Below are 112,923 nucleotides of genomic sequence, written 5' to 3' on the forward strand. Positions count from 1 at the left end.
GTGTGCGATTGTCCCTGCAGCATCCACTCGGCCAGCGCCAAACCGGCACCGGCGGCATGCTGCATGCCGTGACCCGAAAACCCGTTGATGAAATACAGGTTGTGCAGTTCAGGGTGTGGTCCGATCACGGCGTTGTGATCGAAGGTGTTCATCTCGTAATAGCCCGCCCAAGCCCGCTCCACCCGCAGCGCGGCCAGCGCCGGAATGCGGTGCGCGAGGGACGCCCATTGTTCGTCGTTCCATTCGGACCAGTCGGGCTCCAGGGGCAGGCCCGGCTCGGTGTGCAAGGGCTCAGAGCCGCTGATCAAAAAACGGCCTTCTGGCCGCAGCCACCAGCCGCTCGGGTCGATGAGCAAGGGGCACTGCGGCAGCGGCTCGGGGCAGGACAGCACAAACACGGTGCGCCGCGCCGCCTCAATCGGCAAAGGCACCCCGGCCATGGCCGCCACTTCGCGGCCCCAAGGGCCCGCCGCATTGACGACTTGGCCACAGGGCAAGCTGGCGCCACTGGCCAGCCGCACAGCCGTCACTTGCGAGCCGGTGAGCGCCATGCCTACCACCCGGTCGTGCAGGCGCTGCACGCCTTGCGCCATGGCTTTCTTCAAGAAGGCCTGGTGCAAGGCCGGGCCGTCAAACCAGCCCTCACCGCTCAGGCCCAAGTTGCCCAGGGCCACATCGTCCACATGCAGCCATGGGTAGCGCTGGCGCAGGGCCTCGGGCTCCAGCAAGGCCACGTCGGCCCCGGCTTGCTTTTGGATGTGGTGCGCAGTTTGCAGGGCGGCCACCTGTTCGGGCTGGGCCAGGTACAAATAGCCGGGCTCCTGCAAACCCAGGTCCACCGGGTGATCGGGCAGGCCCAAGTGCTGCTCAGCTTCGCGCAAAAACGCGATGCCGTACTGGCTCAGGCGGATGTTGACGGGGCAGGTGAACTGCTGACGGATCGAGCTGGCCGACAGCGATGAAGAGGCTTGTTCGTAGCGCGTGTCCGACTCGACCAGGGTCACGCGCAGGCCGGGCTGCATGCGGCTCAACCAATAGGCGGTGGCCGCGCCCATCACGCCGCTGCCCACGATCACCACATCGGTCTGGCTCATGGTCGAGCGCCTTCGGCCAAAGCCGCGCGGTACACCAGCCGAGCGGCCACGGTGTCTTCGACCGCCTGGCCCAGAGATTTGAAAATGACGGTGGTGCCCGCCGGTGGCGGCGCGACACGGCCACACAAAATTTCACCGATTTCGGCCGCGACCCGCGCACCCGAGAGCAGCACATCGCCCGATTCTTTTTCGGCCGCTTCGCGCTGATCGGCCACCACCCAGTGGGCCATGGCGGCGTCATCCAGTTCTCGCCAAGTGGGGCGGGGCGCACCCACGGCCGCCACAAAAGCCCCCGGCTTGAGCCAAGCGCCTTGGAGCACGGGCTCGCTCGCATTGGTCACCGTGCACACGATGTCGGCCCCCCGCACGGCGGCTTCGGCGCTGGCGCAAGCCACGCCGCCCACGTCTTGGGCGCATTGCTGCGCGTTGGCTGCGTTGGGGCTCCACACGCGGATCTCGGAAATGTCACGCACGGCGCGCAGCATGTGCGCATGGCTGCGGGCCAGCACACCGCTGCCCAGCATGGCCACCACCTGCGGGGTGCTCGGCACCAGCGCGTCGGCCGCCACGGCCGAGGCCGCCGCGGTGCGCATGGCGGTGATGGTGTTGCCCTCCATCACCGCCAACGTCTGGCCCGTGGCCGGGTCCATCAGCACAATGGTGCTCAGCAGCGTGGGCAAGCCTTTGGAGGCATTGCCCGGCACCAGGGTGATGAGCTTGGTGCTCAGGGCATCGCCCAGTTGTGCGGGCTTCAAAAACAGCAGGCCATCGGTGCTGGCTTCGCCAATGGGCATGACCAAGCGCAGCGGCTGGACCACTTGACCCAGCGTCAGCGCCACCAAGGCCTCGCGCACGCCTTGCAGCAGGTCGGGCACGCTCAGCAGTTGCTGGACGCGTGCTTCGTCAAAGTAATGGACCATGGGGTGTCTCCTGGGTGCCGGGGGCGGTAAGGCCTCACACGGTGGCAATCGGCGTGGCCGGTGAGCCAATCGCTCCGGGCAAGCGCAAAGGCGGGGCGGTGAGTAAAAAGCGTGAGCGATGGGCTGCGCGCAGCCAGTTGGCCAGCGGGGTGAGGTGCCAGATTTCGCCCAAATGGACCCCCAGCTTGAACAGGCAATGCTCGTGCAAGGGCAGCGCTGCACAACTGCCGGGCCGGGGCGTGGCGGGCAAGCCTTCGACCGCGTAGTTGTCGGCGATCAGGGCCACCAAGCCCGAATCGGTGATCCACTGCAGCAGCCGCTCGTCGCGCCCCTCCAGCACCGCACACGAATTTTCAACCGCGTGCGGGTCGGGCTGTTTGTTCATCTCCAGCAGCATCTGCGCAAAGCCGGTGTGCAAGCACACCATGTCGCCAGGCGCGACCACCACTTGGTCTTTTTTCAGGATGTCCATCAGCAGGTCGTAACCCACCCGCACCCGCTCACGACCCAGATGGGCATGCAGATCGATCATGACCGCACGGCCTTGCACGCAGCGCTCGGACATTTTTTCGATGCCTAAGGCTTTGGCCGCCGAGGTCGATTCGCGGGCGATCTCGGGAAAACCAAAAATGCCCGCCCCAGCGCCACTGCCGGGGCCCACCACATCGGTGCCTGCGCGAAAGCCGTTGTAATAGACCGGCTCGGGCACGCCGTCCCCGTCGGCGTCGAACATCGAGCCCACATGGGCCAAACTATCCCACTGGGTGCTGTACTGCAAGTGCATGATGACCAGGTCGTCGCACACCACATCGGTGCAGGCCGGGTCGTCGCACAGCAGTTGGTAGTTCATATTGGGTTTGCCTTCGCGCAGGGTGGGGCGCAGGACAGGGGGCATGCGCCTGGGGTTGAGCACATTGCCACCCGGAAAATCCAGCGGCAGGCTCAGGTTGAAGGTTTGCCCCGTGCGCACTTCCTGCATGCCTTGCAGCACTTTCTCGGGGGTCAACAGGTTCATGCGCCCGAATTGGTCGTCAGGCCCGAAGTCGCCCCAGTTCGAGCCCGGCGGGCGGTGTTTCCAGCGGGAAGAAGAGGACATGCAGGACTCCTGTGATGACAACCCAAGCGCAACACGCGCGCCACGCATCTTGTGCGCTGGGCTGTGGGCGGGCTGTCACCGATCTGACTGAAGGCTGTCTTGGCCGCTCACTTCTCGCTTTGGCCTTGAAATTCCCGCCACAGCAAATACAGACCGCTGGCCACCACCACCAAGGCACCCAACACCACAGCCAGGTCGGGCACCTGGCCAAAGACCAGCCAGCCGAGCACGGTCATGTAAATGATCTGTTGGTACAAAAACGGCCCCAGCACTGCCGCCGAGGCGTAGCGGTGGGCCACGGCCACAAAGTAGTGGCCAATGCCGCCGCACAAACCGGCCAGCGCCATCACGAACCACTCCAGCAGCGTGGCCGGTTGTTGCCATTGCCACAGCGCCACAGGCGTCAACACCAAGGTGGCAACCACCGCCGAGGTCAGTTGCGTGGTCGCCGGGTTTTCGCTGCTGGCCAAGTAGCGCGTCATCATGTTGAACAAGGCATACAAGACCGCGTTGAGTGCGGACAACAAAATGGCCGGATGAAAGCCTTGGCTGCCGGGGCGGATGATCACCAACACCCCCGCAAAGCCCACCGCAATGGCCAGCCAACGCTTGGCGTCCAGCCGCTCGCCCAGCCACCAAGCCGACAGCAGGGCAATCAAGATGGGCACGGAAAACTGCATGGCCCCGGTCTCGGCCAGCTGTAAATACTGCAAGGCCCAGAAATTGAGCGCGGTCATGGCCGCCAGCATCAAGCCGCGCAGCAGCTGCAAGCGCGGGTGCCGCCAGCGCAGCAAATCGCCTTTGAACGACGGGGCAAACACCGCGATGGAAAACAGCGAGTGCGTGAGAAAGCGCATCCACACCACCTGCATCACAGGCAAGGTGAGCACCAGCCACTTGGCCGATGCATCCAGCACCGCAAACATCAAGGTGGTGATGGTGACCAGCGCTATGCCGATGCGGCGGTGCTTCGCACTGTCGCTGAATAGCTGGCTCATCGGGCCGGGCTCATCGCTTGGGGGGTGTTTCCAGCCCGCCGGTGTAGAAGCGGTTGAAGGTGGGGGAGATGATCAGTTCGTTGATGCAGGTGCGCTCAGGCATCTGCGCCACAAACAAGATGGCCTGGCCCATGTCCTCGGCCTGCACCATGCGCTCGCGCTGCTCGGCAGACGGCGGCACGGGCCGTTTGTCCAGAATGGGCGTGGCCACTTCGCCGGGCAAGAGCGAGGTGGCGCGGATGCCATTTGTGCACTCCTCCATGTTGATGGACTCGGTCAAGGCCAGCACAGCGCGTTTGGTGGCGTTGTAGGCCGGACCCGTGAGCTTGGACGCGTACAGCCCCGCCCACGACGACACGTTGATGATCAAGCCGCTTTGCTGCTGGCGCATGGCGGGCAGAACCGCGTGCACGCAATAAAACAAGCCCGACAGGTTGATGGCGACCACATCGTCCCAAGCCTCGGGCGTGACCACGTCGAAATTGCGTTGCGTGGCATTGGTGCCCGCGCTGGTCACCAAAATGTCGATGCGCCCATGTTTGTCCAAAATTTGCTGCGCGGCCGCCTTGACGGCGTGCTTGTCGGCCACGTCCAAGAGCAAGGCCTCGGCACTGCCCAGCGCCTGCAGCGCGGCCAAAGCGCTGGCGTTGGTGGCGGCGTTGCGCCCCGAAATCACCACATGCGCTCCGGCTTGTGCCAGCGCCATCGCGCCGGCCAGCCCGATGCCGCTGCCTCCGCCGGTGATCCATGCGACTTGTCCTGTGAGTGGTGCGGTCATGTGTGAGTCCTGAGCTGGGGAGGAAGGGCCAGATTAACCCAGCAACGACCGTGCGGCCTGCGCCTCAGGTGACACCCACTGGCGCTGCCCGTGCGCTCAGGGGTCGCAGCAAGGCCTCACTTGGGCAGGTCGCGCGCACCACTTTCCGGGCGGTACATCTTGAACAGCTGCTCGGGTCCGATGGTGAAGTAATCGGCGGCGCCACCCCCACGCAAAATGTGCCCGGCATGGGCCGTGTCGTAGACCCCGCCCTTGAGCAGGCGCTCGTCGATGTGGATGCCCACCACCTGTCCAAACACCATCCAGGTTTCGATCTTTTGGCCCTGCAGGTCTTGCAGCTGCAAAATTTGCGTGCAGCGGCACTCGAAGCTCACCGGGCTTTGTGCCACGCGCGGCACACCCACCACCCTCGAAGCCTCAGGCGTCAGGCCCGCCAGATCAAATTCGCTCACCTCGGGCGGCACCGCTTCACAGGTCTGGTTCATCACCTCGGCCAACTCGCGCGTGACCAGGTTCCAGACAAACTCGCCCGTGGCCTCGATGTTGTTGAGCGAATCCTTGCGCCCAATGCTCGAAAAACCAATGACCGGCGGCACATAGTTGAAGGCACTGAAAAAGCTGTAGGGGGCCAGGTTCAGCACGCCGCTGGCGCTGCGGCTGGACACCCAGCCAATGGGGCGCGGGCCCACGATGGCGTTGAAAGGGTCGTGCTTGAGGCCGTGGCCCAGGTGGGGTTCGTAAAAATGCATCGTGGTCAACTCGTAAAAAAACCCCTCGAAAGGGGTTTGGCCTAAAGGTCAAGAAAGTTTACTTCTTGACGCAAGCAGGGTTCTTTTCGTTTTCTTTCTTGGAGCAGTCGACTTTTTTGTCGTCCATTTTGCCGCCGCCGTGCGCACCTGCGAAGGCGGGCATGGACACCAACATGAAAGCGGAAACGAGAGCAGTCATCACGAATTTCATAAAAACACCTTGGAGGAGAGAGGTTGAAAAAAAGGGCCAAAACAGTGAACTGGTGTGAGCCAACGCATAGACGCATACTATCAAGCATCAAAGGCACATGAAAACCATGGACAAAACCCACCGCTGCCGCTGTGATGCTTTCACGCCGATTTCAGCCTTGCGCGTCACTGCGCTGTTGGGGATCTGGGTGGCCGTGTCGCCCGTTCCTGCCCAAGAGCGTTTTAAGCCTGCAGAGTCTGCGGTGGTTTTGACTGCGTCGGTGCACGCCGCCAGTGGACGCCCCAATGCTTTGCGGGCTTTGGACCAAGCCTGGCGCGCACAGCCTCAACAGTTGCCCACCGCTTTGGCCTATGCCCGGGCGGTTTTTGTATTGGGTCTGTCCGAGGGTGATTTGCGTTGGTATGGCTCGGCCAAAGCGGCTTTGACGCCCTGGTGGACGGCGGCCGATTTGCCTGCGGAGGCTTATTTTTTGCGGGGCTTGGTCAAACAAGGCTTTCACGATTTTCAGGAGGGCCTGAAAGACATCAACCGTGCCATTGCTTTGGAGCCTGCACGCGCCGAATTTTGGTCTTGGCGATTCGCTTTGCACCTGCTTTTGGCCGATATGGCGGGGGCTCAAAAAGACATTGACGAGATGGGCCGGCTGTTTGGCCAAGAAGAGGCCCAGGTTTACCGCGCTGTCTTGCTGTACCGAACCGGCCAGCCTTTGCCTGCGGTGGACATGCTGAGCCGGGCCTTTCGCTCCGCCAACTACCAAGACGCCTCCTCGCAAGACTGGTTGGGCTTCCATTTGGGCGAGGCGCACCGTGTGGCTGGGCAGCCTGCCCGCGCCCTGGCTGTTTGGGGACAGCGCCTCCAAGCCAGCCCGCGGTCGCACCTGATCCGCTTGTCGCTGGCCGATCTGCACAACCAGCAAGGCCAGTACCGTCAAGCCCAAACCATCGCCATGGCCGCCAGCGGCAAGGCACTCAACAGCACCACCACCCTGACCGATGCCCTCTTGATGCAGGCCGTGTTGGCCAGTCGCGGCTTGAAAGACCCCGACGAAAGCCGCTTGGCCAGCCAACTCGAGGCTCGGCTTCAGTCCCAAGCGCTGCGGCAAGAGGCCTTGATCGAGCGGCCCAAACTCATTTACCAAATCGCCTATGGGCGCGACCTGAAAGCGGGGCTGGCTTTGTCGGTGGACAACTGGCAGTTGCAAAAAGAACCGCCCGATGCGGTCTTGTTTGTGCAGGCTGCGCTGGCGCTGGGCCAAGCTCGGGCTGCCGAGCCCGTGGTCAACTGGGCAGCGGCAACCGGTTACACCGATCCGCAATTGACGCCGATGCTGGCGCAGCTCAAGTCCCACCCGAGCTGGGCTGGGGGACGCCCATGATGTTTTTGTCCCCAAACTGGAGGGCACAGCGCTGGCTTGTTGCGGCGGCTTTGGCGTGTTTCAGCGTGCTGAGTGCCCCTGTGGCCCATGCGCACTCGAGCAGCAACAGCTACCTCACGCTCAGCACATCGGGTACGGCCTTGACGCTGCGGGCCGATGTCCACCTGCGAGACCTGGACCTGATTTTTGACCTGGACGCCAACCGCGATGGCCAAGTCACTTGGGGTGAGACTCAGGCACGAGGCCCCGAGTTGAACGACTGGCTGGGCCAGGGCATTGCGATCACGGCAGCGGGCCAAAAGTGCGCCTTGGGCCGTGCTGATCTGCAAGCCAGCGAGCATGCTGACGGCACTTACCTGAGCGCCCTGTGGCTTGTGAATTGCCCAGGGCTGTCTTCTGCCGCTGACGCGGCCGATGCCCGTCTGGCGCTGCGGTATGGCTTGATTTTTTCGCAAGACAGTTTGCACCGCGGCTTGCTCAAGGTGGATTTCGGCGATCACCCAACCAGCGCCTTGCTCAGCCCGGAAAGGCCCGAGGCCCAAGTCGGCCGCGACAACAGCAGCCCGCTGAAAGTTTTCGGTCGCTACATCCTCGAAGGCGTGTGGCACATCTGGATTGGCATCGACCACATCGTTTTCCTGCTCAGCCTCTTGGTCCTGGCCCCCTTGCAGTCTTCGCGCCAAAGGGTGGTGCATTGGCAAGCGGCCACACAGGTCCGGCCCGTGGTGCTGGACGTGCTGGCGGTCGTCACGGCCTTCACGGTGGCGCACTCCATCACGCTGGGCTTGACCATCACGGGTTGGCTCACGCCGCCTGCCGATCTGGTGGAGCCGGCCATTGCCCTGTCGGTGGTGCTGGCAGCGCTGAACAACTTGCTGGGTTTCAGCGCCCTCAAGCGCTGGCGCTTGGCCTTCGTTTTCGGTCTGGTACACGGTTTCGGCTTTGCCAGCGTGCTGCTCGACCTGGGGCTGCCCGCCAGCGCGTTGCTGGCCGCGTTGGGCGGCTTCAACATTGGCGTGGAGCTGGGGCAGCTGGCCATCGTGGGGGCCTTTTTGCCGGTGGCTTGGATGCTGCGCCACACCCGCTTTTACCGCTGGTTGGTGGTGGCTGGAGGCTCAGCGGCCATCGTGGTGCTGGGGGTGTTTTGGACGCTTGAACGCGTGGGATGGTTGGGTTAAGTCGGATCGTGCCAGTTGATGCACTGCAGGCCCGTTACCCGAGAAAACTCGCGCACATTGCGCGTGATGAGTGCGGCTTGATGGCGCATGGCAGTGGCTGCTATCAAGGTATCGTGAGGACCGATGGGCGTGCCTGCCGCTTCCAAAGCGATGCGAATTTTGGCGGTCTGCAAGGCACATTCATCATCAAAGGGCAGCATTTGCAAAGGGCGAAAAAATTGTGCCAAGGCGGCCAGGCGAGGTTCGGCTGCTTCTTGGGGTAAGCGCATCAGTCCGTAGCGCAATTCGTACGCCACAATGGCCGGAACGCCGAGCGTGCCCGGTCTCACCGCTTGCATGCGAGGCACCACCTGCGGGTCACCTCTGAAGTAATAGCTGATGGTGTTGCTGTCGAGGATCAACATGGCCGGCCATCAAAAAATCAGGCGCGGCACATCGGCGGGCTGGCTGTGGGGGGCATCTTCCTGGAGTGGGAAGTCTGCAAAACGGCCCGCCAGCGCCAGGCAGTCTTGCGGCCAATCGTGCGCAGCATAAGTGCGGATGATGTCCGCCACCCATCGGCTCTTGGAAACCCCATTGGCTTTGGCTGCTTCATCGACCAAGGCTTGGGTGGCATCGTCCAAATACAGCGTGATTTGTGACATGGTTCAGCTCCAGCGTGAAAAGTATATGTGCAAGTATAAGTGCTTTGTGTCTGGGGGCCAAATTCAGACGGGACAGCGAACCCCATACAGGCCAGTCCTCCATAGCCGGGAGCCACCACCTCACATGAAGAAATAAAAGAACACGATCATCTGCATGCGCCGCAGGCCATCGGCCCGGCCGATCTGGCGGCCCGAGCCGTCGTAAAGGCGATCGCCGTCGATGCGACCCATCTGCGAACCCGATGCACTGTAGAGCCGGTCGCCGTCGATGCGGCCGATCTGGCTGCCTGAGGCACTGTAAACCCGGTCTCCGTCAATTCGACCCAGCTGCCGCCACGAGCCGTCATAGACGCGTTCGCCATCCACCCGCCCGATCTGCAGCGAGGGTTTTCAAAGGCGTTTGGCGCAAACCGCTTCCTGCGCCTGCTGTGGGCTTTGTCGCCGCGTCAGCGCACTTCGCTGCAACCAATGGTGCAGGTCTTGCATGACTTCGCGGGTTTGCAGCTGGCGCGTCAACAGGTGCCAGCCTTCGGGGTAAACCACAAAGTCCAGCGCTGTGCCCGGGGCGCCTGCCGCGTTCAGTTGGGTGAGCCAGTCGCAGACAGGCAGGGGAGGAATGATGCGGTCCCGCAGACCATAAAGCACCAGGCTGCGCTGTGGTGGCTGGGTGTTCAGGCTTTGAGCGCGTCCCATGAGCGCGGTCACTCCGGCCAAGCTGCTGACGCGGGTGGCTTTGATGAAGAGCGGATCGCGCCCAAGTTCGCGCGAGACCTCGAGGTCGTTGGTGGGGGTGATGCCCAGCGACTGCACGCCCCGGCCTGTGAAGGTCATGTCGGGCGCCACGGCATTCATGAATTGCAGGCTGATGCGTTGGTACCAGGGCATGCTTTGTGCGCCCCAAACGGCGGGGGCCTTGAGCACAATTTGGTCCGCAGTCAAGCCGGGCGATTCACCCGCTGCCACCCACACTAAAGCGCCGCCCATGCTTTCGCCCATCACCGTGAGCGGCAAGCCAGGGTGTTGCTGGCGCAGTTGCATCGCAATGTGGCGCAAATCGGCCAAAAGTGCCTCCGTGCCTGGCCAGATGCCGGGTCCAGGGTTGGCCCCAAAGCCACGCTGGTCGTAGGCGTAGACCATGGCACCGAGTTCGCCCGCCAGGTGCTGCGCCAGTGGCTCGAAAGCCTTGCTGTAGTCGTTGAAGCCGTGCACGCCCAGCACAATGTGCCGGGGCGCAGGCGTGGTCCATACACGTGCGGCCAGGCTGTCGCCGCCGGGCAGATCAAAACGCATGGGCGTGGCCGGCATCACCTGGGCTGGGGTGATTTTGTCGGGTGCAACAGGCGCGTTCAGCGGTGTCGCAGGGGCGCTGCAGCCAGCCAAACACAGCCAGGCGAGTGCGGCGAAGAACTTTGGGGCACCGGTCAGGTCAAGCGTGAAGGGGTTCATCTCAGAGCATCCCAAGGCACTGGGTCCCAAGTGACCTTGATCACACGGGGGGGCCCATTTTTTGAGTCCACGGGGTCAATGCGACCTTGGGACTGCATTCATGCGCAGGGCCCATGGCTCGGCGTGAGCTGAGCAAGGTTTTGTATTGGTTAAGGCGGTAGATTTCAGACATGGCAAGCAGAAAAAGGGCGGGTCAGTGTATCCCCAAACCCCGTGCCCAAAGGTGTGGCTAAGTCCGGGTACAAGCCTGCCACGGCGCACGTTGGTGGGGTTGGCGAGGCGCGCTTAGAAATAAAGCAAACAGGGGCCGCCAAGGGGCCGCGGCGGGGTCCATTCCATCCAAGCATCAAATCCCGCTGGGCCGTTTGAGTGAGCCGGAGCGATCGGTGCTGAGCAGTTCCACGTCGCGGCTTTGCCCCTGGCTGCGCACAGTCAGTGTCAAGCGGCTGCCTGCAGGCCCCAGGGCCCGCAGGCGGCGGTAAAAATCGGGCAGGTCTTGCAAGGTTTGCCCTTGCAGGGCCACCAAGGTATCCCCCACGGCGATGTTCGCAAGCGCTGCAGGGCTGTTGGGCGCCACACGCAAAACCGCCAAGCCGCCGCTGGGCAGGCGCTGGCTGGTGATGCCCAACCATGGCGTGCCCGAGCCCATGCGTTTGCCGCTGCGCAGCAAGTCGGGCAGGGCGTCTTTGAGCAGGTTGACCGGGACAAACAAATTGCCCGGCAGAGGCACTTGGTCGCCGTACACGTCTTGCACCAGCAAGGAGCCAATGCCCACCAGGCGGCCTTGGGTGTCAAACAAACCCGAACCACTCCAATTGTTCACGGCGGGCAGCGTCATCAGGGGAGACTCCAGCAGGTATTCCCAACTGCCGGCGAAAGCTTTTCTGGACACCATCTCGAGCGCCGTGGGCGTGCGCTCGTTTTGGCCCAGAGTCCACAGCTGGCCAGGCGTGGTCAGCGAGTCCGAGTCGCCCAGTGGCACGGCATCGAGGCGCAAAGGGATCAAGGCGCGGATCAGGCCCAGGCCGCTGAGGTTGTCCACGTCCCGAACCTGGCCGGGAATGCGACGGCCTTGGTGGTCGATCAGGTCCACGCTTTCGGCTTCGAGCAGCAGGTAGCCGATGGTCAGCACCAAATCGGGGCCGATGACCACGCCCGAGCCTTCGCGGCGCTGGCCCAGGGTGCGGCTGGTGTTGGCTTGCGCGTCGCTGCGGCTTTGCACCGTGACCACCGATTGCAGCACCCTTTGAAGAGGCTCTGGCGGCATGGCGATGGGCACACCTTGGGTTGTTTCAAGCGGACTGACTGGCTGCGCCCAAGCCAGCGTGCAAGACAAGAAAAAGGTGCATAAAGCCATCAAAAAACGGTGGTGCATGTCCATTCCCAGAAAAATAGGCGCGCCCAAAGCACCCATTCATTGTCGATCGTGTCATTTAACCCTTGGGCCAGAATGCCCAATGGCCTTTGTGGCGCCAGCAGTCCTGGAAGGAGGGGTCAAGCCCTCGGCTTCCTCATGGCACACGGGCACGACCAGCCACACCATCGAGCGCTGCCCATGCGAGGGGCTTGAAGGTTTGTTCAAGGCGTGGGGCCGGGTGGGGTTCGCAAAAGGGCATCGTTAAAATTCAACCCAACAATGACCTCGTTCGTCTGTGCAGCATCAGCCGATGCAAGCCGCGATCAACCTTCAAGCACCTGCGCATGACACCCCATCTACCCCGCTTGGACGCCCAGGCTTTGAAAGCCCTGGCTCAGGCCTCTTCACCCCAGACATGCCAATGCGCCTTGGGGCCCTGTGCCGGCTGGGAAAGCGTGACCGAAGAACGCTGGCCCGGACCACAAATGACCGCCGTGGGAAGCCTTCGTGCAGAACCCGCTGAGGATGAACAGGCGCCGGTCATCGAGCCCACGTTTGAAGAATTTCATCCCTTGGGCACCCGATACGACAGTCCTTTGGCGCCGTTTGCGCCTCAATTTTTCCCCTGCAACCGAAGCGATGTTTTTTCTTGTAACCGCTGCCAACGTGTTCTGCTCAGGTACACGGAGTTTGGCGGCTATTACGTCGACCACCGGGTGCGCTCATTGAACGGTGATTTGGTGGTGGATGCACCAGCCCCGGATGCGGCTGCCTGACATCAGTCCGCTTTGATGCCGTTGTCGCGCACCACTTTGGCCCAGGTGTCGATCTGACCGTCAATGAAGGTTTTGGCTTTTTCAACACTGCCACCTGAAATCTCAATGCCTTGCGCCACCAGGCGTTTGGCAACATCCGGGTTGGCCAGCGCCTTGTTCAGCTCTTCGTTCATGCGCCGGATGATGTCTGGAGGTGTTTTGGACGATGCCAACAGCGCCCACCAAGCCGGCGCTTCGAATCCCGCAAAGCCCGCCTCGGCAATGGTGGGCACATCAGGAAAGTCGGCGACACGTTTGGCCGATGTGACGGCCAGTGGCCTCAAACGCTTGCTCTCGATGTGCGGTTTGTTCAAAAAGACGGTGGCCATGGACAATGGAATGTGCCCCGCAATGGCATCGTTCATCAAAGGGCCACCCCCTTTAAATGGGACATGGTTGAATTCCATGCCGCCACTTTTGCCCAGCAAAGACATGGCCAAATGCGCCAGGCTGCCATTGCCAATGGAGCCATAGGCGACGTTCTTTTTGGCCTTGGCAGCGGCCACCACGTCGGCGAATGTTTTGTATTCGGTGTTGGCGTGCGTGGTCAGCATCATGGCCGAGGTGCCCACCAGCACCAGAGGAGTCAGGTCCTTTTTGCTGTCATAGGGCATGTTGGGCATCAGGCTTTGGTTGACGCCGTGCGTGTCGAACACCACCGCAAAGGTGTAGCCATCGGCGGGGGCATTGAGCACGCTTGCTGTGCCGATCACCCCCGATGCACCCCCTTTGTTTTCAACCACCACGCTTTGGCCCAGTTGCTGAGACAGTGGGCCTGACAAGATGCGTGCCACTTGGTCCACCGATCCGCCGGGCGGAAATACAGCCACCAATTTGATGGCTTGTTTGCTGGGCCAGGCTTGCGCCCAAGTGCCCATGGGCAGACTGACAGCCAATAGTGCGCCCGTGAGGCACGCCGTGAGTTTGATCCAGGAGACGGTCATGGGGCATCCTTTTGTATCGATGACCAAAGTATGGTCCGGATGCCGGTTTTTCTTTTCAGCGTATTCCCTTAAACCAGCGAGCACTTTTCGCAGCCGGTGCTGAGGTTGGCGCCAGTGTGCATGCATGCCCCAGCTTGGGGCGGCCTTCATTTGAGGGGCGTGGGGGAAGTTGTCTCCGAGCTGTGATTTACCCCCAAACACCGTGCCCAAAGGTGTGGATAAGTCCTTGAACAACTGCGCCAAGCCGCACCCTGACTGGTGTGGCAGCGTGTGCTTAAAAATAAGGCAGCGCCGGGCTCTTGCCTTGAGCCTGGCGGAGGGCATGATTGCGGCTATTCTTAGCGCTTCGCTTGCTCCTGCGCGCTCTTCACTGCATGCCTGCATCCTCCATTTCGCCCGGCTTCATTGCCCTGCACAGCCACCGCTCTGAGGTGCTGGCCGACACCCTCACGGCTTGGCTGCGTGCGCACCCTTTGCTGCCGCTTGAGAGCGAAGTGGTCCTGGTGCAGAGCAACGGCATGGCCGAGTGGATCAAGATCGAGCTGGCCCGCCAAGGTGGAGCTCTGGGCGGCGTGTGCGCCGCCACGCGGGTGGAGTTGCCTTCGCGCTTTTTGTGGCGCACCTACCGGCAAGTGCTGGGTGCGGCCAATGTGCCGCCCGACTCACCGCTCGACAAACTGCCCATGACCTGGCGGCTGATGGCCTTGCTGCCGGGGTGTTTGGCAGACCCGGTGTTCCAACCCGTGGCGGGCTTTTTGCGTGGGGATGAACCCGACCGCCTCCTGCAACTGGCCAGCCGGCTGGCCGACCTGTTTGACCAGTACCAAATCTACCGCCCCGACTGGCTGCAGGACTGGGCCGCCGGGCGCAACGTGCTGCGCAAAGCCGCTGGCCATGATGTGCTGGGCGAAGACCAGCTCTGGCAGGCCGAACTCTGGCGGCGGGTGCTCGCCACCTTGGACGACACCCAGCGCCAAGCCACCCGGCCAGCATTGCATGCGCGGGCGCTGGCGCACCTGCAGTCGGGCCAGCCGCTGGCCAGCCCCGTGGCGCGGCGTGTGTCGGTGTTCGGCATGAGCCACATGCCGGGGCAGTTGCTGGAGATGCTGGCGGCGCTGGCCGCGCACAGCCAGGTGCTGCTGGCCGTGCCCAACCCTTGCCAATACCATTGGGGCGACATCATCGATGGGCGCGAGTTGTTTCAACACAAGCCCGCTCGAGGTCAACCCCGTGGAGGGAAAACCTTGGCGGATGTGAATCTGGCCAAGATGCATGCGCATGCACCCACCCTGCTGGCGGCCTGGGGTCGACAAGGGCGTGATTTCATACGCCAACTCGATGCGTTGGATGACATGCAATCGGCCTTGGCGATCACTCAGCTGAACCGTCTCGATTTTTTTCAGAATGTGCCCGGCGATGACGGCACGCGTTTGCTCGCGCAGCTGCAGCGGCGCATCCGCGATTTGGAGCCCTCCAGCGGTGGCACCCCAGCCCAGCCCTTGCAAAAGGATGACGCTTCGGTCACGTTCAGCGTGGCGCACAGCCCGGTGCGCGAACTCGAAGTGCTGCACGACCAGTTGCTGCAGTGGTTCCACACCTCCCCCGCGTCTTTGTCGCCGCGCGACGTGGTGGTCATGGTGCCCGACATCGAGCGCATGGCCCCGGCGATCCGCGCCGTGTTCGGCCAATACAAACGCAGCGATGCGCGTTTCATCCCGTACGACATTGCCGACTTGGGCGCACAGGCCATCAGCCCGCTGATCCACGCGGTCGAATGGCTGCTGGCCCTGCCGCATCAGCGCAGCCGCATGAGCGAGCTGGTCGAGTTGCTCGAAGTGCCTGCACTCGCGGCCCGCTTTGGCCTGAAGGAGGTGCATTTACCCACGCTCACGCGCTGGATGGCGGGCTCGGGCATCCGCTGGGGCCTGTCGGCCGAGCACCGTGCGGGTCTGGGCTTGGGCGTGTGCGGCGACGACAACTCGGCGCTGTTTGGCGTGCAGCGCATGCTCATGGGCTACGCCTGTGGGGCCGACGCGGTGGACGATGACCTTGCATCGGGGGTGTCTCCCTATGCCGAGGTGGGGGGGCTGGACGCCGAGCTGGCGGGGTCGCTCGCCCACCTGCTGCAGGCCCTGATCGACTGGTGGAAAACCTGCACGCAAAGCGCCACGCCCGTGCAGTGGGCCGAGCGCTGCCGCGCCTTGCTGGCGGCCTTGTTCAAGCCGCGTGACGACAACGACCGCAACGCGCTGGCGGCACTCGACCAGGCGCTGAACGACTGGGTGCGTGCTTGCGGCGAAGCGGGCTTTGCCGAGGCCGTGCCTTTGGCCGTGGCCAGATCGGCTTGGCTCGAAGCTTTGAAGGCCCCCCGGCTGGAGCAGCGCTTTCGCGCAGGCGGTGTGACGTTTTGCACGCTCATGCCCATGCGGGCGATCCCCTTCCAGGCGGTGTGTTTGCTGGGCATGAACGATGGCGACTACCCGCGCCGCAGTCCGCGGTCCGACTTTGACCTGATGGGCCTGCCGGGCATGGCGCGTCCGGGTGACCGATCGCGCCGGGATGACGACCGCCAGCTCATGCTCGAGGCGCTCTTGTCAGCGCGGCAGTTCTTGTACGTGAGCTGGAGCGGCCGCAGCGTGCGCGACAACAGCGAACAACCGCCCTCGGTACTGGTGTCGCAACTGCGCGATGAGATCGACCTGCTCTGGGGCAAGGACACGGCCCACGGCCTGACCACGGTGCATCCGCTGCAGCCGTTCAGCCGCGCTTACTTTGAAGCGGGCAGTGGTTTGCAGACTTATGCCAAAGAGTGGCAAGCTGCACAAATTGGATCGCCACGCTCCGCTCGCGATGAGCTTGCTTTTGAAGCGTCATCGCCAGGAGCGCAGCGACGTGGCGATCCATGCTGGCTGCCCCCACTGCAATCGGCCAACGACCAGCCGCCCGTCATCACCCTGTCTCAACTTGCCCGCTTCCTGCGCAAACCAGTGGGGGCGTTTTTTCGTGAGCGGCTGCAGGTGCATTTGGAAGATGAGCGCAGCGAGCTGCACGACGATGAACTGTTTGGCCTGGGCGGGCTGGATTTGTACCAGTTGCTCGACCACGAACTGCAGCATGTGCCTGCCGATTTGAGTGCAGACGAACTGCCCGGCCATGCAGCGCGTGGGGTGCAATGGCTGCGCTTGTCCGGGGCCTTGCCACTGGCGGGTGTGGGCACGCTCGAAGCACAAAAGCTCACCCACATCCTGCAAACCCAGCTGAGCGCGGCGCTGCGCGAGCGACAGGCTTACCCCGAAGCGGCCGAGCGCGTGCTGGTCGACCAAGCACACCCGCAGATTCACCCACAAGTGAGTTTGCAGGATGCGCTGGGCGGTGTGCTGGCCGGTGAGGGCGGGCCAATGCGCTTGAGCCTGCGTGCCAACAAGCTGGTCAGCATCTCCAAAGCGGGCACGGCCACGGCAATGCCTGAAAAACTCATCGACATTTGGCTGCAATCGCTGGCCGCTGCCGCCATGGGGCATTCACTTCGCTGTGTGGTGGTGGGCCGCAATGCCGTGGTGCGTGTGCCGCCACAAGACCCTGAGGCCGCCCGTGCCCAGTTGCAGGTGCTGCTGGCCACCTGGGCCGAGGGCATGCGCTGGCCGCTGCCCCTGCCGCCGAGTGTGGCCTTGCAGTGGCTCAAGGACAAAGAAAACACCAACGCGTTGGCCGATGCCTACGAAGGCAGCGATTTCAAGAGCGCTGAAAAAGACCAAGACCCGGCCCTGGCCCGAACCTACCCCACGGTGGAAGACTTGCTGGCCACGGGCGCCCTGGACCGGCTGGCGCAGGCGGTGTATGCACCGCTCAAGGACTGGGCGGCGCAGACCCAAGTCGAGGTCTTGCCCGATGCGCCTGCAGACGATGAAGGGGATCTGGCATGACGACCGCCCACGCCTTGGATGCCCACAGTTTTCCGCTGCGCGGCAGCCACCTGATCGAAGCGAGCGCCGGCACGGGCAAGACCTGGACGATTGCCGCGCTGTATGTGCGCTTGGTGCTGGGCCATGGCGACGCGGGCACCGCACCCGTGCGCCCCATGCTGCCGCAAGACGTGCTGGTGATGACCTTCACCCGCGCCGCCACCCGTGAGTTGTCAGACCGCATCCGCGCCCGCCTGACCGAGGCGGCGCAGGTGTTCCGGGGCGTCGCCCAAACGGACGACGCCTTCTTGAATCAACTCAAGGGCGAATTCCCCGAAGGTGCGCCTCGAGAACAAGCCGCGTACCGGCTGGCGCTGGCCGCGCAGGCCATGGACGACGCGGCCGTTTACACCATCGACGCTTGGTGCCAGCGCATGTTGCGCGAGCACGCCTTTGACAGCGGCAGCCTGTTTGAAGAAACCCTGGTCGGCGACGAAGCCGCGCTGCGCCTTGAGGCCGTGCAGGACTACTGGCGCCAGCAGCTCTACCCCATGGCCACACCGCTGGTGGCGCAGGTGCAGCGCGTCTGGCGCGATGTGCCCGCGCTCGACAAGGACATGCGTGCCCTGATGGCGGTCCCTTTGGCCGACCCTGTTCCCGGCTCGCTGGCGCAGGTCTTCGGTGGGGCGCTGGCCGAGCGCGATGTGCAACTGACGGCACTCAAGCAGGGCTGGAGCGAGAAGGCCGACAACTTGTTGGGCTGGATCGAAGGGCAGCTGGCCGCCAAGAAGCATGGATGGAATGGTTCAATTCTGCAGGTGGGGCGCTCCAAGAAGTGGATGGATGCACTCAAAGGCTGGTCGCAAAGCTGTGGGGATGCGAAGGCATTGAAAGATGCAATGGGTACAGGCTGGGATCGTCTGACACCCAATGGCCTGCTGGAGTGTCGCAAAGAAGGCGATGTCGTTGAGCTGCCGCCCGAGTCTCAGGCCTTCGCTGATCTGCAAGCCGCTTTGTTGGCCTTGCCTGAACCCGCACAAGCCGCCCGCCTGCACGCCCGCACCCATGTGCTGCAGCGCATGGCCGAGCTCAAGCGTCGCAGTGGGCTGTTTGGTTTTGCCGACATGCTGCAGCGCCTGGATGTGGCGCTGGCCGAACCCGAGTCGGGTGCGCGTCTGGCGAAGCGCCTGCGCGAGCAATTTCCGGTGGCCATGATCGACGAGTTCCAGGACACCTCGCCGCTGCAGTTCCGCATCTTTGACCGCATCTACCGCACGGATACCAACGATCTGGACTGCGCGCTGCTGCTGATCGGCGACCCCAAGCAATCCATCTACGGTTTTCGCGGAGCCGACATCGACAGTTATTTGGCGGCTCGCTTGGCCACCGCAGGTCGCCACCATGTGCTGGGCATCAATTATCGCTCCACCCCAGCGGTGGTCGATGTGGTGAACCGCTGGTTTGAAATCCCCCAAGATGCCTTTGGCTACCAGCGGGGTGAGCAAAACCCGCTGCCTTTTCAGAGCGTCAAGGCCCATGGGCGCAGCGAAGTGTTCACCGCCCGCGACGGGGCTGTGAAAGCCATGACCGTGGTGCACGACGCCACACTGCGCAGCCAGCGCGATGCGCAGACACACCTGTCGGCCCTGTGCGCCGAGCAGATCGTGGATTGGCTGAGTGACCCAAGGGCCCGCTTTGTGGACCCAGAGAAGGGCGATAAGCCGCTTCAGCCCAAAGACATCGCCGTGTTGGTGCGCACAGGCAAAGAGGCCGCTGCCGTGCGCGATGCCTTGCGCGTGCGGGGCGTGGCCTCGGTCTACCTGTCGGACCGTGACTCGGTGTTTGCCAGCGACGAAGCGCAGGACCTGTGTCTGTGGCTGCGCGGCGTGGCCGAGCCGCAAGACATGCGGCGCGTGCGCGCCGCCTTGGGCACGCGCACGGTGGGCCTGTCACTGGCCGAGTTGCACGACTTGGCCACGCAAGACGAGTTGCTCGACCAACGCGCGGAGCAGATGCGCGACTTGCGAGGGGTTTGGCAAGGGCAGGGCGTTTTGGCCATGTTGCGCCAGTCGCTGCATGTGTTGCAACTGGCCGGACGCTGGCGCGGACAGCCCGATGGCGAACGCCGCTTGACCAATGTGCTGCACCTGGCCGAACTGCTGCAGACCGCCAGCAGTCAGCAGGTTGGGGAGCAGCCCCTGATCCGCTGGCTGGCCCAGCAGATCGAGGAAGTCAAAGCGGGGGGCGCAGGCGACAGCGAAGAACAAACCGTGCGACTGGAGAGCGACGAAGACCTGGTCAAGGTCATCACCATCCACGCCAGCAAAGGCCTGGAGTACCCGGTGGTGTGCCTGCCCTTTGCGCACAGCCACCGCATGATGGAGGCCCACAAAACCCCGGTGTTGCAGCGCGATGACGGCGATGGTGAGCGGCATTGGACTTTGGACTTTGACAAGGACGACACCCGCACGGCCGACCAAGACCGCCTGCGGGAAGACCTGCGCCTTTGGTACGTGGCGCTCACGCGTGCGCGGCATGCCCTGTGGGTGGGCTGGAGCCCGGTCACGCGGGGTTCGGGCAAAAGCTGTGTGAACCACAACAGTGCTGCCGGCCATTTGTTGGGCGGCGGTGACGCCATCGATGAAGCGGGCTGGTGGCCTAAGCTGCAAGCGCTGGAAAAAAATGCAAAAGAGCAGTCCTTATCGGTGCAGTTGGTGCGTGCGAGCGAAGTCGTGCCGCGCACCGTTTGGCAAAGGCCTGTGCGCACCGCCGAACTGCGCCAAGCGTTGATCAGCAACGCACGCATCGACAAGTCTTGGTCCATCGCCAGTTTTTCGCGGCTCACGCGCGACCTGTCTTCGCAGCCCCATGCATCGATGAGCACGCACATGGTCGCGTCGCGACCGGCCGATGACGAACCGACCGAAGACGCACAGACCCTGCCCATGCCCGCAGTCCCTGCGGGTTCTTTGGCCCCGTGGCACGGCTTTGCCAAAGGCCCGACCGCAGGCAACTTTTTGCACGACCAACTCGAGTGGCTGGCCGCTGATGGTTTTATGCTGGACGCGCCCAAGGTCGAGCGCCTGAAAAAGCGCTGCGAAAACGCAGGCTACCAAGCCCAAGCCGAGGTCGTGGTGCAGTGGCTCACCCGTGTGGTGGCAAAGCCCCTGCGCGGTCCCGGTGTGCCGCTGAACGCGCTGGGCACCTTGCTGCCAGAGATGGAGTTCTGGCTGCCTGCCCAGCGGCTGCACGCCCGCGAGGTGGACGCGCTCTGCCAGCAGCACCTGTTGCCCGGCGTGAGCCGCCCACAACTGCCCGACGCGCAGTTGCATGGGATGCTGATGGGCTTTGCCGACTTGGTGTTCGAGCACCAAGGCCGCTACTGGGTGCTCGACTACAAGTCCAACCACTTGGGTGCAGACGATGCGGCCTACACGCCGCAGGCCCTGGACGAGGCCATGGCCCAGCACCGCTATGAGGTGCAGGCCGCGCTTTACATGCTGGCGCTGCACCGCTTGCTGCGCAGCCGACTGGGCGAGGCCTATAACCCAGCGCAGCAACTGGGCGGCGCGGTTTACCTGTTCTTGCGTGGCATCGACGGGCCTGCGGGCGGCTGCTGCACCTTGCCTGCGTCGCTCGAATTGCTCGATGGGCTCGACGCCATGCTCAATGCCGAGGTCATGTCATGAGCTTGCGCAAGACAACCCGCCTGACAGCCGTCGCCACCACGCAAATGGATTGGCTCAACGACCTACCCGCCCAAGGCCTGAGCGCCGCTCAAACGTTGCAATGGCTGCAGCTGTGGACCGAACAAGGCCTGCTGCGCCACATCGACAGTGCCCTTGCGGCCCAACTGCTGCGGCTCGATGGCCAAGCCAGTCCCGCGCTTCTGGTGTCGGCGGCCTTGCTCGCGCAAATGGAAGGGCGTGGCCACACCTGCCTGCCCTTGGCCGACCTGTGCACACCGCCTGTGGCGCTGCTGGCTTGGCCCGCTGTGGCGGTCGATGGACCGCAAGGCTTGCGTGCGCTTTGGGCGCACCTACCCGCCACGCTGGCCGACTGGCAAGCCGCTTTGCAAAGCAGCCCATCCCGAGCCTGTTCGCGTCTGAGCGATGCACCCGACCAAGGCCAGCCGCTGGTGCTGGGCGGCACGGCCCATGAACCGCTCTTGTACCTGCGCCGCTATGCAGGCTACGAGCAGCGCGTGGGCCAGGGTCTGTTGCAACGGGTCAGCGAACCGTTGCCTGTGCCCGAGGCGGCGGCACGCCGCTGGCTGGACCGTTTCTTTGTGCCCAGTACCAAAGCACCTGCCGAAACCGATTGGCAAAAGGTGGCCTGCGCCGTAGCGCTGCGTGCGCGTCTGTCGGTCATCACGGGCGGGCCGGGCACAGGCAAGACTTACACCGCAGCCCGCCTGTTGGCTTTGCTGCTGGCACTGCACGAGGGCGACAGCCCGCTGCGCGTGGCGCTGGCCGCGCCCACGGGCAAGGCGGCGGCGCGGCTCAAGCAATCCATCGACAACGCACTGACCAGCCTGCAAGATCAGGTGCCAGAGGGCAGCGGTCTGGACTTGATCTCGCTGATCGCCCGCATGGGTCCAGCACGCACCTTGCATTCGCTGCTGGGTGCACGGCCCGACACGCGCCAGTTCAGACACCACGCGGCCAACCCGCTCGATGTGGATGTGCTGATCGTGGACGAAGCCTCGATGGTGCACTTGGAAATGATGGACGCGCTGCTGCAGGCGCTGCCCGCCACGGCGCGGCTGGTGCTGCTGGGCGACAAGGACCAGCTGGCCTCGGTGGAAGCGGGCGCGGTGTTGGGCGACCTGTGCCGCGACGCCGCCGCAGGCCGCTACAGCGCAGACACTGCGCAGTTTGTGCAGACCGTGACCGGGCAGACCTTGCCAGTGCCATACCTGTTCTCAGGTGCCGCGTCCGCGCTGGCCCAACAGACCGTTATGCTGCGTGAAAGCCGCCGCTTCAAAGGCGCGATCGGCCAGCTGGCCCTTGCAGTGAACCGGGGTGACGCCGCTGCAGCCCGCGCAACGCTCCTGACTTCTGTGGGAGCGAGCCCTCGCCCGCGAACGCCCGCCGCAGGCACCGCCCACCCCGAAGCCAGCACACTGCTTGCCCTGCAGCCCAACAGCCCCCAAGCCGTCTGCGAGCTGGCCCTGGGCTCGTCAGGCAAACCGTCTTACGCCGACTACCTGCTGCGGATGCAGCAGGGGCCGGCAGGGCAGGACGCCGAAGCCCACACCGCTTGGGTCCGCGATGTGCTCCAGGCTTTCGAGCGCTTTCGCATTTTGTGTGCGGTGCACCAAGGTGACTGGGGCACTCAAGGTCTGAACGCCGCAGTGCAAAAAGCCTTGGCTAATGGCGGCTTGCTCCACGTCTCGGGTGAATGGTTTGCTGGTCGGCCCGTCATGGTCACGCGCAATGACGCACAGCTGGGGGTGTTCAATGGTGACGTGGGCGTGGCCTTGCCCAACACCGAGGGCAAGCTCAAGGTCTGGTTCCTCGACGGCGAGGCGCTGCGCTCGGTGAGCGTGATGCGCCTGGCGCAGGTCGAAACCGCTTGGGTGATGACGGTGCACAAAAGCCAAGGCTCTGAATTCGAGCACACCGCGCTGGTGCTGCCGCCTGGCGGAGCCGAAGTTTTGTCACGCGAACTGGTCTACACCGGCATCACGCGGGCGCGTGAACAATTCACCTTGATGGAGGCCGAGGCGGGCTTGCTGGAAGCGGCCATGGCCCGCCCCAGTGTGCGGGCCAGTGGGCTGGCGCAGGCGTGGGCTCTGGACTGAGTGGACGCGAGCCCTTGCTCGCGAAAGGTCGCACGCACCCGTGCTCGCTTGGGGCACCTAACTGGCAAACCCTTCGCAAGCCCCGGCATTGGCCTTGCCCCGGCATTCACGCAGCAAGCGTTTGTCGCGCTCGGCCTTGCTCTCGCCCGTGGTCGTGTTGGCGGGCGGCTTGGGGGCTTTGGCTGGTTTCGGTTTTTGGGCCTTGGCAGGCTTTTCTGCCACCGTGACTGCGGTGAACGGGTCTGCTGCCAGGCTGGCCGGCGGCATGGCCAGCCAGCACAGCCCCCCAACCACACTGGCGAGCGTGAGCCCCAAATATCTGGGTGTCATGGCTTTCTCCCTGTTGCTTGTTGTGCCCTTCATCATAGGCAAGCGCTGCGCTTGTGCAAGGGGTGACACCTTCAGTGCGGGCCAGCCGTTACGATGAGGACATGAACCGAAATACTGCCCCTTTCATGCGTCAGGCCGTCATGGACCTGGAAGAGTCTCGCATCCGCGAAGTCGCCAATGCAGGCATGGGCCGCCCCGATGTGCTGGCCTTCTGGTTTGGTGAGTCCGACGAGGTCACGCCCGACCTCGTGCGCCAGGCCGCCATCGATTCCATGCAGCGTGGCGAGACCTTTTATTCGCACAACCTGGGCCTGCCCGAGTTGCGCGAGGCTGTGTCCGACTACATGTCGTCGTTGCACGGACCCATGGGCGTAGACCGCTTGGCCATCACCTCGGGCGGCGTGAACGCCTTGATGCTGGCGGCGCAAGCGCTGGTGGATGCGGGCGACGAGGTGGTCGCCGTCACGCCGGTTTGGCCCAACCTCACGGCGCAGGCGGTGGTCATGGGCGCAAATTTGAAGTGCGTGTCGCTGCGCCCGGTGGGTGGGCAGTGGCAGCTTGACATGGCCGCGCTCAAATCGGCAATCACCCCTGCCACGCGCATGCTGATCGTCAACTCGCCCAACAACCCCACGGGTTGGACGCTCAGCCGCGCCGAGCAGGCCGAGATCCTGGCGCATTGCCGCAGCACCGGCACCTGGGTGCTGGCCGACGAGGTGTACGAGCGCCTTTATTACGAAACCGACACCGCCAACGGCTGTGCGCCGTCGTTTCTGGATGTGGCCGAGCCCGACGACCGCCTGGTGGTGGTGCACAGCTTTTCCAAGAGCTTTTTGATGACCGGTTGGCGTCTGGGCTGGCTGGTCATGCCCGCCGCCATGACACCCCACATGGGCAAATTGATCGAGTTCAACACCTCGTGCGCTTCCGTTTTCACCCAACGGGCCGGCGTGGTGGCGCTGCGCCACACCGCCGACATCACCCCCCGTGTGGTGGCCCACCTCAAGGCCTGCCGCGACACGCTGGTGCCTTTGCTGCAAGCGTTGCCAGGCGTGCAACTGGCCCCTGCCCGGGGCGGCATGTACGCGTTTTTCAAGCTCGAAGGGCACCCGGATGCGGTGCTCACCGCCAAACGCCTGGTGGCCGAAGCCGGCCTTGGTCTGGCCCCTGGTGAGGCCTTTGCCCCCGAGGCGGCGGGTTGGCTGCGCTGGTGCTTTGCCTCCAAAGACCAGGCGCGCTTGAGTGAGGGTGTGGAACGGCTCAAGGCGTGGCTGGCCAAGAATTAATTGGGATCTGACCCCAATTAATTCTTGCAGGTCGGCTCTTTCTGGGCCGACGTTGGTGGGTTTGGCGCAGGCGCCAGGACGGGGTGGGCGCCGCTGGACCGCGTGTTCCGGGGGCACTTTCGGGCTATAATCCGCCTGTTTTGCGATTTGCAAAGCGCACGCCTACAGCTTTTCCGGCCGTTGGCGCAAGTCATTCACCCGCTGAAATTCGTCACTGAAGGCCAGCGAAACAACAAGGAAAAACCCATGATTGCATCTTCAATCAAGGCTGAGGTCGTCAAGGCCAACGCACGTGCTGCCAACGATACGGGCTCCCCAGAAGTCCAAGTGGCTTTGCTCACAGCCCGCATCAACGAGCTGACACCTCACTTTAAAACACACGCCAAAGACCATCACGGTCGCCGCGGTCTGCTGCGCATGGTGAGCCGTCGCCGCAAACTGCTGGACTACCTCAAGTCCCGTGATGCTGACCGTTATGTTGCGCTGATCGCCAAACTTGGCCTGCGTAAATAACTGTCTGTCCAGATGAAAAGCGCCTGAGTTAGTTCACTAGCTCAGGCGCTTTATTCTTTTTTTCAGTCGGAATTTGTCACAAAGAACCCGCGCTGTGTCATTCCACAAGGCTTTTTAGTCAAGGTTTTGTGGAATGGCATCGAGTTCAGAGCGTCAACTTCCGGGCCCACAGTGCAGCCTCATGCGCTTTTGTTTTCAGGAGTTCTGAACATGTCTATTTTTAACAAAGTCACCAAAACCTTCCAGTGGGGCCAGCACACGGTCAAGATGGAAACCGGCGAAGTCGCCCGCCAAGCCGGCGGCCCTGTGCTGCTCGACATGGAAGGCACCGTGGTGCTGGCCACCGTCGTGGGTTCCAAGATCGCCAAGGCCGGTCAAGACTTCTTTCCCCTGACGGTCGATTACATCGAGAAAACTTACGCCGCAGGCAAGATCCCTGGCAGCTTCTTCAAGCGTGAAGCCAAGCCCAGCGAGCACGAAACCCTGACCAGCCGCCTGATCGACCGCCCGATCCGTCCTCTGTTCCCCGAAGGTTTCTACAACGATGTTCACGTGGTCATCCACACCGTGTCCTTGAACCCTGAAGTCGACGCCGACATCGCCGCGATGATCGCCGTGTCGGCCGCTTTGTCCATTTCGGGCATCCCATTCAATGGCCCCATCGGTGCGGCCCGTGTGGGTTACATCAACGGCGAATATGTCCTGAACCCCGGCCAGACACAGCGCAAAGACAGCGTGATGGATCTGGTGGTGGCCGGCACCGAAGCCGCTGTGCTGATGGTCGAATCTGAAGCCCTGCAACTGTCCGAAGAAATCATGTTGGGCGGCGTGGTGTATGGCCATGAGCAATCCGCGATTGCCATCAACGCGATCCACGAGTTGGTCCGCGAAGCTGGCAAGCCAGTTTGGGACTGGCAAGCGCCTGCCCGCGACACCGCCTTCGAAGCCAAGCTGGCCACATTGGCCGAAGAAAAGCTGCGCACTGCTTACCAAATCCGCAACAAGCAAGCCCGTACACACGCTTGCCGCGAAGCCTACGCTTCGGTCAAAGTCGCTTTGGCTGAAGAAGGCGTCGCCTTTGACAGCGTCAAGCTCGACGGCTTGATGTTCGAAATCGAAGCGCGCATCGTGCGCAGCCAGATTTTGGCCGGTGAGCCCCGCATCGACGGCCGCGACACCCGCACGGTGCGCCCCATCGAAATCCGCAACAGCGTGCTGCCCCGCACCCACGGCTCGGCCCTGTTCACCCGTGGCGAAACCCAGGCTTTGGTGATCACCACCTTGGGCACCGAGCGCGATGCCCAGCGCATCGACGCTCTCGCTGGCGAGTTCGAAGACCGCTTCATGTTCCACTACAACATGCCTCCCTTTGCCACTGGCGAAGTGGGCCGCATGGGCTCGACCAAGCGCCGCGAAATCGGCCACGGCCGTTTGGCCAAGCGTGCTTTGGCCGCTGTGTTGCCGACCAAAGAAGAGTTCCCCTACACCGTGCGTGTGGTGTCCGAGATCACCGAATCGAACGGCTCTTCGTCCATGGCTTCGGTCTGCGGCGGCTGCCTGTCGATGATGGACGCCGGTGTGCCGATGAAAGCCCACGTGGCCGGTATCGCCATGGGCCTGATCAAAGAAGACAACCGCTTTGCGGTGCTGACCGACATCCTGGGTGACGAAGACCACCTGGGTGACATGGACTTCAAAGTGGCCGGTACCACCAACGGCATCACCGCGCTGCAGATGGACATCAAAATCCAGGGCATCACCAAAGAAATCATGCAAGTGGCTTTGGCTCAGGCCAAAGAAGCGCGCATGCACATTCTGGGCAAGATGCAAGAGGCGATGAGCGAAGCCAACACCGAAGTGTCTGATTTCGCGCCCAAGCTCTTCACCATGAAGATCAACCCCGAAAAAATCCGTGACGTGATCGGCAAAGGTGGCGCGACCATCCGTGCCCTGACCGAAGAAACCGGTTGCCAGATCAACATCGAGGAAGACGGCACGATCACCATCGCTGCGACCGATGGCGAGAAGGCCGACATCGCCAAAAAGCGCATCGAACAGATCACGGCCGAAGTCGAAATCGGCAAGGTTTACGAAGGCCCGGTCACCAAAATCCTGGACTTTGGTGCTTTGATCAACCTGTTGCCTGGCAAAGACGGTTTGCTGCACATCAGCCAGATCGCGCACGAGCGCGTGGAAAAAGTGACCGACTACCTGAGCGAAGGCCAGATCGTCAAAGTCAAGGTCATGGAAACCGACGAAAAAGGCCGCATCAAGCTGTCGATGAAGGCTTTGCTGGACCGTCCCGCTCAAGGCTAAACAGCGCGGGTGTCGGGGGTCTTTGATCACCCGATACCGCGTGGCTTCACCATGAACGTCATTGAAATCCAAAGCTACGGCGCCCCAGCGGTGCTGGTGACCGGCTCACGTCCCGACCCTGTGGCCGGGGCAGGGGAGCTGCTCATTCGCGTCTCGGCCAGCGGCATCAACCGCCCCGATGTGCTCCAGCGCACCGGCAACTATCCTGTGCCGCCGGGCGCCTCGGATATTCCGGGTCTGGAGGTCGCGGGTGTGGTGGTGTCGGGCGATGCAGTGGCCATGGCCGAAGCGGGTTTCGCAGTGGGCGACCGGGTGTGTGCCTTGGTCGCTGGCGGTGGTTATGCGCAGCTGTGCGTGGCCCCGGTGGCCCAGTGTTTGCCGGTTCCGAAGGGCCTGACGGACATCGAAGCCGCTTCGCTGCCCGAGACCTTCTTCACCGTGTGGAGCAATGTCTTCGACCGTGGTCGTTTGCAAGCGGGTGAGACCTTGTTGATTCAAGGTGGCACCAGTGGCATCGGTGTCACGGCGATTCAGATGGCCAAGGCCGCGGGTGCCAAGGTGATCGCCACTGCGGGTTCTGACGAAAAATGCCAGGCTTGCTTGGCATTGGGCGCTGACCATGCGATAAATTACAAAACCACCGATTTCGTGGCCGAGGCCAAGCGCCTGACGGGCGGCGTGGGGGTCGACGTGATTTTGGACATGGTCGCGGGCGACTATGTGGCGCGTGAAGTCGAGTCTCTTGCCGAGGACGGGCGTCTGGTCATCATCGCGGTGCAAGGCGGCCTCCAAAGCGGGTTCAATGCCGGCTTGGTGTTGCGACGCCGTTTGACGATCACAGGTTCGACCTTGCGTCCACGTCCCGTGGCCTTCAAGGCGGCCATCGCCCAGGCTTTGCGCCAAACCGTGTGGCCCTGGATCGAGTCGGGTCGCATCAAGCCGGTCATCCACAGCGTGTTTGCTGCAACGGAAGCTGGCGGTGGTTTGCCATCGGGTGCGGCGCAAGCCCATGCCTTGATGGAGACGAATCAACATGTGGGCAAATTGGTGGTGACTTGGTGATGGGCATGGCCAGCAAATTGATGGTGGGCAACTGGAAGATGCATGGCAGCTTGGCTGCCAATGCGTCCTTGTTGTCAGAAATCTTGAGCGGCATGGGCGGCGTGAATTGCCGTGCTGCGCTGTGCGTGCCTTCACCTTATCTGACCCAAGCTCAGAGCTTGTTGGCCGGTTCAGCCTTGGCGCTGGGTGCGCAAGATGTCTCTGATCACGAATCGGGGGCTTACACCGGCGAAGTGTCGGCAGCCATGTTGCGTGATTTTGCGGTGCGTTATTGCCTCGTGGGCCACTCGGAGCGACGTCAGTACCACGGTGAGACCGATGCTGTGGTGGCTATCAAGGCGCAACGCGCTTTGTCTGTGGGCATCACGCCGATTGTGTGTGTGGGCGAGCGTTTGGCCGAGCGCGAGGCAGGCCTGACCGAGGCGGTGGTCAAGCGCCAATTGGCCGCTGTCATTCATGCCAACGGCCATTGCATCAGCGAAATCGTGGTGGCCTATGAACCTGTTTGGGCCATTGGCACCGGATTGACGGCCACCCCCGAGCAGGCGCAAGGTGTGCACGCTGTGCTGCGTACCCAATTGCAGGCCGCTACAGCGCAGGCTGAACGGGTGTCCATTTTGTACGGTGGCAGCATGAATGCCGCCAATGCCTCGTCCTTGCTGGCCCAGCCCGATGTGGATGGTGGCCTGATCGGTGGCGCATCGCTCAAGGCGACTGATTTTTTATCGATGTTGAAAGCCGCTTCGCGCTGAGCTTTCTATCCCTCTTTTCATATTTTCGGAGTATTCAGATGAGCGTGATGTTGACTTTGATTTTGGTGGTGCAGATGTTGTCGGCTTTGGCCATGATTGGCCTGATCCTGATCCAGCAAGGCAAGGGCGCTGACATGGGCGCCGCCTTTGGCAGCGGAGGCTCGGGCAGCTTGTTTGGTGCCACGGGCGGTGCCAACTTTCTGTCGCGCACCACAGCGGTGTTGGCGGCGGTATTTTTTGTGTGCACCTTGATGCTGGCTTATTTCAGCAACGCACGTCCCGTTGCCCCTTCGGGCAGCGTGCTCGAAGGGGCCGCAGTGACCGCGCCAGTTGCGCCTGCCTTGCCCGTTGACAGCAGCACCGCCGCACAAATCCCGGGCAACACGCCCACTGCCAAGCCTGACAACAGCGTGCCACCTGCACCTGCGAAGTAAGTTGCTGTTCAGCTTTGTTGCTCTGCACAATTTTCCCTGTTTCCAGAAGGAAATGGTGACGTTTTCAGAGTAGAATTTGTGATTGTCCGGAGAGCTCAATGCGCCACTCGGCGCGCCTCATGCAACACGGTCAAACGTATCCAGCCGTCGTGGTGAAATTGGTAGACACGCTATCTTGAGGGGGTAGTGGCGAAAGCTGTGCGAGTTCGAGTCTCGCCGACGGCACCAGATAAACAGAAAAGCCCATGCCGAAAGGCTTGGGCAATTCATTCGGTGATACCGCAAGTCCAAAATGAACCTCGACCAGTACCTTCCCATTCTCTTGTTCATTTTGGTCGGCATCGCTGTCGGCATCATTCCCCAGGTTTTGGGCTACATCCTCGGCCCCAACAAACCTGACGCGGAAAAAAATTCCCCTTACGAATGCGGCTTTGAAGCCTTTGAAGACGCCCGCATGAAGTTCGATGTGCGCTACTACCTGGTCGCCATCCTGTTCATCTTGTTTGACCTGGAAATCGCCTTCTTGTTCCCTTGGGCCATTGCGCTCAAGGAGGTGGGCTTGGCCGGTTTTGTGGCCGTGGTGATCTTTTTGGCCATTCTGGTCGTGGGCTTCGTCTACGAGTGGAAAAAAGGCGCCCTGGACTGGGAATGACCGTTCGCACTGACAACAACATTCAGCCTGCTTGAGGATAAAAAATGATTGAAGGCGTGATGAAAGAAGGCTTCATCACCACGAGTTACGACTCGGTGGTGAATTGGGCCAAAACCGGTTCGCTCTGGCCCATGACCTTCGGTCTGGCTTGCTGCGCGGTGGAGATGATGCATTCGGCCACAGCCCGCTACGACTTGGCCCGATTTGGTGCCGAGGTGTTCCGCGCCAGTCCACGTCAGGCCGATTTGATGATCGTGGCCGGCACCCTGTGCAACAAGATGGCGCCGGCCCTGCGCAAGGTGTATGACCAGATGTCCGAGCCGCGCTGGGTGATCTCCATGGGGTCTTGCGCCAACGGCGGTGGTTACTACCACTACAGCTATTCGGTGGTGCGCGGTTGTGACCGGATTGTGCCGGTGGATGTGTATGTGCCGGGCTGCCCACCCACGGCTGAAGCGCTGATCTACGGCATCATCCAGCTGCAGCAAAAAATCCGCCGCACGCACACCATTGCGCGCGCTTGAAGGGAATGACGATGACCGATTTCGCCATTCGCCCCGAAGACCTGCAAGACACCCTGGCTGCGGCCCTGGGTGATCGGGTGCAGAAAATCACCATCGCTTTGGGCGAGGTGACCCTTCATGTGAACGCACAGCATTACCTGAGCGTGATGCAAACCTTGCGTGATGCGCCGGGCTGCCAATTCGAGCAACTCGTTGATTTGGCCGGCCTCGATTACTCTGCTTACCGCGATGTGGGCACCGATGGCCCCCGCTTTGGTGTCACCGTGCATTTGTTGTCGGTCAGCCTGAACCAGCGCGTGCGTGTCAAAGTGCTCTGCCCCGATGACGATCTGCCTTTGGTGGATTCGGTCAACGCGATCTGGAACTCGGCCAACTGGTACGAACGTGAAGCGTTTGACCTGTACGGCATCGTGTTCGAAGGCCACAACGACCTGCGCCGCATCCTGACCGACTACGGTTTCATCGGTCACCCCTTCCGCAAAGACTTCCCCTTGTCGGGTCACGTTGAAATGCGCTACGACGCTGAGCGTCAGCGCGTGATCTATGAGCCGGTGAGCATCGAGCCGCGTGAAATCACGCCGCGCATCATCCGTGAAGAACACTATGGAGGCCTGAACTGACATGGCCGAAATCAAGAATTACACGCTGAACTTCGGTCCACAGCACCCTGCAGCCCACGGTGTGTTGCGTTTGGTGCTCGAGCTCGACGGCGAAGTGGTGCAACGCGCTGATCCGCATATTGGCTTGTTGCACCGCGCCACCGAAAAATTGGCCGAACACAAAACCTACATCCAGTCGCTGCCCTACATGGACCGCCTGGACTATGTGTCGATGATGTGCAACGAGCACGCCTACTGCCTGGCCATCGAAAAAATGCTCGGCTTGGAAGTGCCCAAACGTGCGCAATACATCCGTGTGATGTTCTCCGAAATCACCCGCATCCTGAACCACCTCATGTGGCTGGGTTCCCACGGCAACGATTGCGGCAGCTCGACCATTTTGATCTACACCTTCCGCGAACGTGAAGACCTGTTTGACATGTACGAGGCCGTGTCTGGCGCACGCATGCACGCGGCGTATTTCCGCCCCGGTGGCGTATACCGCGACCTGCCAGACAGCATGCCGCAGTACAAGGTCAGCAAAATCAAGAACGCCAAGGCCATCGAGCAGCTCAACAGCAACCGCAATGGCTCCTTGCTGGACTTCATTGACGACTTCACGCAGCGCTTTCCCAAGTGCGTGGACGAGTACGAAACCTTGCTGACCGACAACCGCATCTGGAAGCAGCGCACCGTGGGCATTGGCGTGGTGGCGCCTGAGCGTGCCCTGAATCTGGGCATGACCGGCCCCATGCTGCGCGGCTCCGGCTTCGCCTGGGACTTGCGCAAGAAGCAGCCTTATGACGCCTACGACGAGGTGGAGTTTGATGTGCCCGTGGGCAAGACCGGTGACAGTTACGACCGTTACCTCGTGCGTGTGCAAGAGATGCGCGAATCGAACCGCATCATCCAGCAGTGTGTGAAGTGGCTGCGTGCCAACCCGGGCCCCGTCATCACCGACAACCACAAGATCGCGCCACCTTCACGCGAAGGCATGAAGTCCAATATGGAAGACTTGATCCACCACTTCAAGCTCTTCACCGAAGGTTTTCATGTGCCGGAAGGTGAGGCCTATGCGGCGGTCGAACACCCCAAGGGCGAGTTCGGCATTTACATGGTGAGTGACGGCGCCAACAAACCGTACCGCCTCAAAATTCGCGCCCCGGGCTTTGCCCATCTGGCCACCCTCGATGAAATGGCCCGTGGCCACATGCTGGCCGATGCGGTCGCCATCATCGGGACCATGGACATTGTTTTTGGAGAGATTGACCGATGATCTCTGAGTCAACCAAAGCGCGCTTTGCGCGTGAAGTCGCCAAGTTCCCTGCGGATCAAAAGCAGTCGGCCGTCATGGCCTGCCTGTCGATCGTTCAGCAGGAGCAGGGCTGGGTCAGCCCCGAGAGTGAGCAAGTCGTGGCAGAAGTCCTGGGCATGCCGGTGATGGCTGTGCACGAAGTGACCACCTTCTACAACATGTACAACCAAAAGCCGGTTGGCAAGTTCAAGCTGAACGTTTGCACCAACCTGCCTTGCCAGTTGCGTGGCGGTGCCCAGGCGCTGGCCCATCTGGAGCATAAGTTGGGTGTGCATGTGGGTGAAACCACGCCCGACGGCCTGTTCACCTTGCAGCCCAGTGAGTGCCAAGGCGCTTGTGCCGATGCGCCGGTGCTGCTGGTGAATGACCGCCACATGTGCAGTTTCATGAGCCATGAAAAACTCGACCAACTCGTTGACAGCCTGAAGAAAGCCGAGGCCGCCTGATGAACGTCGAACAAATTCTCAGCCAATTCCAAGCCACAGGCGTGGAAACTTGCTTCCATGATCGCCACATCCATCCGCAAATTTATGCCGGTCTGAATGGCCAAAACTGGGGCATCAAAGACTACGAAGCGCGTGGCGGCTACGCGGCCTTGCGCAAAATTTTGGGCAAAGACGGTGCTGAGCCCAATGCGGAGACCGGTGTTACCGGTATGACCCAAGACCAGGTGATTGCCACGGTCAAAGAGTCCGGCCTGCGTGGTCGCGGCGGCGCGGGTTTCCCTACGGGGCTGAAGTGGAGCTTCATGCCTCGCCAGTTCCCAGGCCAAAAGTATTTGGTGTGCAACTCGGACGAAGGCGAGCCGGGCACATGCAAAGACCGCGACATCATGGAGTACAACCCCCACACCGTGATCGAAGGCATGATCATCGCGGCGTATGCCATGGGCATCAGCGTGGGCTACAACTACATCCACGGCGAAATTTTCCACACCTACGAGCGCTTTGAAGCGGCCCTCGAAGAGGCCCGCGCCGCTGGCTATTTGGGCAACAGCATCCTGGGCAGCACCTTCAGCTTCCAGCTGCACGCCTCGCACGGTTTTGGCGCTTACATCTGCGGCGAAGAAACCGCTTTGCTTGAATCGCTCGAAGGCAAAAAAGGCCAGCCGCGCTTCAAGCCGCCGTTCCCAGCCAGCTTTGGCTTGTACGGCAAGCCCACCACCATCAACAACACCGAGACCTTCGCGGCGGTGCCCTGGATCATCCGCAACGGTGGCCAGGCTTACCTTGAATGCGGCAAGCCCAACAACGGCGGCACCAAGATCTTCTCGGTCAGCGGTGATGTGGAGCGCCCCGGCAACTACGAAGTGCCCATGGGCACCCCGTTTGCCAAGCTGCTTGAACTCGCCGGTGGCGTGCGCGGTGGCCGCAAACTCAAGGCCGTGATTCCCGGCGGTTCGTCATCGCCCGTGATTCCTGCCGACTTGATGATGAAGCTCACCATGGACTACGACAGCATTGCCAAAGAAGGCGGCTCGATGTTGGGTTCGGGTGCGGTGATCGTCATGGACGAGACGCGTTGCATGGTCAAGGCTTTGGCGCGCTTGTCTTACTTCTACTCGCACGAATCCTGCGGCCAATGCACCCCATGCCGCGAAGGCACAGGCTGGCTCTGGCGCATGGTGGACCGCATCGAACATGGCCAAGGCCGTGCCAGCGACATCGACATGCTCGACAGCGTGGCCGGCAACATCATGGGCCGCACGATTTGCGCCTTGGGTGACGCAGCGGCCATGCCGGTGCGTGGCATGCTCAAGCATTTCCGTCACGAATTTGTACACCTCATCGAACACAAGACCTCCCTGGTCGGTGCCGATGCAACAGCGGTGAAGACCCATGGTTGAAATAGAACTCGACGGTCAGAAAGTGGAAGTTGCCGAAGGCAGCATGGTGATGCATGCCGCTGAAAAAGCGGGCACCTACATCCCCCATTTCTGCTACCACAAGAAACTCTCCATCGCGGCCAACTGCCGCATGTGCCTGGTGGAGGTCGAAAAGGCCCCCAAGCCCATGCCAGCCTGTGCCACGCCCGTGACGCAAGGCATGATCGTGCGCACCAAGAGCGACCGGGCGATTGCCGCCCAGAAGTCGGTCATGGAATTTTTGCTGATCAACCACCCACTCGATTGCCCCATCTGCGACCAGGGCGGTGAGTGCCAATTGCAAGACTTGGCCGTGGGGTATGGTGGCAGCACCTCCCGCTACGAAGAAGAAAAGCGCGTGGTTTTCCACAAGGAAGTCGGCCCGCTGATCTCGATGGAAGAGATGAGCCGCTGCATCCACTGCACACGCTGCGTGCGCTTTGGCCAAGAAGTGGCCGGTGCCATGGAGCTGGGCATGTCTCACCGTGGCGAGCACGCCGAGATCGAAACCTTCTTGGGCCAGACCATCGACTCAGAGCTCTCGGGCAACATGATCGACATCTGCCCTGTGGGTGCTTTGACCAGCAAGCCTTTCCGCTACCACGCCCGTACGTGGGAGTTGTCGCGCCGCAAGTCGGTGGCCGCGCACGATTCGTCGGGTGCCAACCTGATCGTGCAGGTCAAAAACAACCACGTCATGCGCGTCGTGCCCCTGGAAAACGAAGACGTCAACGAGTGCTGGATCGCCGACCGTGAGCGCTTCTCTTACGAAGCCCTGAACGGCCCCGACCGCCTGACACGCCCCATGCTCAAGCAGGGTGGTGAGTGGAAAGAGGTCGACTGGCAAACCGCCCTCGAATACGTGGCCAACGGCCTGCGCAATATCCAGCGCGACCATGGTGCGGGCAGCATTGGCGCATTGGTCAGCCCGCACAGCACTTTGGAAGAGTTGTACTTGGCTGGCGCCTTGATGCGTGGCCTGGGGTCAGACAACATTGACCACCGTCTGCGCAACGCCGAGTTTGCTGTAGCCGAGGGCGTGCGTACCTTGGGCACCTCCATCGCATCACTGAGCACATTGCAGCGCGTGCTGGTCGTGGGCTCCAACCTGCGCAAGGACCACCCGCTGTTTGCCCTGCGCGTGCGCCACGCCGTGCGCCATGGCGCTCAGCTGAACGTCATCACATCGCCAGCGGCTTTCAGCCACGCCGACGCTTGGGCCATGCCCGTGGCGCAGTCGGTGCTGACCGATGCCTCGGGCTGGGCGCAAGCCTTGGCCGATGTGGCCGCTGCCATTGCTGCAGAAAAGGGTGTGAGCGCTCCCGTGTCCTTGAGCACCACAAGCGGTGCGGGCAACGTCACCGCCCAAGCACAAGCCATCGCCAAGTCCTTGATCGGCGGCGAGCGCAAAGCCGTGTTGCTGGGCAACGCCGCAGCCCACGCTTCGAATGCGTCGACCCTGTTGGCTCTGGCCAATTGGATCGCTGAGCACACCGGTGCCAGCGTCGGTTACCTGACCGAAGCGGCCAACACCGTGGGTGCGCAGTGGGTGGGTGCCCAGCCGCAAACCGGTGGCAAGCACGCCGGCCAGATGCTGGCCGGTGGCCTGAAAGCCGCGATCTTGCTGAACACCGAACCCGAGTTCGACAGCGCTGCAGGTGCTGCCGCAGCCCAGACTTTGGGCCAGGCCGACATGGTCATCACGCTCAGCCCCTTCAAAGCCAACATGGCGTTCAGCGATGTGTTGTTGCCCATTGCCCCGTTCACCGAAACTTCGGGCAGTTTTGTCAATGCTGAAGGTCGCTTGCAAAGCTTCCATGCCGTGGTCAAGCCTTTGGCCGAAACCCGTCCCGCTTGGAAAGTGCTGCGCGTATTGGCCAATCTGCTCGACATCCCAGGCGTGGCTTTTGAAACGTCCCAAGACGTCTTGGCCCGTGCCACAGCCAAGCCCATGACCGCGTCCAACGCCACGCGTGCCGCGATCACCTTGACCGCCACGACGACAGCTCCCGTGAGCGCTTCAATTTACCAACTTGACGGCATCGTTCGCCGTGCGCCGTCTTTGCAGCTGACCGCAGACGCTCGCCAGGAGGTGACCCCATGATTGACGCGCTGTACAACGGCGGCCTGAATTTGGTGGCTGCCAGCTGGTGGGCCACTTTGGTTTGGCCTGTTTTGTGGATCCTGCTCAAGATTGTTGCCATCCTCGCGCCGCTGATGGGTGCGGTGGCTTACCTGACACTCTGGGAGCGCAAGCTCCTGGGCTTCATGCAAGTGCGCCATGGCCCCAACCGGGTGGGTCCCATGGGCTTGCTCCAACCCATTGCCGACGCGCTCAAGCTCTTGACCAAGGAACTGATCAACCCGACAGCGGCCAGCTTGGGTTTGTTTCGCCTCGGCCCGATCATGGCCATCATGCCGGCCTTGGCCGCTTGGGTCGCGATTCCCTTTGGCCCCGAGCAGGCGCTGACCAACATCAATGCCGGCTTGCTGCTGGTGATGGCGATCACCTCCATCGAGGTGTATGGCGTGATCATCGCGGGTTGGGCCTCCAACTCCAAATACGCCTTCTTGGGTGCGCTGCGTGCATCGGCCCAAATGGTCAGCTACGAAATCGCCATGGGCTTTTGCTTCCTGGTGGTCTTGATGGTCTCGGGCAGCATGAACCTGACCGAAATCGTGTTGGCGCAAGGCAAGGGCCAGATGGCCCACATGGGCCTGGGCTTCCTGTCCTGGAACTGGCTGCCGCTGCTGCCGATTTTCTTGGTCTACCTGATCTCGGGCGTGGCAGAAACCAACCGCCACCCCTTTGACGTGGTCGAAGGCGAAGCCGAAATCGTGGCCGGCCACATGGTCGAGTACTCGGGCATGGGCTTTGCCATCTTCTTCCTGGCCGAGTACGCCAGCATGTGGCTGGTGTCGATCTTGGCCGTGATCATGTTCCTGGGTGGCTGGTTGCCGCCCATCGACAGCGCTTTGTTCAACGCCATTCCTGGCTGGATCTGGCTGGGTCTGAAGACCTTCTTGGTCGTGTCCATGTTCATCTGGATTCGCGCCACCTTCCCGCGCTTCCGCTATGACCAGATCATGCGTCTGGGCTGGAAGATTTTCATCCCGGTCACCCTGGTGTGGCTGCTGGTGGTGGGCGTTTGGCTTCACTCGCCATGGAACATCTGGAAATAAGCGGTGCACCACATGACCACAATGACTGCTTCCTCTTTCTCGATCAAGGACTTCCTCAAGAGCTTCATGCTCGTGGAGTTGTTCAAGGGCATGGCCCTGACCGGTCGCTACGCTTTCGCCCGCAAGGTGACGGTGCAGTTTCCGGAAGAAAAAACACCGCAGTCGCCGCGTTTCCGTGGCCTGCATGCGTTGCGCCGTTATGACAACGGTGAAGAGCGCTGCATCGCCTGCAAACTCTGCGAAGCTGTGTGCCCTGCGATGGCCATCACCATCGAAGCGGGCCAGCGCGAAGACGGTTCGCGCCGCACCACACGCTACGACATCGACCTGACCAAGTGCATTTTTTGCGGCTTTTGCGAAGAAAGCTGCCCAGTCGACTCGATCGTCGAGACGCACATTTTTGAATACCACGGCGAAAAACGCGGTGACCTGTACTTCACCAAGGACATGTTGCTGGCCGTGGGCGACCGTTACGAAAAAGAGATCGCCGCCGCCAAGGCTGCTGACGCTCCCTACCGTTGAACGCCGCCCAGTCCTGAACACTTAAAAAGACAGACCTATGGACGTCAAGACCGGTTTCTTCTACCTCTTCTCGGTGGTGCTGCTGTTTGCAGCTTTCCGGGTGGTGACCGCACGCAACCCCGTGCATGCCGTGCTGTACCTCATGCTGGCGTTTTCGCAAGCCTCGGCAGTGTGGTTTCTGCTCAATGCCGAATTCCTGGCCATCTTGCTGGTGCTGGTGTACCTGGGTGCGGTGATGGTGCTGTTCTTGTTCGTGGTGATGATGCTGGACATCCACATCGACACGGTGCGCAGGGGCTTTTGGAAAAACTTCCCGCTCGCCGCCACCCTGGGGGCCATCGTGGCCCTGGAGATGGCTGCTGTGCTGTTGTCCGGTTTCCGCTTGGCCGAAGCGCCAGCCATGGCCCCGGGTGCTGTGCCGGTGGACAACGCCAAGGCTCTGGGCATCCTGCTCTACACCGAATACCTGATGCCCATCCAGATCGCTGCGGCCATTTTGTTGGTGGCCATGATTGCGGCGATTGCCCTGACCCTGCGTGAGCGCAAGGACAGCAAAGCGATTGACCCGTCCGTCCAGGTCCGTGTGCGTGCGGCCGACCGGATGCAAGTGGTCAAGATGGCCCCGACCCAAGCGGCGCCTGCCCCGGTGGTGGCGGTCGAAGCAACGCCTGAAGAGGTGAAGAAATGATGACACTGACCCTGGGACATTACCTGTCGCTCGGCGCAATGCTGTTCGCATTGGCCGTGATCGGCATCTTCCTGAACCGCAAAAACCTGATCGTTTTGCTCATGGCCATCGAGCTGATGCTGCTGGCTGTAAACATGAACTTTGTAGCGTTCTCTCACTACCTCGGTGACATGCACGGCCAAGTGTTTGTGTTTTTCATCCTCACGGTCGCTGCGGCCGAATCGGCCATTGGCCTGGCGATCCTGGTGCTGTTGTTCCGCAACAAGAACAACATCAACGTGGACGAACTCAATTCGCTCAAGGGTTAACAAGAATATGAGTCAAACCCTCAACGCAAGCACGCTGCTGGCTGTGCCGCTCGCGCCCCTGGTGGGCTCGGTGCTGGCCGGTGTTCTCGGTACCCAATTCGGTGGCAACTGGATTGGCCGTCGCCTGTCCCACACCTTGACCATTCTGGGTGTGCTGGTGGCGTTCATCCTCTCGGCCATGACGCTCAAGAGCGTCATCGACGGTGCCCGTTTCAACGAGACCCTCTACACCTGGATGGTGGTGGGCGGTTTGAAGATGGAAATCGGCTTCTTGGTCGACGGCATCACTGCCATGATGATGTGTGTGGTGACCTTTGTGTCGCTGATGGTGCACATCTACACCATTGGGTACATGGAGGAAGATGAAGGCTACAACCGCTTTTTCGCCTACATCTCGCTGTTCACCTTCTCCATGCTGATGCTCGTCATGAGCAACAACTTGCTGCAACTGTTCTTCGGCTGGGAAGCCGTGGGCTTGGTGTCCTATTTGCTGATCGGTTTTTGGTACAACAAACCCACCGCCATCTTCGCCAACATGAAGGCCTTTTTGGTCAACCGGGTGGGTGACTTCGGTTTTATCCTCGGCATTGGCTTGATCGCCGCCTACACCGGCACGCTCAATTACACCGAGCTGTTTGCCAAAGCGGGCGAGTTGGCGGCCATTGATTTTCCTTGGTACGTTTTTGGCATGGACGCCATGCTGATCACCGTGATCTGCATTTGCTTGTTCATCGGTGCCATGGGCAAATCGGCCCAGTTCCCGCTGCATGTGTGGTTGCCCGACTCCATGGAAGGCCCCACGCCCATCTCCGCCCTGATCCACGCCGCCACCATGGTCACGGCCGGTATCTTCATGGTGGCCCGCATGTCGCCACTGTTCGAGTTGTCTGACGCGGCTTTGAACTTCATGATGGTCATTGGCTCGATCACCGCTTTGTTCATGGGCTTTTTGGGCATCATCCAAAACGACATCAAGCGTGTGGTGGCTTATTCCACCTTGTCGCAGTTGGGCTACATGACCGTGGCTTTGGGCGCTTCGGCCTACTCGGTGGCGGTGTTCCACCTGATGACGCATGCATTCTTCAAAGCTTTGCTGTTCTTGGGGGCAGGCTCGGTCATCATGGGCATGCACCACAACCAAGACATCCGCTGGATGGGTGGCGTGCGCAAGTACATGCCCATCACCTGGATCACTTCTTTGCTGGGGTCTCTGGCCCTGATCGGCACACCCTTGTTCTCGGGTTTTTATTCCAAGGACAGCATCATCGAAGCCGTGCACCTGAGCACCTTGCCTGCCGCTGGCTTTGCCAACTTCGCGGTGCTCGCTGGCGTGTTCGTCACCGCCTTCTACTCGTTCCGCATGTATTTCCTGGTTTTCCACGGCCAAGAGCGCTACGACCAGAACCCGGATGCACACCATGGTCACGATGACCACCACGGTCATGATGATCACGGTCACGACAAACCCCACGAATCGCCTTGGGTGGTCACCGTGCCACTGGTCTTGCTGGCGATTCCTTCGGTGGTGATCGGTTTCATGACCATCCAGCCCATGTTGTACGGTGACTTCTTCAAAGACGTGATCTTTGTCGATGCGGCCAAGCACCCCGCGATGCAGCAACTCGGCGAGTTGTTCCACGGCCCTGTGGCCATGGCGCTGCACGGTCTGAGCACAGCACCGTTCTGGTTGGCCTTGGCCGGTGTGGTGACAGCCTGGTACATGTATTTGGTCAACCCCAAGGTCCCCGCCTTCTTTGCCCGGGCCTTGCGTCCGCTGATCGTGGTCATGGAGAACAAGTACTTCATGGACTGGATCAACGAAAACATCCTGGCCAAGGGCGCTCGCGGCTTGGGCATGGGCCTGTGGAAGGTGGGCGACCGCGCCATAATCGACGGCTTGGTTGTCAACGGCTCTTGGAAAGTCGTGGGCCTGGTCTCCGGCATGGTGCGCTGGTTCCAGTCGGGCTTCCTGTACCACTACGCCCTGGTCATGATTTTGGGTGTGTTCGTGCTGATGACGTATTTCGTCTGGCTCGCTTAACGGTTTTGAGGACAAGATAAAAATGGGATTGTTAAGCCTTGCCATCTGGATGCCGATCGCTTTCGGCATCGTCTTGCTGGCCCTCGGTCGAGACAGCCAAGCCCGCGCGGTGCGCTGGTTGGCGCTGGTCGGATCGATCGCCAGTTTTGCGGTCACCTTGCCCCTGTATTCGGGCTTCCAGCTCGGCTCGTCGGCCATGCAGTTTGTCGAAAAATCCTCGTGGATCGAGCGTTTCAATGTGCACTACCACTTGGGCGTGGACGGCATTTCGCTGTGGCTGGTGCTGCTCACCGCGTTCATCAACGTGATCGTGGTCATCGCGGGCTGGGAAGTCATCACCCGCAAAGTCAACCAGTACATGGCCGCTTTCCTGATCCTGTCGGGCCTGATGATTGGCGTGTTCAGTGCCCTCGACGGTATCTTGTTCTATGTCTTCTTCGAAGCCACTTTGATCCCGATGTACCTGATCATCGGCATCTGGGGCGGCCCGAACAAGATTTACGCGGCCTTCAAGTTTTTCCTGTACACCTTGCTCGGCTCTTTGTTGATGCTGATTGCCCTGATTTACCTCTACGTGGCTTCTGGCGGCAGTTTTGATATCCTGACCTGGCACAAGTTGCCCTTGTCGGGCTCTGTGCAGACCTTGCTTTTCTTTGCTTTCTTTGCGGCGTTTGCCGTGAAGGTGCCGATGTGGCCGGTGCACACCTGGTTGCCCGATGTGCACGTCGAAGCGCCCACAGGCGGCTCGGCTGTGCTGGCGGCCATCATGCTCAAGCTGGGCGCTTATGGTTTCCTGCGGTTTTCGATGCCCATTGCACCCGATGCCGCACGCGAGTGGGGCATGTTCATCATCGTGTTGTCGCTGGTGGCTGTGGTCTACGTGGGCTTGGTGGCCATGGTGCAGCAGGACATGAAAAAGCTGGTGGCGTACTCGTCGGTGGCGCACATGGGTTTTGTGACGCTGGGTTTCTTCATCTTCAACCCTCTGGGCGTGTCCGGCGGCATTGTGCAGATGATTGCCCACGGCTTTGTGTCGGCGGCCATGTTCTTGTCGATTGGTGTGTTGTACGACCGTGTGCATTCGCGTGAAATCGCCAGTTATGGGGGGGTGGTGAATACCATGCCCAAGTTCGCAGCCTTTGCCCTGTTCTTTGCCATGGCCAACTGCGGCTTGCCAGGCACGGCCGGTTTTGTGGGCGAGTGGATGGTCATCCTGGGTGCCGTGAAGTTCAACTTCTGGATCGGCTTGCTGTCGGCTTCCGCCCTGATCTTTGGCGCTGCTTACACCCTGTGGATGTTCAAGCGCGTGTATTTGGGGCCAGTGGCCAACAACGATGTCAAGGAACTGACCGACATCAATGGCCGCGAATTCCTCATGCTGGCCTTGCTGGCTGCTGCTGTGCTGTACATGGGGGTCTACCCCAAACCTTTCACCGACGTGATGGAAACCTCGGTGGCCGACTTGCTCACGCATGTGGCCCTGTCCAAGCTGCCTTGAGCAGCGGTTTTGAACGTTTAGCCTGATTAGAAGAATTGAGAGATCACAGATGATGGACAACTCCAGCTGGATGACGGTTTACCCCGAGATCGTGTTGCTGGTCATGGCTTGCGTGATTGCGCTGGCCGACCTCTTCGTGAAAGGCCCCAAGCGCACCGCCACGTATGTCCTGACCTTGTTGTCTTTGGGCGGCGTGGCCTTGTTGCATGCCCTGTATGCCGATGCCGGCCAGACCCTTTATGGCTTTGGTCGTTTGGTGGTGAGTGACCCCATGGGCCACTGGCTCAAGTGTTTTGCCACCATCGCCGTCATGGTGACCTTGGTTTATTCGCGCCCTTATGCGGCAGACCGCGACATGCTGCGCGGCGGTGAGTTGTTCAGCCTGAGTGTGTTTGCCTTGCTGGGCATGAGCTTCATGATCTCGGGCCAGAACTTCATCGTCATCTATTTGGGCTTGGAATTGCTCACCTTGTCCAGCTATGCGCTGGTGGCCTTGCGCCGTGACCACACGCAAGCGACCGAAGCGGCCATGAAGTACTTTGTGCTGGGCGCCATGGCCTCGGGGTTCTTGCTGTATGGCATGTCCATGATGTACGGCGCCACCGGCAGCCTGGAGTTGTCCGAAGTCATGAAGGCGATTGCCACTGGCCAAGTCAACCGCCAGGTGCTGGTTTTTGGTCTGGTTTTCATCGTCTCGGGCTTGGCTTTCAAGATCGGCGCAGTGCCTTTCCACATGTGGATTCCCGACGTCTACCAAGGCGCCCCCACTGCAGCCACGCTCATGATTGGTGGCGCACCCAAGCTGGCCGCGTTCGCCATCATGATCCGCTTGTTGGTCGAGGGCATGCTGCCTTTGGCGTTTGACTGGCAACAAATGTTGTCCCTCTTGGCCATCGGTTCGTTGTTGATTGGTAACTTGGCAGCGATTGCCCAGACCAACCTCAAGCGCATGCTCGCTTACTCGACCATTGCACAAATGGGTTTTGTCTTGCTGGGCTTTGTGGCGGGCGTCATCAACGGCCAAACCACTTTGGCCGCCAACGCCTACAGCTCGGCCATGTTCTACATCGTCTCGTATGTGCTGACCACTTTGGCGGTTTTCGGCGTGATCATGCTGCTGGCGCGCCAGGGCTTCGAGAGCGAAGAAATCACCGACCTGGCGGGCCTCAACCAACGCAGCCCTCTGTATGCAGGCGTGATGGCGATTTGTCTGTTCTCCATGGCGGGCATTCCGCCCATGGTGGGCTTTTATGCCAAATTGTCGGTCTTGCAATCGCTCATGGTCTCGGGCCAAGGCTTCTACATCGGCTTGGCCATCTTTGCCGTGATCATGTCCTTGATCGGCGCTTTCTATTACCTGCGCGTGGTTAAGGTCATGTACTTTGATGAGCCGGTCACCGCCACCACCGTATCGGCCGATGCCGACGTGCGCGTGGTGTTGTCGATCAATGGTTTGTTGGTGCTGGTTCTGGGTGTCTTCCCAGGGGCCTTGATGGCGCTGTGCGCCAACGCCGTGGCCCGCATGTTGGCCATCTGAGCCCACCCCCATGTCCACCTCAACGCAAATTGCCTTTTTGGTGTTGCTGGCTTTGTTGGCGGCCAACTTGCCCTTCGCCAACCAGCGCATTTTGTTGGTGGGGCCGCAGCGCAGCTCCAAACCGCTGTTTTGGCGCTTGATCGAATTGGTGGCGCTTTACTTTGTGGTGGGCGGCATCGGTCTGGCACTTGAGAACCACAACGGACAAATCGCCCCCCAGGGCTGGGAGTTTTACGCCGTCACCGGCACCATGTTTGTGACGCTGGCCTTCCCCGGTTTTGTTTACCGTTACCTGATGCACCGCAAGCATTGAACGGCCGCTTGCCGGCCTACATGCATGTCTGACGATCATTTGATCGAGCACAAGGTGAGCCAGCAGGAATTGCTGCGCGGTCACTTTCTGCACGCTTTTCGCGACACGGTTCGCTTGCCCAACCAAGACTTGGCCACGCGTGAGTACGTGGTCCACCCCGGTGCGGTGATGGTCATACCGATGCTGGACACCCCTGAGGGCTTGCACCTGGTGCTGGAGCGCCAATACCGCTACCCGGTGGGGCAGGTCATGATCGAGTTCCCGGCAGGCAAGCTCGATGCGGGTGAAGACCCCTGGTTGTGCGCCCAGCGAGAACTCCAAGAAGAAACCGGGTACACCGCACGCCAGTGGGCGAGGGCGGGTGTTTTGCACCCGGTGATCGCGTATTCGACCGAGGCGATCGAGATCTGGTTTGCCAAAGACCTGATTCTTGGCGAGCGGAAACTCGATGCCGAAGAGTTTCTGGATGTGTTCACGGCCACGCCCACCCAGTTGATGGCCTGGTGCCGGGACGGGCAAGTGACCGATGCCAAAACCCTCACGGGTGCGCTTTGGTTGCAAAATACCTTGTCAGGCCATTGGCCACTGATTTGGCAATCCTTGCCCTGAAACACACCGCCCATGAAAGTCCTCGATCTTCAATGTTCGCAGGGCCACAGCTTTGAAGGCTGGTTTGGCTCGCAAGACGACTACGACGCGCAGCGTGCGCGTGGCCTGCTCACGTGCCCGGTGTGCAACGACAGTGAGATCGTCAAAATGCTCTCGGCTCCCCGCTTGAATCTGGGGCATGGCGTGGCCCCGAGTGCAACGCCGGTGGCAGATACCCCACCTTCCAATGCCTCGGCCTCGGCGGTGCCTGCGTCTCAAAGCCTGAGCGGCCCCAAGCCCGATTTGCCCATGGCGCCCGGTGCCTTGCAGCACATGCAAGCAGCCATGATGAACATGGTGCGCCACGTGATGGCCAACACCGAAGATGTCGGCCCCCAGTTTGCTGAAGAGGCCCGCAAAATCCATTACGGCGAACGCGAAGAGCGCAACATCCGGGGCCAAGCCACCCGAGAAGAAACCGAAGCCCTGCTCGATGAAGGCATCGATGTCATGCCCTTGCCCATCCCAGAAAACCTCAAGGGTCCGCTGCAATAAAAGCACAGCCTGTGCTTTGTGCGGGATCGTGAGGAAAATGACTGTGTGGGCGCTTGTCCCCGCCCGCGAATGACGGCCCCACCAGAGGTTCGTTCGGCCGCAGGGGAGACCGCCCACAGAGAAAAGGCTGCAACATGAAACACGCCCTGCACATCGACGACGCTGAAGTGGAGCTGAGTGCCATCCGGGCGCAGGGCCCGGGCGGGCAAAACGTCAACAAAGTCTCCAGCGCCATCCAGCTGCGCTTCGATGTGGCCGGCTCGTCCTTGCCCGACGATGTCAAGCAGCGCTGGCTGCAGTCGGGCGACAGCCGCCTCACGCTCGAAGGCGTGTTCATCCTCAAAGCCCAAAAACACCGCACGCAAGAAGCCAACCGTGTGGACGCCTGGGCACGCCTGTACGAAACGCTGGACCAATACGCCAAGGCGCCCAAGGCCCGCAAAGCCACCAAGCCGACCTATGGCTCGGTGCAGCGGCGGCTGGAGGGCAAGTCGATGCAGTCGAAGATCAAGGCTTCTCGTCAGAACAGGGACTGACAGGGTTCAGCCAACCAGCCTGGCACGTGCGACTCACCGCGGCTTGATCGGCACCACACTCGCCATGCTGCGTGCACTTTGGGTGTAACCCTCGGGTGTCAGGTGCAGCAAGTCGGCTTGCATCCAGCCTTTGGCCAACCATTGAACCGAGGCACCCGGGCCCCCCATGGCTTTTTGCCAGTGCCAGTGCACGCAGCCTTTGGAGCTGGCCAGTCGGTACTGGCTGTCGTTGATCAGGCGCAGGGTGTTGGACGATCTTTTGGCGTCCGGTGGGCCGATCAGGATGCAGCGGGCTCGAGGGTAGGCGGTTTTGAGGCGGGTGATGCTCGCGTTCAGCTGGGCTTCGTAAAGCCCGACCTTGAAGTCCGGATCCAACGATTCGTTGGTCCCCGACTGGAGCATGACCACATCGTAGCCGCCGTCCAGCGGGTCCTCTCGTTTCAGGTGGGCGGTGTCCACCACGCGCCAACCCTTGGCGGTGGCGCCGGGGATGCTGAACACATCCAAGATCACCTGGCTTTTGCCCTCGTACACCGGGGCGATGCCCGCGATGCGCAGCTGCCCGGCGATGACCCGCAGGCGCAACGTGGCAAACGGCTGATCGGCTTGCACGCGCAGGCGCTCTGGGCTGCCGGGCCCCAGGTTGACGATGGTCTCTGCCCCGTCATCGACGCGGATGCCCAGGACCAGCGTGCGCTCGGCCTGGTCTTTGGAAAAGTGGATGTCGGCCCATTTCAGACGGGTTTGGGCATCGGGGTAGCGAAAGTCCAGCCACAGGTAAGCGCCCGGGTTTTCCGTGCCCAAGTGGGCCATCGATTTGGCATAGGCTTGCGTGCCTTCGTTGGCCGATCGAAAGGCCAGACTCAGCTGCCAGTCGTCACTCAGGCAGGCTCGGCGCAGGGGGTGTCGGATGCCCTTGACGCCAAAGGTCGGGGCGATGAAGCTGGGGTGGGTTTGGGTGCGGGGCAGGCGCAGGGCCTCGAGCAGGCTGTCGGTCAAGGTGCCCGATGCCGTGTGGCTGTCGCCCCACAGGCCGATTTTGAGTCCCTGCGTGTGGCGGTGCTCGGGTGCTGTGTAAGTGGGAATGAAGCTGGATGGCTGCTGCTCTGCCGCCTGACCGGAGGTTGGCGCGTTGGCAAATGCCCGAGATTTGTGGGCCGGACAGCTGAACTCCGGCGGAAGGCTGGACCCGCTGACGCGCAGCAGCGCCATGTCCGGCGCAGCAAAAACGCCGAGCGAGCAGCAGGCCGCCAAGAGTGCAGCGGCAAATCGGGCAAAGACCGGTGTCAAAAAATGCGTCCCTTCAACCGAGTGAGGTGTTTTTGTACCACTTAGGTGTTGAACTTTTGGGGTGGTTTGGCCTGGATTTCAGGCTCGAAAATTGCTTTTTCCCCATCTGACTGTGGAATATTCGTCAATTTTTCGGTGTCCGAGCACCTCTTGTGCCGGTTGCCCATGATGCCATGACCTTGCTTGCTTTAACGCCGTTCACCCCTCAGGCGTCCGAATCATCGGACCGCTTGGTGGGTACGTCTGCGCGTTCGGGCATACAAGGGGCATTTTCTCAGACCTTGTCCCAGGTCACTCAGCCGGGCGAGGTGGTGACGGTGCGCGCGGGCGATACGCTCAGTGGTTTGATTCAAAAACGCTTGCAGACCTCGCATGCCTCGCTGCAGCTCTCGGGGGATCAGTTGTACCGGGTGGCACTCAAAGTGGCGGCAGACAACGGCATTCCCAACGCCAACCTGATTTACCCGGACCAACGGATTGATTTGTCGTCGGCCTCGACCTTGGCGATGGCCGAGGTCTTGCAACCCGACACACCCAACTCAGCCTGGGCGGGGCGCGGGGCTAACCCCACGGCACCTGCCAGCCGCGTGGCGGCCGCTTCTGGCGGGCCGGCTTCAGCAGGTGCCAAGGCATTTTTGGCCCAGCACGCCCAAGCTGCCCAACAGGCCCAGGCCAGCAGCGGCATACCGGCCACGTTCATGGTGGCGCAAGCCGCGCTCGAAACCGGTTGGGGCCAACATGAAATCCGGTTTGACGATGGCCGCACCTCGCACAACCTGTTTGGCATCCGCGCAGGTGCCAATTGGAAGGGGCCTGTGGCCGAGATCTGGACCACCGAATTCATCAACGGCGCGGCCCAAAAAGTGCGCGGGCAGTTTCGCGCCTACGGCAGTTACCAAGAGTCGTTCAACGACTATGCCCGCCTGATCAGCCAGAGCCCGCGTTATGCCAATGCCATGCGCAACCTTAGCGATCCGCAGGCCTTTGCTTCCGCATTGCAGCAAGCCGGGTATGCCACGGCGCCCAATTACGCCCAGGTGCTGTCCTCGGTCATCCAGACCACCGAGCGCATGCAAGACAGCGTGCCGGCTTTGGCCAAAACCGCTGTGCCCTCCACGGCGCAGATCCTTGGTTTGCGCAGCGGCGGTGCGTTGACTCAGGACGCTGGCCTGAGCGCTTTGAACATGTTGCCTGGTGCTGCGGCGCTGCCCATGGTGGGTTCGCGGCAGTGGCGCCAGTCGCCTTACGCCGAGCTGGGCATGCCCAAAGTGCTGCCCTGACAAGCAGGGCCAAACGCTCAGTCGCCAGGCGGGCTGGTGGTGGGTGCAGAGGTCAGTGGCGCTGCCGTCTCAGGGGCCGCAATGCCCCCTCCCGTTGTCGGGCTGACTTCGGTTGGCGTGGGTGCTGTGCCCGTTGCAGCCGCAGGCGAGGCTGGACTGACAGCTGAAATGCTGCCTTGGGTCCATGGTGGTCGTTTGACTTGCCGCAGCGTCGGCCCACTGACCATGACCTCGGGTTGTCCCAGCGCCATGCGGATCTGGTTGTAGTAAGCGTGGATGCCGACGCCCGACAGGTGGATGCCGTCTTGTACAAAGTAGTTTGGGTTGGCCTGGCCAATGGCGTGCCAATCGATCAGCCGCACATTGTCAAAGTTTTGGCTCAGCCGCCCGATCAGCTCGTTGTTCGGGCCGGTCCAGCGCCGGGCACCGTACACATTCAGCACCACCACCGTTTTGCGGTCGCTCAGTTGTTCCAGCAGAGCCCTGAACTGCTTTTCTGCCAGATAGCCATTGGTGCCCAGGTGGATGACCGTGGCGTCACCCAGCAGCGTGTCCTGGCGCAGGCTTTGCACCAGTTTCAGCCCATCGCTGCCTTGACGGCCTACTTTGGCCTCCACCGAGGCAGAGGGCAGACGGCGCAACAGGTAGGGGCCTGCACCCAGTAAAACCGAGTCGCCCACCAAGGTGACTTTCTGATAGTGGGCCCCAGGGGTTTGCGCAGCTGTGGTGGTTGTGGTGCTGGCCGGGGCGGTTCGCGACGGGTCCGTCGCCATGCTGCCCTGGGGCGCTGTGCCTGTGCCGGGCAAGCCTTTGGGGCGGGAGCTTGCAGGCCATTCCGGTTCCGTTTTCCCGTTCTGGTCGGGCGTCGTGGTACCCGGCATGAAGCCCAGAACCGCGGCATTCACCCCCACCAGTGCCGCGGCTGCCAAGGTGCTGCTGCGCCGCCAGGGCTTGGCCTGTGCATTCTGCGTCCAGCGTGATTCCACCCAGCGGTAAGAGGCTTCGGCGCACAGCAGGGTGATGGCCAGTCGGGCCGCGTTGACCCAGCTCAGCTCCAAGGCATCGGCCTGCGCCGAGGGGCGCAGCCACACCACCACCGGCCAATGCCACAGGTACAGCGAATACGACCGGGCACCCAGCCACAGCATGGGGCGGGTCGAGAGCATCCAGGCCACCCAGGTGCCTTCTCGGGTGGCCGCGCCGATCACCACACAGGTGAGCAAGGCAGCCAGCAAAAAGCCGCCTTGGTACAGGCCGGGCATGCCTTCGTGGGTTTCGGCCATGCACCAGATCAGCGCCGCCAGCGCGGTGATGCCTGCCAGGTTCAGGATTTCGTCGCTGGCTTGTGAGGCCATGCGGACTTTCCAGGGGTTCCACCAAGCGGCCAGGGCCGATCCGGCCAGCAGCCCCATCAAATGGGTGTCGGTACCCAGGTAGACGCGGCTGGGGTCGCCGCCCTCGATTTGCGTGGTGTACAGCCAGGCCATCCAGCCGGTGCTGGCCGCGGCGATCCAGCCCGCAGCCACGCCCAGACCGGTGCGGCCGGTCCGGTTCAACAACCACAGCGCCGCCAACGGCCACAGAAGGTAATACTGCTCCTCTACCGCCAAAGACCACAGGTGCTGCAGCAGGCGGGGTTGCTCGATCGCCTCGAAATAGGACTGCTGCGCGACGATCTGCCACCAATTGGACAAGTACAAAAAGGCCGCTGGCAGGTCTTCGCGCAGGCGCGGCAGCGCAGCGGGCTGAAACAGTGGCGTGAGCGGCACCATCAACAGCAGCATGACCAAGGCCGCCGGGAACAGCCGCCGTGCCCGGCGCATGTAAAACGCCGGGAAATCGATGCGCCCGGACTGGGCGTGCTCTTGCAGCAGCAGCGCCGTGATGATGAAACCCGAGACGGTGAAAAAGATGTCCACCCCCAGAAAACCTGCGGGCAAAAAATGGCCCAGGTTCAGGTGGTAGCCGATCACGGCCAGCACGGCCACGCCGCGCAGGCCGTCCAGTCCCGGTAAACGCGCCAATGCGCTCATGGTGGGGTCAGGCCGAAGTCGACCATGAAGGAGTTGGCCAATTCGCGGTAACCGGCAGGGGTGAAGTGGATCAGGTCAGGCGCCATGAGCGCCGGGCTCTTGCGTGCCCAGGTGTAGGCGCTGCCGACGCCACCCATGGCGGTTTGCATGCTCCAGGCTTGGCAGCCGTGTTGGGCGGCCAAGTCGGCCTGGATTTGCCCAATGCGTTCGTGGATGCGCGCGTACTTGAGCAACTGGGCGGTTGGGGCTGCTTTGGCCGTTTGAGGCGGGGCTTTTTGGGCGGCTTTGCTTGGCGACGCTTGCTTTTTGGAAGTCTGGTTTTTGGCGATGGCGGCCTTGGATCGCTTGGTGGCCCTGGACTTGACGACCCGAATGCCCCGGTCGCCCGGCCCGATCAGCACGCACTGCGTTTTCGGAAAGGCCCGGCGGAAATTGCCCAATGCCCGATCGAGCATGTCCCGGTAAGCGTCTTCGTTGAAGCGCGGGTCATTGCCTTCGTTGGTGCCAAAGGCGATCAAGGCCAGGTCATAGGCCTGATCGGTGAACCAAGACGACAGATAGCCCAAATCGCTGCGCACCCAACCCGCCATGGTGGCCCCAGGATAAGCAAACAAATCCAGCTGCAGCGTCGTGGCGGCGGGTGCAGTGGGCTCTGGCAGCTTCAGGCCTTGAAAGCGAAAGGCACCCTCGACCACCCGGATTTGCAAGGTGGACAGGGCCGCTCGGGTTTCCAGCAGCACGGCGTTGGGACCGGAAACCGTCTCGAGAATGACCAACGTTTCGGCTTCCCCGTCCACGCTGATGGCCAGCCGGGTGAGGCCTTTGCCATCGCCGTGGTGCAGGATCTGCAGGCCGGTGTGACGGGCCAGCCCCTGGGCGCCGCGCAGGTCCAGCGCCAGTGTGGCTCCGGGGCGTTTGGCCACCAGGCTCGTCATGCCGGGGCCTGGCGCAGCCGCAGCATCGGCGTGGGCATACGCCATCTCGCGCGCCCAGTCGCCGGACAAACAGGTTTTGCGCACCAGCGCTCGCACCCCCCCATGGCCGACGCCGGCATGGACAAATCGGCTGGTGACAGGTGCGTCGGGCGAGGCCAGTTGGCGCACCATTTGGTCGCTGAAAAAAGCCGCGGCCATGTGGCTGTCGCCCCACACGGCCATGCGCCAGCCACGCGGGTCGCCCTGCAGCCGTTGGCCGGGCAGGGCCGCTGGGGCAGTGCGCTCGGCGCTCGCCTCTTGCAGCGCTTGGGCAACCTCGTCGTCGTCGGGGATTTCGGTGGGTTCAGCCACGGGGGCACTGGGGCGCGCAGTGGGTGGCCCTTTGCGTGGGCAGACCAAGCTGACAGGGGCAGCGCCTGAATTGCTGATCTGCAGCAACTGCGTCGCCATGGGGGATGTTGTCAGGGCGGGTGTGGACCCCACCAGCGGGCTGAAGCACCACAGCATCAGCCCCAAAAAATGCAGGCTCAGGTTCAGCCGCCTGCGCTGGTCAGGACCTTGGGTCACTGGGCTCATGCGGACATCCAGGTCTGGGCCAGTGCCGTGACGGTCAAGGCCAAGGGGTGTGGGGCATCGGCTTGGACCAGGCTACGCGAAGGCATGCTGCGCAGCCAGGTGATCTGGCGCTTGGCCAACTGCCGGGTGGCAAAGATGCCGCGCTCTCGGATCTCGGCTTCACTCCAGCCCTCGTCCAGCCCCTGCCAGGCCTGGCGGTAACCCACGCAGCGCATCGAGGGCAGGTCAGGGTTCAGGTCGCCGCGTGCCCGCAAGGCCCTCACCTCGTCCATGAAGCCGGCCGCCATCATCTGGTCAAAGCGCTGTGCAATGCGCTGGTGCAGCCAAGCGCGGTCCAGGGGCTCGAGGCTGATGATGGGGATGTGCCAGTCGGGCGCGGAAGCTTTGGCGCTTTGGTGAAACGACGAGAGGCTTTGTCCGGTGGCGGTCCAGACTTCGAGCGCGCGGCCAATGCGCTGGCTGTCGCCGGGGGCCAAGCGGGCGGCAGTCTGCGGGTCCACCTGTGCCAATTCGGCATACAGGGCCGGCCAGCCGAGTTGCGCGGCGCGGGCGTGGATTTGTGCCCGTACCTCGGGGTCGGCCGGGGGCATGTCGTTCAGCCCTTCGAGCAGGGCCTTGAGGTAGAGCATGGTGCCGCCCACCAGCAGCGGGGTTTTGCCGCGAGAGCGGATGTCTTGGATGAGACCGGTGGCGTCTTTGGCGAATTCGGCGGCACTGTAGCTGTCCAGCGGGTCCAGCGTGTCGATCAGGTGGTGCGGCACGGCAGTCAGCTCTTGGCGGCTGGGTTTGGCAGTGCCAATGTCCATGCCCCGGTAGACGAGGGCCGAGTCAACGCTGATGATTTCTGCGCCGCCTTGGGGCTGGAGGCTTTCGGCCAGGGCCAGCGCTGCGGCGGTTTTGCCGCTGGCCGTGGGCCCCACCAGGGCGATGGCGTCGACGGGGCGCTGCGTCATGCGGGCTTGGCCGATGTGACCACTGGGCGGCCGTGGCGTTGCACGCCTGTCCAGGCCACGAAGGCGATGAAAACGGCGCACAGCAACAGTCCATGGGCCAGTGCAAAGACCGGCTGGTCCATGTGGGTGCCCAGCCAGCCCCCCATGAAGAAAGCGCCCAGCATCATCAAAAATCCGTTCAGGGCCGACGCCGTGCCGGCCCGGTGCGGGAAGGGCGCGACCGCGCCGCTTTGTCCGCAAGGCTGGTGCACGCCGTGTCCCAGCATGAAGATGTACATGGGCACCATCACGGCCCAAGCGCCATACCAGTCTTGGCCTTGCCCGGCATAGGCCAAAGCGGCCATGCCCACCCCGCCCGTGATCGTCAAGAGGGCGGCGATGCCCACGGTGCGGTGCACGCTGGTGCGCCGCAGCATCCAGCGGCACCAAAAAGTGCCCACGATGTAGGACAGCGACATGCTCAGCATCAGAAAGCCATAAGCCGTTTTGCTGTAGCCCATGAAGGTGACGAAGACAAACGAGGAGCTGGCCAGAAAAGTGAACAGTCCCAGGTACGAGCCGGACGACAGGGCGCACCAGGTGAGGAACACCGGGTGGCGCAGGATGTCCAGATTGGCCCGCAAGAGGGGGCCAGCGCTCAGGGCGTGCGGGTCGGGTTGGGCCAGCGTTTCTTCAAAGCGCCAGGCCAGCAAGGCCAGTGTGGCCGCACCGAACACGGCCAGTGCCAGCAGGGCGTAGCGCCAACCCAGGGTGTCGGTCAGCATGCCGCCCAGCGGGGCGCAGGCGCAGGCGATGATGCCCAGCCCCGTGAGGGCTTGCGACATGACCGTGGCACCCTGCAGTGGCTGGAACAGGTCACGCACCATGGCGCGTGCGGCCATGACCCCCGCGCCCATGGCGATGCCTTGCACCGTGCGACCGGCGATCAGCCAAGCCATGTCGGGCGCCAGCGCACAAGCCACCGAGGCCAGGGTGTAAGCGCCCATGCCCCACAGCAAGATGGGCTTGCGGCCAAAGCGGTCAGACAACGGTCCCCAGACGAGTTGCGACAGTCCAAAGGCCAGCAACAGCGCCGTGAGGGTGAGTTGCGCCTGACCCATGCCCGCGCCAAAGCCTTGGGTGATGGCGGGCAGGGCGGGCAAATACAGGTCGGTGGTGACCGGTTGCAGACCGAGCAGCAGGGCGAGGATGAGGACGATCAGTTTTGGCGACATGCTGCTTTTGCGGTGGTTTTTTCGTGAAGCGCAATGGGCGAGGCCGGTGCGCGGCTGCCCTCATACGCGCTTCGCTCGCCAAATCCGGTAGGTCCCACACCGGCCTCGCGCATTGCTGGGTGGTCGTTCAAAGTGAGGTGCACCATCACCGACCTCGCAAGAACAAAGCATCCAGATCGCGCATGGACATCTGCCGCCAGGTGGGACGACCATGGTTGCATTGGTCGGAGCGTTCGGTTTCTTCCATCTGACGCAGCAAACCGTTCATCTCGTCCAGCGTGAGGCGCCGGTTGGCGCGGACCGCGCCATGGCAGGCCATGGTGGCCAGAATCTCGTTTTGGGCGCGCTGCACCACGGTGCTGGCGTCGTGCTGGGCCAACTCGGCCAACACGCTGCGGGCCAGCTCTACCGCGTCGCCTTGCGCGAGACTCGTGGGCACGGCGCGCACGGCCAAGGTTTTGGCCGACAGGGGCGAGATTTCCAAGCCGAGTTGCGCCAGTGCTTCGTTGCAGGCCTCGGCCGTGGCCACCTCGGTGGGCGTGGCGGCAAAGGTGGCCGGGATCAGCAGCGGTTGGCTGGCGATGCGCGGGCCTTCGCCATCGGCAGCGTTGAGCTGGTTTTTCAGGCGTTCGTAAACGATGCGCTCGTGTGCGGCGTGCATGTCCACCACCACCAGGCCTTGCTTGTTTTCGGCCAAGATGTAGACGCCGTGCAGCTGCGCCACGGCGCGGCCCAGTGGCCACTCGCCTGGGGGCAGGGGCGTGGACTGCGCGTTGGTTTCTGTATTTTTGGGGGCGAAAGCGGTGTCGGCTTGGGCGGGTGTGCGCGTTGTCCCGGGACCGGTCAAAACGCCCCCTGGCCATGTGGGCGGGGCGGGTTCTTGGGCGACGTCGGCGTTGCTGCGCTCAGCCGGGTTCCACAACGCCTTCAGGTCGGCCATGGCCTGTTCGCCATCGACGCGGGGACGTGAAAAATCTGCGGGCTTGTAAGCCGGGGCGTTGAAGCTTGACGGTCCGGGGCGCTCAAACGCCATGCCGCCTTGCTGCCAGCTGGCCGATTCGGGCACGGCCTTGGAGGCGGGCGTTTTCAAGTCGAAGTCGCTGGGCGCATCGGCCGGTGCATCGCTCAGGTTTTGCGAGCGCGGTGCGGCCAGCGCGCTTTCCAGCGCATGCCGCACCGCCTGGTGCACGGCGCGGCTGTCGCGAAAACGCACTTCAATCTTGGTCGGGTGCACGTTCACGTCCACCAAGGTCGGGTCGATCTGCATGAACAGCGCATAGGCCGGTTGCTTGTGGCCGTGCAGCACGTCTTCGTAAGCGCTGCGTGCCCCGTGCATCACCACTTTGTCGCGCACAAAGCGGCCATTCACATAGGCAAACTGGTGGTCGGGGCGCGAGCGTGCGGCGTCGGGCAAACCAGCGCGGCCGATCACCTTGAGCGGCCCGGCTTGGTATGCCACGGCAATGGACTGCGCCACGAACTCGTCGCCCAGCACATCGGCCAGGCGTTGTTCCAGGCCGGCAGCGCCGGGGTGCACACGCCACTGCTCGACCAGCTTGCCTTCATGCCAGATGGCAAAGCCCACATCGGGGCGGGCCAGGGCGTGGCGTCGCACGGCCTCGATGCAGTGCGCCAGTTCGGTGCTGTCGCTTTTCAAAAATTTGCGCCGGGCCGGGGTGGAAAAAAACAGCTCTTTGACTTCCACCGTGGTGCCCACGGCGCGGGCGGCCGGGCGGATCTCGCCCGTGCGGCCGTCCAACGCAAAGGCGGTGGCTTGCCCGTCCATGCGCGAGAGCAAGGTGAGCTCGGACACCGAGTTGATGGCCGCCAGCGCCTCGCCCCGAAAGCCCATGGTCATGACCGATTCGAGCTCATCGAGGTTGCCGATCTTGCTGGTGGCGTGGCGCTTCAAAGCGGTGGCCAACTCGTCTGGGGCGATGCCGCCGCCATCGTCCTCCACCGAAATCAGCCGGGTGCCGCCGCCCATCAGGCGCAGCGTGATGCTTTGCGCGCCAGCGTCCATCGCGTTGTCGACCAGTTCGCGCACCACCGATGCGGGGCGCTCGACCACCTCGCCTGCGGCGATCTGGCTGATCAGTTCATCGGGGAGTTCGCGGATGGGGCGGCGCGCGGAAGCCGGGGTCTGTTGGGCGGTCACCTGCTGATTTTAGGGGTTTGTCCGGGGATAATTGCCGCATGGACATTCTTTTGCAACTCGTCGATTTCATCCTCCATGTGGACCGTTACTTGGAGGCTTTTGTCGCCCAATACGGCGCTTGGGTGTATGCCCTGTTGTTCCTGATCATTTTTGTGGAAACTGGCGTTGTCGTCATGCCTTTTTTGCCCGGCGACTCGTTGTTGTTCATTGTGGGGGCCATGTGCGGCGCGGGTTTGATGAGCTTGCCGCTGGTCATGGGATTGCTGCTGGTGGCGGCCATTTTGGGCGACCAGACCAACTACACGATCGGTCGCTACTTCGGCCCCCGGGTGTTCCAGTGGGAAGATTCCCGGTTTTTCAGCCGCAAGGGCTTTGACCAGGCCCACGCCTTTTATGAAAAATACGGTGGCATCACCATCATCTTGGCGCGATTCATGCCGTTCATTCGCACTTTTGTGCCCTTTGTGGCGGGCGTGGCCGAGATGACCCGCAGCAAGTTCACGCTGTTCAATGTGGTGGGCGGCTTCATTTGGGTGGTGGGCCTGACCCTGGCCGGCTACCTGTTTGGCAATTTGCCCATCGTGCAAACGCACCTGAGCAAAATCATTTGGGCCTTGATCATCGTGCCGGGGCTGATCGCCATGTTCGGGGCATGGAAAGCCCGACAGGCCCGCTGACCGTTGCTCTGACCCGTTTGGATGGACACAGGGGTGCTTAAAAAGCCCTGATGGCCGCCCTCACAGGCTTCGGTTGCGTGCCAGCGGTGGATTGCGCGAAAAGTACTGCACGATGCCGCGCATCAGGGCATCGGTCAGTTGTTGCTGGTAGGCGTCGCTGCGCAGTTTTTCTTCTTCTTCCGGGTTGCTGATGAAGGCGGTCTCCACCAACACGCTGGGAATGTCGGGGGCTTTGAGGACCGCAAAACCCGCCCTTTCAACGCGGGGCTTGTGCAACTTGCCCACGCTGCCGATCTCGCGCAGCAGGCTGCCGCCGAGCTGCAGGCTGTCCCGGATTTGCGCTGCGGTGCTCATGTCGAGCAGGGCCCGTTGCACTTGGGCATCCTGGCTGCCAAGGTTGATGCCGCCGATCAGGTCGGCCTTGTTTTCTTTTTGTGCGATCCACTGGGCATCCTTGCTGGAGGCCGCACCCTCGCTGAGCGCGAAGACGCTCGCCCCCTGGGGCCTGGGCGAGTAAAACGCGTCGGCGTGGATGCTGACAAACAGGTCGGCTTGCACGCGCCTGGCTTTTTGCACCCGCACATGCAGGGGCACAAAAAAATCGGCATCGCGCGTCAAAAAAGCCCGCATCGGGCTGCCTCCCACACTGCTGGCGTTGATGCGCTCACGCAGCATCTTGGCGATCTTGAGCACCACATCTTTTTCGCGCGTGCCGCCGGGGCCTATGGCACCGGGGTCTTCGCCGCCGTGGCCCGGGTCCAGTGCGATCACGATCAGACGGTCGGTTTGGCCAGGCGCCAGCTGTGGCCGCGCAGGGTGGTCGGGACGGTCCATCGACACAGCAGGCGGCGGCAGAAGGTCTTGACGCCGGGTGGAAGGTGCGGGCGCGGCACCTGGCAGCGTTTGCCGGGCAATGAGCTCGCCTAGAGGGTCATTGACCACGGCGTTTGTGCTGGGCAGACCGTGGGGCGCAGCAGGCGCTTTGGCCATGACGCGCTCTTGAATCAGTTGTTCCAACGGGTCGATGGCTTCGCTGGGGTACAGGTCCAGCACCAGCCGGTGGGCATAGGCGGCGACAGGTGGCAGGGTGAAGACTTGGGGGGCGATGGGCCGTTTGAGGTCAATCACCAGACGCACGGTGTTCGCATTGAACTGGCCGACCCGAATGCCCGCGATGTTGGGGTCTGAGGCTTGCACCTTGCCCACCAATTCACGCAAGGCGGCGTTGAGCCCCATGCCCTCGATGTCAATGGCCAGACGCGGCGGCGAGGCGATGAAGGTTTGGGTGGTTTTGAGGGCCGTGTCCGATTCGAGCGTGACCCGGCTGTAGTCGGGTGCGGGCCAGATGCGCACGGCCAGCAGGTTGGCCCCGCGTGCGAGTTGCGCTGCGCCCAGGCTGAGCGCCAGAAAGCCTGCTTTGAGCAGGCGGCGGCGGTCAGCCTGCATGGTCTGGCACGCCATCATGGGTCCAGGCCTGTAGCCAGGTGCGGCCAAGCGCCGTGCCCGCGCTGATGCGCACTTGGCGCTGGTCTTCGTCGAGGGCCACCAGCGCAATCACCCAGTCAGGGGGCGGCAGTTGCCCGGCCACCTTGTCGGGCCACTCCATGAGTTTGAGGCCCGGCCCGGCAAAAATGTCACGAAAGCCCGCGTCTTCCCATTCCTGCGGGTCGTTGAAGCGGTAAAAGTCAAAATGCCAGATGGGCCAAGCGCTGTCGCCATTGCACGCTTGGTGGGGCTCCACCACGGCGTAGGTCGGGCTTTTGATCCGGCCCTTCACCCCGGCCGCCCGCAGCAGGTGGCGCACCAAGGTGGTTTTGCCCGCGCCCAGGTTGCCGCGCAGCTCGATGCGCGCATCGCGCCCGCCGGGCCATTGGCCAAGGCCTTGCGCCAGTTGCGTGGCAAAGGCCTGCGTGGCGGCCTCGTTCGGCCACAAGCCCTCCCAATGCGCTGGAGCGGCGGGGCTTTCTACAATCGGCGGGTGACTGCTCAACGTACTCAAATCGACCTTCTTGAACTGTGGCCCCAGATCCAGATCTGGGGGCGTGAGTTGGGATTGTCCCAAATTGGCGTGAGCGGTATCGATTTGTCCTCGGCAGAGCCCGGGTTACAAGCTTGGTTGGACGCGGGCTTTCACGGCAGCATGGCTTACATGGAAAGCCATGGCATGAAGCGCGCGCGCCCCGCCGAGCTGGTGCCGGGCACCGTGAGCGTGATCACCGCCCGCATGGATTACCTGCCTGCGGACACACCACTCGACTGGCTGGCGCGTGAAACCGCCCGCAGCCTGCAGCCGGGCGAGGCGGTGGTCTCGCTGTATGCCCGAGGGCGCGATTACCACAAGGTCTTGCGCAGCCGCCTGCAAAAACTGCAAGACCGTATCGCCGAGGTGATTGGCCCCTTTGGCCACCGCGTGTTCACCGATTCGGCCCCGGTGATGGAGGCCGAGCTCGCCACCCGCAGCGGCCTGGGCTGGCGCGGCAAACACACCTTGGTACTGAGCCGTGAGGCTGGATCCTTGTTTTTTCTGGGCGAGTTGTTTGTCGACTTTGCCCTGCCCGCAACGCCCAGCGTGTCGGCGCATTGCGGCCAGTGCACAGCCTGCATGGATGTGTGCCCGACGCAGGCCATCGTGGGGCCGTACCAGTTGGATGCGCGGCGTTGCATTTCTTATTTGACGATCGAACACGCTGGTGCCATTGACGAGGCGCTGCGCCCGCTGATCGGCAACCGCATCTACGGCTGCGACGATTGTCAGTTGGCCTGTCCCTGGAACAAATTTGCGCAGCTCAGCCCTTTGGCCGATTGGCAGCCCCGTGAGGGTTTGGGTGCGCAAAGCATCGCAAAACTGATGGCTTGGAATGAGGCCGAGTTTTTGCGTCGCACGGAGGGCAGCGCCATCCGCCGCATCGGCCATGCGCGCTGGCTGCGCAATCTGGCTTTGGCGGCGGGCAATGCCTTGACCTCGCCGGCTTTGCCTGAATCAGAGCGCCAGGCTTTGCGGCAGGGTTTGGCCGCGCACGTGGACCATCCGGACCCGGTATTGCAAGAGCAGGTGGCCTGGTCGCTGGCCCGCGGGTGATCAGTTTGGTTTGACCTTATTTGTCATACCCGCGAACGCGGGTATCCATGACAGGCGAAGGCATAGACCCCCGATCAAGTCGGGGGTGACAGTTGCGGGTGTCGGGGGTGATACGTCGCGAAATTCTGCGTTAGTGCAGAACCCCCAGCGCAAATGGCAGGCTCCACATGCCGGACAAGGTCGACAGCGTCACCAGCCCCGCGACATAGGGGCCGTTGTAGCCCATGCGGGCCGCCAACACATAGCAAGTCGATGCCGTGGGCAAGGCCGAAAATGCGAGCAAAACAGTGGTTTGCAGGGTGTCGAGCTGAAACAGGCGGGACATGCCCACGGCGATGAAAGGCAGCACCAAGTGCCTGATCATCAGCATGCCCATGCCCAGCAGTTTGCCGTGGCGCAAGGTGCCCAGTTGCATGCCTGCGCCGGCTGCCATCAAGCCCAAGGCCAAAGACGCGGCACCGATGCGGCTGACACTGGGGTCCAGCCATTCGGGAATGCGAAACCCCAGCAGGTTGGCCGCCAGGCCCGATCCGGTGGCGATGATCAGCGGGTTGCGCACCAATTCGCGCAAAAACCCGGTGTTGGCCTGTCGGGCCATGGGCCAAACGGCCGCAATGTTGAATGCCGGCACGCACACGCCGATCAGCACCGAGATCATGAGCAGGCCCTCGGGACCAGCCAGGCGTTCGGCCAGCGCCAGGGCAATGAAGGAGTTGAAGCGAAACGCCACCTGGGCGCTGGCTGCGTGATCGCGTCGGTCCAACCGTTTGCCCAAAATAGGCCAATAGGGCAGGCTATAGGACAAAGCGATGGCGCACACGCCTAGGCTCAGGCCAGCGCCGATCAGGCCAGAGGCCGCATTCAGGTCCAGCGGGCTTTTCAGGATGGAGTGAAACAACAAAACCGGGAAAAGGAAAAAATAGACCAGACTCTCCACCTGTTGCCACACGGGGCGGTTCAAGGCGGTGAAGCGGCAGATGAGATAGCCGCACAAAATCAGGGAAAAATCGGGAAAGAGGAGTTGGGCAAAGTTCACTGGTCTAGGATAACTGACCCTTGAGGTGGCTCCAGCCGGGCCATGTCACCTCGGGTGCATTATTTTTTGAAGGTTTTATGGGTTTTCCCCCTCACGACAGGGGCCCGTTTTTGCCTATCATGTGGCATCTTTTTAGGAGTGTTCGAATGAAGCGTCGCAGTTTGGTTTCCGCAGCTGGTTTGGCTGTCACCGTTTTAGCCAGTGGTTCGGTGTGGGCGCAGGCTTACCCCAACAAACCCATCAAATTGCAAGTGCCTTTTGCACCCGGCGGCACCACCGACATCGTGGCCCGTGTGATTTCGGAGCCCTTGGGCAAAGCTTTGGGCCAAAACGTGATTGTGGAGAACAAAGCCGGTGGCGGCGGTGTGGTGGGTGCAAACGAGACGGCCAAAGTCGCACCTGATGGTTACAACTTGGGCATGGCCACGGTGTCCACCACCGCCGCCAACCCGGCCATCAATCCCAAGATTCCGTACAACGTCCTGACCGACTTCACGCCCATCATCAACATTGCGGCCACGCCCAACGTGATCGCGGTGCACCCCAGTTTCCCGGCCAAGGACTACAAAGCCTTTGTGGCTGAAATCCAAAAGAACCCAGGCAAGTATTCCTACGCGTCCTCGGGCACGGGCGGCATTGGTCACCTGCAGACCGAGCTGTGGAAGAGCCTGACCGGCGTGTTCATCACCCACATCCCTTACCGGGGCGCAGGCCCAGCCCTGAACGACACGGTGGCCGGTCAAGTGCCGATCATTTTTGACAACCTGCCCTCGGCATTGCCTTTCATCCAAACCGGTAAATTGGTGCCGATTGTGGTGGCCGCGCCCCAGCGCTTGCCCCAGTTGCCCAATGTGCCCACCTTCAAGGAAGTGGGTTTGGAGCCGGTCAACCGCATGGCCTACTACGGCATTCTGGGTCCCAAGAACCTGCCCAAAGAGGTGGTGGACAAGATCAGCGCTGGCGTGAAAAAAGCCCTGCAAGAGCCGGGTGTGACCAAGCGCATCAACGACACCGGCTCTTTGGTCGTGGCCAACACGCCCGAGGAGTTCACGGCCCAAATCAAGGCCGAGTTCGAGGTCTACAAAAAGGTGGTGGACCAGCAAAAACTCAAGCTGGACTGATCCCAGTCCATGCACGAGGCCAGCCAGAACGCCATCGACCGATTTGCCGAGGCCCTCTGGTTGGAGGATGGTTTGTCCGCCAACACCTTGGCGGCCTACCGTCTGGATTTGTCCCTCTACGCCTCCTGGCTTTTTTTAACGCACAGGCTGGCGCTGGAGGCGACCCAAGAACACCACCTGCAGGCTTATTTTGCCGAGCGCCATGGCCAGACCAAGGCCACATCCGCGAACCGCAGGCTCACCGTGTTCAAGCGTTTTTTCCGTTGGGCTCTGCGCGAACGTCTCACCCAGGCCGACCCCACCTTGCGCATGCTCGCCGCCAAACAGGCGATGCGTGTGCCCAAAACCTTGGGCGAGGCGCAAGTCGATGCGCTTTTGTCGGCCCCTGATGTGGCCACCTCATTGGGCTTGCGTGACCGCGCCATGCTCGAGCTCATGTACGCCAGCGGTCTGCGCGTGAGCGAGTTGGTCAGCCTCAAAACCCTGCACGTTTCACTCAACGAAGGCGTGCTGCGCATCATGGGCAAAGGCAGCAAGGAGCGGCTGGTGCCCTTTGGCGAAGAAGCCCGCGAATGGCTGCAGCGTTACATGGGCCAGGCCAGACCGGCCATGCTGGGCCAGCGCCAGACCGAAGACCTCTTTGTCACGACCAGCGGGCCCAAGGCGGGCACCGGCATGTCGCGCGTCATGTTCTGGAGCCTGGTCAAGCGCTATGCCATCGAGGCGGGCATCACATCGCCGTTGTCGCCGCACACCTTGCGCCACGCCTTTGCCACGCATTTGCTCAACCATGGGGCCGATTTGCGGGCGGTGCAGATGCTTTTGGGCCACGCCGACATCTCGACCACCACCATTTACACCCATGTGGCGCGAGAGCGCCTCAAAATCCTGCACGCCCAGCATCACCCCAGGGGCTGATGGCGCATCGAATGAGGGCCTGCCTTTTGTGGGAGGCCGCCCCTGAGGCCGAATGCTGGCGGGGCCCATGGCCTCATTCGCGAGCAAGGGCTCGACCCCAACAAAACTTTGCCTCGGATCTGGACATCGGGCTCAGCTGAGCGCGGCCAATTCGGCTTCTTCAAAACCCGCCAGCCGCCGCGCCGCCATGTTGAAGGGGGGGCGCAGTTTGGGGGCGTCGTACTGCGCGATCAGCTCGGCGTAGGTGCCGACCGGGTCCAGCCCCCGCTGCGCGCACAGGTAGCGGTACCAGCGGTTGCCTGCGGCCACATGGCCAATTTCCTCGTCAAGAATGATGTCCAAGATCTCACCCGCTCGGTGGTCCCCCACGCTGACCAACTTGTTTTTCACCCCTGGCGAGGCGTCCAGGCCGCGCGCCTCCATGGTGCGCGGCACGATGCCGATGCGGGCAAGGATGTCGCCCTGGGTGCGCTCGGCCATGTCCCACAGGGTGTTGTGCGCCGGAAAGTCGCCGTAGTCAAAACCCATGTCCAGCAAGTGCTGGCGCAGCAAGCTGAAGTGCTTGGCCTCTTCCTGGGCGATGCGCACCCAGTCGGTATAGAAGGCCTCGGGCAGCCCCGCAAAGCGCCAGACCACATCGAGCGCCAGGTCGATGGCGTTGAGTTCAATGTGGGCGATCGAGTGCACCAGCATGGCCCGGCCCTCGGGGGTGGCCATGGATTTGGCTTTGAGCTGGGTGTGGGGCACCAGCACTGGGCGGGCGGCGCGGCCTGGGCTTGCAGCGGGAGCGCTCAGGCTGTCGAGTGCGCCCACAGGCAGGCTCAGGTCCAGCGCCAAAGTGGCCTGGGCCTTCAGGTTCGGGTCGGTTTGCGCCCAAGGAAGCAGGGCGGCGGAGCGCAGGGTGTGCATGGTGATCGCTGACAGCGCCCACGGCGGGGTGTGGGCATCCCTACAATTGTAGGTTTTCAAGAAAACCCAACCGACAGGAGACCGCCATGGCCATTTACCAACTGGATGATCAAACCCCCAACGTCGCCGACAGCGCCTGGGTGGCCGACAACGCGCAGGTCATGGGCGCGGTCAAGATCGCGGCCGATGCCAGTGTTTGGTTTGGCGTGACGGTGCGTGGCGACACGGAGACGATTGAAATCGGCGAGGGCAGCAACATCCAGGACGGCAGCGTGATGCACGCCGACCACGGCAAACCGATCAAGGTGGGCAAGCACGTCACCGTGGGCCACATGGTCATGCTGCACGGCTGCACGATTGGCGATGAGTCTTTGATCGGCATTGGCGCGGTGGTGCTCAACGGTGCCAAGATTGGCAAGAACTGCCTGGTGGGTGCCGGTTCGCTGGTGACCGAGGGCAAGGAATTTCCCGATGGCTCGATGATCATGGGCACCCCCGCCAAGGTGGTGCGCGAGTTGAGCCCTGAGCAGATCGAAGGCCTGCGCCAAAGCGCCCGCCATTACGTAGAAAACGCCCGCCGATTCAAGGCAGGCCTGAAAAAAATCAGCTGACATTTCGGATGATTTTTTGGCCAGTCCAAACGCTTTTTAACTTTTGAGGATCGGCCCCACGGGGCTGTTGATTGCACTTTGTCCGAACTCCATAAATTCATTTTTGAAGGCCTGCCGGTGCGCGGCATGCTGGTGCGCCTGACCGATGCCTGGCAAGACATCCTGGCGCGCCGCGCCGCCAACTCCGAGACGGGCGCCTACCCCGCGCCGGTGCGCCAGCTGCTGGGTGAGATGGCCGCAGCCGGCGTGCTGATGCAGGGCAACATCAAGTTCAATGGCGCTTTGGTCCTGCAGATTTTTGGCGATGGCCCGGTCAAGTTGGGGGTGGTCGAGGTGCAGCCCGATTTGAGTCTGCGGGCCACCTGCACGCAGGTGGGCGAGGTGGCCGAAGACGCGACGCTGAGCCAGATGGTGAACGTGAACAACGCCGGACGTTGTGCCATCACCCTCGATCCGCAAGACCGTTTGCCTGGCCAGCAGCCTTACCAAGGTGTGGTGCCTTTGTTTGGCGACCGGGGCGAAAAGCTCGAGAACATCAGCGAGGTGCTCGAGCATTACATGCTGCAATCTGAACAGCTCGACACCGTGCTGGTGCTGGCGGCCGACGACCAGGTCGCGGCGGGCTTGCTGATTCAGCGTTTGCCCATCGAAGGTCAGGGCAATCTGGCCGGGCAGGTGGATTCGCTCATGCGGGAGTCGGTGCTCGGCCAAAGCGAAGACTTCAGCCGCATCGCGATCCTGACCAAGAGCCTCAAGCGCGAAGAGCTGCTGGGGCTGGACGCCGAAACCATCTTGCACCGCCTGTATTGGGAAGAGCCGCTGGCCCGTTTTGAGCCCCTCATGGGCGAGTCCGGCCCCCGCTTTGCCTGCCGCTGCAACCGCGAGCGGGTGGGCCACATGATTCGCAGCTTGGGCACCGAAGAGGTGGAGGGCATCATCGCCGAGCAGGGCCAAGTGGAAGTGGGCTGCGACTTTTGCGGTGCGCAATACCGCTTTGACCCGGTGGATGCTGCGGGCCTGTTCACAGGTCTGCCCACCGATTTGCCCGGCGGCACGGTGCACTGAAACGTTGGTGGGCGCGAGCCCCTGCTCGCGAATGATGGAGCCTGCCACGGCGCGCGTTTGGCCGCGGGGGCGACCTCCCAGAGGAGTTTTCAGTCTGATCGCTTGGCCAGCAGCCCTGTGAACAGTTGGTGTTCACACGCCGGGTCGCTGCATTCGTTGCATTGCCACACGGTGCGGCCCTGATTGATGGCAAATTGGGCGTTTTCTCGGGTCGTGCGGGCCGCATCGTCTTCACCCGACAGCCCCAAGGCCAGCAAAGCATTGTTCAGTCGTTGGTGGCCTTGTCCGTAAACCACGCGGTAGTTGATTCCCGCGCGCTCCAGTGCCCGACGCAACAGCGTGTCCACCGGGCCACGCACGTGTGGGCCGTCGCGCTGCAGTCCATCGGCTACCCAGGGCAGGTCCAGCCCGGTGACCAAGGTGATGTCGTACAGGGCTTGGTGTGCCAAAGCCATGGGGTAAAGACTGTCGTCGTCAAACAGCATATGGCTGTAAACCGCCGTCATGAGGGGGGTCGTGTCCGCAATCAGCCAGCCCGGCGGGGCTTGTGTCACGGCGCGGGCCTGCTCAATCGCGATGCCCATTTGTTCGTGAGCCTGCGGTGTACGGCCTTCGCGTGCGCACCACTGTCGCAGGACTTCATCCACGGTGACAAGGGCGTGTCCCCGTGCGCGCAATGCGCTGGACAAGGCCTGTGCCAGCCAGGATTTGCCAGTGCTTTCAGCGCCCACAAGGGCGATGCGCTTTATGGGGGTCATGCGGTCTGCATCTGCAGTTTGCGCTGCCAAGCGCGCCAGCCCCACACGCTCATGGCGGTGAACAAAACATAGAGCAGGGCGGTCAGCCAGAGTTCTTTGTGTACAAACAGCGCCACGCTGATCACGTTGACCACCCCCCAGACCCGCCAGTTGTCGATGTATTTGCGACCCAAAAGGACCTGGCCGACCAAGCTCAGGGCGGTCGGCAAGGCATCCCACCAGGCCACATCGCTGTCTGTGAAGTGTTGCAGCAGCAGGGCCAGTGCGGGCCACAACAAGGCGCTGGCGATCAGCACCCACCACCAACCCCGGCTCGACAGCCGCTGGATCACCAGGGCAGGTTGCGCATCCGCGCCCTTGCGCAGCCATTGCCACCAGCCCCAGAGGGCCAAAGCCGCAAACAAAATTTGCAAGCCGGCCTCGCCGTACAGCAGGCTGCCCTTGAACACAAAGAAGTACAGGACCGAGCTGGCGATGGCCAGCGGCCAGCTCCAGTGCAGCTCCTTGATGCTGCAGACCACCATCACCAAGGCCAGTACGAAACCAGCCACCTCGGTTGTGGACATCATTTGGCGATTTGTACGAAGATTTCGTTGGGTTTGACCATGCCCAGCTCTTGGCGAGCCCGCTCTTCGACCATGTTCAGACCTTCTTTGAGGTCATTGACCTCGGCATGGAGTTGCTCGATCTGCAGCCGTGCCTCTTCATTGGCCATTTTTTGTTGCTGCAGTTCACGCTCGAGCTCGGCCACACTGGGCACACCGCCTTTGCCCAACCACAGCTGGGCCTGGATGATCGCCAGCAAGGCGATCAGCACGATCGGAACGAGGCGGTTGCCCATCGGCGATCAGCGCAGGTTGTAAAAAGCGCTGCGACCCGGGTACACGGCCACGTCGCCCAGGTCTTCCTCGATGCGCAGCAGCTGGTTGTATTTGGCCATGCGGTCTGAGCGGCTCATGGAGCCGGTTTTGATTTGGCCAGCGTTCAGGCCCACCGCGATGTCGGCGATGGTGCTGTCTTCGGTCTCGCCTGAGCGGTGCGAGATGACGGCGGTGTAGCCGGCACGCTTGGCCATTTCGATGGCTTCAAAGGTCTCGGTCAAAGTGCCGATTTGGTTGATCTTGATCAGGATCGAGTTGGCGATGCCTTTGTCAATGCCTTCTTTGAAGATCTTGGTGTTGGTCACGAACAGGTCGTCACCCACGATCTGCACGTTTTTGGCCAAACGGTCGGTCAGCACTTTCCAGCCATCCCAGTCGCTTTCGGCCATGCCGTCTTCGATGCTGATGATGGGGTACTTGTCACACCAGGTGGCCAGCATGTCGGTCCACTGCTCGGACGTCAGGCTGATGCCGCCTTCACCGGCCAGCACGTATTGGCCGTTTTTGTAGAACTCGCTGGCCGCGCAATCGAGGCCAATGGCGATCTGCTCGCCAGCGGTGTAACCGGCTGCGGCAATCGCGTCCAGCACCATCTGGATGGCCGCTTCGTGGCTGTCGATGTTGGGGGCAAAGCCGCCTTCGTCGCCCACAGCAATGCTCATGCCCTTGTCGTGGATGATTTTCTTGAGGGCGTGGAAGACTTCAGCGCCCCAACGCACGGCCTCGCGGAACGACGGTGCGCCCACGGGGATGATCATGAACTCTTGCAAATCCAGGTTGTTGTTGGCGTGCGCGCCGCCGTTGATGACGTTCATCATGGGCACGGGCAGCTGGTTGCCGTTCATGCCGCCAAAGTAGCGGTACAAAGGCAGGCCGGACTCTTCGGCCGCCGCGCGGGCCACGGCCATGGACACGGCCAGCATGGCGTTGGCGCCCAGGCGGCTCTTGTTGTCGGTGCCGTCCAGGTCGATCAGGGTGCGGTCCAAAAAGGCTTGCTCAGAAGCGTCCAGGCCCAACACGGCTTCGGAAATTTCGGTGTTGATGTGCTCCACAGCCTTGAGCACGCCTTTGCCCAGGTATCGGCTCTTGTCGCCGTCTCGCAGCTCGATGGCTTCGCGGCTGCCGGTGGACGCGCCCGACGGCACCGCCGCGCGGCCCATGACGCCGGACTCCAGCAGCACGTCGCATTCGACGGTGGGGTTGCCACGGCTGTCCAAAATTTCTCGGCCGACGATATCAACGATTGCACTCATTTTTCAACTCTCTCAATTTAAAAATAAAACGGTTCCACAGGCCGGCGGCTCAGACACCTTCGACGGCCACCATGCGCATGATGGCGGCGCCTGCGCGGGCTTCGCGGGCTTTCAGGTATTCGGGCAGTTCATAAAAAGCCTTGGCGGCCTCGAACGAGGGAAACTTCAGCACAACGATGCGCTCGGGTGCCCAGTCGCCTTCGAGCACTTGCACCTGGCCACCGCGCACGCAGACTTCGGCGCCTGCCGTTTTCATGGCGGCCGTGGACCATTTTTTGTACTCTTCGTATTGGGTGGGGTTGGTCACCTGGACGTGCGCGATGATGTAGCCGCTCATGAAAAGTCATCCTCTAAAAATGGGTTTTTCTTGGTCACGGCATCGAGCTGAACCAGGGTTTCCAGCAGGGCCCGCATCTTGCCCAGCGGCACGGCGTTGGGGCCATCCGACCAGGCCTCGGCAGGCTTGGGGTGGGTTTCCATGAAGAGGCCCGCCACACCGGCGGCCACGCCAGCGCGGGCGAGAACAGGCACCATCTCGCGCGCACCGCCGCTGCTGGTGCCTTGGCCGCCGGGCTTTTGCACCGAGTGGGTCACGTCGAACACCACAGGCGCGCCGGTTTTGCGCATCTCGGCCAGGCTGGTCATGTCGGCCACGAGGTTGTTGTAGCCAAAGCTCACACCGCGCTCGCAGGCCAAGAAATTGTCTTCGGGCAAACCGACTTCGCGCGCTGCGCTGCGGGCTTTGTCGATGACGTTTTTCATGTCCCAAGGGGCCAAAAACTGGCCCTTCTTGATGTTCACCGGCTTGCCCGACTGCGCCACCGCGCGGATGAAATCGGTCTGGCGGCACAAAAAGGCGGGGGTCTGCAGCACGTCGACCACGCTGGCGACGGTTTTGACCTGCGACTCCTCGTGCACATCGGTGAGGATGGGCACACCGATTTGGCGACGCACCTCGTCCAGGATTTTCAGGCCCGCATCGATGCCCACACCGCGCTGGGTGCTGCCCGAGGAGCGGTTGGCTTTGTCGAAAGAGCCTTTGTAAATGAGCGGGATGCCTAGGGCGGTGCAGGCCTCTTGGAGGCGCCCAGCCACCTCGATGGACATCTCCAGGCCCTCGATGGAGCAGGTGCCCGCGATCAAGAAGAAAGGCTGATCCAGGCCGACATCAAATCCGCAAAGTTTCATGGCTTGCTCCGTTGCGTTGGCAATTTCATGCGGCGGCCTGATGTGCAATCGCCGCCTTGACGAAGGCATTGAACAGGGGGTGGCCATCCCAAGGTGTGGACTTGAATTCGGGGTGGAACTGCACGCCCACATACCAGGGGTGAACGGTCTGCGGCAATTCGACGATTTCGGTCAGTTGCTCGCGCTGGGTCAGGGCCGAAATCACCAGACCGGCTTGGCGCAGGGCGTCCAAGTAATTCACGTTGGCTTCATAGCGGTGGCGGTGGCGCTCGGTCACCACATCGCCATAAATTTGGTGCGCCAGTGTGCCTTTGGCCACATCGGAGCTTTGCGCGCCAAGGCGCATGGTGCCGCCGAGATCCGAGTTGGCGTCACGCACTTGGATGGAGCCGTCGGCGTCTTTCCATTCGTTGATCAGGGCGATCACGGGAAAGGGCGTCTCGGGTTCGAACTCGGTGCTGTTGGCGTCTTTCATCCCAGCCATGTGGCGGGCGTATTCGATGGTGGCCACCTGCATGCCCAGGCAAATGCCCAGGTAAGGCACTTTGTGGGTGCGGGCGAATTGGGCGGTTTCGATCTTGCCCTCGACGCCGCGCTTGCCAAAACCGCCGGGCACCAGCACGCCGTCATACTGGGCCAGACTGGCCACGGTTTCGTGGGTGATGGTTTCCGAGTCGATGTGCTCGATTTTCACGCGCACATGGTTGCGCATGCCGGCGTGGCGTAGCGCTTCGTTGACCGATTTGTAGCTGTCAGACAGCTCGACGTATTTGCCCACCATGGCAATCGTCACTTCGCCTTGCGGGTGCTCGGTGTCGTGCACCAAATCATCCCAGCGTTTGAGGTTGGCCGGTGGTGTGCTCAGGCGCAGTTTGTCGCAGATCAGGCCGTCCAAGCCTTGCTCGTGCAGCACGCGGGGCACTTTGTAGATGGTGTCCACGTCGGGCATGGAGATCACGCCCCAGCTTTGCACGTTGGTGAACAGCGAAATTTTGTCGCGCTCATCGTCCGGGATGTAGCGGTCAGCGCGGCACAGCAGGGCGTCAGGCTGGATGCCGATTTCGCGCAATTTTTGCACCGTGTGTTGGGTGGGCTTGGTCTTGAGTTCGCCCGCTGCCGCAATCCAAGGCACGTAGGTCAGGTGGACAAAAGCCGCGTTGTTGGGCCCCAGGCGCAGGCTGAGTTGGCGAACGGCCTCCAAAAATGGCAAGGATTCGATGTCGCCCACGGTGCCGCCAATCTCGACGATGGCCACATCCACGGCCTCGGGCGTGCCGTAGCCCGCGCCACGCTTGACGAAATCCTGGATTTCATTGGTGACGTGGGGGATGACCTGCACGGTCTTGCCCAGGTAGTCGCCGCGGCGTTCCTTTTCGAGCACGCTTTTGTAAATCTGGCCGGTGGTGAAGTTGTTGGCCTTCTTCATCCGGGTGTTGATGAAGCGCTCGTAGTGGCCCAAATCGAGGTCGGTTTCTGCGCCGTCGTCGGTCACAAACACCTCGCCGTGCTGGATCGGCGACATGGTGCCGGGGTCCACATTGAGGTAGGGATCGAGTTTGATGAGGGTGACAGAGAGGCCGCGCGATTCAAGGAGTGCGGCGAGCGAGGCGGAGGCGATTCCCTTGCCCAGGGAAGACACCACACCGCCGGTGACGAAGACGAATTTGGTCATGTCCAAGACGGGAGCCATCGGCCCCCGGTAGGTGGAAATCGTGATTATAGACAGTCGCGTCTGCTACATTCCCCGGCATGAGCACATTGGCTAGAAAACACATCGTTCTGGGCTTGTCGGGCGGCATTGCGGCCTTCAAGTCGGCAGAACTCTGCCGCGCCTTGGTCAAGGCCGGCGTCACCGTGCAGATCGTGATGACCGAGGCGGCCGAGCACTTCATGACGGCGGTGACCCTGCAGGCCTTGTCTGGCCGGCCGGTCTACACCTCGCAGTGGGACCCGCGCGAGGCCAACAACATGGCGCACATCAACCTCAGCCGCGAGGCCGATGCGATTGTGGTGGCCCCGGCCAGTGCCGACTTCATGTCCAAACTGCTGCATGGCGGGGCCGATGAGTTGCTCAGCCTCATGTGCCTGGCCCGGCCAGTTGAGCAAGTGCCGCTGATCGTGGCGCCCGCCATGAACCGCGAGATGTGGGCCAACCCGGCCACCCAGCGCAATGTGGCGCAGCTCAAGGCGGACGGCATCCATGTGCTGGATGTGGGGCAGGGCGATCAGGCCTGCGGTGAAACCGGCGATGGACGGATGCTCGAAGCCGAGGAGATTCTGGAAGAACTTGAAGCCTTCTTCACCCCCAAGGTGCTGGCGGGCGAGGCGGTGCTGGTCACGGCCGGACCCACCTATGAGGCGATTGACCCGGTGCGCGGCATCACCAATTTGTCGAGCGGCAAGATGGGTTTTGCCATTGCCCGCGCGGCACGCATGGCCGGGGCCGAGGTGACTTTGATCGCTGGCCCGGTGAGCCTGGCCACACCCCGGGGCGTCCAGCGCGTGAACGTGCGCTCTGCCCGTGACATGCTCGAGGCCGTGCAAGGCCATGTCCCTGCCCGAGGTGTTTTCGTGGCCACCGCTGCCGTGGCCGACTGGCGGCCGGCCACTTCGGCAGAGCAGAAAATCAAAAAAGACGGCACAGGCCAAACGCCCGAGCTGAGCTTTGTGGAGAACCCCGACATTTTGGCGACCGTGGCCCAGTCGGCTGCGGCACAAAAGGGCGATTTGTTTTGCGTGGGCTTTGCCGCCGAAAGCCATGACCTGTTGGCGCACGCCACGGCCAAACGCATCCGCAAAGGGGTGCCGCTGCTGGTGGGCAATATTGGCCCCGCCACCTTCGGGCAAGACGACAACGCCTTGTTGCTGGTGGACGCAGCCGGAGCGCGCGAACTGCCGCACGCCAGCAAACAGGCGCTGGCACAGCAGCTCATCGCCGATATTGCCCGTCGCTTGGGCTGATAGCTATTTCCCGCGCCTCGTCTCACGGGACCGGCGGTTTGTGTATGGATTCCGGAGTCTTTATGAACATCGATCTCAAAATCATCGACAGCCGCATGGTCGATCAGCTGCCCGCCTATGCGACACCGGGCAGCGCTGGCCTGGATTTGCGGGCCTGCCTGGATGCCCCTTTGACCTTGCAGCCCAACGCCTGGCAATTGGTGCCCACCGGCATTGCCGTGCACCTCAAAGACCCGGGTTACGCCGCCATGCTGCTGCCGCGCTCGGGCTTGGGCCACAAGCACGGCATCGTGTTGGGCAATTTGGTGGGCTTGATCGACAGCGATTACCAGGGGCAGCTGATGGTCAGTGCCTGGAACCGCAGCGATGTCGCGTTCACGATCGAGCCGATGGAGCGCATTGCCCAAATGGTGATCGTGCCGGTGCTGCAGGCCAACTTCAACGTGGTCGCCGAGTTTGATGCGCCCAGCGAGCGGGGCGAGGGCGGCTACGGCTCGACCGGCAAAAAATAAGCGCCTCGGCGGGCGCTGTTCAAGGAGGTCAGTGCAGCGTGGGTATCGTCTGGCTGCCCTCGTCGCCCACTTCAATTTTGAAAAATCCGGTGCCGCAGCTGCCGCTGCCCACCTCGGCTTCGGTGGGTTCGCGCACCGATTCGACCTTCAGGTGCAAGCGCAGCGCGATGCCCGACAGCGGGTGGTTGGCGTCCAGCACCACGTGCTCGGGGTAAATTTCGGTCACGGTGTACAGCGCATTGCGCGGTGCGTCGGGGTGGCAGCCTTCGGGCAAGGCGGTCCCTTCGATCGTCAGACCGGGCTCTAGGCCTTCAGGGAAAAGGGCGAGCGGCTCCAGAAACAGCAGGTTTTCATCGAAGTCGCCAAAGGCGTCCTCGGGCTCCAGATGCAGGTCCACCTTGGCGCCACGTTCGTGGCCTTGCAAGGCTTCTTCGATCTTGGGCAGCAGGTCTTGGCCGCCAATGAAAAATTCCACAGGCTCGTCCAGGGTGTCCAGAACTTCGCCCAGCGTGTCTTTGAGTGTCCAGGTCAGTGCGACCACAGAAGGTGTCTTGATTTCCATACGACAATTGTCGCAGTTTGGTGGCCCCTTTTTTGGGCTACCTTGGCTTTCAGATGGCACCTGGCGTGCTGTTCACCCGATCGACACCATGAACACAGAACAACCCTTGGCCCTGCTGGGCGGCTTGACTCCCAGCCAATTCATGAAACGCCATTGGCAAAAAAAACCTTTGCTGGTGCGCAACGCCATCCCGGGCTTTGTGCCCTGTGTGGGCCGCAACGATTTGGTGGCGATGGCCGGAAAAGAGGGCGTGGAGTCGCGTTTGATCGTCGATTCGCCCAAGGGCTGGAAGATGAAGCATGGCCCTTTGGTCAAGCGCAGCTTGCCGCCTTTAAGCCAGAAAAAATGGACCTTTTTGGTGCAAGGCGTCGACTTGCACCACGACGGCGTGCATGCGCTCATGCAACAGTTCCGCTTTGTGCCCGACGCGCGCCTTGACGATGTCATGATCAGTTATGCGACCGATGGCGGTGGTGTGGGGCCACACTTTGACAGCTACGACGTTTTTTTGTTGCAAGCCCAAGGCCAGCGCCGCTGGCGCATTGGCCGCAACAAAGACCTGAGCCTGCAGCCAGGTGTGCCGCTCAAGATCTTGCAAAATTTTGAGGCCGAAGAGGAATTCGTACTCAACCCCGGTGACATGCTGTACCTGCCACCCAAATACGCCCACGAGGGTGTCGCTGAGGGCGAGTGCATGACCTGGTCGATGGGTTTTCGGGCGCCCAAGGAAGGCGAGTTGGCCCGAGAGTTGTTGCTGGGCTTGGCCGATGAGGCGTTTGAGGGTCTGGGCGATGCGCTTTACCGGGATCCCAAACAAATGGCAGTGGCGTCTCCTGCTGCCATTCCGCCGTCTTTGGGTGACTTCGCGCGACAAGTGGTAGATAAAGCGCTTCAAAATCCGAATTTGCTGGACAGCTTGCTGGGGGAATACCTGACCGAGCCAAAGTCCAATGTCTGGTTTGAAATCTCCGATGTTGAGCCTGATTTGTCGGCGGGCGTGCAGCTCGATCGGCGCACCAAAATGATGTACGACGATCGTCACGTCTTCATCAATGGTGAAAGTTTCCGGGTGGCGGGCAAAGATGCCCGCTTCTTGCGTCAATTGGCAGATAAACGTTGTTTAAATGCAGCTTCTTGTGCGATGTTGAGTGATTCCGCCCAGGAGGCTCTTCTGGATTGGATGGTCGCCGACTGGTTGAAACCCGGTGAGGACTTTCCCGAGTGAAAGGGTGGTTTGAAGGGTTCGCGTCAGCTCAGTGACGTCAGTTCGGCGAGGCACTAGGGAAAACGATATAATTTCAGGCTGAGAACAAAAGAGCTCGAGTACTTTTGTCTCGGTCTGAGCAGCTCTAGAGTTTGCTTTCGACAATTTCCGGAAATTGTTTTAACCCCATAAGGAAAAATCATCATGAACAAGTCCCTCGTTTTGGCCGCCATCATCGCTGCTGCTGCTCTGTCCGCTTGCGGCAAAAAAGAAGAAGCCGCTGCTCCTGCTGCTCCAGCTCCTGTGGCTGCTCCAGCTGCACCTGCTGCTGACGCTTCTGCTGCACCTGCTGCCGCTCCAGCTGCTGACGCATCTGCTGCCAAGTAATGAATGGCTGCATTCCCGGCTTGCGCCGGGGACGCATATAAAAAACCCCGCCATGCGGGGTTTTTTTATGGGCTTTTGCCGACCTGTTGTGACAGCGGGCTCGGGTCAGCCCGCCGCCGGTCAGGGCGCCCTCAGCGCAGTTCGTTGGCCAACAACTTCAGGATGCGCTCGGCATTGCCCGAGGTCTCAGGCTGACCGTTGGCATTTTGCACACGCACAAAGCTGGTGCTGCCATTGTCGGTCAAAGCGATTCGGTAGCGTGACAAGGCCACTTGTTCTTTCTTGCTGCTGAACATGCGGGCCAAAAAGCCGGGCTCCTGGTCGCCGGTGGTGCCGGGCGTCACATAGCGAACGAAATAGACCCCTTTGCTGCGGTCGCGGTCTTCCACTGTGAAGCCGGTGCGGTCCAGCGCCACGCCGGTACGCCGCCAAGCGCGGTCCAGTGTGTCATTGATTTGGATGGTGGCTTGTCCATCCAGGGTGGTGACGGTGGCCGCTTGGACAGGTGTTGCACCGGCGGCGGCTGTTTTGGCGGCTTCGGGGGAAGCGCCCAGTTTCACCATCAGGCGACGCAGAAACTCGATTTCGAGTTCGGGATCGCTGGCGCGGGGTTGCCAGATGGTCTGTTCTTTTTGTGAGCTGGTGTAGTTCTCGGCCATGCCCCGGTGGGTGATGTAAATCTCAACGCCACCTTGTGCATTGCGCTCCACGCGGGTGCGGAATTTGTCACGCTCACCCGTTGAATACAAGGAGTCGAGCATCTTGCCCAAGGTCCGGCGAATCAGGTCTTGGGGAATTTTGGCGCGGTTCTCAGCCCAGTCGGTTTCCATGATCCCCACATCCGGGGAATCGGTGGTCAGGACAAAGCCATTGCTGGTCCAAAATTCCTTCAAAGGCTCCCACACCTTGTCGGCCGGGCGTGCGACCACCAGCCAGCGCTGGTTGCCTTGGCGCTCTAGGCGCACATCGCCCAAGCTGTTCGCGGCGGTGCCGGCATCGGCCACGCGTGCACCGGCGCTTTGGAAGCCGGAAGCTGTAGCGGAGTTGCTCTCCATCGCGTAGCGGGAGTCTCGGCGCAGCTGGCTCAGGTCGGGTGGGATCTCCAGTGTGGGCGCCTTGGCCGCGCTTTTGTAGTCCACCTTGTCTTCTTCCAGAATGGAGCAAGCACTGACCGAAATGGCCAAGGCCGCAACCAGGGCCGTGCGTTGGACAGTTTGGCAAGACGTCGAGAAAAGGGGCAATTTCACAGGCAATCCTTAGGTGGAAATCAAATCAGGCCACTGGCCTGGAGTGCGGCCTCGACAACAGGTTGTTGCGACGCGGACAATTCGGTCATCGGCAAGCGCAAGGTGGGGCCGCTCAGGCCCATGCGCTGCATGGCCCATTTCACGGGAATGGGGTTGGCTTCGACAAACAGATTTTTGTGCATGGGCATCAGCTGGAACTGGATGCGCATGGCTTCTTTGACGTCGCCACGGGTTGCTGCCATGCACAGTTCATGCATGAGCCGCGGCGCCACGTTGGCGGTCACGCTGATGTTGCCGGCTCCGCCGCACAGCATCAGGGCCACAGCCGTTGCATCATCGCCTGAAAATACCGCAAATTCTTTGGGGACGTCACGGATGAGCCACTGGGCGCGCTCGATGTTGCTGGTGGCTTCCTTGATGCCGATGATGCCTGGGACTTGGGCCAGGCGCAGCACGGTCTCGTGTTGAAGATCGGCCACGGTGCGGCCTGGCACGTTGTACAGAATCACGGGCAGCGTCGGCACGGCCTCGGCAATGGCTTTGAAGTGCTGGTAAAGGCCTTCTTGGGTGGGTTTGTTGTAGTACGGAACCACTTGCAGCTGGGCGTCAGCGCCGACTTTTTGTGCAAATTTGGCCAGATTGATCGCTTCGGCAGTGGAGTTCGCGCCACAACCGGCAATGATGGGGATGCGTTTGGCCGCTTGTTCGACCGAGACACGGATGATTTCGCAGTGCTCGTCCACGGTCACAGTGGGCGATTCGCCCGATGTGCCCACCACCACGATGGCATCGGTGCCTTCGGCCACATGCCAGTCGATCAGTTTTCGCAAGGTGGGGTAATCCACTTTGCCGTCTTCGAGCATGGGGGTGATCAGGGCAGGAATGCTGCCTCGGATGGGGCGAAATTCGGTGGTCATGTCCGGTGTTTCTGAACAGAAAAAACCCATTCTAACGATTGCAGACCGCTTGCTGAACTCGTGGACGGTGGAATTTCACCCGGCGGGGCCGGTGAAAGCCAGCCTTGTCTCAGTCAGGGCGCAAAGACCAGCGCTGTGCGTCGCCCGATGTCAGGGGCCGGACGGCCGCAATGCGTTGCACAAACCGGTCTGGCGATGACTCAAAACCATCTTCGTAAGCCACGGTGCGCAGACCTGTGGTCGCCGTGAGCAGTTCACCCGTGTGCAGCAAAAAGTCGGGGCGAGAGGGTTTGCCGACTGTTTCATTGCCGGCGGCAAAGGTTTCGTAGATCAAGACGCCGCCCGGGGCCACGCTGTTCAGGATGACGGGCATCAGCGGTCGCCACAGGTAATGGGTGACCAGGACGCAGCCGAAGGTTTGCCCAGTGAAGGGCCAGGGGCCGTTTTCAATGTCGGCGCAGGTGACCTCCCCGTGAGCCTGGGCCAAGGCCAGTGCTTCAGGGTTGCGGTCCACACCCTGCACACGGTGGCCTTGTGCTGCCAGCCAACGCATGTGGCGTCCCGCACCGCACGCCACATCGAGCACGCGGCTGCTCGGAGCGATCAAATGGGCCCAGCGCTCAAGCCAGGCCGAGGGGTTTTCGGTACCGTGCATGTTTTCTGTCCAGACCCGTCAAAAGCACGACCACATTTGTTCGGCCAGCATGACGACCACGTCGGGTTTGGCATAAAGCCAGAACGGGGTGGCCAGGAGCAGGGCTGCCGTGATCCCCAGCCCCGTCTTTTTGTAGGATGCTCTGTGGGAGGCCGCCCCTGCGGCCGAAGGACGGTTCATGGTTGAGGCTCGATAGGGTGAAGCTTGGCTTGCATTCGCGAGCAGGGGCTCGCCCCCACGAGGGAAGTCAGTCGGGCTATCAGGCATGTTGGCGCTCATGCAGTTTGGGGTGTTGGGCGTTGGATCGGGCTTTCACGTACGGGCAGGTTCACCAGGGCGGCAAACACGCCCAGTGCAATGGCCAAGTACCAGACGATGTCGTAGCTGCCGGTCTTGTCATACAGATAGCCGCCCAGCCACACGCCCATGAAGGAGCCAATCTGGTGGCTGAAAAATATGAAACCGCTGAGCATGGACAGGTGGGAGATGCCAAAAATCTGGGCCACGGCCGCATTGGTGGGCGGCACGGTGGACAACCACAGCAAGCCCATCACCGCAGAGAACAGATACACACTGGTGGGGGTGAGCGGCGCCAGCAAAAACAACACAATGGCCACCGAGCGGGCCGCGTAAATGAAGGCCAAGATCTTTTTCTTGGCCATTTTTTGGCCCAAGGTGCCGGCGATGTAGGTGCCAAACACATTGAACAAGCCGATCAAGGCCAGCGCATAACTGGCCACCTGGGGGGCCAAGCCATGGTCTTTCAGGTAGCTGGGCATGTGCACGCCGATGAACACGACCTGAAAACCGCACACAAAATAACCCGCCATCAGCAGCTGAAAACTGGGGTATTTGAATGCTTCCTTCAAAGCCTGAGCAATGGTCTGGTCACGCTTGACCTGGCCTGGGGTATTCATGGCCGGTTCACGCAAGCCCCAAGCCAAAGGGATGATCAGCATCGCCGACGCCGCCAAAATGACCAAAGCGGTTTGCCAGCCCATTTGGCTGATCAGCAGGCCCTCGACGGGCACCATCAAAAATTGGCCAAAACTGCCGGCCGCCGCAGCCACGCCCATGGCCCACGAACGGCGTTCGGCAGGCACGTTGCGGCCAATCACGCCGTAAATGACCGCGTAGGTCGTTCCAGCTTGGGCCGTGCCGATGATGACGCCGGTGAACAGGGCAAACACCCACGGGTCGGTGGCCCAGGCCATGCCCAGCAAGCCCACACCGTAGATCACGGCACCCCATGCAATCACGCGAAAAGCGCCGAACTTGTCGGCCACCATGCCTGCAAAGATGCCCATGAAGCCCCAGGCCAAGTTCTGGATGGCCATGGCAAAGGCGAATTCCTGGCGGCCCCAACCTTGGGCTTGGGTGATGGGCTGAAGCCACAGACCAAAGCCGTGGCGAATGCCCATGGACAGGGTGACGATGGCCGCGCCGCAAATCAGCACCTGGGTCAGGGAAAGGGGTTTGTGTTGCATCCCCCGACTTTAACCAATGTGCTGCGGGCCTGAGGTCGCTCAGATGCCAACAGGCCATGCCAATGCCAGGCACTGTTTTTGTATCCAGTATCCGGTGCGAAATCCCACTACAATCCGCCACCATGGCCACCCAATCTCCCGTCAAAACCCCTCCCGAATATTCCGAAGGCTCGATCCGCGTCCTGAAGGGCCTGGAGCCCGTCAAGCAACGCCCGGGCATGTACACCCGCACCGACAACCCCCTGCACATCATTCAGGAAGTGTTGGACAACGCCGCCGACGAGGCGCTTGCGGGTCACGGCAAAAAGATCAAAGTCATCCTGCACGTGGATGGCTCGGTCAGCATCGAAGACGATGGCCGGGGCATTCCCTTTGGCCTGCACCCCGAAGAAAACGCCCCGGTGATCGAGTTGGTGTTCACCCGATTGCACGCGGGTGGCAAGTTCGACAAGGGCCAAGGCGGGGCTTACAGCTTCTCGGGCGGCCTGCACGGCGTGGGCGTGTCGGTGACCAACGCACTCTCCAAGCGCCTGGAGGCCACCAGCTACCGCGAAGGCCAAGTGGCCACGCTGGTGTTCTCGGGCGGCGACGTGACCGAGCCGCTGGTCAAGCGCGCGACAGGCGAAGGCGACCGCAAACAAGGCACCACCGTGCGCGCCTGGCCGGACGCCAAATACTTCGAATCCAGCGCCCTGCCCATGAACGAGCTGACGCACCTGCTGCGCAGCAAAGCCGTGCTCATGCCGGGCGTGACGGTGACCTTGGTGAATGAAAAAACCAAGGAAACCCAGCAGTGGCAATACAAAGCGGGTTTGCGCGATTACCTGACGCAGACCCTGAACGGCGACCCGGTCATCCCTTTGTTTGAAGGCGAAGGCTTTGCCGACGCCAACCACGACAGCTTTGCCGAAGGCGAGGGTGCTTCGTGGGCTGTGGCCTTCACAGAAGATGGCGCACCGGTGCGTGAGAGTTACGTCAACCTGATCCCCACCAGCGCTGGCGGTACGCACGACAGCGGCCTGCGCGACGGCCTGTTCACCGCCGTCAAGAGCTTTATTGAGTTGCATGGCCTTCTGCCCAAGGGCGTCAAGCTCATGCCCGAGGACGTGTTTGCCCGCGCCAGCTATGTGCTGAGCGCCAAGGTGCTCGACCCGCAGTTCCAGGGCCAGATCAAGGAGCGCCTGAATTCGCGCGACGCGGTGCGTTTGGTGTCCAGCTTTGTGCGCCCGGCCCTGGAGCTTTGGCTCAATGAGCATGTGGACTACGGCAAAAAGCTCGCCGAGCTGGCCATCAAAGCCGCCCAAACCCGTCAAAAAGCCAGCCAGAAGGTCGAAAAACGCAAGAGTTCGGGCGTGGCCGTGCTGCCCGGCAAGCTGACCGATTGCGAGAGCAAAGACATCCTGCACAATGAGGTGTTCTTGGTCGAGGGCGACTCGGCCGGCGGCAGCGCCAAGATGGGCCGCAACAAAGAAAGCCAGGCCATCTTGCCTCTGCGCGGCAAGGTGCTCAACACTTGGGAAGTGGACCGCGACCGTTTGTTTGCCAACAACGAAATCCACGACATCTCGGTGGCCATTGGCGTCGACCCGCACGGCCCCAACGATTCGCCTGACATGAGCAACCTGCGCTACGGCAAGGTGTGCATCTTGTCGGACGCCGATGTAGACGGCTCGCACATCCAAGTGCTGTTGCTCACGCTGTTTTTCCGCCACTTCCCCAAGCTGATCGAAGCGGGGCACCTGTATGTGGCGCGCCCTCCGCTGTTTCGCGTGGATGCGCCGGCGCGCGGCAAAAAGCCCGCGTCCAAAGCGTATGCGCTGGACGAAGGCGAGCTCACCGCCATCATCGACAAACTGCGCAAGGACGGCGTCAAAGAAGGTGGCTGGAGCATCAGCCGATTCAAGGGTTTGGGCGAGATGAGCGCCGAGCAGCTGTGGGACACCACGCTCAACCCCGACACGCGCCGCCTGTTGCCGATCGCGCTGGGCCCGCTGGACAACGCGGGCACTGAAAATCTGATGACCCAGCTCATGGGCAAAGGCGAAGCCGCCGCCCGCCGAGAGCTGATGGAGCTGCACGGCGACAGCATCGAAATCGACGTGTGACCAATTCCCTGTGGGAGCTCGCCCCTGCGGGCGAATGCCCTGATCCGGCAAGACGCCTGTTCGAACGCGCCCGCCAAGAAAGACCCTGATGACCACTGATTTGTTGACCCCCGAACCCAGTGCCGCCCCCGAAGGTGACCACCTGGGCGCTTACGCCCAACGGGCTTATTTGGAATACGCGCTGTCTGTTGTCAAAGGCCGTGCCTTGCCCGATGTGTGCGACGGTCAAAAGCCGGTGCAGCGGCGCATTTTGTATTCGATGGACCGCATGGGTTTGTCCTACAGCGGCCCGAACAACAACACCGCGGCCAAACCTGTCAAAAGCGCCCGTGTGGTGGGCGATGTGCTGGGCCGTTACCACCCGCACGGTGACACAGCAGCTTATGACGCCTTGGTGCGCATGGCGCAAGACTTTTCGCAGCGCTACCCGCTGATCGATGGGCAGGGCAACTTTGGCTCTCGCGACGGCGATGGCGCAGCCGCCATGCGTTACACCGAAGCACGCTTGTCGCGCATCACCAGCTTGCTGCTGGATGAGATCGACATGGGCACGGTGGACTTCATCCCAAACTACGACGGCTCCACCGAGGAACCCCGCCAGCTGCCCGCCCGCTTGCCTTTCAGCTTGCTCAATGGCGCCAGCGGCATCGCCGTGGGTCTGGCCACCGAAATCCCCAGCCACAACCTGCGCGAAGTGGCCGACGCTTGCGTGGCCCTGATCAAAAACGACAAGCTGAGCGACAGCGAGTTGCTGGCCATCGTCCCCGGCCCGGACTACCCCGGTGGTGGCCAGATCATCAGCCCGGCCAGCGACATCGCCGACGCCTACCGCACCGGTCGCGGCAGCCTGAAGGTGCGCGCCCGCTGGAAGATCGAAGAGCTCGCCCGTGGCCAGTGGCAGCTGGTGGTGACCGAGTTGCCACAAGGCGTGAGCTCGCAGCGCGTGCTCGAAGAGATCGAAGAGCTCACCAACCCCAAGGTCAAAGCCGGTAAAAAAGCGCTCAGCGCCGACCAAGTCCAGCTCAAAGCCAGCATCCTCAATGTGCTCGATGTGGTGCGCGACGAGTCCAGCAAAGACGCCGCCGTGCGCCTGGTGTTCGAGCCCAAGACCAGCCGCATCGAACAGGGTGAACTCATCACGGCCTTGCTGGCGCACACCAGCTTGGAAACATCGGCCCCGATCAACATGACCTCGGTCGGCATCGACGGCAAGCCCATCCAGAAATCGCTGCGCCAGATGTTGGTGGAGTGGAGCAGCTTCCGCCAGACCACCATCACCCGCCGCAGCCAGCACCGCTTGAACAAGGTGCTGGACCGCATCCATATTCTGGAAGGCCGTCAGCTGGTGCTGCTGAACATCGACGAGGTGATCCGCATCATCCGCCACAGCGACGAGCCCAAGCCCGCGCTGATCGAAGCCTTCAAGCTCAGCGACCGCCAAGCCGAAGACATCCTGGAAATCCGCCTGCGCCAACTGGCCCGTTTGGAGGCCATCAAGATCGAGCAAGAACTGAGCGAACTGCGCGGTGAGCAGGGCAAGCTCGAAGAAATTCTGGGCAGTCCCGCCGCGCTGCGCCGCCTGATGGTCAAGGAGATCGAAGCCGATGCCAAGACCTTTGCCGACCCGCGCCGCACCCTGATCCAGGAAGAGAAAAAAGCCGTGGCCGAAGTCAAGGTGGTGGACGAGCCGGTGACGGTGGTGGTGTCGGAAAAAGGCTGGGTGCGCGCCCGCACCGGCCATGGCCACGACGCCACCAGCTTCGCCTTCAAGGCGGGCGACGGCCTGTATGGCACCTTCGAATGCCGCACGGTGGACACGCTGCTGATCTTCGGCAGCAATGGGCGCATTTACAGCGTGGCCGTGGCCACCTTGCCCGGCGCACGGGGTGACGGCCAGCCGGTGACCACACTGATCGAGCTGGAAGCCACCACGCAAATTGCCCACTACTTTGCAGGTCCGGCCCACGCCACGCTGCTGCTCAGCGGCTCTGGCGGTTACGGTTTCATGGCCTCGGTAGAAAACATGGTCTCGCGCAACAAAGCGGGCAAAGCCTTCATCAGCCTGGGTGACGGTGAAACCGTCTGCGCCCCCAGCCACGTGAGCGGCTCCAGCGCCACCGTGCCCGCGGACAAACAGCCCCTGCTCAGCGCCACCAGCGTCTGCTGCGCCAGCACGGGCGGCCGTGTGCTGACTTTTGAAATCGGCGAACTCAAGACCATGGAAAAAGGCGGCCGGGGCCTGATGCTCATCGACCTCGAAGCCAAAGACAGCTTGGCGGGCGCCGCGGCCTACACCCGCAGCGTCAAGATCGCGGGCATTGGCCGGGGTGGCAAGGACCGCGAGGAAACCCTGGAAATTCGCAGCCTGAACAACGCCAAGGTCGCTCGCGCCAAAAAAGGCAAAGTGGCCGATCTGGGCTTCAAGCCCAACCGCGTGACGCGGGTGGAGTGATGTTCAATCAGCCCTGCGCGCCCATCAGGTAATCCGCCTTGCCCACCTCCACACCGTTGTGGCGCAGGATCGTGTAAGCCGTGGTGATGTGGAAGTACATATTGGGCAGCATCCAGCCTGTCAGGTAGTCCTGGCCCTTGAGGGTGCGGGTTTTGCCTGGACCGGCAGGAAAGGTGATCTCCTTGTCTTCGGTGCCGTCGAGCGCCGAGGTGGGCACGGTGGCGATGAAGGCCAAGGTCTTCTGGATGCGTTCTTGCAGCTGGGCCAGCGTGGTTTCGGTGTCTTCAAACTTGGGCGCTTCCAGACCTGACAAGCGGGCCACGCCGTTCTTCACCGCGTCGCAAGCGATCAGCACCTGCCGGGTAAAGGGGAGCATGTCGGGTGCCAGGCGGTAGGTGGTGAGCGCTGAAGGGTCGATCTTTTTGGCTTCGACAAATTGTTCGGCCTTGGTCAGGATGTGGCTCAGGTTCTTCAGCATGCGGGTGCAAACGGGCAAGCTGGCGCTGGACATGGAAAGGGGCATGGGAGTCTCCGGTTAATAAAGGACTGTGTTGGCCCTGAGTGGTGGCGAGGGGTCAGCGGCGCAGCAACACGATGTTACGGTAACCCAAACGGATCAGGCCTTGCTCCTGAAAGTGCCGCAGCTGCTGGTTGACGCGTTGGCGTGATGCGGAGGAAGCTTGCGCCAGGTCGGACTGGCTCACGCGCAGCATCACCCCGTCGGGCACGGCCACGCTGTTGAATTTGGCAATGCGCTCCAGTGCGGCCCAAACACGTTGCTCCAGGCTGTGCATGCCTTGGTCGGCCAGGGTGTCAAACAACTGGTTGATGCGCAGGCCCAGGATACGCAGCAGGTCCAGCGCTACCACCGGATCGCGCCCAATGAGTTCAATCAATCGGGCGCGTTCGATGTGCAAGACCTGCGTCAAACCATGGGAAACCATGTCGGCCGGATTGGTGGCTTGGGCAAACACCGAGCTCAAGCCCGCGATTTCACCGGGCAACATCCAGCGCAGCAATTGCTCCTCGCCATCCGAGGTGATCACGCTGATGCGCACGCGGCCACTGACAACCAGCCATGCCGCCGAGGTGGGTTGGCCCCGGCTGAGCAAGACCTGGCCATCGTTCCAAGTACGCAGCACGCCCACGCTTTGCAGCGCTTGGGTCGAGCGCGTTGTCAGGCCTGAGTTTTGCGCCCAGTCCTTCTTGAGTTCATCAGCGTCCAGCTCTTTGAAAACAGGAGCGCGCTTGCTGTTGGTTCGGCTTTTGGTCGGTGTGCGCGGGGATGGCGATGGCATGGTGGGTCTGGATGAAAGGGGTTTGTTTTGAGTGCTTTCCCCTAAATTGTCACATCAGAAACAATTTGCAGCATTCGGCAGGAATTTAATTGTTGTTACCGAGCTTGACGGTGATCAAGTCAAAGAACCACATTGGAGACGACATGAAATTTTCTGCCCCTGCATTTGTACGCACCACCTTGGGTGCCATCGCCTTGACCCTCGGTGCCAGCGCCATGGCGCAGTCCGTGGTCCGCTTCCAAGACTATCCTGGCACCGGCAATCTGTTGGTGCGTGTGGCCCAAGAGCAAGGCTTCTGCCAGCAAGCGGGTATTCGCTGCGAACTGCGCACCATAGCGGGCGGTCCACTGGGCATGCAGACCATGCTCTCGGGTGACATCGAAGTGTTTTTTGGTCCGACCGAAGTGGCGGTGGCCGCCGTGGCCCGCAAGGCCCCCATTTCCATCATTGCCGCAGGCTTCGTTGATCCGGTGTTTTTCATGGCCGCAGGTGCAAAAACCGAATTGGAAACAGAAAAAGAAGGCTACCCCGGTGTGGTCAAGTCCTTCAAGGGCAAGAAAATCGGCGTGACCCAGCGTGGCTCGGGCGCTGAATTCCAAGTCATCGACATGCTTGCGGATGTGGGCCTGACCGCGAACGACGTGACCTTTGTGGCCGTGGGTGCGCCCGACACCGCCTTTCCTGCGCTCACGCGCGGCCAGGTCGACCTGATCATGACCTTCCCGCCCGCCGATGGCATGTGTGAAGTGCTCAAGGCCTGCCGCCTGGTGGTTGACCCTCGCAAAGGGCAAGGACCCAAGAGCATGCTGGCGACCCGGGGAGGCGCTGGCGCCATGGCGGTGAAGACCGACTGGGCGGCGGCCCATCCGCAAACGGTGGCCGCCATCCGCAGGATGCTGGACTTGTCGGATGCCTTTGTGTCCAACCCAGCCAACTTCGGCAAGACACTGGAGATCCTGCGCAAGACCTTTGCCCTGCAATTGCCCAACGCAGACCAGATCGCTGAGGTGAGCCTGCGCAACTCCATCAGCAACTTCAAGGCCCGTGGCACCGTGCCCGCCATGCAGGCGGTGGCCGATGCCATGACCGAAAACAAGCTGCTGCCGGTCAAAGTGAACATGGCACCAGCGGTCTTGCCTTGAACTTCGAGCGGCGCGCTATTTTCAGGGAGCATTCATGATCGACGCGCAGCGCATCGACCTGAGCTTTGACGGCACCCATTTGGTGTTGCAGGGCGTAGACCTGAACGTCAAGGCCGGGGAGTTTGTTGCGCTTGCCGGCCCCAGCGGCTGCGGCAAAACCACCTTGCTCAACCTGTGCGCGGGGCTGGTGGATTTGCCTGCAGGTCAGCGGCTGATGGTGGCGGGCGAAAAGCCTGCACTCGGCAGCCACAACGTGGCTTACATGTTGGCCCGCGACAGTCTGTTCCCTTGGCTCAATGCGCTGGACAACGCCGCCTTTGGCCTGAAAGTTCGGGGCGTGCCCATTGCGGATGCCCGGGAACGGGCCGCTTTGATGCTCAAGCAGGTCGGACTCGGTGGGTCTGAGTACCGACTGCCCAAAGCCCTGTCTCATGGCATGCGCCAGCGCGTGGCACTGGCCCGCACCTTTGCCATGCCTTCGCCCCTGCTGCTGATGGACGAGCCCTTTGGGGCACTGGATGCGCAAACCAAGTTGCAGCTTCAAGACCTGCTATTGCAGTTGTGTCAGGACGGCCACCGAACGGTGCTGTTCGTGACACACGACCTGTCCGAAGCCGTCGCGCTGGCCGACCGGGTGATGGTGATGTCCTCGCGTCCAGGGCGCATCGTGGCCGATGTCAAAGTGCCGCTGGCGCGTCCGCGCTCTATCCGTGAGCTGCAGACCAGCGATGAATTCCACCGCACCTATGCCCAGGTTTGGAAACATCTCGAAGAAGGGTGGGTGCACCATGAGGGCTGAAACATTGCGTACGCTGTCATGGCATGCCCTGTTCCTTTGCGTGGTGCTGGGCTTATGGGAGTGGGGTGCACGAGCAGGTTGGGTTGATCCGAGTTTCATGGGCAGCCCGCTCGGCATCATCACATTCACGCTGGACAACCTGACCAACGCCCGCTTGTGGGGCGATCTGGGCTACACCCTGTTGGCCGTTTTCGCGTCTTTCGTCATAGGCTCGGTCGCCGCCATGATCACGGGCTTGGCCTTTGTCACCTGGCCCAAGTTCGAGGCTTTTTGCGACCCCTACGTCTCTGCCTTCAATGTGCTGCCGCGCATTGCGCTGGTGCCGCTGTTCATTTTGTGGTTTGGTTTGGGCATTGGCTCCAAGATCGCTCTCGGGGTTTCGCTGACGTTCTTTATCGTGCTGTCCAGCACGGTCGCCGGTATTCGGGGCGTCAGCCAAGACCATGTGACGCTCACCCGCACTCTGGGTGCCAGCAGTCGGCAGATGTTTTTTTCAGTCACATTGCCGGGCGCTGTTCCGGTGCTTTTCTCAGGATTGCGCCTTGGTGTGATCTACGCCTTGCTGGGCGTGGTGGGCGCAGAGGTGATTGCTTCCGAGCGCGGCCTCGGGCAACAACTCGCTTATCTGGGATCCACATTCAACGTCAACGGCGTCTGGTCGCTGCTGTTTGATCTGGCGCTCATTGGCGTCCTGATCATGAAGCTGATGAATTGGATCGAACGCCGTTTGCTGCACTGGCAATGAAGCCCGTTGGCCAAAACACATCAAGGAGATAAAAAAATGAACTTCCGTCACATCCAGGTCGACCCCATGACGCCCACCATCGGCGGCATGATCAGCGGCGTTGACCTGAACAACACCCGATCAGAAGACGTCTACGAAGAAATCAAAAAAGCGCTGTGGCAATACGGCGTGGTGTTCTTCCGCAAGCAGGCCTTGAAGCCCGAGTCCTATATCCGTCTGGGCCAAAACTTTGGCGAGATGGAGCAGCACGAATTCTTTCCGCACATCGAGGGTCACCCCCAGATCCAACTGATCTCCAACCAAGGCAACGAAGCCCCCGAGACCGACCGCTGGCACACCGACGTGACCTTTCGCAAAAAGCCCAACATGGTTTCCATCTTGCGCATCACCGACTTGCCCCCCTCGGGCGGTGACACCATGTGGATGCACGCGGGCGCGGCTTACGATGCGCTCAACCCCGGCATGCAGCAAATGCTCGAAGGCCTGCAGGCCGACCACGACCTGCCTTGGCACTTCCGCCGCATCAACGCCAGCGAGCGCTTTGCCAAGCGTGCTTCTGCCAAGAGCGGCATGATGGTCACGGCCAGTGAGCAAGAGTGCAAGATGATCGAGAACACGCCCACGGTGTCGCACCCTGCCGTGATCACCCACCCTTACAACGGCCGCAAGATCTTGTTCGTCAATTCGATCTGGACCAAGCGCTTGCTGGGCATGCACATGGACCTGTCCGAGGCCGTTTTGAACATGCTCTACGAGTGGGTCAAAAAGCCCGAGTTCATGGTGCGTTTCCGCTGGGAAAAAGATTCCTTGGCCATGTGGGACAACTGTGCCACGCAGCACTACGCCGTGTTCGACTACGCGCCGCACTACCGCGCAGGCCAGCGCATGACTTGCGGCAGTTTTGTGCCCACACTCAACCCCGGTGCTGGGGCTGGTGGTCAGCCTTCGGTGATGCGCCAGTTGCTGGACACCACCCGCATGCAAGCGGCCAACCCGCGAGAGCAGCAGGCGGTGGAAGCCATCTTCAGCGCGCTGGAAAGCGTGGATCTGAACGCCGTGGCCAGTGCCGCTCAGCGCCGTTGAACCTCAGCCTTACCCTCTCATGAGTTCAAGCAATCCCATCGAACTGGCCGACCACGACCTGGCCGCCTTGCAGGAGGCCCGCGACTTGTTGGGCCGTGCCCGTCAAGCCGCTGCCGCGCTGGCTCAGTGGACGCCTGAGGATGCCAAGCGTGTGGCCAAAGAAGTGGCTGCGGCCTTGCTGCCGCGCGCCGAGTTTTATGCCGAGTGGGCCGTGCGCGAAAGTCGCATTGGCAAAGTGGCCGACAAGATCGCCAAAAACCAGATCGCCTGCACCCTGACGCCTACAGCTTGGGACAAGGTGGCCCTGGGCGGCGTGCGCCGCAACGATGCCCTGCGCATCGTCGAAATCGGCCGCCCGGCCGGTGTGGTGGTGGGTTTGTCCAACTCCACCTCGCCCGTGGCCACCATCCTGTTCAAGACCATCCTGTGCCTGATGACGCGCAACGCGCTGGTCATCTCGCCGCACCCAGTGGCGCTGGGCTGCTGCACTGCCGTGACGAACGAGCTGCAGGCGGCGATCGAAAAAGCCGGTGGTCCGGCCCATGCGCTGCAAATCCTGACCCGTCCCACCGTCGAGGCCACGGGTGCGCTGATGCGCGACGCCCGCACCGACGTGATTTTGGCCACCGGTGGCACGCCCATGGTGCGTGCGGCCTATGGCTCGGGCAACCCCGCCATTGGCGTGGGTTCGGGCAATGTGCCGATTTATGTGGACATCAGCGCCGACATCGAAGCGGCTGCTAAAACCATTGTGGCGGACAAGAACTTTGACCACGGCAGCCCCTGCCAGGCCCCATCGGTGCTCTTGTTGCACGCGGGCATTGCCGGGTCCATGCAGCAAGCCCTGGCCCGCCAAGGGGCGCATGTGTGCACGGAAGAAGAAGCGCAAAAAATCCAGAACCACGCCTTTGCGGGCGGCAAGTTCAACGGCAAAGTGGTCGGACGCCCTGCGCATGAGATCGCGCAGGCCGCTGGCGTGCAGGTGCCGCGCGACTGCCAAGCGCTGGTTTGCCCCATCGCCAACCCACAGGCTGGCCATGTGATGCTCAAGGAAAAGCTCTCGCCCATCCTGGGCTGCGTGGTGGTCCAAGACGTTGACCAGGGCATTGGTGTGGCGAGGCTCATGCTGCAGCACAGCGGTGCAGGCCACACCACCGGCATCCACTCGGCATCTGCCGAGCAGGCGGTGTACTGGGGCGCGGCGCTCGACTATTACCGTGTGGTCGTCAACGGCTCCACCGTGCACGACAGCACCGGTGCCAACACGGGCCTGCCTTACACCTTCACCATCGGCACGGGTTACGCGGGCAAAAGCTCGGTGGACTGCAACGTCGGCCCCGAGCTGCTGGTCAACTGGAAGCGCGTGGCCTTTCCGCTGCCGGGCGGTTGGGCCGGTGCCATGGCTTCGGGCGCTGCTTTGCCAGCGGCACCGGGCCAGCTGTCCACCCTCACGCCTGAACTTCAGGCCACCGTCCTGCGCATCGTGCAGGAAGAACTCGAACACCTTCGCTGAAAGCCTGACATGTCCACTTTGCGCAGTTACATTTTTCTGGACCGCTTGCAGCCACAACTGATGTGCATGCTGGGCTCCACCGCCCGTGGTTTCTTGCCGCGCCACAACGACGCGGCCATGGTGATCGAAGTCGCCCCGGGCATGGACATCGAATGGTTGACCGACATCGCGCTCAAGCACGACGATGTCAAGCCCGGCAACCTGGTGGTCGAGCGTCAGTTCGGCTATCTGGAGTTCCACGGTCAGTCTTCTTCGTCGGTCAAGTCCGCCGGTGCTGCGGTCCTTGAGGCCATGGGTGTGAGCGAGAAAAGCGTGCTCAAGCCAGAAATTTTGGCCTCTAAAGTCATTGACCGGGTCGACGGCTACCACGCCTTTTTGATCAACCGCAGCAAGTCGGGCAGCATGCTCTTGCCCGGCGAGTCGCTCTACATCATGGAGATGACCACCTCGTCTTATGCGCTGCTGGTGGCCAACGAGGCCGAGAAGGCCGCCAACGTGAAACTGATCGACTGCCGCTTCATGGGCCCAGCCGGTCGCTTGTACCTGTCGGGCAATGCCTCGGACGTGCGCGCTGCAGCGGCCGTGGCCGAGGCGGTGATCCGTGACGCGGGGGGTGCTGCATGAGCACAGACGCCTTGCGCGAGCAAATTCGCACGCAGGTGCGAAAAGCTTTGGGCGGTGCGTCCAGCCCAGCCCCGGCGGCTGACGCGTCCGTGGCGGCTTTGATGCGCCGCTTTGAAGCCGGTTACGAGACCGTGAGCGCCGAGGCGATCGTGGCTTGCTTTGCGCCCGATGTGGTCTGGGTCCTGCCCGACTCGCGCGTGCTCAATGGCCGCGCCGCATGCTTGGCATTTTTGAAAGAACGCTTTGCCAGCCCCACTGGCCCGAAGTTTTCGGACTCGCACATGAACGTGCTGGGTCAGACCGTGGTGCAAAACTACAAAGTGTCCGTACCGCTGCCCGGTGGCCAAATGGCTACCCTCGACGGCACCGATGTCTACCAAATTCGCAATGGCCTGATCGCCCGCAAAGACGCTTACTGGAAGCAAGTGGGCATGCCCAAGCCTGCAGCTGCAGCGCCATTGTCTCCGGCGCCTGCACATGCCGCTCCCAGCCCCGCAGGCGTGGTGGTGCCCTTGCGTGTGGGCACGGCCGCACAAGCTGCCGCGCTGACCGACCTGTTCAAGCGCCTGGCCGCCAGCCCCGCGCTGCTGCAAGCGGCGCAATCGGGCTTGCTGCGCTTTGACATGCGTGTGGACGAAGCGGCGGTGAAAGCCGTGGCAGCCTCTGCTGGCGCGTCCGGCGGCGCCTCGGCCATGGCCGCCACCACCGCCATCGACCCGGCTGCTTGTTGCCCCTCGTGCAAAGAAGGCAAAGCCTGCGAATGCAAGGACGAGCATTGCGACCTGCATGCACGCAAGGCGGGCGAATCCGTGCCTGAACTCAAAGGTGTGATCGGCGAGAAGCTGCTCAAAACCTTGCCCGCCAGCATCAAAACTGTTCGCATCCACCCCAAAGCGGTCCTGACCCCTTTGGGCAAAGAAGCCCTGCGCAAGCGCGGCATCACCATTGAACGAGGAGCCACCCCATGAAAACAGGAACCGTGATCGGCCGCATCGTGGCCAGCAAGCGACTGCCCGAGTTGCCCGCTGGCGCATTGCTGGAGGTCCAACTGGACTACCCCAAGGACGTGGTGGTCTGCTACGACCCCATGGGCTGCGGCATTGGCGAGCGCGTGATGATCACCATCGGCGCGCCGGCTGCCTGGTGGTTCGCTCCGGCTCACCCGCGTGTGGTGGCCGATGCACTCATCATCGCCTCGCTCGACAACTATGACACCCCCACCCCGATGCGTTGACGCAGCGGCACTTTTTCCCCTCACCCTTTCCTTCAACCCTTTCTTTTTTTAACCCCTCAAGGAGACTCACATGTCACAAGCCATCGGAATGATCGAAACCAAAGGTTATGTTGCTGCTTTCGCTGCCGCTGACGCCATGGTCAAAGCCGCCAACGTCAACATCGTTGGCAAAAAAGAAGTCGGTGGCGGCCTGGTCGCCATCATCGTCTCGGGCGATGTGGGTGCCGTCAAAGCTGCCACAGAAGCCGGTGCTGAAGCCGCAGGCGCGATCGGTGAGGTGGTGTCCTGCCACGTCATCCCACGTCCACACGCTGACGTGTCCAAAGCCTTCGACGGCAAGTGATCGCAGGCTGTTGCAGATAAGGAGGCCGCATGGCCACAAGCAAAAAAGCCACAGCGCCCGCCCAACCGCCTGCCAAGCCGGCCGCTGAGCTTCGGGTTTACCTGACGCTCACCGACCTGCAGCCCCAGTTCTCCTCGTGGATGAGTTCGCCCCTGGGCGCACGCGGCTACGTGGCGATGCAAGGCACCAACGCGCTGCTGGTCGAGATCGCCCCCGGTCTGTCCATTCAACGCGTGATTGATTTGGCCCTCAAGGCCGAGCCCACACTCGAGCCCGGCATCCTGGCGGTGGAGCGGCAGTTTGGCGTGCTGGAGTTGCACAGCAACGACAGCGCGGCGCTACAGCGAGCCGGAAAGGTCATCCTGCAATGGATGGGCGCGAAGGCCGAAGACCAGCTGCGCCCGCATCTGCTGTACAGCGACATTCTGGAAAATGTGACCGATCAGCACGCCGTGCTGATGAACCGGACACGCCAAGCCAGCATGGTGCTGCCTGGCCAGAACATGCTGCTCATGGAAGTGGCCCCGGCCCTGTTCGGTGCCCACATGGCCAACGAAGCCGAAAAGGTCGCCCCCGACTTGACCTTGGTCGAGTGCAGCATGATCGGTGCCAGTGGCCGCATGTACCTCACAGGCAGCATGGCTTCTCTCGAAAAAGCCAAAGCCCATGTGGAGCAACTGCTCGCGCAGATTCCGGGGCGCGGCTGATCTTCAAATCACCAACCGACCGGCCCGGGTCCGGGATCATGAGGGGTGCCAGCCCCTGCCTCGCACAGACAAAACCCCACGCCTTGCATCAGCCGGGCATGGGACTTTTTTCAGCCGATTTCGGCGATCAGTTCGATCTCGACGCAAGCGCCCATCGGGATTTGCGCCACCCCAAAGGCGCTGCGGGCGTGTGCGCCGGCCTGTGCGCCAAAAACCTGGCCCAGCAGTTCGCTGCAACCGTTGGTGACCAGGTGCTGCTCGGTGAAGTCGCCGGTCGAGTTGACCAGGCTCATCACTTTGACGATGCGTTTGACCTTGTTCAGATCGCCCACTGCTGCATGCAGGGTGCCCATCAGGTCGATGGCCACGGCGCGTGCGGCTTGTTGGCCTTCGGCGGTGCTGATGTTCTTGCCCAGTTGGCCGACCCAGACTTTGCCGTCTTTTTTGGCGATGTGGCCCGACAGGAACACCAGGTTGCCGGTCTGCACAAAGGGCACATAAGCGGCAGCAGGTACAGCCACGGGGGGCAGTTCGATGTTCAGGGATTTCAGGGTGTCGTAAACGCTCATGCTCAGCCTCTGTGCAGTGGGGGATGGATTCTCGCCTGCGCGGGAATGACAAAAATGAACCGGGATTGTCGCTCAATCCGATGGACCGATTCGGCCATCTTTGTGGGATGCAGGCTCCTTGCAGCCTACAGCGGCGCTACCGTGACCGCGACGTCGAGTGTGTGAGAGCCGCCCCCTTGCAGCACGCCGCGCAGGGGTGAGACATCGGCGAAATCCCTGCCCACAGCCAGGCGCACATAGTCTTCGCCCGGACTGGCCAGACCGCAGCGGTCATTGGTCGGGTCCAGGTCGAACCAGCCTTGGCTGGCGTGGCTGGCCAGTTCGGGCATATACACCGAGGCCCAAGCGTGCGAGGCGTCACTGCCCACCAAGCGGGCTTGGCCCGGTGGCGGCTGGGTGAGCAGGTAGCCGCTCACGTAGCGTGCCGGCAGGCCCAGCGAGCGCAGGCAGGCCACCAGGATGTGGGCAAAGTCTTGGCAAACCCCCCGTTTGTTCTGAAGTGCTTCCAGAGCGGGGGTGTTGATGTCGGTGCTGGCCGTTTCGTAATGGAAATCGCGGTGCATGCGGGCCGTCAGAGCCTGGGCCGCTTGCATGAGCGAACGCCCGGGCGTGAAACTGCTTTGCGCATAGTCGGCAAAGGCCGCGTGCACCGGGGCATGGTGCGAGCCAAAGACCATGCCCGCATGCACATCTCCCGCCTGGCCACCCCGGTAGCGGAAATGATCACGCACGGCTTCCCAGCTTTGCAGGGCGCTGGCTGGAGAGATCGCTCGGGTCTCGACCTCGGTGTAGGCCCGCACGCTCAGGCCCTCGTGCGGATGAGTCAGCGCCCAATAGGCACGGTGGTTCAAAAAAGCGTCGATGCTGTGCTGCACCGAAGCCTCGGGCGAGATCTGCATCGTATGGCGCAAGACGCTTTGGCAGGGCGTGTCGGCCGCTTGCAGATGGGCCACATGCTGCGCGGTTTGCACCGAGGGGCTGTAGCGGTAGCGGGTGTCGTGCGTGATGGCCAGGCGCATGGTGTGTCTTGTGCTTCAAGCACCCACGCTGTAGCGGGCTTCACCGCTGTGCGTGAAAAACAGGCTGCACAGCTGGTCCGAGACTTCGCGTGCGGCGCTTTGGCATTGGCCAAGTGTGGCCTGCAGGGGCAGGGGCTGGTTTGTTGCTGTGGTTGCGTTGTTGGTGCTTGCGTTCAGAGGCCACAGCGCCTCGGGCCGCAACTCGATCAGCGCGGGCAGGCGCTCAGCCAAAGGCAAGGTCGCCCCTTCGGCCAGATGGCCCATGCGCTTCAAGCGTGAGCGCAGCGTGTGCGCCACCCAACCCAGCGAACGGGGGTTGTCCGGGTCGGTCACCAGCAGGTCCACCAGGGCCTGGGGCGTGCGGCTTTGCTGGTATTGGGCGTGGAAACTGATGGTGCTGTCAAACAGGTCGAGCACGGTGTCAAACCCGGCTTGCTCTTCTATGAGGCCCAACTGCACAGCTTCGCTCAGGGCGTGGGACAAAAATTCAAGCCGCTCGATGTGGCGGCCCATGGAGAGCAAACGCCAGCCGTCGTCGCGGCTCATGCGGTCGGTTTGTGCGCCTGTGAGCGCGGCCAGCATCTGGCTGGTGTCGGCCAAAAGGCCTTGCACCACCACGGACTCGGGCAGGGCCTCAGACGTGGGCTGTGGCAGTGCTTGCGCTTTGGCTGGTTGGAAAAAGCGCGATTCGGCCTGTTCAAGCAAGCGCCAGTGCTCGGGCGAGAGGCGCTCGCGCACCGAAGCGGCGGCCAGGCGCACCGAGCGCAGATTGAATCCCACGCTGGTGGCCAGTTCTTGGTCCCACAAGCCGGCGATCAAGGAGCGCTCGAACACGCGGTGCGCTTGCCCTGCGGCAGGTACACCGGCCCTGACCAGGCCGTGGCGCATGGCCATGCGGGTGATGAAGTTCAGCAAACAGGGCAGGTTCTGGTTTCCGCTGCCCAGTATTTCCAGACTCAGACGTACCAGGCGCAAGGTGTTTTCGGTGCGCTCGGTGTAGCGGCCCATCCAGAACAGGTTTTCTGCGGCGCGGCTGGTGACCAGCCGTTGGCGTTGCGCGATGGCTTCACTGGCGGCCGGGATGCTGGACGCTGCACAGGGCGGTGTGGTGGGTTTGGCTGCCAACAGCGACGGGGCCTGCCACGGGGATGGCGTTGGCACCTGTCTGGTGTGGGCTGTCTGCGCATGGGGCGGTGGCGCGGTGGTGGGGCTTTGCACCCAGACGTCCGCGCTGGAGCCGCCGCGCTGCATGGAGGCAATGCCCTCACGCGTGCCCAGCCGTGCCAGACCACCGGGCAAAACCTGCCAGCCGCCTTGGGCGTCGACCACCGCGAACACGCGCAGCACCACCGGGCGGGACTGGATGCTGGACACGCCACCAGCGCCGGTTTGCCAGGTGGGTTGGTGCGACAGCGGCAGCCAAGACTGCAGGGTGTGGGCGTCGGGGTCGCGCAAGATGCGTTGGGCCCATTCGTTTTGTTCTTGGCGCGACAGTCGGTGGCCCAGCACCGGCTCGAAACTTTGGCGGTCGGTGTGGTACGGGTAGGTGGGCTTGATGACGCAATGCGCGATGCGCGGCAACACGTCTTGCAAGGCCGCAGCTTCGCCGCACCACCAACTCGGGATGGCGGGCAGTTGCAGCTCTTGCCCCAGCAGTTCACGCGCCAGGCCGGGCATGAAACCCAGCAGCGCGTTGGACTCCAAAAAGCCCGAGCCGGGCGTGTTGGCCACCAACACGTTCCCACTGCGGACCGCTTGCAGCAGGCCGGGTACGCCCAGCGTCGAGTCGGCCCGCAACTCCAAGGGATCAATCCAGTCGTCGTCCACCCGTTTGAGCAAGCCGTGTACCGGTTGCAAGCCTTGCAGGGTTTTGAGGTACAGCTTTTGGTCGCGCACCGTCAGGTCGTTGCCCTGCACCAGGCTCAGGCCCAGGTAGCGTGCGAGGTACGCGTGCTCAAAGTAAGTTTCGTTGTAAGGGCCAGGCGTGAGCAGGGCGATGTGTGCAGAGGCCCCTGCCGGGCTGCGGGCCTTGATGCCGTCGATCAGGGTGCGGTAGGTGTGCGCCAGCCGCTGCACCGGAAACGCCTCAAAGGCCTTCGGGAACAGGCGCGAGACGATTTGCCGGTTTTCGATCAGGTAGCCCATGCCCGAGGGCGCTTGCGTGCGCTGCGACAGCAGCCACCAGCACCCGTCAGGCCCACGCGCCAGATCAAAAGCAGCCAGGGACAAATAACGCCCACCCACCGGGGTCACGCCGTGCATGGCAGGCAAATAGGCCGGGTGTCCTTGCACCAGCGCAGGAGGCAACTGGCCGCGCAACACCAGTTGCTGTGGGCCGTAGGCATCGGCCATGATGCGCTCGAGCAGCTGCATGCGTTGCATCATGCCTGCCTCGATCTGTTGCCAGTCGCTGTGACCGAGCATGAGCGGGAACAGGTCGAGTGACCAAGGGCGCTGCGGCTGGTCGGCGCTGGCATAGACGTTGTAGGTGATGCCGTTGTCGCGCACCTGCCGCTGCAAGTTGGCCATGCGGGTGTTCAGATCTGACCGTTGTCCTGGGGGTTCCGACGCCAGAGGCTCGATGAAGGATTGCCATGGCCCGCTGATCGAGGGGGTGGTCTTTGCCGTTATGGCTGCTTGCTGTGACGCTGCAGAGGGTGCGACTTCACCCCGCAGTTCATCCCAGTGCCCTGCAGGGGCGCGATCTTGCTCAAGCGACAGCCATTTCATGGCTTGGGCTTCAGGTGCGCGGTCCTGTTGCGGTGAGGGCTCATTCATCAAAGCATTGTCGCTGGAATTGGAGCGAACTCATGGGTCTTCGTGGGAGCGAGCCCCCGCAGGGGTGATCCAGTCGATGGGCATTCATACCCGTCTCAAATCCAGCGTGTACGGAAACTCAGGACTGGCGTGCAGCAGGGCGTTGGGTCGCAGGGTTGGCAACTGTTTCATGGCGCCGGGCGTGTGCCCCATGCGGAAAAAGCGGGCCAGGCGGCGGCTCTCGGCTTCGTAGGCGTTGACCGGGAAACTGTCGTAGTTGCGGCCCCCGGGGTGCACCACGTGGTACTGGCAACCTCCCAGCGAGCGCTTCATCCAGGTGTCTACCAGGTCCACCGTGAGCGGCGCGTGCACGCCAATGCTCGGGTGCAGCGACGAGGGCGGGTTCCACGCCTTGTAGCGCACGCTGGCCACGTACTCGCCCACCACCCCCGTGGGTTGCAAAGGCAGGGGGGTGCCATTCACGGTCACGGTGTGGCGTGCGGGGTTGATGCCGCTGACATGCACCTCGATGCGCTCGATTGACGAGTCCACATAGCGGGCCGTGCCGCCTGCGCCATTTTCCTCGCCCATGACATGCCACGGCTCGAGCGCATTGCGCAGGGTGAGCACCGCGCCATCGACCTGGACTTGGCCAAGCAATGGAAACCGGAATTCAAAATGCGGCGCAAACCAGCTGGGGTCGAAGTGAAAGCCCGCATCGCCCAACTCGGTCAGCACATCGTCAAAGTCCTTTTGCAACCAGTGTGGCAGCATGAAGCGGTCGTGCAGCTCGGTGCCCCAGCGCGTCACGGGCGCTGCATACGGCGCGTCCCAGAAGCGCGCCACCAAGGCCCGCAACAGCAACTGTTGCACGATGCTCATGCGCTCGTGCGGCGGCATCTCAAAGGCCCGCAGTTCGAGCAGTCCCAGTCGCCCGGTGCTGCTGTCGGGCGAGTACATTTTGTCGATGCAGAACTCGCTGCGGTGCGTGTTGCCGGTCACATCGATCAAAATGTTGCGCAGGGTGCGGTCGACCACCCAAGGGGCCATGTCTGTGCCGTATTTTTTGCGGTGGCGGGAGATTTCGCGCAGCGCAATTTCCAGCTCATAGACCTGGTCGTTGCGCGCTTCGTCCACACGCGGGGCCTGGCTGGTGGGGCCGATGAACATGCCGCTGAACAAATAGCTCAAGCTCGGATGGTTGTGCCAATACAGGATCAGGCTGGCCAGCAATTCGGGGCGGCGCAAAAACGGGCTGTCGCCAGGCGTGGCACCGCCCATGACCATGTGGTTACCGCCGCCCGTGCCGGTGTGGCGGCCATCGGTCATGAACTTTTCAGCGGACAAACGCGTCTCGAAGGCGGCTTTGTACAGGAACTCTGTGTGCGAGACCAACTCGGTCCAGTTGTGGGCCGGGTGGATGTTGACTTCGATCACGCCGGGGTCGGGCGTGACCTGCAGCAGTTTGAGGCGCGGGTCGCGCGGCGGCGGGTAGCCTTCCAAGACGATTCGGACGCCCAGTGTTTTGGCTGTGGTTTCAACCGCACTGACCAGGCTCAGATAGTCTTCCAGTCGCGCCAGCGGGGGCATGAAGACGTAGAGGATGCCGGATGCGTCTGCCTTGGCCAGGGCCTGGGCTTCGGCCTTGGGCCCGTTGGCCCGTTGCGGGTCGCGCACTTCCACGCACAAGGCGGTGCGCACCACGGACGGGTCGGACTTGAATTTTTCAGGCGTGACCGATGCAGCTGGCGCCGAGGCATGGCGGGTCTGCATCGTCACTGGGGCTGGGGCGGGCAAGGCGCTGCGTGGCGCGAGATGCGGCGAAAAGGGGTCTTGCTCGATCATGTGCCAGCGCTCGGTGGGCGCCGCCCAAGGCAGCGAGTCCAGCGGCAAGCGCCAGCCCATGGGTGAGTCGCCGGGCATCAAATACATGCGTTCTTCGCGTACAAACCAGCGGCCGGTCTGCCACTGCGTGCCTGACGGCACGGGGTTCACACCCTCAGGCGGATCGATGGCTTGCAGCGGCAGCACATAGCCCACTGCGGCGTCCAGCCCCTGGCTGAAGATCCGACGCAAGCGGTTGCGTTCCATTTCGTCGTCCAGCCGGGCGTCGAAGGGGTCCACGTTCACGGGCAAGCGGCGCTCGCGCCAGAGGTAATACCAGGTGTCCTCGTAGCCAGGCAGGACAGTGTCGCTGGACAGACCCAGCTGCAGCGTGAGGGCTTGCATGAAGCGCAATGCGTCGGCATGGGTGTAGGCGCTGGGTGCGCGTTCGTCGGCAAACACCGCCGGGTCTTGGCAGCAGGGCGTGCCGTCGGCGCGCCAGTAAATGCTGAGCGCCCAACGCGGCAACTGCTCACCCGGGTACCACTTGCCTTGGCCAAAGTGCAAAAACCCCCTTTGCCCGTATTGCTGGCGCAGCTTGTGCACCAGTTCGGTGGCCAGGCCCCGTTTGGTGGGACCCACGGCGTCGGTGTTCCACTCCGCACCCTCGCGGTCAAGGGTGGACACGAAGGTGGGCTCGCCGCCCATGGTCAGGCGCACGTCTTGCGCCAGCAGTTGCGCATCCACCTGCTCACCCAGCTTGAGCACGTCTGCCCACTGCGGATCGCTGTAGGGCTTGGTCACGCGAGGCGACTCGTGGATGCGGGTGACCTCCATGGTGTGGCTGAACTCAACTTCGGCCTCGTCCATCAGGCCTTCAATGGGCGCTGCCGCTGAAGGCTGGGGTGTGCAGGCCAGCGGGATGTGGCCCTCGCCAGCCAAGAGGCCCGAGGTCGGGTCCAGGCCCACCCAGCCCGCGCCGGGTAGATACACCTCGCACCAGGCGTGCAGGTCGGTGAAGTCGACTTCGGTGCCGCTGGGGCCGTCGAGTGATTTGACGTCCGGGGCCAGCTGGATCAAATAGCCCGAGACAAAACGGGCGGCGATGTTCATGTGCCGAAACAGTTGCACCAAGAGCCAAGCGGTGTCGCGGCAGGAGCCGCTTTTCAGGGTGAGTGTTTCTTCGGGTGTTTGCACCCCCGGCGCCATGCGGATGGTGTAGCGGATGTCCTGGTGCAAGCGTTGGTTGATCTGCACCAAAAAATCGATGGTGCGCTGGCGCTGGCGGTCCAAGCTGGCCAGGTATTTCTTGAACAGCGGTGTTTTGGCGTCTTTGACCAGGTAGGACTGCAACTCCTCTTTCACCATGTCCGAGTATTTGAAGGGCACCTCTTCAGCCGAGGGCTCCAAAAAGAAGTCAAAGGGGTTGAACACCGCCATCTCGGTGACCACGTCTACGGTCACTTTGAAGGCGGTGGTTTTTTCCGGGAAAACCAAGCGCGCCTGGTAGTTGGCAAAAGCGTCTTGTTGCCAGTTGATGAAGTGCTCTGCGGGTTCGACCTGGAGGCTGTAGCTCAGGATGCGGCTTCGGCTGTGCGGGGCCGGGCGAAGGCGTATGACTTGGGGGCCGAGCTGCACGGGACGGTCGTAGGTGTAGTGGGTGACGTGGTGCAGGGCGACTTGTATCGACATATCTCGTTGAGCGCAACAGGGGCTGCACGCATGACAAATGCAGCTTGGGCAATTACAAACAAGCAAGACACGCGCCAGGAGGGGCTCTCGACGCTGCGTTAACGCTCCGTTTTCGGTGCGGTTCTGCGCAGCCCCATGCACAGAGCGCCAGCGTGCGCGACACAAAAAAACAGCCAATCAGGGAGGCTGCGATGAAACAATGCGGTGCATTGGCCCAGCGGGCCAAGGGGGCAGGGCCAGTCCTTGGGCAAGAGGGGCTGACCAGGAAACGGCGCTTGTGCGTGCCCTTGAGGGCGCGCGCCAGCGTCCTGTGGAGCGCCCCATGATGTCCTTGGTCTGGGCGCGTGGTCTGGGCGTGGGCCTGATGGCCTGGTGTTTGGGTGTGGCGTTGCAGTTGCAACAATCAGCTTTGTGGCCCGTGGTGGCGTATGGTGGGGTTTTGCTTGGGGTGGTGGGCATGGCCTGGCTGCTGCACGGGAGGACACGCGACGAGCCGACAGATCGCCCAAACGCTGTCTGGGCCAGGTGGGTGATGGGGTGTCTGCTGTGCTCGGCAGCGGCCTTTGGCGTGACCGGCTTGCACGCCTGGACAAGGGCCCACACCATCGACCCGGCGCTGGAGGGCCGAGATCTGGACGTGGTGGGCGTGGTGCAGGCCATGCCCCAGCGGCAAGGGCTGGGCTGGCGCTTTCGTTTTCGCATCGAGCAGGCTTGGTGGCCGGACGTTTCAGGGGCTCGCCAGCCTTTGCAGGTTGGTGCCGATGTGCCCGCGCAGGTGATCCTGGGCTGGTACGGTCAAGAGGGCACGCACGACAGCGGCTGGAACCTCTCGCCCTTGCCCGAGCCTGTCAAGGCCGGGGAGCGCTGGCGCTTGCGTGTGCGCCTGAAAGCGCCGCACGGCCATCTGAACCCGCGCGGTTTTGACTACGAGCTGTGGCTGTGGGAGCAGGGCATTCGGGCCACGGGTGATGTGCGCAACCGCGCCAAAGACCCGGCCCCGCAGCGCTTGGGCGGCACCTGGTCGCACCCCATCGAGGCCTGGCGGCAATCGGTGCGAGACCGTTTGTTGACCCAGTTGTCTCCACCGGGCAGCGATGCCGATGCCGCCCGGCGGGCGGGCGTGGTCGCCGCCTTGGTCACGGGCGATCAGGCGGCCATCGAGCGCAGCGACTGGGACGTGTTCAGGGCCACGGGCGTGTCGCACCTGATGAGCATTTCGGGCCTGCATGTGACCATGTTCGCCTGGCTGGCCGCGGCTGTCGTGGGTTGGTTGTGGCGGCGTTCGGCCCTGTGGGGGTTTGACGGTGCTTTGCGTTGGCCTGCCGTCCATGTGGGGGCGTGGTCGGGCCTGGTGCTGGCCACTTTGTACGCGTTGTTCAGCGGCTGGGGCGTGCCCGCGCAGCGCACCTTGCTCATGCTGGGGGTGGTGTTGGTGCTGCGCCTGTCGGTGCGCCAGTGGCATGGGGCACTGGTGTGGTTGGCGGCCTGTGCTGTGGTGCTGGGCCGGGACCCGTGGGCTTTGCTGCAGCCCGGGTTTTGGCTGAGCTTTGTGGCCGTGGGGGTGTTGATGGCCTCTGCGCCTGCCGCTTGGGGTGCGATCGGTCCGAACGCAAGTGCACCACAAAGGGATGCACCAGACGCACCAACATGGCGTGCGGCGACCGGGCCGACGCCCCGCGAGCACCTTTGGGGTGCATGGGCGCAGGTGGGTGGGTGTCGGCAATGGGGGCGCACGCTGGCGGCCAAGTGGCTGGCTTTGCTGCGCGAGCAGGCCACGGTGACCTTGGCTCTGGCCCCCTTGACGCTGTTGTTTTTTGGGCAGGTGTCTCTGGTGGGCTTGCTGGCCAATTTGCTGGCCATTCCCTGGGTGACGCTGGTGGTCACGCCACTGGCCATGCTGGGCGTGGGGGTGCCCGGGGCGTGGGACGCGGCGGCCTGGGCTTTGCAGCCTTTGCAGGTGGTACTGGGCTGGCTGGCAGGCTGGCCGATGGCCACTTGGTCGAGCGCCATGCCGCCTTGGGGCCTGGCTTTGCTGGCCTTGGTGGGGGCTGTCGGTTTGGTGCTGCGACTGCCACTGTCCTGGAAACTCCTGTGTCTGCCGCTGCTGTGGCCGGTGCTGTTTTGGTCTCCCCCTCGCCCCGCGCCCGGCAATTTCGAGTTGTTGGCGGCCGATGTGGGGCAGGGCAATGCGGTCCTGGTGCGCACCGCCTCGCACAGCCTGCTGTACGACGCGGGGCCCCGGTATTCGGCAGAGAGCGATGCCGGACACCGGGTGCTGGTGCCTTTGCTCGCGCAGATGGGCGAGCGCATCAACACCCTGGTGCTCAGCCACCGTGATAGCGATCACACCGGGGGCGCGGCGGCGGTGCTGGCCATGCAGCCGCAGGCAGCGCTGTGGTCTTCGCTGGAGGATGAGCACGCCTTGCACGCCCTGCGCCCGGGGTGGACGCGATGCGAGGCCGGGCAAGCCTGGGTGTGGGACGGGGTGCGCTTTGAGGTGTTGCACCCGGTGGCCTCTTTGGGTCCGCTCGCCCGTGCTCCCAAGCCCAATGAAGTCAGTTGCGTTTTGCGCATCAGCACGGCGCAGACATCGGCCTTGCTGGCGGGAGACATCGAGATCGCCCAGGAGCAGGCCTTGATCCGGTCCCAACTGGCTCCGGTCGATGTGTTGCTCGTGCCGCACCACGGCAGCAAGACTTCGTCGAGCCTGCCGTTTTTGCAAGCCCTGCAGCCCAGGCTGGCGCTGGTCCAAGCCGGTTACCGCAACCGTTTTGGCCACCCCGCCCCCGAAGTGGTGGCCCGCTACCGGGCGGAGGCCATCGCGCTGGTCGAGTCCAGCCGTTGCGGCGCAGCCACCTGGCGCAGCGACACACCCGGCCAAGTGCACTGCGAGCGGCAACAGCGCCAACGCTATTGGCACCACGTTCAGAGGCCATGAGTCACCTTTAAATGTGGGTATACATCTTGCTAATGTGTTGTCAGGAGTGAAGAGCCATGCGCCAATTCGACGAGATGTACAGCCGCTTGCCTGCACAAGGGCTGGGCGGCGAAGTTCGAGACCATTACCAAGCCTACGCCCGCTGGCTGCAAGCGCAAGACCCGCAGACCATGGCCTCGCGCCGCGAAGAGGCCGAGATGATTTTTCGGCGCGTGGGCATCACCTTTGCCGTTTATGGTGACAAGGACGAAGAGGCGAACACGGACGAGGGGGGCACAGAGCGATTGATCCCGTTTGACCTGATTCCCCGGGTGATCGCCGCCCAGGAGTGGCACAGCATGGAAGCCGGGCTGGTGCAGCGCGTGACAGCGCTCAACCGTTTCATCCACGATGTCTACCACGACCAGGAGATTTTGAAGGCAGGCATCATTCCCCGCGAGCAGATCGAGCGCAACGCCCAGTTCCGCCCCGAGATGGTGGGCGTGGATGTGCCCAACAACATTTATTCGCACATCAGCGGCATCGACATCGTGCGCGCCCCTGACGCCCAAGGCGTTGGCGAGTACTACGTGCTCGAAGACAACCTGCGCGTGCCCAGCGGCGTGAGTTACATGCTCGAAGACCGCAAGATGATGATGCGGCTCTTTCCGGAGTTGTTCAACCAGCACCGCGTGGCCCCGGTGGCGCATTACCCGGACTTGCTGCTGGAAACCTTGCGCGCCAGCAGCCCCGCCACCACGGCCGAGCCCACCGTGGTGGTGCTCACGCCCGGCATGTACAACAGCGCTTATTTCGAGCACGCCTTTTTGGCGCAGCAAATGGGTGTGGAACTGGTTGAGGGGCAAGACCTCTTTGTCAAGGACAAGTTCGTTTACATGCGCACCACACGCGGCCCCAAGCGGGTGGACGTGATCTACCGCCGGGTGGACGACGACTTTTTGGACCCCAACGTGTTTCGCCCCTCCTCGACGCTGGGCTGTGCAGGGCTGATGGAGGCTTACAAAGCCGGTCATGTGGCCATTTGCAATGCGGTGGGCACGGGCGTGGCCGACGACAAGTCGGTCTACCCCTATGTGCCCGACATGATCAAGTTCTACTTGGGTGAAGCGCCGATCCTGAAAAACGTGCCCACCTTCATGTGCCGCAAGCCCGATGACCTGCAGTACACGCTGGCCCACCTGAAAGACTTGGTGGTCAAGGAGGTGCATGGCGCCGGCGGCTACGGCATGCTGGTCGGCCCGGCCTCGACGAAAGCCGAAATCGAGCGTTTCCGGGGGGCCTTGCTCGCCAACCCCGAGGGCTACATCGCCCAGCCCACGCTCAGTTTGTCCACTTGCCCCACTTACGTGGACAGCGGCATCGCCCCGCGCCACATTGATCTGCGGCCCTTTGTGCTGAGTGGCCGCACTGTGCAGATGGTGCCCGGCGGCTTGACCCGCGTGGCTTTGAAAGAAGGTTCTCTGGTGGTGAACAGCAGCCAAGGCGGCGGCACCAAAGACACCTGGATTTTGCAAGACTGATTTCACCCCTGTCATCCTCGGGCTTGACCCGAGGACCCATGGATGCCCGATCAAGTCGGGCATGACACACCAAGGAAAAATATGCTGAGCCGCACTGCCGACCACTTGTTTTGGATGTCCCGCTACATGGAGCGCGCTGAGAACACGGCCCGCATGCTCAATGTGAGCTATGAGACCTCGCTGTTGCCCCAATCAGCGGCGGCTGTCGAAGCCGGTTGGGAGGGCATTTTGTCCATCAGCGAGTTGCTGCCCTTGTATTTGGCGCAGTACAAAAGCATCACGCCGCGCGATGTGATGGCTTTCATGGTCAAAAACGAGAACAACCCCTCGTCCATCTTGTCGTGTCTGCGCGCTGCGCGAGAAAACGCCCGCGCCGTTCGGGGCACACTCACCACCGAGGTGTGGGAAACCCAAAACCAGACTTGGTTGGAAGTGAACCGCATGCTCAAAAGCGGCGAGTTCGAGCGCGATCCGGGCCAGTTCTTCGAGTGGGTCAAGTTCCGTTCGCACCTCTCGCGTGGCGTTACGGTGGGCACCATGCTGATGGACGAGTCGCTGTACTTCATGCGCATGGGCACCTTCTTGGAGCGGGCCGACAACACCGCGCGCCTGGTCGATGTGAAGTTCCACGCCATGCAAAGCGACTTTTTCGGAGCCCCGCAATACGGTGCGCCCGAGACGGAGAGCGCGCAGGAATATGACTTCTACCACTGGAGCGCGATCTTGCGCAGCGTCAGCGGCTTTGAGGTCTACCGCAAGGTCTACCGCGATGTGATCCGCCCGGAGCGGGTGGCCGAGTTGCTGATCCTGCGCCCGGACATGCCGCGTTCATTGCACGCCAGCCTGAACGAAGTCCTGTCGAACTTGAAATTGGTCTCGCACGATGCCGACAGCGACACGCTGCGCCACGCGGGGCGCTTGCGTGCGGAGCTGGCTTTCGGGCGCATTGACGAAATTCTGGCCACGGGCCTGCACGCGTACCTCACCCAGTTTCTGGAGCGGGTGAATGTGCTGGGCGGACGCATCAGCCGCGAGTTCCTGATGCCGCAAGCGGCTTGATCGTCGACGAAGCGCCCACCTGCTGGCCGGGCGAATTGTGGATTATCACTCGCTCAACATCAGCACCACCGGCGCATGGTCGCTGGGGCGTTCGTTCTTGCGGGGTGCCCGGTCGATGGTGCAAGCGCTGGCGCGGGCCTTGAGGGCCTGAGAAATCAAGATGTGGTCAATGCGCAAGCCCCGATTGCGGCGAAACGCAAATTCGCGGTAATCCCACCAGCTGTAGCTTTTTTCGGGCTGCTCAAAAAGCCGGAAACTGTCGGTCAGGCCCAGATCGATCAGGTCCTGCAGCTTTTCGCGCTCGGCCACCGTGCAATGGATGGTGTCCTTCAGGCCGACCGGGTCCCACATGTCGAGTTCGTCAAAGGTGATGTTGAAGTCCCCTGTGAGCACCAGTTGGGCGTGGCGCGTCATTTCGCTTTGCACCCAATCGCGCAGGGCGTCGAGCCAGCGCATTTTGTAAACAAACTTGTCGCTGTCTGGCGCCTGGCCGTTGGGGAAATACGCGCCAATCACCCGCACCGTGCCGCCCACGCCGTCGGGGTAGGTGGCCGCAATCACGCGCGACATATCGTCTTCAAAACCGGGGATGTTTTTGACCACATCCAGGCCTTCGGCCTGAGAGATGAGCGCCACACCGTTGTAGGTTTTTTGACCGAACCAATGCGCTTGGTAGCCCGCCTCTTGGAAGGCAGAAATGGGGAATTTGTCATCGGTGAGTTTGAGCTCTTGCAAGGCCAGCACGTCGATGCCGCCCGACTCTTTTTGTGCAGCCAACCAGTCCAACACTTGGGGCAGGCGGACCGACAGCGAGTTGACATTCCAAGTGGCAATTTTCATGCGGGTCTCAAATATGAAAGGCCGCCAAAGCGCCCACGCCCACGCCGATCACACCCGCGCCGTACATCACGTATTCCAACCATTTCTTTTTGGACAACAGGGCAATCGCGGCCATGGCAATTGCCACTTGCAGCACAGTGGTGGCCTGTGCCCAGCGGTGGTGCTGGTGCATTTGTTCGTCGGACTGTTTGTCCCAGTGTTGGGATTCGGCCTCCAGCTTTTCAGCAGCCGCCTTGATCTCGGCTTTTTCGCCCTTGTAGCGCTTGATTTCGTCCTGGTAAAACTCTTTTTTGGATGGGGTCAACTCCATTGCCAACTCACTCAGGTTTTGCTTGCTGCTTTTGGCCTGGTAATAGTTCCACTGGTTGGATGCCTCGGTCTTCTTGATGGCCGCGTTGTTTTTGTAAAGGCCCGCATTGGCCTGTGTGGCGCCGCCCATGTAGCCAAACAGGGCCCCCACGGTGGCAATAATGGCGGTGAACATGGCGATCGAGCTGGTGTGGCTGTCGCCATGGCTCCCATGCCCGCCTTGTGCGGCATGCTCCAGCTCATGGTCGTGCGGTCCGTGGACGTGGAAACCGTGTCCTGACATGGCGTGTTCCTTAAATGACGTTTTGGTAAGAGACGAAGCTGAAGGCCAGCCCGTTCGCCGCCAGATGCGATTCGCGCTGAATTTCGGTCCAGCCTGCGCCCAATTCGGGACCGAAGGCATCGCCTTCAAAGTCGGCGTCGATCTCCGTCACCACCGCCGTGCTGGCCAGGGGCTCGGCTTGGCGGTAGATCTCGGCGCCGCCCATGATCCAGGCGTCTGGCGCATCTGCGCAAAGTTGCCGGGCTTCTTCGAGGGAGGCTGCGCGTTGTGCGCCATCGGCGCGCCAATCGGCCTGACGGGTCACGACGATGTTGACCCGACCGGGCAGGGGGCGAAAGCGGGCAGGCAGCGAGTCCCAGGTCTTACGGCCCATGATGACCGGTTGCCCCAGCGTGACGCGCTTGAAATGCGCCAGGTCTTCGGGCAGATGCCAGGGAATTTGGTTGTCCTTGCCAATCACGCCATTGCGGGCGCGGGCGTAAATCAGGTGCAACTTCATCTGGCGGTCACTCACACCGCCACAGGGGCCTTGATGGTCGGGTGGCATTCGTAGCCCACGACCTCGAAGTCTTCGAATTCGTAATCCAAAATCGAAGCGGGCTTGCGTTGGATGTTGAGCGTGGGGTAGGCCATGGGCGCGCGGCTCAGTTGCAGCTCGACCTGTTCGTGGTGGTTGCTGTAAATGTGGCAGTCGCCCCCGGTCCAGATGAAATCGCCCACGTCCATGTCGCATTGCTGGGCCACCATGTGGGTGAGCAGGGCATAACTGGCGATGTTGAAGGGCACGCCCAAAAAGATGTCGGCGCTGCGCTGGTACAGCTGGCAGCTGAGTTTGGGCTTGTCGCCCGCCTTTTGAGGAGGCGCCACATAAAACTGGAAGAAGGCGTGGCAGGGCATCAGCGCCATCTGGTCGAGCTCGGCCACGTTCCAGGCGCTCACGATGATGCGGCGCGAATCGGGGTTGTTTTTGAGCGTGTCCATGACCTGCTGGATCTGGTCGATGTGCCCGCCGCTGGGGGTGGGCCAGCTGCGCCACTGCACGCCATACACGGGGCCCAGCGAGCCATCTTCACGCGCCCATTCGTCCCAAATGGTGCAACCGCGCTCTTGCAACCATTTCACATTGCTGTCACCGCGCAAAAACCACAGCAACTCCACGATGATGGCCCGCAAAAAGACCTTCTTGGTGGTGACCAGCGGAAAGCCCTCGTTCAGGTCAAACCGCATCTGGTGGCCGAACACGCTGCGCGTGCCGGTACCGGTGCGGTCGCCCTTTTGCACGCCCGTCGTGTAGACGTGGCGCATGAAGTCTTCGTATTGGCTGCGGATGGGGTGGGCTGGGATGCTCATGGGTGGGAAGTTTACGACATGCATTCTGCGGTTCTGCACGTGGTTTGTCATCGCCATGCAAAGCCAAACTTGGAAATAAAAAACTTGAGGCTTGGCAAGTGTAAATCGTGAAAATGGTGAAAACAGCGTAAAAAGCCCTAAAGTTTTCGCAAATGCAGCATTGAGCACTTATCGTTGGGCCCAGCGGCAAAAAATTGCCGCTTCCATTGCAGGCAAGGAGGCGCCCCATGCAAATCAGCTCGATCCAAAATTCCCTGACGGCCATCATGAGCATGCACACCGCCCAGTCCGCGGTCGCCAAAGCCTCGGAGCGGATCAGCACCGGTTTGCGCGTGAACAGTGCGGCGGATGACCCGGCGGGCGCTGGCGTGGCCAACAAACTCAAAGTCCAAGTGGGTTCGTTTTCGAAAGTCTTGGACAATCTCAGCCAAGGCACGGGCATCGTCCAGGTGGTGGACGATTCTTTGACGCAAATGGTGGATGCTCTGTCCTCCTTGCGGGTGGCATCCGTCGCCTCAATGGGCACCTTGTCGACCGATGACCGGAACATGTACCAGACGCAGGTCGATGAATACCTGGCGGTGATCGACAGCATCTCCAGCAACGCGATGTGGAATGGTGAATCGCTGATGAGCGACGAGGTCACCAAGAGCATTCAAAGCGGCATCAATTCGGGTGATACCACCAGTTTGAGCCTGGAAGAAATGACGGTTTCTTCTTTGTCACTCACTGAATTAAGCGTCGCAAGCACGAGCGATGCTGACGCGTCGGTGGAATTGATCGATACGGCCATCGGCACAGTGTCCAATTACCAGTCGTATATCGGGGCGATGGAGAATGTGCTGGACATTCAGAGCAATGTGGCGACCAGCAACATCACCAATTACTCAACGGCCTATGGCCACATCATGAACGCCGATATGGCCCAGGAGACGTCCAATCTCGCTTCTGCACAGATCCAGCGGGACGCGGCCACGGCCATGCTGGCCCAATCCCACACCATGAACAAGGAACTGGTGGCTTACTTGCTCATGTCCGGTATGTCTTGATTCATTGCACCCGGATGATGCGCCAACCGCGGTCCATCTTGCGGAATGTGAATTTGCGGTCCAGGTTTCTGGACCGGATCATGTAATAGGACAAGGTGCGCAGACTTTGCGCCTGTTTAAACTCCGTGCAGAAGATGCTCTCGCCGATTTCAAGCGAAGAAAGTGTGGCGATGTGGGAATGCAGCCGGATGCTGTCCAGCTCGACCCGCTCGATGATCATGGAAGTGACCTTTCTGTAAGTATTGACAAAATCGGCACCGCCAGAAAAATCTTGAGCGTTTTTCGAAAAAATCACAAATACGCTGCGTCCGCACAGCGCTGGCAGGTCACTGGCAAGCCAGAGGCACTCAGCCCAGCACCCGACCCGGGTTGAGCAGGTTCTGCGGGTCGAGCGCCTGTTTGACCGCCCGCATCATGGCCAGCGCCGTGGGGTCTTTGTAGTGTGGGAGCTTGTGGACTTTCTGCTCACCCACGCCGTGTTCGGCACTGATGGACCCGCCAAAGCGTTTGACCTGGTCAAACACCCACGTGTTCACCTGGTCTTCGAATTCGCGCAAAAAGGCAGGGCCATCGGCGCCTTCGGGCGCTTGTACGTTGTAGTGCAGGTTGCCGTCGCCCAGGTGCCCAAAGTCCACCATGCGCACGCCGGGCACCTTTTGGGCGAGCAAGGCGTCGGTCTCGGCCACAAAAGCTGGAATGCGCGAGACCGGGATGCTGATGTCGTGTTTGATGTTCAGGCCTTCGGTGGCCTGCGCCATCGTGATGCTTTCGCGGATGTGCCACAGGCCTTTGGCCTGCATCAGGTTTTCCGCCACCACGGCGTCGGTCACGCAGCCTTGTTCCAGCGCAGCCTCGAGCAGGGCTTCAAACTGTCCTCGGGCGTGGCTTTCGCTTTCGCTGTCTGAGTTCTCCAGCAACACGCACCAAGGGGTGCCTTTCCAAAGAGGCACGCGCAGTTGCGGGTAGTGTTTGTCCACCAAACTCAGGGCGAACTGGCCCATGACTTCAAAGCCCGTCAGGCCCGGCCCCAGGCGCTGGTGGGCCAGGCCCAGCAGTTTCACGGCCGCTTCCAT

General features: G+C 62.0%; 106 protein-coding genes and 1 tRNA gene (2 of these 107 running past the window's edge). 58 read left to right on the plus strand and 49 right to left on the minus strand.

Translation table 11 applies throughout. From position 1 onward, the window contains the following. The 7 genes from LHAB_RS09840 to LHAB_RS14675 form a co-directional block, all read right to left on the minus strand. Positions 1 to 1,094: the 5' portion of an NAD(P)/FAD-dependent oxidoreductase gene (locus LHAB_RS09840; protein WP_090045835.1), read on the minus strand. The gene continues 76 nt to the left of window position 1, outside the view; 1,094 of the gene's 1,170 nt are visible here — the first part of the coding sequence; it begins with the start codon at positions 1,092 to 1,094; its stop codon lies off the left edge, out of view. Then, positions 1,091 to 2,014 (minus strand): ornithine cyclodeaminase family protein, encoded by a 924-nt coding sequence (locus tag LHAB_RS09845; RefSeq protein ID WP_090045837.1) that lies wholly within the window; start codon positions 2,012 to 2,014, stop codon positions 1,091 to 1,093. The genes LHAB_RS09840 and LHAB_RS09845 overlap by 4 nt, the downstream gene beginning before the upstream one ends. Before the next feature lie 34 nt (positions 2,015 to 2,048). Then, complete coding sequence (locus tag LHAB_RS09850; protein ID WP_090045838.1) at positions 2,049 to 3,110, minus strand: cyclase family protein; 1,062 nt, start codon at positions 3,108 to 3,110, stop codon at positions 2,049 to 2,051. Between the two features lie 107 nt (positions 3,111 to 3,217). After that, positions 3,218 to 4,108 carry a DMT family transporter gene (locus tag LHAB_RS09855; RefSeq protein WP_090045840.1) on the minus strand — a complete coding sequence of 297 codons (891 nt, stop codon included), beginning with the start codon at positions 4,106 to 4,108 and terminating at the stop codon, positions 3,218 to 3,220. Between the two features lie 10 nt (positions 4,109 to 4,118). Further along, positions 4,119 to 4,886, minus strand: coding sequence for an SDR family oxidoreductase (locus LHAB_RS09860; RefSeq protein WP_090045842.1), 768 nt, complete (start codon positions 4,884 to 4,886; stop codon positions 4,119 to 4,121). Between the two features lie 116 nt (positions 4,887 to 5,002). Further along, positions 5,003 to 5,635 (minus strand): flavin reductase family protein, encoded by a 633-nt coding sequence (locus tag LHAB_RS09865; RefSeq protein ID WP_090045843.1) that lies wholly within the window; start codon positions 5,633 to 5,635, stop codon positions 5,003 to 5,005. Between the two features lie 58 nt (positions 5,636 to 5,693). Then, complete coding sequence (locus LHAB_RS14675; RefSeq protein WP_158268698.1) at positions 5,694 to 5,834, minus strand: hypothetical protein; 141 nt, start codon at positions 5,832 to 5,834, stop codon at positions 5,694 to 5,696. A gap of 118 nt (positions 5,835 to 5,952) precedes the next feature. Here LHAB_RS14675 and LHAB_RS09870 point away from each other — a divergent pair, with 118 nt between their 5' ends. Together LHAB_RS09870 and LHAB_RS09875 are read left to right on the plus strand one after the other, a co-directional pair. After that, on the plus strand, positions 5,953 to 7,221 hold the full coding sequence (locus LHAB_RS09870) for a tetratricopeptide repeat protein (protein WP_194943150.1): 1,269 nt from the start codon (positions 5,953 to 5,955) through the stop codon (positions 7,219 to 7,221). Further along, complete coding sequence (locus LHAB_RS09875; protein ID WP_090045847.1) at positions 7,218 to 8,399, plus strand: HupE/UreJ family protein; 1,182 nt, start codon at positions 7,218 to 7,220, stop codon at positions 8,397 to 8,399. The genes LHAB_RS09870 and LHAB_RS09875 overlap by 4 nt, the downstream gene beginning before the upstream one ends. Here the strand turns inward: LHAB_RS09875 and LHAB_RS09880 are convergent. From LHAB_RS09880 to LHAB_RS09900, 5 genes are all read right to left on the minus strand, one after another. Then, positions 8,396 to 8,803, minus strand: coding sequence for a type II toxin-antitoxin system VapC family toxin (locus LHAB_RS09880; RefSeq protein WP_090045848.1), 408 nt, complete (start codon positions 8,801 to 8,803; stop codon positions 8,396 to 8,398). The genes LHAB_RS09875 and LHAB_RS09880 overlap by 4 nt on opposite strands. Before the next feature lie 9 nt (positions 8,804 to 8,812). Next, positions 8,813 to 9,043, minus strand: a complete 231-nt coding sequence (locus tag LHAB_RS09885) for a ribbon-helix-helix domain-containing protein (RefSeq protein ID WP_090045850.1) — start codon at positions 9,041 to 9,043, stop codon at positions 8,813 to 8,815. A 120-nt stretch (positions 9,044 to 9,163) separates the two neighbouring features. Next, positions 9,164 to 9,409, minus strand: coding sequence for a 5-fold beta-flower protein (locus tag LHAB_RS09890; protein ID WP_090045851.1), 246 nt, complete (start codon positions 9,407 to 9,409; stop codon positions 9,164 to 9,166). A 24-nt stretch (positions 9,410 to 9,433) separates the two neighbouring features. Next, a complete protein-coding gene (locus tag LHAB_RS09895; protein WP_090045853.1) occupies positions 9,434 to 10,489 on the minus strand; it encodes an alpha/beta fold hydrolase in 1,056 nt (351 codons plus the stop codon). A 346-nt stretch (positions 10,490 to 10,835) separates the two neighbouring features. Then, a complete protein-coding gene (locus LHAB_RS09900) occupies positions 10,836 to 11,864 on the minus strand; it encodes a S1C family serine protease (RefSeq protein WP_194943151.1) in 1,029 nt (342 codons plus the stop codon). A gap of 326 nt (positions 11,865 to 12,190) precedes the next feature. Between LHAB_RS09900 and LHAB_RS09905 the strand changes: the two genes are divergently transcribed. Then, entirely contained in the window at positions 12,191 to 12,622 is a 432-nt protein-coding gene (locus LHAB_RS09905) for a hypothetical protein (RefSeq protein ID WP_090045856.1), read from the plus strand. 2 nt (positions 12,623 to 12,624) lie between these two features. On the opposite strand, the gene LHAB_RS09910 is transcribed toward LHAB_RS09905, so the two are convergent. After that, a complete protein-coding gene (locus LHAB_RS09910) occupies positions 12,625 to 13,605 on the minus strand; it encodes a tripartite tricarboxylate transporter substrate binding protein (RefSeq protein ID WP_090045858.1) in 981 nt (326 codons plus the stop codon). Between the two features lie 374 nt (positions 13,606 to 13,979). Between LHAB_RS09910 and recC the strand changes: the two genes are divergently transcribed. The 3 genes from recC to recD are packed head-to-tail and all read left to right on the plus strand — an operon-like array spanning position 13,980 to position 23,313. Then, a complete protein-coding gene (gene recC, locus LHAB_RS09915) occupies positions 13,980 to 17,528 on the plus strand; it encodes an exodeoxyribonuclease V subunit gamma (RefSeq protein ID WP_090045859.1) in 3,549 nt (1,182 codons plus the stop codon). Then, positions 17,525 to 21,196 carry an exodeoxyribonuclease V subunit beta gene (recB, locus tag LHAB_RS09920; RefSeq protein WP_090045861.1) on the plus strand — a complete coding sequence of 1,224 codons (3,672 nt, stop codon included), beginning with the start codon at positions 17,525 to 17,527 and terminating at the stop codon, positions 21,194 to 21,196. The genes recC and recB overlap by 4 nt, the downstream gene beginning before the upstream one ends. Then, positions 21,193 to 23,313, plus strand: a complete 2,121-nt coding sequence (gene recD, locus LHAB_RS09925; protein ID WP_090045862.1) for an exodeoxyribonuclease V subunit alpha — start codon at positions 21,193 to 21,195, stop codon at positions 23,311 to 23,313. Before recB ends, recD begins: the two co-directional genes overlap by 4 nt. 57 nt (positions 23,314 to 23,370) lie before the next feature. Here the strand turns inward: recD and LHAB_RS09930 are convergent, their stop codons facing one another. Next, positions 23,371 to 23,643, minus strand: coding sequence for a hypothetical protein (locus LHAB_RS09930; RefSeq protein ID WP_090045864.1), 273 nt, complete (start codon positions 23,641 to 23,643; stop codon positions 23,371 to 23,373). Between the two features lie 101 nt (positions 23,644 to 23,744). On the opposite strand from LHAB_RS09930, the gene LHAB_RS09935 reads away from it, so the two are divergent. The 25 genes from LHAB_RS09935 (at position 23,745) to arfB (ending at position 46,729) form a co-directional block, all read left to right on the plus strand. Next, complete coding sequence (locus tag LHAB_RS09935) at positions 23,745 to 24,929, plus strand: pyridoxal phosphate-dependent aminotransferase (RefSeq protein WP_090045867.1); 1,185 nt, start codon at positions 23,745 to 23,747, stop codon at positions 24,927 to 24,929. Positions 24,930 to 25,175: 246 nt separating this feature from the next. After that, entirely contained in the window at positions 25,176 to 25,442 is a 267-nt protein-coding gene (gene rpsO, locus LHAB_RS09940) for a 30S ribosomal protein S15 (RefSeq protein ID WP_019428565.1), read from the plus strand. A gap of 210 nt (positions 25,443 to 25,652) precedes the next feature. Further along, positions 25,653 to 27,758 (plus strand): polyribonucleotide nucleotidyltransferase, encoded by a 2,106-nt coding sequence (gene pnp, locus LHAB_RS09945; RefSeq protein ID WP_090045869.1) that lies wholly within the window; start codon positions 25,653 to 25,655, stop codon positions 27,756 to 27,758. A gap of 51 nt (positions 27,759 to 27,809) precedes the next feature. Next, on the plus strand, positions 27,810 to 28,820 hold the full coding sequence (locus LHAB_RS09950; protein ID WP_090045870.1) for an NAD(P)H-quinone oxidoreductase: 1,011 nt from the start codon (positions 27,810 to 27,812) through the stop codon (positions 28,818 to 28,820). 5 nt (positions 28,821 to 28,825) lie between these two features. Continuing rightward, a complete protein-coding gene (gene tpiA / locus LHAB_RS09955) occupies positions 28,826 to 29,572 on the plus strand; it encodes a triose-phosphate isomerase (protein WP_090047880.1) in 747 nt (248 codons plus the stop codon). A 38-nt stretch (positions 29,573 to 29,610) separates the two neighbouring features. Beyond that, positions 29,611 to 30,006, plus strand: a complete 396-nt coding sequence (secG, locus tag LHAB_RS09960) for a preprotein translocase subunit SecG (protein WP_090045873.1) — start codon at positions 29,611 to 29,613, stop codon at positions 30,004 to 30,006. Positions 30,007 to 30,149: 143 nt separating this feature from the next. Continuing rightward, positions 30,150 to 30,234 (plus strand) — tRNA-Leu (locus LHAB_RS09965). A 64-nt stretch (positions 30,235 to 30,298) separates the two neighbouring features. Further along, the gene (locus tag LHAB_RS09970; RefSeq protein ID WP_090045875.1) at positions 30,299 to 30,658 is read left to right on the plus strand and encodes an NADH-quinone oxidoreductase subunit A; all 360 of its coding nucleotides are present in this window, start codon (positions 30,299 to 30,301) and stop codon (positions 30,656 to 30,658) included. 44 nt (positions 30,659 to 30,702) lie between these two features. Next, positions 30,703 to 31,182, plus strand: coding sequence for a NuoB/complex I 20 kDa subunit family protein (locus LHAB_RS09975; protein ID WP_019428571.1), 480 nt, complete (start codon positions 30,703 to 30,705; stop codon positions 31,180 to 31,182). Between the two features lie 11 nt (positions 31,183 to 31,193). After that, positions 31,194 to 31,802, plus strand: coding sequence for an NADH-quinone oxidoreductase subunit C (locus LHAB_RS09980; RefSeq protein WP_090045877.1), 609 nt, complete (start codon positions 31,194 to 31,196; stop codon positions 31,800 to 31,802). A 1-nt stretch (position 31,803) separates the two neighbouring features. After that, on the plus strand, positions 31,804 to 33,057 hold the full coding sequence (locus LHAB_RS09985) for an NADH-quinone oxidoreductase subunit D (protein ID WP_090045879.1): 1,254 nt from the start codon (positions 31,804 to 31,806) through the stop codon (positions 33,055 to 33,057). Further along, a complete protein-coding gene (nuoE, locus tag LHAB_RS09990; protein ID WP_090045880.1) occupies positions 33,054 to 33,542 on the plus strand; it encodes an NADH-quinone oxidoreductase subunit NuoE in 489 nt (162 codons plus the stop codon). Before LHAB_RS09985 ends, nuoE begins: the two co-directional genes overlap by 4 nt. Beyond that, positions 33,542 to 34,942, plus strand: coding sequence for an NADH-quinone oxidoreductase subunit NuoF (gene nuoF, locus LHAB_RS09995; protein WP_090045882.1), 1,401 nt, complete (start codon positions 33,542 to 33,544; stop codon positions 34,940 to 34,942). Before nuoE ends, nuoF begins: the two co-directional genes overlap by 1 nt. Then, positions 34,935 to 37,064: an NADH-quinone oxidoreductase subunit NuoG gene (nuoG, locus tag LHAB_RS10000; protein WP_090045885.1), complete on the plus strand. Its 2,130-nt coding sequence runs from the start codon at positions 34,935 to 34,937 to the stop codon at positions 37,062 to 37,064. The genes nuoF and nuoG overlap by 8 nt, the downstream gene beginning before the upstream one ends. Next, complete coding sequence (gene nuoH / locus LHAB_RS10005; RefSeq protein WP_090045887.1) at positions 37,061 to 38,143, plus strand: NADH-quinone oxidoreductase subunit NuoH; 1,083 nt, start codon at positions 37,061 to 37,063, stop codon at positions 38,141 to 38,143. The genes nuoG and nuoH overlap by 4 nt, the downstream gene beginning before the upstream one ends. A 21-nt stretch (positions 38,144 to 38,164) precedes the next feature. Next, entirely contained in the window at positions 38,165 to 38,665 is a 501-nt protein-coding gene (nuoI, locus tag LHAB_RS10010; protein ID WP_369814113.1) for an NADH-quinone oxidoreductase subunit NuoI, read from the plus strand. Positions 38,666 to 38,702: 37 nt separating this feature from the next. After that, positions 38,703 to 39,353 carry an NADH-quinone oxidoreductase subunit J gene (locus LHAB_RS10015; protein ID WP_090045889.1) on the plus strand — a complete coding sequence of 217 codons (651 nt, stop codon included), beginning with the start codon at positions 38,703 to 38,705 and terminating at the stop codon, positions 39,351 to 39,353. Further along, the gene (gene nuoK / locus LHAB_RS10020; RefSeq protein ID WP_090047883.1) at positions 39,353 to 39,661 is read left to right on the plus strand and encodes an NADH-quinone oxidoreductase subunit NuoK; all 309 of its coding nucleotides are present in this window, start codon (positions 39,353 to 39,355) and stop codon (positions 39,659 to 39,661) included. The genes LHAB_RS10015 and nuoK overlap by 1 nt, the downstream gene beginning before the upstream one ends. Positions 39,662 to 39,668: 7 nt before the next feature. Then, positions 39,669 to 41,702 (plus strand): NADH-quinone oxidoreductase subunit L, encoded by a 2,034-nt coding sequence (gene nuoL / locus LHAB_RS10025; protein ID WP_090045890.1) that lies wholly within the window; start codon positions 39,669 to 39,671, stop codon positions 41,700 to 41,702. A gap of 22 nt (positions 41,703 to 41,724) precedes the next feature. After that, positions 41,725 to 43,200 (plus strand): NADH-quinone oxidoreductase subunit M, encoded by a 1,476-nt coding sequence (locus LHAB_RS10030; RefSeq protein ID WP_090045892.1) that lies wholly within the window; start codon positions 41,725 to 41,727, stop codon positions 43,198 to 43,200. 49 nt (positions 43,201 to 43,249) lie between these two features. Next, on the plus strand, positions 43,250 to 44,737 hold the full coding sequence (gene nuoN / locus LHAB_RS10035) for an NADH-quinone oxidoreductase subunit NuoN (RefSeq protein WP_090045895.1): 1,488 nt from the start codon (positions 43,250 to 43,252) through the stop codon (positions 44,735 to 44,737). A gap of 10 nt (positions 44,738 to 44,747) precedes the next feature. Next, the gene (locus LHAB_RS10040) at positions 44,748 to 45,050 is read left to right on the plus strand and encodes a DUF2818 family protein (protein WP_090045898.1); all 303 of its coding nucleotides are present in this window, start codon (positions 44,748 to 44,750) and stop codon (positions 45,048 to 45,050) included. A 24-nt stretch (positions 45,051 to 45,074) separates the two neighbouring features. Continuing rightward, on the plus strand, positions 45,075 to 45,659 hold the full coding sequence (locus LHAB_RS10045) for an NUDIX domain-containing protein (RefSeq protein WP_090045900.1): 585 nt from the start codon (positions 45,075 to 45,077) through the stop codon (positions 45,657 to 45,659). A gap of 12 nt (positions 45,660 to 45,671) precedes the next feature. Then, complete coding sequence (locus LHAB_RS10050) at positions 45,672 to 46,193, plus strand: DUF1178 family protein (RefSeq protein WP_090045902.1); 522 nt, start codon at positions 45,672 to 45,674, stop codon at positions 46,191 to 46,193. A gap of 134 nt (positions 46,194 to 46,327) precedes the next feature. After that, positions 46,328 to 46,729, plus strand: coding sequence for an alternative ribosome rescue aminoacyl-tRNA hydrolase ArfB (gene arfB, locus LHAB_RS10055; protein ID WP_090045904.1), 402 nt, complete (start codon positions 46,328 to 46,330; stop codon positions 46,727 to 46,729). A 33-nt stretch (positions 46,730 to 46,762) separates the two neighbouring features. Here arfB and LHAB_RS10060 read toward each other — a convergent pair whose 3' ends face one another. Further along, on the minus strand, positions 46,763 to 48,019 hold the full coding sequence (locus LHAB_RS10060; protein ID WP_194943152.1) for a GDSL-type esterase/lipase family protein: 1,257 nt from the start codon (positions 48,017 to 48,019) through the stop codon (positions 46,763 to 46,765). A gap of 173 nt (positions 48,020 to 48,192) precedes the next feature. On the opposite strand from LHAB_RS10060, the gene flgJ reads away from it, so the two are divergent. Then, entirely contained in the window at positions 48,193 to 49,299 is a 1,107-nt protein-coding gene (gene flgJ / locus LHAB_RS10065; RefSeq protein WP_090045909.1) for a flagellar assembly peptidoglycan hydrolase FlgJ, read from the plus strand. 17 nt (positions 49,300 to 49,316) lie between these two features. Here the strand turns inward: flgJ and LHAB_RS10070 are convergent, their stop codons facing one another. The 5 genes from LHAB_RS10070 to mutL form a co-directional block, all read right to left on the minus strand. Then, positions 49,317 to 51,332: an acyltransferase family protein gene (locus LHAB_RS10070; protein WP_090045912.1), complete on the minus strand. Its 2,016-nt coding sequence runs from the start codon at positions 51,330 to 51,332 to the stop codon at positions 49,317 to 49,319. Further along, entirely contained in the window at positions 51,329 to 52,843 is a 1,515-nt protein-coding gene (locus tag LHAB_RS10075; protein WP_090045914.1) for an SGNH/GDSL hydrolase family protein, read from the minus strand. The genes LHAB_RS10070 and LHAB_RS10075 overlap by 4 nt, the downstream gene beginning before the upstream one ends. Continuing rightward, positions 52,840 to 53,796, minus strand: coding sequence for a tRNA (adenosine(37)-N6)-dimethylallyltransferase MiaA (gene miaA / locus LHAB_RS10080; RefSeq protein ID WP_090045917.1), 957 nt, complete (start codon positions 53,794 to 53,796; stop codon positions 52,840 to 52,842). Before miaA ends, LHAB_RS10075 begins: the two co-directional genes overlap by 4 nt. Continuing rightward, positions 53,793 to 55,010 (minus strand): multidrug effflux MFS transporter, encoded by a 1,218-nt coding sequence (locus LHAB_RS10085; protein WP_090045921.1) that lies wholly within the window; start codon positions 55,008 to 55,010, stop codon positions 53,793 to 53,795. Before LHAB_RS10085 ends, miaA begins: the two co-directional genes overlap by 4 nt. A gap of 145 nt (positions 55,011 to 55,155) precedes the next feature. Further along, positions 55,156 to 57,168, minus strand: coding sequence for a DNA mismatch repair endonuclease MutL (mutL, locus tag LHAB_RS10090; RefSeq protein ID WP_090045923.1), 2,013 nt, complete (start codon positions 57,166 to 57,168; stop codon positions 55,156 to 55,158). Positions 57,169 to 57,206: 38 nt separating this feature from the next. Between mutL and LHAB_RS10095 the strand changes: the two genes are divergently transcribed. Further along, entirely contained in the window at positions 57,207 to 57,845 is a 639-nt protein-coding gene (locus LHAB_RS10095) for a DedA family protein (RefSeq protein ID WP_090045926.1), read from the plus strand. 60 nt (positions 57,846 to 57,905) lie between these two features. Here LHAB_RS10095 and LHAB_RS10100 read toward each other — a convergent pair whose 3' ends face one another. Then, complete coding sequence (locus LHAB_RS10100; RefSeq protein ID WP_090047884.1) at positions 57,906 to 59,291, minus strand: N-acetylmuramoyl-L-alanine amidase; 1,386 nt, start codon at positions 59,289 to 59,291, stop codon at positions 57,906 to 57,908. Further along, positions 59,281 to 59,835: a tRNA (adenosine(37)-N6)-threonylcarbamoyltransferase complex ATPase subunit type 1 TsaE gene (tsaE, locus tag LHAB_RS10105; RefSeq protein WP_090045928.1), complete on the minus strand. Its 555-nt coding sequence runs from the start codon at positions 59,833 to 59,835 to the stop codon at positions 59,281 to 59,283. The genes LHAB_RS10100 and tsaE overlap by 11 nt, the downstream gene beginning before the upstream one ends. A 24-nt stretch (positions 59,836 to 59,859) precedes the next feature. Here tsaE and queG point away from each other — a divergent pair, with 24 nt between their 5' ends. Continuing rightward, positions 59,860 to 60,924: a tRNA epoxyqueuosine(34) reductase QueG gene (queG, locus tag LHAB_RS10110; RefSeq protein WP_090047886.1), complete on the plus strand. Its 1,065-nt coding sequence runs from the start codon at positions 59,860 to 59,862 to the stop codon at positions 60,922 to 60,924. Between the two features lie 130 nt (positions 60,925 to 61,054). Here the strand turns inward: queG and LHAB_RS10115 are convergent, their stop codons facing one another. Then, positions 61,055 to 61,960, minus strand: coding sequence for an AEC family transporter (locus LHAB_RS10115; RefSeq protein WP_090045930.1), 906 nt, complete (start codon positions 61,958 to 61,960; stop codon positions 61,055 to 61,057). Between the two features lie 146 nt (positions 61,961 to 62,106). Here LHAB_RS10115 and LHAB_RS10120 point away from each other — a divergent pair, with 146 nt between their 5' ends. Together LHAB_RS10120 and xerD are read left to right on the plus strand one after the other, a co-directional pair. After that, positions 62,107 to 63,081 carry a tripartite tricarboxylate transporter substrate binding protein BugE gene (locus tag LHAB_RS10120; protein WP_090045933.1) on the plus strand — a complete coding sequence of 325 codons (975 nt, stop codon included), beginning with the start codon at positions 62,107 to 62,109 and terminating at the stop codon, positions 63,079 to 63,081. A gap of 9 nt (positions 63,082 to 63,090) precedes the next feature. Then, entirely contained in the window at positions 63,091 to 63,999 is a 909-nt protein-coding gene (gene xerD / locus LHAB_RS10125) for a site-specific tyrosine recombinase XerD (protein WP_090045935.1), read from the plus strand. Between the two features lie 132 nt (positions 64,000 to 64,131). Here the strand turns inward: xerD and LHAB_RS10130 are convergent, their stop codons facing one another. Next, positions 64,132 to 64,908 carry a ferritin-like domain-containing protein gene (locus LHAB_RS10130; RefSeq protein WP_090045937.1) on the minus strand — a complete coding sequence of 259 codons (777 nt, stop codon included), beginning with the start codon at positions 64,906 to 64,908 and terminating at the stop codon, positions 64,132 to 64,134. An 86-nt stretch (positions 64,909 to 64,994) separates the two neighbouring features. On the opposite strand from LHAB_RS10130, the gene LHAB_RS10135 reads away from it, so the two are divergent. Continuing rightward, a complete protein-coding gene (locus LHAB_RS10135) occupies positions 64,995 to 65,519 on the plus strand; it encodes a gamma carbonic anhydrase family protein (RefSeq protein ID WP_090045939.1) in 525 nt (174 codons plus the stop codon). A gap of 78 nt (positions 65,520 to 65,597) precedes the next feature. Next, positions 65,598 to 66,584, plus strand: a complete 987-nt coding sequence (locus LHAB_RS10140) for an Hsp33 family molecular chaperone HslO (protein ID WP_090045941.1) — start codon at positions 65,598 to 65,600, stop codon at positions 66,582 to 66,584. Positions 66,585 to 66,673: 89 nt separating this feature from the next. Here the strand turns inward: LHAB_RS10140 and LHAB_RS10145 are convergent, their stop codons facing one another. The 7 genes from LHAB_RS10145 to LHAB_RS10175 are packed head-to-tail and all read right to left on the minus strand — an operon-like array spanning position 66,674 to position 72,336. Further along, positions 66,674 to 67,342 carry an AAA family ATPase gene (locus tag LHAB_RS10145; protein ID WP_090047887.1) on the minus strand — a complete coding sequence of 223 codons (669 nt, stop codon included), beginning with the start codon at positions 67,340 to 67,342 and terminating at the stop codon, positions 66,674 to 66,676. Further along, positions 67,339 to 67,911, minus strand: coding sequence for a nicotinamide riboside transporter PnuC (gene pnuC / locus LHAB_RS10150; RefSeq protein WP_228763407.1), 573 nt, complete (start codon positions 67,909 to 67,911; stop codon positions 67,339 to 67,341). Before pnuC ends, LHAB_RS10145 begins: the two co-directional genes overlap by 4 nt. After that, entirely contained in the window at positions 67,908 to 68,183 is a 276-nt protein-coding gene (ftsB, locus tag LHAB_RS10155; protein WP_090045943.1) for a cell division protein FtsB, read from the minus strand. The genes pnuC and ftsB overlap by 4 nt, the downstream gene beginning before the upstream one ends. 6 nt (positions 68,184 to 68,189) lie before the next feature. After that, entirely contained in the window at positions 68,190 to 69,476 is a 1,287-nt protein-coding gene (gene eno / locus LHAB_RS10160) for a phosphopyruvate hydratase (RefSeq protein WP_090045946.1), read from the minus strand. 49 nt (positions 69,477 to 69,525) lie between these two features. Next, the gene (locus LHAB_RS10165) at positions 69,526 to 69,813 is read right to left on the minus strand and encodes a DUF1330 domain-containing protein (protein ID WP_090045948.1); all 288 of its coding nucleotides are present in this window, start codon (positions 69,811 to 69,813) and stop codon (positions 69,526 to 69,528) included. Next, entirely contained in the window at positions 69,810 to 70,664 is an 855-nt protein-coding gene (kdsA, locus tag LHAB_RS10170) for a 3-deoxy-8-phosphooctulonate synthase (RefSeq protein WP_090047891.1), read from the minus strand. The genes LHAB_RS10165 and kdsA overlap by 4 nt, the downstream gene beginning before the upstream one ends. 25 nt (positions 70,665 to 70,689) lie before the next feature. Next, positions 70,690 to 72,336: a CTP synthase gene (locus tag LHAB_RS10175; RefSeq protein ID WP_090047892.1), complete on the minus strand. Its 1,647-nt coding sequence runs from the start codon at positions 72,334 to 72,336 to the stop codon at positions 70,690 to 70,692. Between the two features lie 77 nt (positions 72,337 to 72,413). Between LHAB_RS10175 and coaBC the strand changes: the two genes are divergently transcribed. Beyond that, entirely contained in the window at positions 72,414 to 73,625 is a 1,212-nt protein-coding gene (coaBC, locus tag LHAB_RS10180) for a bifunctional phosphopantothenoylcysteine decarboxylase/phosphopantothenate--cysteine ligase CoaBC (RefSeq protein ID WP_090045951.1), read from the plus strand. Positions 73,626 to 73,687: 62 nt separating this feature from the next. Further along, on the plus strand, positions 73,688 to 74,137 hold the full coding sequence (gene dut, locus LHAB_RS10185; RefSeq protein ID WP_090045952.1) for a dUTP diphosphatase: 450 nt from the start codon (positions 73,688 to 73,690) through the stop codon (positions 74,135 to 74,137). A 28-nt stretch (positions 74,138 to 74,165) separates the two neighbouring features. Here the strand turns inward: dut and LHAB_RS10190 are convergent, their stop codons facing one another. Further along, complete coding sequence (locus LHAB_RS10190; protein WP_090045954.1) at positions 74,166 to 74,699, minus strand: FKBP-type peptidyl-prolyl cis-trans isomerase; 534 nt, start codon at positions 74,697 to 74,699, stop codon at positions 74,166 to 74,168. Positions 74,700 to 74,787: 88 nt separating this feature from the next. On the opposite strand from LHAB_RS10190, the gene LHAB_RS10195 reads away from it, so the two are divergent. Beyond that, a complete protein-coding gene (locus LHAB_RS10195; RefSeq protein ID WP_090047894.1) occupies positions 74,788 to 75,924 on the plus strand; it encodes a cupin domain-containing protein in 1,137 nt (378 codons plus the stop codon). A gap of 183 nt (positions 75,925 to 76,107) precedes the next feature. After that, entirely contained in the window at positions 76,108 to 76,290 is a 183-nt protein-coding gene (locus tag LHAB_RS10200; protein WP_090045956.1) for a hypothetical protein, read from the plus strand. A gap of 131 nt (positions 76,291 to 76,421) precedes the next feature. Here LHAB_RS10200 and bamC read toward each other — a convergent pair whose 3' ends face one another. From bamC to LHAB_RS10220, 5 genes are all read right to left on the minus strand, one after another. Further along, the gene (gene bamC, locus LHAB_RS10205) at positions 76,422 to 77,531 is read right to left on the minus strand and encodes an outer membrane protein assembly factor BamC (protein WP_228763464.1); all 1,110 of its coding nucleotides are present in this window, start codon (positions 77,529 to 77,531) and stop codon (positions 76,422 to 76,424) included. Between the two features lie 26 nt (positions 77,532 to 77,557). After that, a complete protein-coding gene (dapA, locus tag LHAB_RS10210) occupies positions 77,558 to 78,454 on the minus strand; it encodes a 4-hydroxy-tetrahydrodipicolinate synthase (RefSeq protein WP_090045958.1) in 897 nt (298 codons plus the stop codon). 109 nt (positions 78,455 to 78,563) lie between these two features. Continuing rightward, positions 78,564 to 79,109, minus strand: coding sequence for a class I SAM-dependent methyltransferase (locus LHAB_RS10215; RefSeq protein ID WP_090045960.1), 546 nt, complete (start codon positions 79,107 to 79,109; stop codon positions 78,564 to 78,566). 18 nt (positions 79,110 to 79,127) lie between these two features. Further along, a complete protein-coding gene (locus tag LHAB_RS14680; RefSeq protein ID WP_194943155.1) occupies positions 79,128 to 79,289 on the minus strand; it encodes a hypothetical protein in 162 nt (53 codons plus the stop codon). Positions 79,290 to 79,384: 95 nt separating this feature from the next. Continuing rightward, positions 79,385 to 80,596 (minus strand): MFS transporter, encoded by a 1,212-nt coding sequence (locus tag LHAB_RS10220; protein ID WP_090045962.1) that lies wholly within the window; start codon positions 80,594 to 80,596, stop codon positions 79,385 to 79,387. Positions 80,597 to 80,718: 122 nt separating this feature from the next. Here LHAB_RS10220 and LHAB_RS10225 point away from each other — a divergent pair, with 122 nt between their 5' ends. Together LHAB_RS10225 and parC are read left to right on the plus strand one after the other, a co-directional pair. Next, entirely contained in the window at positions 80,719 to 82,701 is a 1,983-nt protein-coding gene (locus tag LHAB_RS10225; RefSeq protein WP_090045964.1) for a DNA topoisomerase IV subunit B, read from the plus strand. Between the two features lie 88 nt (positions 82,702 to 82,789). After that, a complete protein-coding gene (gene parC, locus LHAB_RS10230) occupies positions 82,790 to 85,153 on the plus strand; it encodes a DNA topoisomerase IV subunit A (protein WP_090045966.1) in 2,364 nt (787 codons plus the stop codon). Between the two features lie 7 nt (positions 85,154 to 85,160). Here the strand turns inward: parC and LHAB_RS10235 are convergent, their stop codons facing one another. Next, entirely contained in the window at positions 85,161 to 85,676 is a 516-nt protein-coding gene (locus LHAB_RS10235; protein WP_194943156.1) for a DUF1993 domain-containing protein, read from the minus strand. A 52-nt stretch (positions 85,677 to 85,728) separates the two neighbouring features. Continuing rightward, on the minus strand, positions 85,729 to 86,451 hold the full coding sequence (locus LHAB_RS10240) for a Crp/Fnr family transcriptional regulator (RefSeq protein ID WP_090045970.1): 723 nt from the start codon (positions 86,449 to 86,451) through the stop codon (positions 85,729 to 85,731). A gap of 143 nt (positions 86,452 to 86,594) precedes the next feature. On the opposite strand from LHAB_RS10240, the gene LHAB_RS10245 reads away from it, so the two are divergent. From LHAB_RS10245 to LHAB_RS10290, 10 genes are all read left to right on the plus strand, one after another. Then, positions 86,595 to 87,593: an ABC transporter substrate-binding protein gene (locus LHAB_RS10245; RefSeq protein WP_194943157.1), complete on the plus strand. Its 999-nt coding sequence runs from the start codon at positions 86,595 to 86,597 to the stop codon at positions 87,591 to 87,593. A 34-nt stretch (positions 87,594 to 87,627) separates the two neighbouring features. Next, on the plus strand, positions 87,628 to 88,392 hold the full coding sequence (locus tag LHAB_RS10250; RefSeq protein WP_090045974.1) for an ABC transporter ATP-binding protein: 765 nt from the start codon (positions 87,628 to 87,630) through the stop codon (positions 88,390 to 88,392). Next, positions 88,382 to 89,137 carry an ABC transporter permease gene (locus LHAB_RS10255; protein ID WP_090045976.1) on the plus strand — a complete coding sequence of 252 codons (756 nt, stop codon included), beginning with the start codon at positions 88,382 to 88,384 and terminating at the stop codon, positions 89,135 to 89,137. The genes LHAB_RS10250 and LHAB_RS10255 overlap by 11 nt, the downstream gene beginning before the upstream one ends. A gap of 36 nt (positions 89,138 to 89,173) precedes the next feature. Continuing rightward, on the plus strand, positions 89,174 to 90,220 hold the full coding sequence (locus LHAB_RS10260) for a TauD/TfdA dioxygenase family protein (RefSeq protein ID WP_194943158.1): 1,047 nt from the start codon (positions 89,174 to 89,176) through the stop codon (positions 90,218 to 90,220). A 19-nt stretch (positions 90,221 to 90,239) separates the two neighbouring features. Further along, entirely contained in the window at positions 90,240 to 91,733 is a 1,494-nt protein-coding gene (locus LHAB_RS10265) for an aldehyde dehydrogenase family protein (protein WP_090045980.1), read from the plus strand. Between the two features lie 9 nt (positions 91,734 to 91,742). Next, positions 91,743 to 92,357, plus strand: a complete 615-nt coding sequence (locus tag LHAB_RS10270) for a BMC domain-containing protein (RefSeq protein ID WP_090045983.1) — start codon at positions 91,743 to 91,745, stop codon at positions 92,355 to 92,357. Continuing rightward, a complete protein-coding gene (locus LHAB_RS10275; protein WP_090045986.1) occupies positions 92,354 to 93,325 on the plus strand; it encodes a nuclear transport factor 2 family protein in 972 nt (323 codons plus the stop codon). Before LHAB_RS10270 ends, LHAB_RS10275 begins: the two co-directional genes overlap by 4 nt. Further along, entirely contained in the window at positions 93,322 to 93,591 is a 270-nt protein-coding gene (locus LHAB_RS10280) for a EutN/CcmL family microcompartment protein (RefSeq protein ID WP_019427481.1), read from the plus strand. The genes LHAB_RS10275 and LHAB_RS10280 overlap by 4 nt, the downstream gene beginning before the upstream one ends. A 70-nt stretch (positions 93,592 to 93,661) precedes the next feature. After that, positions 93,662 to 93,934, plus strand: coding sequence for a BMC domain-containing protein (locus tag LHAB_RS10285; protein ID WP_019427480.1), 273 nt, complete (start codon positions 93,662 to 93,664; stop codon positions 93,932 to 93,934). Positions 93,935 to 93,963: 29 nt separating this feature from the next. Continuing rightward, positions 93,964 to 94,641: a microcompartment protein gene (locus tag LHAB_RS10290; RefSeq protein ID WP_090045988.1), complete on the plus strand. Its 678-nt coding sequence runs from the start codon at positions 93,964 to 93,966 to the stop codon at positions 94,639 to 94,641. Positions 94,642 to 94,751: 110 nt separating this feature from the next. Here LHAB_RS10290 and LHAB_RS10295 read toward each other — a convergent pair whose 3' ends face one another. The 4 genes from LHAB_RS10295 to LHAB_RS10310 form a co-directional block, all read right to left on the minus strand. Continuing rightward, positions 94,752 to 95,210 carry a RidA family protein gene (locus tag LHAB_RS10295; protein WP_090045990.1) on the minus strand — a complete coding sequence of 153 codons (459 nt, stop codon included), beginning with the start codon at positions 95,208 to 95,210 and terminating at the stop codon, positions 94,752 to 94,754. Between the two features lie 125 nt (positions 95,211 to 95,335). Then, a complete protein-coding gene (locus LHAB_RS10300) occupies positions 95,336 to 96,229 on the minus strand; it encodes a transglutaminase family protein (RefSeq protein WP_090045992.1) in 894 nt (297 codons plus the stop codon). Between the two features lie 15 nt (positions 96,230 to 96,244). Beyond that, on the minus strand, positions 96,245 to 99,007 hold the full coding sequence (locus tag LHAB_RS10305) for a circularly permuted type 2 ATP-grasp protein (protein WP_090045994.1): 2,763 nt from the start codon (positions 99,005 to 99,007) through the stop codon (positions 96,245 to 96,247). 84 nt (positions 99,008 to 99,091) lie between these two features. Further along, positions 99,092 to 102,502 (minus strand): transglutaminase family protein, encoded by a 3,411-nt coding sequence (locus tag LHAB_RS10310; RefSeq protein WP_090045995.1) that lies wholly within the window; start codon positions 102,500 to 102,502, stop codon positions 99,092 to 99,094. 322 nt (positions 102,503 to 102,824) lie between these two features. Between LHAB_RS10310 and LHAB_RS10315 the strand changes: the two genes are divergently transcribed. From LHAB_RS10315 to LHAB_RS10325, 3 genes are all read left to right on the plus strand, one after another. Then, positions 102,825 to 105,440, plus strand: coding sequence for a DNA internalization-related competence protein ComEC/Rec2 (locus tag LHAB_RS10315; RefSeq protein ID WP_090045997.1), 2,616 nt, complete (start codon positions 102,825 to 102,827; stop codon positions 105,438 to 105,440). Positions 105,441 to 105,496: 56 nt separating this feature from the next. Beyond that, a complete protein-coding gene (locus tag LHAB_RS10320; protein ID WP_090046000.1) occupies positions 105,497 to 106,960 on the plus strand; it encodes a circularly permuted type 2 ATP-grasp protein in 1,464 nt (487 codons plus the stop codon). Positions 106,961 to 107,041: 81 nt separating this feature from the next. Then, positions 107,042 to 108,019: an alpha-E domain-containing protein gene (locus tag LHAB_RS10325; RefSeq protein ID WP_090046002.1), complete on the plus strand. Its 978-nt coding sequence runs from the start codon at positions 107,042 to 107,044 to the stop codon at positions 108,017 to 108,019. Between the two features lie 45 nt (positions 108,020 to 108,064). Here LHAB_RS10325 and xth read toward each other — a convergent pair whose 3' ends face one another. From xth to LHAB_RS10345, 4 genes are read right to left on the minus strand one after another with little or no spacing between them, the layout of a single operon-like run. Further along, entirely contained in the window at positions 108,065 to 108,859 is a 795-nt protein-coding gene (gene xth, locus LHAB_RS10330; RefSeq protein ID WP_090046004.1) for an exodeoxyribonuclease III, read from the minus strand. A gap of 7 nt (positions 108,860 to 108,866) precedes the next feature. Further along, positions 108,867 to 109,451: a DUF4337 domain-containing protein gene (locus tag LHAB_RS10335; RefSeq protein WP_090046006.1), complete on the minus strand. Its 585-nt coding sequence runs from the start codon at positions 109,449 to 109,451 to the stop codon at positions 108,867 to 108,869. A gap of 10 nt (positions 109,452 to 109,461) precedes the next feature. Next, positions 109,462 to 109,950: a dihydrofolate reductase gene (locus LHAB_RS10340; protein ID WP_090047897.1), complete on the minus strand. Its 489-nt coding sequence runs from the start codon at positions 109,948 to 109,950 to the stop codon at positions 109,462 to 109,464. Positions 109,951 to 109,961: 11 nt separating this feature from the next. Beyond that, positions 109,962 to 110,801, minus strand: coding sequence for a thymidylate synthase (locus LHAB_RS10345; RefSeq protein ID WP_090046008.1), 840 nt, complete (start codon positions 110,799 to 110,801; stop codon positions 109,962 to 109,964). A gap of 227 nt (positions 110,802 to 111,028) precedes the next feature. On the opposite strand from LHAB_RS10345, the gene LHAB_RS10350 reads away from it, so the two are divergent. Then, positions 111,029 to 111,850: a flagellin gene (locus tag LHAB_RS10350; protein WP_090046010.1), complete on the plus strand. Its 822-nt coding sequence runs from the start codon at positions 111,029 to 111,031 to the stop codon at positions 111,848 to 111,850. A 1-nt stretch (position 111,851) separates the two neighbouring features. Here LHAB_RS10350 and LHAB_RS10355 read toward each other — a convergent pair whose 3' ends face one another. Both LHAB_RS10355 and LHAB_RS10360 read right to left on the minus strand, forming a co-directional pair. Continuing rightward, a complete protein-coding gene (locus tag LHAB_RS10355; protein ID WP_090046012.1) occupies positions 111,852 to 112,070 on the minus strand; it encodes a hypothetical protein in 219 nt (72 codons plus the stop codon). A gap of 127 nt (positions 112,071 to 112,197) precedes the next feature. Next, a protein-coding gene (locus LHAB_RS10360; RefSeq protein ID WP_090046014.1) for an FAD-binding oxidoreductase crosses the window boundary here: on the minus strand, positions 112,198 to 112,923 show its 3' portion. The gene runs 717 nt beyond the window's last position; only the last 726 of its 1,443 coding nucleotides appear in the window; the start codon falls outside the window, past its right edge; the stop codon is at positions 112,198 to 112,200.

It is taken from the genome of Limnohabitans sp. 2KL-27, from assembly GCF_001269345.1.
Taxonomy (GTDB): domain Bacteria; phylum Pseudomonadota; class Gammaproteobacteria; order Burkholderiales; family Burkholderiaceae_C; genus Limnohabitans_A.

Excerpts from the sequence above, each read along its gene's own strand:
- LHAB_RS09985 (WP_090045879.1), top strand. The coding sequence starts at position 31,804 with ATGGCCGAAATCAAGAATTACACGCTGAACTTCGGTCCACAGCACCCT.
- LHAB_RS10200 (WP_090045956.1), top strand. The coding sequence starts at position 76,108 with ATGAACAAGTCCCTCGTTTTGGCCGCCATCATCGCTGCTGCTGCTCTG.
- LHAB_RS09850 (WP_090045838.1), bottom strand. The coding sequence starts at position 3,110 with ATGTCCTCTTCTTCCCGCTGGAAACACCGCCCGCCGGGCTCGAACTGG.
- pnuC (WP_228763407.1), bottom strand. The coding sequence starts at position 67,911 with ATGATGTCCACAACCGAGGTGGCTGGTTTCGTACTGGCCTTGGTGATG.
- nuoF (WP_090045882.1), top strand. The coding sequence starts at position 33,542 with ATGAACGTCGAACAAATTCTCAGCCAATTCCAAGCCACAGGCGTGGAA.
- LHAB_RS10030 (WP_090045892.1), top strand. The coding sequence starts at position 41,725 with ATGGGATTGTTAAGCCTTGCCATCTGGATGCCGATCGCTTTCGGCATC.
- xth (WP_090046004.1), bottom strand. The coding sequence starts at position 108,859 with ATGAAAATTGCCACTTGGAATGTCAACTCGCTGTCGGTCCGCCTGCCC.
- nuoE (WP_090045880.1), top strand. The coding sequence starts at position 33,054 with ATGATCTCTGAGTCAACCAAAGCGCGCTTTGCGCGTGAAGTCGCCAAG.
- LHAB_RS10355 (WP_090046012.1), bottom strand. The coding sequence starts at position 112,070 with ATGATCATCGAGCGGGTCGAGCTGGACAGCATCCGGCTGCATTCCCAC.
- LHAB_RS10145 (WP_090047887.1), bottom strand. The coding sequence starts at position 67,342 with ATGACCCCCATAAAGCGCATCGCCCTTGTGGGCGCTGAAAGCACTGGC.
- dapA (WP_090045958.1), bottom strand. The coding sequence starts at position 78,454 with ATGACCACCGAATTTCGCCCCATCCGAGGCAGCATTCCTGCCCTGATC.
- LHAB_RS10050 (WP_090045902.1), top strand. The coding sequence starts at position 45,672 with ATGAAAGTCCTCGATCTTCAATGTTCGCAGGGCCACAGCTTTGAAGGC.
- LHAB_RS10345 (WP_090046008.1), bottom strand. The coding sequence starts at position 110,801 with ATGAGCATCCCAGCCCACCCCATCCGCAGCCAATACGAAGACTTCATG.
- LHAB_RS09980 (WP_090045877.1), top strand. The coding sequence starts at position 31,194 with ATGACCGATTTCGCCATTCGCCCCGAAGACCTGCAAGACACCCTGGCT.
- ftsB (WP_090045943.1), bottom strand. The coding sequence starts at position 68,183 with ATGGGCAACCGCCTCGTTCCGATCGTGCTGATCGCCTTGCTGGCGATC.
- LHAB_RS10335 (WP_090046006.1), bottom strand. The coding sequence starts at position 109,451 with ATGTCAGGACACGGTTTCCACGTCCACGGACCGCACGACCATGAGCTG.
- nuoL (WP_090045890.1), top strand. The coding sequence starts at position 39,669 with ATGAGTCAAACCCTCAACGCAAGCACGCTGCTGGCTGTGCCGCTCGCG.
- recB (WP_090045861.1), top strand. The coding sequence starts at position 17,525 with ATGACGACCGCCCACGCCTTGGATGCCCACAGTTTTCCGCTGCGCGGC.
- LHAB_RS10285 (WP_019427480.1), top strand. The coding sequence starts at position 93,662 with ATGTCACAAGCCATCGGAATGATCGAAACCAAAGGTTATGTTGCTGCT.
- LHAB_RS10225 (WP_090045964.1), top strand. The coding sequence starts at position 80,719 with ATGGCCACCCAATCTCCCGTCAAAACCCCTCCCGAATATTCCGAAGGC.
- nuoK (WP_090047883.1), top strand. The coding sequence starts at position 39,353 with ATGACACTGACCCTGGGACATTACCTGTCGCTCGGCGCAATGCTGTTC.
- LHAB_RS10095 (WP_090045926.1), top strand. The coding sequence starts at position 57,207 with ATGGACATTCTTTTGCAACTCGTCGATTTCATCCTCCATGTGGACCGT.
- kdsA (WP_090047891.1), bottom strand. The coding sequence starts at position 70,664 with ATGAAACTTTGCGGATTTGATGTCGGCCTGGATCAGCCTTTCTTCTTG.
- pnp (WP_090045869.1), top strand. The coding sequence starts at position 25,653 with ATGTCTATTTTTAACAAAGTCACCAAAACCTTCCAGTGGGGCCAGCAC.
- recD (WP_090045862.1), top strand. The coding sequence starts at position 21,193 with ATGAGCTTGCGCAAGACAACCCGCCTGACAGCCGTCGCCACCACGCAA.
- LHAB_RS09875 (WP_090045847.1), top strand. The coding sequence starts at position 7,218 with ATGATGTTTTTGTCCCCAAACTGGAGGGCACAGCGCTGGCTTGTTGCG.
- LHAB_RS10075 (WP_090045914.1), bottom strand. The coding sequence starts at position 52,843 with ATGAGCCCAGTGACCCAAGGTCCTGACCAGCGCAGGCGGCTGAACCTG.
- LHAB_RS10235 (WP_194943156.1), bottom strand. The coding sequence starts at position 85,676 with ATGCCCCTTTCCATGTCCAGCGCCAGCTTGCCCGTTTGCACCCGCATG.
- LHAB_RS09900 (WP_194943151.1), bottom strand. The coding sequence starts at position 11,864 with ATGCACCACCGTTTTTTGATGGCTTTATGCACCTTTTTCTTGTCTTGC.
- LHAB_RS09975 (WP_019428571.1), top strand. The coding sequence starts at position 30,703 with ATGATTGAAGGCGTGATGAAAGAAGGCTTCATCACCACGAGTTACGAC.
- rpsO (WP_019428565.1), top strand. The coding sequence starts at position 25,176 with ATGATTGCATCTTCAATCAAGGCTGAGGTCGTCAAGGCCAACGCACGT.
- LHAB_RS10255 (WP_090045976.1), top strand. The coding sequence starts at position 88,382 with ATGAGGGCTGAAACATTGCGTACGCTGTCATGGCATGCCCTGTTCCTT.
- LHAB_RS10085 (WP_090045921.1), bottom strand. The coding sequence starts at position 55,010 with ATGTCGCCAAAACTGATCGTCCTCATCCTCGCCCTGCTGCTCGGTCTG.
- LHAB_RS14675 (WP_158268698.1), bottom strand. The coding sequence starts at position 5,834 with ATGACTGCTCTCGTTTCCGCTTTCATGTTGGTGTCCATGCCCGCCTTC.
- parC (WP_090045966.1), top strand. The coding sequence starts at position 82,790 with ATGACCACTGATTTGTTGACCCCCGAACCCAGTGCCGCCCCCGAAGGT.
- LHAB_RS10245 (WP_194943157.1), top strand. The coding sequence starts at position 86,595 with ATGAAATTTTCTGCCCCTGCATTTGTACGCACCACCTTGGGTGCCATC.
- LHAB_RS10135 (WP_090045939.1), top strand. The coding sequence starts at position 64,995 with ATGGCCATTTACCAACTGGATGATCAAACCCCCAACGTCGCCGACAGC.
- LHAB_RS10260 (WP_194943158.1), top strand. The coding sequence starts at position 89,174 with ATGAACTTCCGTCACATCCAGGTCGACCCCATGACGCCCACCATCGGC.
- LHAB_RS10320 (WP_090046000.1), top strand. The coding sequence starts at position 105,497 with ATGCGCCAATTCGACGAGATGTACAGCCGCTTGCCTGCACAAGGGCTG.
- LHAB_RS10290 (WP_090045988.1), top strand. The coding sequence starts at position 93,964 with ATGGCCACAAGCAAAAAAGCCACAGCGCCCGCCCAACCGCCTGCCAAG.
- eno (WP_090045946.1), bottom strand. The coding sequence starts at position 69,476 with ATGAGTGCAATCGTTGATATCGTCGGCCGAGAAATTTTGGACAGCCGT.
- LHAB_RS10265 (WP_090045980.1), top strand. The coding sequence starts at position 90,240 with ATGAGTTCAAGCAATCCCATCGAACTGGCCGACCACGACCTGGCCGCC.
- LHAB_RS09905 (WP_090045856.1), top strand. The coding sequence starts at position 12,191 with ATGACACCCCATCTACCCCGCTTGGACGCCCAGGCTTTGAAAGCCCTG.
- flgJ (WP_090045909.1), top strand. The coding sequence starts at position 48,193 with ATGACCTTGCTTGCTTTAACGCCGTTCACCCCTCAGGCGTCCGAATCA.
- nuoN (WP_090045895.1), top strand. The coding sequence starts at position 43,250 with ATGATGGACAACTCCAGCTGGATGACGGTTTACCCCGAGATCGTGTTG.
- LHAB_RS10100 (WP_090047884.1), bottom strand. The coding sequence starts at position 59,291 with ATGCAGGCTGACCGCCGCCGCCTGCTCAAAGCAGGCTTTCTGGCGCTC.
- LHAB_RS10220 (WP_090045962.1), bottom strand. The coding sequence starts at position 80,596 with ATGCAACACAAACCCCTTTCCCTGACCCAGGTGCTGATTTGCGGCGCG.
- LHAB_RS14680 (WP_194943155.1), bottom strand. The coding sequence starts at position 79,289 with ATGAACCGTCCTTCGGCCGCAGGGGCGGCCTCCCACAGAGCATCCTAC.
- LHAB_RS10130 (WP_090045937.1), bottom strand. The coding sequence starts at position 64,908 with ATGCACACCCTGCGCTCCGCCGCCCTGCTTCCTTGGGCGCAAACCGAC.
- tpiA (WP_090047880.1), top strand. The coding sequence starts at position 28,826 with ATGGCCAGCAAATTGATGGTGGGCAACTGGAAGATGCATGGCAGCTTG.
- LHAB_RS09970 (WP_090045875.1), top strand. The coding sequence starts at position 30,299 with ATGAACCTCGACCAGTACCTTCCCATTCTCTTGTTCATTTTGGTCGGC.
- LHAB_RS10275 (WP_090045986.1), top strand. The coding sequence starts at position 92,354 with ATGAGCACAGACGCCTTGCGCGAGCAAATTCGCACGCAGGTGCGAAAA.
- LHAB_RS10325 (WP_090046002.1), top strand. The coding sequence starts at position 107,042 with ATGCTGAGCCGCACTGCCGACCACTTGTTTTGGATGTCCCGCTACATG.
- LHAB_RS10310 (WP_090045995.1), bottom strand. The coding sequence starts at position 102,502 with ATGTCGATACAAGTCGCCCTGCACCACGTCACCCACTACACCTACGAC.
- LHAB_RS09860 (WP_090045842.1), bottom strand. The coding sequence starts at position 4,886 with ATGACCGCACCACTCACAGGACAAGTCGCATGGATCACCGGCGGAGGC.
- arfB (WP_090045904.1), top strand. The coding sequence starts at position 46,328 with ATGAAACACGCCCTGCACATCGACGACGCTGAAGTGGAGCTGAGTGCC.
- LHAB_RS10250 (WP_090045974.1), top strand. The coding sequence starts at position 87,628 with ATGATCGACGCGCAGCGCATCGACCTGAGCTTTGACGGCACCCATTTG.
- LHAB_RS10315 (WP_090045997.1), top strand. The coding sequence starts at position 102,825 with ATGATGTCCTTGGTCTGGGCGCGTGGTCTGGGCGTGGGCCTGATGGCC.
- miaA (WP_090045917.1), bottom strand. The coding sequence starts at position 53,796 with ATGACGCAGCGCCCCGTCGACGCCATCGCCCTGGTGGGGCCCACGGCC.
- LHAB_RS10240 (WP_090045970.1), bottom strand. The coding sequence starts at position 86,451 with ATGCCATCGCCATCCCCGCGCACACCGACCAAAAGCCGAACCAACAGC.
- LHAB_RS10175 (WP_090047892.1), bottom strand. The coding sequence starts at position 72,336 with ATGACCAAATTCGTCTTCGTCACCGGCGGTGTGGTGTCTTCCCTGGGC.
- LHAB_RS09865 (WP_090045843.1), bottom strand. The coding sequence starts at position 5,635 with ATGCATTTTTACGAACCCCACCTGGGCCACGGCCTCAAGCACGACCCT.
- LHAB_RS09855 (WP_090045840.1), bottom strand. The coding sequence starts at position 4,108 with ATGAGCCAGCTATTCAGCGACAGTGCGAAGCACCGCCGCATCGGCATA.
- LHAB_RS10040 (WP_090045898.1), top strand. The coding sequence starts at position 44,748 with ATGTCCACCTCAACGCAAATTGCCTTTTTGGTGTTGCTGGCTTTGTTG.
- LHAB_RS09885 (WP_090045850.1), bottom strand. The coding sequence starts at position 9,043 with ATGTCACAAATCACGCTGTATTTGGACGATGCCACCCAAGCCTTGGTC.
- recC (WP_090045859.1), top strand. The coding sequence starts at position 13,980 with ATGCCTGCATCCTCCATTTCGCCCGGCTTCATTGCCCTGCACAGCCAC.
- LHAB_RS10280 (WP_019427481.1), top strand. The coding sequence starts at position 93,322 with ATGAAAACAGGAACCGTGATCGGCCGCATCGTGGCCAGCAAGCGACTG.
- LHAB_RS10300 (WP_090045992.1), bottom strand. The coding sequence starts at position 96,229 with ATGCGCCTGGCCATCACGCACGACACCCGCTACCGCTACAGCCCCTCG.
- xerD (WP_090045935.1), top strand. The coding sequence starts at position 63,091 with ATGCACGAGGCCAGCCAGAACGCCATCGACCGATTTGCCGAGGCCCTC.
- nuoH (WP_090045887.1), top strand. The coding sequence starts at position 37,061 with ATGATTGACGCGCTGTACAACGGCGGCCTGAATTTGGTGGCTGCCAGC.
- LHAB_RS09910 (WP_090045858.1), bottom strand. The coding sequence starts at position 13,605 with ATGACCGTCTCCTGGATCAAACTCACGGCGTGCCTCACGGGCGCACTA.
- nuoG (WP_090045885.1), top strand. The coding sequence starts at position 34,935 with ATGGTTGAAATAGAACTCGACGGTCAGAAAGTGGAAGTTGCCGAAGGC.
- LHAB_RS09895 (WP_090045853.1), bottom strand. The coding sequence starts at position 10,489 with ATGAACCCCTTCACGCTTGACCTGACCGGTGCCCCAAAGTTCTTCGCC.
- LHAB_RS10070 (WP_090045912.1), bottom strand. The coding sequence starts at position 51,332 with ATGAGCGCATTGGCGCGTTTACCGGGACTGGACGGCCTGCGCGGCGTG.
- LHAB_RS09845 (WP_090045837.1), bottom strand. The coding sequence starts at position 2,014 with ATGGTCCATTACTTTGACGAAGCACGCGTCCAGCAACTGCTGAGCGTG.
- LHAB_RS10165 (WP_090045948.1), bottom strand. The coding sequence starts at position 69,813 with ATGAGCGGCTACATCATCGCGCACGTCCAGGTGACCAACCCCACCCAA.
- coaBC (WP_090045951.1), top strand. The coding sequence starts at position 72,414 with ATGAGCACATTGGCTAGAAAACACATCGTTCTGGGCTTGTCGGGCGGC.
- LHAB_RS10045 (WP_090045900.1), top strand. The coding sequence starts at position 45,075 with ATGTCTGACGATCATTTGATCGAGCACAAGGTGAGCCAGCAGGAATTG.
- LHAB_RS10340 (WP_090047897.1), bottom strand. The coding sequence starts at position 109,950 with ATGAAGTTGCACCTGATTTACGCCCGCGCCCGCAATGGCGTGATTGGC.
- LHAB_RS10270 (WP_090045983.1), top strand. The coding sequence starts at position 91,743 with ATGTCCACTTTGCGCAGTTACATTTTTCTGGACCGCTTGCAGCCACAA.
- secG (WP_090045873.1), top strand. The coding sequence starts at position 29,611 with ATGAGCGTGATGTTGACTTTGATTTTGGTGGTGCAGATGTTGTCGGCT.
- LHAB_RS10190 (WP_090045954.1), bottom strand. The coding sequence starts at position 74,699 with ATGGAAATCAAGACACCTTCTGTGGTCGCACTGACCTGGACACTCAAA.
- LHAB_RS10305 (WP_090045994.1), bottom strand. The coding sequence starts at position 99,007 with ATGAATGAGCCCTCACCGCAACAGGACCGCGCACCTGAAGCCCAAGCC.
- LHAB_RS09935 (WP_090045867.1), top strand. The coding sequence starts at position 23,745 with ATGAACCGAAATACTGCCCCTTTCATGCGTCAGGCCGTCATGGACCTG.
- LHAB_RS10015 (WP_090045889.1), top strand. The coding sequence starts at position 38,703 with ATGGACGTCAAGACCGGTTTCTTCTACCTCTTCTCGGTGGTGCTGCTG.
- LHAB_RS10215 (WP_090045960.1), bottom strand. The coding sequence starts at position 79,109 with ATGCACGGTACCGAAAACCCCTCGGCCTGGCTTGAGCGCTGGGCCCAT.
- LHAB_RS09950 (WP_090045870.1), top strand. The coding sequence starts at position 27,810 with ATGAACGTCATTGAAATCCAAAGCTACGGCGCCCCAGCGGTGCTGGTG.
- LHAB_RS09870 (WP_194943150.1), top strand. The coding sequence starts at position 5,953 with ATGGACAAAACCCACCGCTGCCGCTGTGATGCTTTCACGCCGATTTCA.
- LHAB_RS10120 (WP_090045933.1), top strand. The coding sequence starts at position 62,107 with ATGAAGCGTCGCAGTTTGGTTTCCGCAGCTGGTTTGGCTGTCACCGTT.
- LHAB_RS09880 (WP_090045848.1), bottom strand. The coding sequence starts at position 8,803 with ATGTTGATCCTCGACAGCAACACCATCAGCTATTACTTCAGAGGTGAC.
- nuoI (WP_369814113.1), top strand. The coding sequence starts at position 38,165 with ATGACTGCTTCCTCTTTCTCGATCAAGGACTTCCTCAAGAGCTTCATG.
- dut (WP_090045952.1), top strand. The coding sequence starts at position 73,688 with ATGAACATCGATCTCAAAATCATCGACAGCCGCATGGTCGATCAGCTG.
- LHAB_RS10295 (WP_090045990.1), bottom strand. The coding sequence starts at position 95,210 with ATGAGCGTTTACGACACCCTGAAATCCCTGAACATCGAACTGCCCCCC.
- LHAB_RS09930 (WP_090045864.1), bottom strand. The coding sequence starts at position 23,643 with ATGACACCCAGATATTTGGGGCTCACGCTCGCCAGTGTGGTTGGGGGG.
- LHAB_RS10350 (WP_090046010.1), top strand. The coding sequence starts at position 111,029 with ATGCAAATCAGCTCGATCCAAAATTCCCTGACGGCCATCATGAGCATG.
- LHAB_RS10195 (WP_090047894.1), top strand. The coding sequence starts at position 74,788 with ATGAACACAGAACAACCCTTGGCCCTGCTGGGCGGCTTGACTCCCAGC.